Origin of the sequence: Aeromonas sp. QDB11, assembly GCF_027705265.1 — a bacterium.
Lineage (GTDB): Bacteria > Pseudomonadota > Gammaproteobacteria > Enterobacterales > Aeromonadaceae > Aeromonas > Aeromonas allosaccharophila.
Genome location: NZ_JAPDBM010000012.1, coordinates 1 through 89,822 on the forward strand (window position 1 = coordinate 1; position 89,822 = coordinate 89,822).

An 89,822-nucleotide genomic window follows, 5' to 3' on the forward strand; every position below is an offset into this window, starting at 1 on the left:
TGAAAAACATCTCGCAGATAGAGCATTCACGGCACAGGAGTATGCATGGATTTATGTTGAATCTGCTTGGAGGGCTGATCGCGTACTGCCACAAAGACAACAAGCCAGCCTTGAATCTTACATCCGAAGAGCAAGCCGTGATAATGCTGGCTTAAACCGATCTCAGGTTAAGTAGGTAGATACTCTGAAATTTTATCTCATGATGATGGTTAGCTATTTGATGATCTCACCACAATTAATATCTAACCTATCAATATAATCACCCTTGATATGGACAAATAAAGACACAGAAAGAAAACGTTTTACATTGATTTAGTGTGCGGTAGTTCAAAGGTACAGCAGTTGTTTATTTTCATTCCTAACGTTATGTCTAAAATCTCTCCACTCCTGTTCGCTACGGAATCAACAGGACAATAACAATATGGGACTCTTACCAATGAAAAAGACACTACTAGCCGTCACTATCTCTTTATCTCTGTTTGGGCTGACAGCCTGCAATTCTGAAAATACCAGCAAAGAGCATATTCCTCTTGAATTAACCGTTGCTCATATCAACGATACCCACGCCCATCTGGACCCGACGGAGAATGGCTTGGCCATACAGCCTACGGGTCAACAGAAGTTCGAGTTTTTCGCCAAACTGGGAGGCTATCCTCGGCTGAAGTTCAAACTGGATGAATTGCGCGAGCAGGCTGGCAAAGATGGTCGTCACTTCCTGACCCTGTTTGGCGGAGATGCCTTCCAGGGTACACTCTATTTCACTCAGTTCCGTGGCGAAGAAGAGTCCCGCTTGCTCTCGGATATGGGGATCGATGCAGCAACGTTGGGCAACCACGAGTTTGATCTGGGCAATGGCCCCCTAAATGATTATGCGGCCAAAGTCAATTACCCGATCGTGGCCGCTAACCTGGTCAAATCTAGTAGCAGCGCGCTAAAAGACAACCAGAATATTCACGAATATATCATTAAAGAAATAAACGGCGAGAGCGTAGGCATATTCGGTCTGGTACTCGACAATATGCACGATATTTCTTCACCAGATAAAGACACTCAGTTCCAACCAATGATTGCGTCAGCGCAGCGAACCGTTGATGCATTGAAGAAAAAAGGCGCCAATAAAATTATCATGGTGACCCATATCGGGTTGCAATCAGACCAAGCTGTCGCCAAGGCTGTCAACGGTATCGACCTGATCGTGGGTGGGCACTCTCAAACATTCCTGGGTGATATGGATGAGCTAAAATCCATTGGCTACACCGCCCATAACCAGAATCCGAGCGATGACAACACCTACGCCCAGATGGTCACTAATCCAGATGGCGGCAAAACCTGTATTGTTCAAGCCGGTGAGTGGGCCAAAGGCTATGGCCTGGTCAATGTTTCCCTGAGCAAAGAAGGCACCATCACCAAGTGTGAAGGGCGTAATACCCTGATGAGTGGCGATGACTTCACCAAGTCAGTTCCCGACCCCAAAGACAGTAAAAAAACCATCAAAGTGCCGTTGGGTGGTTCCGAGCAGACTAATGTCGTTGACTATATCGCCAAGTCCCCGGTTATCGAGATCGTGCCCGAAGATCAGACCATGCGTGATGTGATCGATACCGAGTACAAACCGGCTGTCGCAGCACTGGAGGCAAAGGTCATAGCAGATGTTCCGGTCAAACTGCCGCATGTCCGGGTTCCCACCACACCAGATGGCGCGGGCCTCATCGATCCTCTGGTCGCTGAATCACTCTACTGGAAACTGAACCAGCTTAATACCAAGGTTGATTTCACCATTCAAAACGCGGGTGGCGTGCGAGCTGACGTCAATGCCACACCGCTCACCGTTGGATATGTCATGGGAACCTTGCTGCCTTTTGGCAACAAGATCGCCGCCTTTAACTTAAAAGGTAAAGATGTTCGTGCCACTTTGGAGTATGCAGTCGACTACGCAATTGGTCACCAGACCGGGATTGCAGCATCCAGTGGAGCCTTCCCTTATGTTGGCCATCTGAGCTACACCTACGATGGCAAACTGGCCAAAGGTTCTCGTATCACCAAGCTGGAAGTGCTGGATGCAAACGGCCAATGGGCACCATTGGACGATGAAAAAATCTACCGCGTCGGCTCAAATACCTATATTGCTGCAGGTAAAGATGGTTATAACGGCCTGCTCAAGCGTGAAGAGCTTCCCAATAAAGGCGATTACGTTGATACCGGCGTAGGTGAAAACGAAATGTTTATGGAATATGCAGAAACACAAGAAACGCTCACTGCACTGCCATACCAAACTGTAACTTACTATGCCCCCCCCAAACCATAAATCTGTATGTATGCACCACGGCGCCTGAGGGCGCCGTTTTTATGGCATACTCCCGAGCCAGCAATGCCAGAGGAGATGATTTGATGGCCAAGTACGACAAGATTTCCCCCGAGACCCAGCAGGAGGCGATGAAAATTGCCCGCGCCAACCAGAAGCAGGGGCAGACCAAGGAGCAGACCCAGCTGATCGCGCAAGGGATCCAGAAAGGCATCGATGAATACAAGAAGCAGATGAAGGCGCGGGCCCGCGAAGCGAGCCGCCAGAAAAAATTGCAAGCCAAAGCCCGGCAACCACAGGGCGAGCAGCAAACCGAAGAGCAAGACGATCAGCTCGAGCTGGTTGAAGTAAGCCATCAGCATCCCCTGCCCTGGATCTTGCTGGTGTTGAGCTGGCTGGGTTTTGCCGCAGCCTGGTTCTGGTTGCGCTAAGGCGCACGGAAGCAAACCTTTATCCGGGATCCTCTTCACAGCCTGGCCCCGGGCTGCTGGTGATTACCTGCGAAGAGTGATTAAATCCCGCGCCTCTTGCTTAAGACCCCCGTGTTTTGACGATCAGTTTTCAGGAAAGATGTTATGAACCCCGCTCCGCTCTATCTGCTGGCCCCTTTTGTGCTGTTCCTTGTGACCATGCTGCTCTATCGCATTTCACCGCTGCGGGCGGTCGCCGCCGGTGGGGTGCGTTGGTTTATCCTCCCCTCCTTCACTCTGTTTATTTTGCTGATCATCATCAACGGCGCCGCCGATCCCGCCCTGCGCAATCCGGCGTTCCACTGGCTGATGCCGGGGCTTGGCTTTGCTCTGAGCCTGTTTCCGGCCCTGCCCAAGGCGCTGGTGCCACGGCTCGCCATCAAGGAGGGTGCCTTCGCAGCCCTCGGTCTGATGCTGATGAGCCTAGCCATGGTCTACTGATCGGCTGACCACAGCCGTTGGCATGAATCAAAGGGGCGCTCTGTGACGGGCGCCCCTTGTACAAACAATGGCCTGCAGGCATCTTGGTGACAGGATAACCAGCAAGGAGGCCAAATGGACAATCCGCCCGATTTCATGGCGCAGTGGGATTATCAGGATCCCGCCGCCACCGCCCTGCGTTTTCACGCACTCCTTCCCGAAGCACGCGCTGCCGCCGACCTGCAACTCGAGCTGGAGTTGCTGACCCAGATAGCCCGCACCCATTCGCTGCTGCGCCAGTTTGCCGAAGCCCATCAGCTGCTCGACGAGATAGAACCACGTCTCACCGACACAACCCCCAGAGCGCGGATCCGGGCCCTGCTGGAGCGAGGCCGCACCTTTAACTCGGCGGGCGACAAGGCCAGTGCCAAAACCCTGTTTGAACAAGCCTGGCAGTTGGGGCTCAAGGAAAAGGAGACCTATCTCGCCATCGACGCCGCCCACATGATCGCCATCGCGGCTCCGCTTGAAGAGCAAAGCCGCTGGAATCAACTGGCGATGGAGCTGGTGGAGCGCAGCAGTGACGAGAAGGTGCGCGGCTGGCTTGCCCCCCTCTACAACAACCAGGGCTGGACCCTGTTCGAACTGGGCCGCTTCGAGGAGGCGAAAACCCAGCAGCAGAAGTGTCTGGCCTGGCATCTGCAGCATAACCAGCCGGCCAAGGCGTTTATCGCCCGCTGGAGTCTGGCTCGCCTGACCCGGGCTCAGGGTCAACATGAGCAAGCACTGGCAGAGCTGCTCCAGCTCAAGGCCGATATGGCCGAGGCGGGCGAGCCGGAGGATGGTTATCTGTTTGAAGAGCTGGGGGAGAATGCCCTGGTGCTGGACGATCCGCTGGCCGCAGAATACTTCTCCCGCGCCTGGTTTCTGTTATCGCAGGATCGCTGGTTCAGCGCCAACGAGGGGGAGCGACTGGCCCGCCTCAAGCGCCTCGCCAAACTCTGACTTCGCCCCCAAAAGAGAGGGCGGCCAATGCCGCCCGTCACTCGGTTGAACCGTTCCCCCCCTTTTACATCTTGCGGGCGTTCAGCCAGAACACGTCACGACTCACGTCGCGCTCACCTCTTCCCAGCTCTGCTTCTTGCGGTAAATGGTGGAAGGGCTGATCTCGAGCAGTGCCGCCGCCTTGGGAATATTGCCGTCACAGCTGGCGATGGCCTGTTCGATCACCTCTTTTTCCACCAGCCAGAGCGGGCGGATCGGCCCGTTGGCCACCCCGGTGGCGGCCGGAGCCGATGCCACGGCCGCCGCAATCGCCGCCGGCAGCTGGGGACGAACTCCATTGAGCGGTGGCGGTAGAATATTCGGGCTCACCAGCTCCTTATCGTTGAGCACCACGATATTGCGCACCACGTTTTGCAGCTCGCGTACGTTGCCGGGCCAGGGGTAGTCGAGCAGCACTCGCGCCGCCTCAACGTCGAAATCCTTGAAGCGTTTGTTCTCTTCTTTGGCGTAGCTCTGCAGCAGGGTGCGCGCCAGCAGCAGGATATCCTCGCCCCGCTCCCGCAGCGGCGGCAGGGTGAGCGGAATGACATGGAGCCGATAGTAGAGATCCTCGCGAAAACGCCCCGCTTTCACCTCCACCAGCGGATCCCGGTTGGTGGCGCAGATAAAGCGCACATCCACCGTCTCGAGCTTGCCGCTGCCGACCCGCTGTACGGTGCCGGTCTGGATAAAGCGCAGCAGTTTGCTCTGCAGATCCAGGTCCATCTCGCAGATCTCGTCGAGAAACAGGGTGCCGCCATCGGCCAGACTGGCCGCCCCCTTGCGATCCCCCTGGGCGCCGGTAAAGGACCCCTTCACATGGCCGAAGATCTCGCTCTCCATCAAATCGTGGGGAATGGCGGCGCAGTTGAGGGCAATAAAGGGCTGTTCACTGCGGGGGCTGCACTGGTGAATCGCCTCGGCACACACCTCTTTGCCGGTGCCGCTCTCGCCAGTGATAAAGACGGTCGCCTTGCTGGGCGCTGCACTCTCGATGATGCGATAGACCGCCTGCATCGCCATAGAAGCGCCGATAAAGCCGAAGAACGAGCTGCGCTCGAAATTCTCCCGATAGTGGGCAACCAGCGAGCTCAACTGCTGATGTTTCAAGGCATTGCGAACGGTGGCGCAGAGCCGCTTGCTGTCAAACGGCTTGGTCAGAAAATCGAATGCACCGAGGCGCATCGCCTCCACCGCCACATCCACCGAGCCGTGGGCGGTGATCACCACCACCGAGCAAGGCAACTGCTGTTCGGTGATCATTTGCAGAATATCCATGCCGGACATATCCGGCAGTTCCAGATCCAGCAGCACCACGGGGGGAGGACTTGCCAGCAACTGCGCCAGTGCCTGCTGACCGCAGTCGGCCAGTACCACCTCGTACCCCTCCTGGCGCAGGTACTGTTCATAGACCACCGCCAGACTACGGGTATCTTCCACCAGCAGGACACGCGATTTATTTTCAGCCACCGGACTCATCCTTGTATTTGATTCTGCGATCTATTTTGCCTTTTTTCGCGCACAAACCCAACGCCAAGACAGCTCTGTTATCCCGCGATTATAGGAGATGTACAAGTGAAAACGGCTCCTTAAGGAGCCGTTTTTCACTACAAGAAGGAATTACTTCTTGGCGTCGTCAGCAGTCGGCTTCTCGATAGCCAGCAGCTCAACGTCAAACACCAGCACGGCATTCGCCGGGATGGAGCCTGCACCGTGCTCGCCATAGGCCAGCTTGGACGGCAGGAAGAACTTGAACTTGGAGCCAACCGGCATCAGCTGCACGCCTTCGGTCCAACCCGGGATAACCTGGTTGAGCGGGAAGGTGGCCGGCTCGCCACGATCGACGGAGCTGTCGAACTTGGTGCCGTCGGTCAGGGTACCGGTGTAGTGAACCTTGACGATGTCGGTAGACTTCGGCTTGGCGCCGTCACCCATCTTCTCGACCTGATATTGCAGGCCGGATTCGGTGCTCTTCACACCCTCTTTCTTGGCGTTGGCAGCCAGGTACTCTTCGCCTTTCTTCAGATTTTCAACAGCGTCTTTCTCGGCCTTGGCCTTGGTCAGCTCGTTGATCTTGGCGTCGTAATCCTGCAGTACCTTCTGGATCTCTTCATCAGTCATCTTGGCTTCTTTGCCCAGACCGTCGGTGACCCCTTTCAGGATCACGGCGTTGTCCAGTTTGATGCCCAGTTCCTGCTGACGCTCGAGGGTGTTCGCGATGTAACGACCCATGGAGAGGCCAATTGCGTAGCCGGATTGCTCTTCAAAGCTCTTGGCTTCGGCCTTGGTCGCCTCTGCCGGCTTGCTGGCTTCTGCCTTCACTTCGGCGGTATTGGCCGCAGCAGGCTTCTCGTCTTTTTGGCAAGCAGTCAGACCGACGGCAACCGCCGCCGCCAACAGGGACACCTTCAGAAATTTGTTCATCAGTTTCTCCAAACTCCAAATACCGCTCTCGGTTCCATCGTGAAATGAGAGGTTTATCGTGCTAAGCGCCTTATACTAACGCCGTGATCGCAGGTAACAAAAGCGTGAGACCGCAAAAATGATAAAAAGTGCCATTTATCTGGTGAGCCTCTGTTTAATGCTCACCGGTTGCGAGCAGAGCTCCCAACCCAGCCAGCAAATGACCCTCGCCAGCACGGGTCTGCTGACCGCTGATCTATCGAGTGATGGCAAGCAGGCCATCGTCTCCAGCATCAGCCAGGGCATCATCGTCTGGGATCTGGAACAGAACCGTCAACGCTGGCGCTGGAAGCAATCCGATTCGGCGGATGATCTGGTATTCATTACCCGTTTTTCCGAAGGCAACAGCCATGCCGTCACCGCCACCCCCGACACCTTTGCCACCTGGCGGCTGAACGACGGGCAGTCACAAGGCTACTACTCCCTTCCTGAATCCAAGCTGAGGGACATCGCGCTCTCTGCCGACGGGCGCTATGTACTGATAGGCCGGGAAGATGGCAAGGCCGAGTGGCTCGATACCCGCAGCGGTCGTCGCCTGCAGTTTCTGGGGCATACCGAACAGGTCAATACGGTGGATCTCTCCGCCAACGGTCGCTACGCCCTGACCGGCGGCAACGACTACAGCGCCTATCTGTGGGATACCCGCAGCGGGCAGGTGATCTGGCGGTTCAACCATGGCGGCCGGGTGATCATGGCCAGACTGGAGCCGAGCGGTCGCTACGCCTTCACCGCCGACAGCAGCCGGGCCAGCATCTGGGATCTGAAAACCGGCAAACAGGTGAGTCAGTTGCAATATGATCACCGCTTCGAGGTCTACACCAGCGCCCGCTTTGCCAACGACGGCAAGTGGCTCATCACCGGCGCCCCTTCCCGTCAGCTTTCCTTGTGGCAAGTGAGCGATGGCGCCCTGCTGCAGAGCTGGCGTGTCTCGCCGCAACCCAAGGTGAAACCGCCCAGCGCAGTGGTCTACGGCGTCGCTTTGCGCGACAATAGCCACCTTGTCAGTGCCAGCTCCAGTGGTCTGGCCGAAATCTGGACAATCAAGTAAGGACCCGAAGGCCCATGAGTCAGCAACTTAACGATCGCATCGAAACCCTGGAAACCCGTCTCGCCTATGCGGAGTACACCATAGAGCAGCTCAATGACGAGGTAACCACCCAGGGCCGTGAACTCGATCGGCTCAAATACCAGATCCAGCTGCTGATCGACAAACTGCAAAGCGTACAGCCCAGCCAGATTGCCAGCATGGCCGAAGAGACCCCGCCGCCGCACTATTGATGAGTGGCCTGCGATATTGATCCACGGACCGAATCCCACCGGGATGTGCCTTTCCAGCCGCTTGGTCTGATAGCCAGTTTCAAGAGACTGACACTGGCAGAAACATATCCCACGCAAACCGGTGGGCGTGCATTCAGCAAGGTGTCTGTTCAATACCAATAAAAATCCGAAACAGGCTGAACCGGTTTCGGATTTTTTTCATCAAAATGTCCTGACAGCTGCGACTCGGCGCCTCAGAATCAGCCTGCGTTAACCTTTGTAGATCTTGGGGTTAAACACATCCCGCAGCCAGTCACCCAGCAGGTTGATGACCAGCACCAGAACTACCAGACAGATGCCCGGGAATGCGGTGATCCACCAGGAGCCGGAGAAGATGTAGTTGAAGCCGACGCTGATCAGCGAACCGAGCGAGGGCTGATCAACCGGCATCCCGAGACCAAGGAAGGAGAGGGCCGCCTCACTCATGATGGCGTTGGCCACCTGCACGGTGGAGATCACCAGAATGGGCGACAGGCAGTTGGGCAAAATGTGGCGGAACATGATGCGCGGGGCACGGAACCCCATCACCTTGGCTGCTTCCACATACTCCTTCTTCTTCTCCGCCAGCACAGAGGCGCGCACGGTACGGGCGTACTGCGGCCACTCGGCGATACCGATGATCACCACCAGCATCATGATGGCAAAGCGCGAGTAAAACTCGGAGCCAAAGGTTGCCTGAAAGATGGCAGAGATGATGATCGCCACCATCATGGTGGAGAACGACAGCTGCACGTCGGCAAAGCGCATCAGCAAGTTGTCGATGCGACCGCCGAAGTAACCGGCGATCAGACCGATGACGATGCCGAGCACCAGCTGCAGCGCCACCGCAAACAGGCCGATGGAGAGAGAGATGCGGGCGCCATAGAGGATGGTGCTCCAGATATCGCGTCCCTGGTTGTCGGTACCGAGCCAGAAGCGCTCCTCGCCACCTTCCAGCCAGGAGGGGGGCAACTCGGCATCCATCAGGTCAAAGCTGGTCTGGTCATAGACGTTGTGCGGTGCCAGCCAGGGCGCCAGCAGCGCCGCCAGCACAAACACCACGAACACCGCAAAGCTGAACATGGCTACCTTGTCCCGCACAAAGTAGTAGACGATGTCAGAGTTCTTGAATCGTGCCCAACGGCTTGGGCTTGCAGTTACAGCATTAGTCATCTGTTACCCCTTGGCGGTCAGGTTAACGGTCGGGTTAATCAACCCGTAGAGCAGGTCGACCAGGGTATTGGTCACCACAAAGATCAGTCCCACGAAGATGACGTAGGCGGTGATCAGCGGGGTATCGACCCGGTGGATCGCCTCAAGGAACAGGAAGCCGGTTCCCGGCCACTGGAACACGCTCTCGGTCAGGATGGTGTAGGCCACCATGGTGCCGATCTGCACCCCGCCAACGGTAATGACCGGCAGCATGGTGTTTTTGAGGGCGTGCTGATAGTAGACCTTGTTGTTGTCCAGCCCTTTGGCGCGGGCGAACTTGACGTACTCGGAGGAGAGCTGCTCCAGCATCTCGGAGCGCACCAGCCGGATAAACAGCGGCAGCATGATGGAGGAGAGCGACACCGCAGGCAGGATCAGGTGCTTGATACCATCCCAGGTGAAGAAGCCCGACTCCCAGCCCAGCAGGTTACGGGTCTCGCCACGGCCATAGGCCGGCAACCAGCCCAGCTGGATCGAGAAGAGGTACATCAACATGATGGCGGTCAAAAATACCGGGATCGAGATGCCGATACTGCTCCCCGCCATGATGATCTTGGTGGGAATGCTGCGCGGGCGGATCGCCGAATAGACACCGAGTGGAATGGAGACCACCACGATGATGAGCGCGGCAGCAAACACCAGCTCAAGGGTAGCCACCAGCTTGTCGAGGATCACCTCGAGAGCAGGTCGCTTGAAGAAATAGGAGGTGCCCAAATCCCCATGCACCGCATTTTTCAAAAAACGGCTGTATTTGATGAGGAAGGGATCGTTAAGGCCCATCTTCTCGCGCAACTCGTGACGCTGGGCTTCGGAGACGGATTGTCCCACCAGCTCGCGCAACGGGTCACCCAGGTTATCCTGGATGGAGAAGGCGACCAGGCTGATGACGAACATCACTATCACGGCCTGATAGAACCGTTTCAGCAGGAATGTAAACATGCTTGTCCTTCTACGTGGCCTGTGTCGTGGCACAGGCTTCTGTTAGTGGGCGGAGTGGCCAGCAGCTGACCACCCCGCCCCGTCCTTCCTTGCGACGTTCTCTTACTTGCTGACCACCAGGTCACCCAGGTAAGGGAAGTTCATCACGTTGACTACCGGCTTGATGTCGACGTTCTTCTTGGCGCCATAGGCCAGATCTTCCCAGTGCAACGGCACGTAGGCAGCATCTTCGATCAGCATGGCTTCGACCTTCTTCAGCATCTCGGCACGCTTGGCCGGATCGGTCTCGGCATTGGCATCCATCACCATCTTGTCAGCTTCGGCGTTGGCATAACCGGCGCAGTTGTACTGGCCCATACCGGTCTTGGCATCCTTGGTGAAGGTCAGGAACTCGAAGAAGTTCGCGGTATCTTCAGTGTCGGAGTGCCAACCGATCAGCTGCATGTCCGCGGCGCACTTGTCAAACTCGGGCCAGTACTGGGCCACCGGCATGGTCTTCAGATCCACCTTGATGTTGATCTTGGCCAGCATGGCGGAGACCGCCTGGGCAATCTTGACGTCGTTGACGTAGCGGGCTGCCGGGGAGATGAAGGTCATCTTGAAGCCTTTCTCGTAACCGGCCTCCTTCATCAGCTCCTTGGCCTTGGCCAGATCATACTGGGGCACCAGCGCCTCGTTGTGACCGGCATAGCCTTTCGGGCTCAGCTGGCCAGCAGGAGTACCGAAGCCCTTGTTGATCTTCTCGACGATGCCCACCTGGTTGATGGCGTAGTTGATCGCCTGACGCACACGCTTGTCTTTCAGCGCCGGGTTGGTGTTCTGGTTCAGCTCGATGATGATGGCACGGGTACCGGACAGGGTGACCAGCTGGGAGTCCTTGCCATTCTTCACGCGCTCCAGATCGTTCGGCGCGACCGGATAGATCATGTCCACGTCGCCACCCAGCAGGGCAGCAACACGGGTCGCATCTTCCTTGATCGGCACCACGGTCAGGTTCTCGACGTTACCCTTGGAGGCTTTGTCCCAGTAGTTGGCGTTGCGGGCATAGTCCAGCTTCACACCCTGCTCGCGGAACTTGACGGTGAACGGGCCAGTGCCTGAAACGTGGGTAGAGGCATAGGAGTCGCCGTTTTTGACGATCTCGGCCTTGTCTTTGCCTGCTTCGGTCTTGCCGGTATAGAACTTGGAGTCCATCGGGAAGATGTAGGTGACGGTCTGCAGCACCAGCGGGAACGGCTTGGCGGTGATCAGATCGACGGTGTAGTCATCGACCTTCTTCACTTCGCTGATCGGGTCGAAGATCGCCTTGAAGTCGACGGAGGCTTTCAGGCGGTTGACGGTCCACACCACGTCGTCAGCGGTGAAGTCGTTACCGGAGTGGAACTTGACCCCCTTGCGCAGGTGGAAGCGGACGGTCTTGTCATCGACACGCTCGAACTTCTCGGCCAGACGGGGCTCGAATTTCAGATCCTGGGTGTAACGCATCAGGGGATCGAATACCAGGTGCGACATCTCCAGGGTCTGACCGGAGAGCTGCTCCTGCGGATCCAGCGACGTGGCGTCAGAGGCGACACCCACTTTGATATCAGCGGCTGAGACACTGAAGGCGAAACCGGCGGCAAACAGCGCCAGGGCAATCTTGGACAATCCTTTCTTCATCTTGTTCTCCATGCTTTTGGCTTTCTTATGACACTTTTTTTGACAAGCAGACCGGCGCACCGGCGCTCTCCTAGCTTGCGATTTCCAGCCCCTCGCGGGACATTCCCTTGAACTCCGGCATGAGGGAGATCAGCTTGCGGCTGTACTCATGCTCGGCATTGGTAAAGAGTTTCTCGGTCTCGGCCACTTCCACCAGATGGCCGTGCTGCATCACCCCGATGCGGTCGCACATCTGGCGGATCACCGGCAGATCGTGGCTGATAAACAGCATGGTGAGCTTGAGCTCCTGCTGCAGATCCTTGAGCAGGTTGAGGATCTGGGCCTGCACCGACACATCCAGCGCCGAGGTCGGTTCATCGCAGATGAGGAAACGCGGGCGCGTGGCCAAAGCGCGGGCAATGGAGATGCGCTGGCGCTGGCCGCCGGAGAACTCGTGGGGATACTTGACCCCGGCACCACGGCCGAGCCCGACATGATCCAGCAGATCGTTGACGATCCCCTCGATCTGGCTCTCGCTGCTCGCCAGCTGGTGGAAACGGATCGGCTCGGCAATGATGTCGCGCACTTTCATGCGCGGGTTCATTGACGAATAGGGGTTCTGGAACACCATCTGCATCTGGCGGCGCAGCGGGCGGCGCTCGCGCTCGCTCTTGAGGGCGGTGAGATCGATCCCCTCGAAGAAGATCTTGCCGGTATCAGGCGGATAGAGGCCGGTGATGGCGCGGGCAATGGTCGATTTGCCGGAGCCCGACTCCCCCACCAGACCGAAGGTCTCCCCTTCGAAGATCTCGAAGCTGATGTTGTTGCAGGCGCGCACATACTGGCGGCGGCTCGGGAAGATGGAGTCCTTGGTGACGAACCTCAGATCGACGTTTTCCACCCGCAGCAGCGCCCCTTCATAGGCACGCTCGTCCTGACTCTGGCCGAGCCAGTGGGTCTTGAGGTCGATATTGGTATCCGGCGCACTGGCATCCTCGATATAGGAGACCAGCGGGAAGCGCACCAGCTTCACATCGGAACGGGGGACCGCCGAGATGAGGCTGCGGGTATAGGGGTGATTGGGGCTGCCCAGCACCTGTTCGGTCAGACCGAACTCCACCAGATCGCCGCGATACATCACCGCCACCTTGTCGGTAACGTTGGAGACAACCCCCATGTCGTGAGTCACCAGCATGCAGCCCACCTGACGCTCTTTGCAGAGGGCGCGGATAAGCTGGAGGATCTGATCCTGAATGGAAACGTCCAGCGCCGTGGTCGGCTCATCGGCAATGATCAGCTCAGGATCGCACGACAAGGCGATGGCGATGACCACCCGCTGACGCATGCCGCCGGAGAACTGGTGCGGATACTGCTTGATGCGCAGCTCCGGCTGCGGAATACCCACCGCCCCCATCAGCTCCAGCGCCTTGGCAAAGGCCGCTTCGCGGGAGAGCTTGGTATTGGCCAGAATGGTCTCGACCAGCTGATGCTCAACGGTGAACAGCGGGTTGAGAGAGGTCATGGGATCCTGGAAGATGAACCCGATACGGGAGCCACGAATGGCCCGCATCTCGTTCTGGCTCTTGCCGGAGATAAGCTCGCCATTGAGATAGATATCGCCACGGGCGATGTGCCCGGGGGGACTTAGCAGATCGATGACGGCGTTGCCGATGGTGGACTTGCCGGCGCCAGATTCACCGACCACCCCGACAATCTCACCCTTTTCGATAGAGAAAGAGAGATCCTTCACCGCGGCCAGCACCCCGTAGCGGGAGGGGTACTCGATCCGCAAGTTCTTTACTTCGAGCAAGGACATGTTTACCTCTGCGGGGGACATCCGTCCCAAATAATTCGTCCGTAAATCAGCCGCAGATGCCGGTTGTTACCTTGGGCAATATTTGCTCAATCCATGAGGCAGCGAAACCAGCGATCCGGGCGGGTTTTTTGCATTTTTTTGGAATAACCCGCGAGTAACTTAGACGGTTTGACCACGGGTGTAAATGATTGAGTTATACAATTCCGCAATGTTTTGTGCAGATAACCATCAATTCGGTAGCGTTAAATGATGATTTTCATCACACAAATGGCCGGTGCGTCCGTACATCTATTGGTATCATTACTTTAATTTCAACAACAACGCAACAAGCAGCATTTATCACTATTTCGAAAACGGTCACAAGCCCCGAATGAGTAGTGAATATTTATGTGAAATGGATGATAAACGGCAGCATATGCCGATGAATGAAAATTAAGCAGAGATAAATCGGGGGATGCCAGAACGGTCATCCCCCGGAAGGGGGCATTCAGCCGAGCCAGAACGCCAGTAATTGCATACAAAACAGGGCGAACAGGCCGGCGATCAGATCGTCCAGCATGATGCCGAATCCGCCGTGAATGCGGCGATCAAACCAGGAGATGGGCCAGGGTTTGAGCACATCAAACAGCCGGAACAGCGCGAAGCCCGCCACCACCCACTCCCAACCGGCTGGCGCGGCGATCATGGTGACGCCAAAACCGATCACCTCGTCCCAGACGATGGCGCCATGATCTGCCATGCCGATGGCATCGGTAGCGCTCTGGCAGATGCGGATCCCCACCACAAAGCCCACCGCCAGCAAGGCGATGAACCAGTGAGTCGGCAGCCCGCTCACCAGCAGGTAGAGCGGAATGGCCGCCAACGTACCCATGGTACCCGGCGCCTTGGGGCTGAGACCGGAACCAAACCCCACCGCCAGAAAGTGAAGCGGATTTTTCAGATCCAGTCGTTTCAGCTCGGGTTTTATCCTGAACAGGCTCATGCGAAGTGATCCCACCCTTTCAGTTGCAACGCCACCGCTTGTTCGCCACGCAGGTAGTCGATGCCGGGCTCGCCCGCCACGATGCGGCCGATGCGGCTGAACTTGACCCCGCTGTGGGCCAGCGCCGTATCGAGCGCGCCGCGATGCTCTTCCGGCACGGTAAAGCAGAGCTCGTAGTCATCGCCACCGGCCAGCGCCAGTTGCCACGCCTCCTGCTCGCTCACCGCATCCTGCAGCACCGGCGAGAGCGGCAGCAGATCGAGATCGATCTGGGCCCGCACGCCGGAGGCCTTGAGGATATGGACGAGGTCTGATGCCAGACCGTCGGAGAGATCCAGCGCACTGCCCGCCAGCCCGCGCAGCGCCTGTCCGGCCAGAATGCGGGGATGGGGGTGGTCGAGCCGTGGCAGCACGGCGGCCAACTGGTTCTCGTTGAGAGTGCGTTTGCCCAGCAGGTGGGAGAGCGCCAGCGCGGCATCGCCCAGAGTGCCGGTGACATAGATGCCGTCACCGGCTTTGGCACCGCTGCGCATCAGAGCACGTCCGGCAGGCACCGATCCCTTCACCGAGATGGTGATGGAAAGCGGCCCGCGGGTCATATCCCCACCCACCAGCGCAACGTTGTAATACTCGGCCAGCTCCAGAAATCCTTCGGCAAAACCGGCGACCCAGCCTTCGTTGATGGCAGGCAGGGTCAGCGCCAGCGACACCCAGCGCGGTTCGGCCCCCATGGCGGCGAGATCGGAGAGATTGACCGCCAGCGCCTTGTAGCCGAGATCCACCGGATCCATGTCGGGAAAGAAGTGTACGCCGCTAACCAGAGTGTCGGTGCTCACCGCCAGTTGGGTATCGGGGGGCAGGGTCAGCAGGGCACAGTCATCTCCAGGGCCCATCACCACGTCCTTGCGGGCGTGGGGAACCTTGAAGTACTTATCAATCAGCTCAAATTCACCCATACAGTAAAAAGCCAGCAATAAGCTGGCTCCTCTCTTAGATGCTGACGGACAGCAGGATCAACGCTTGTTCAGCGACTTGATCACCTTGTCCAGTACACCGTTGACAAACTTGTGGCTGTCATCGGCGGCGAAGGCTTTGGCCAGCTCGATCGCTTCGTTGATGACCACGCGCGGCGGTACATCATCACGACGGGTCAGCTCATAGGTCGCCAGACGCAGGATCGCCTTGTCCACCATGTCCACTTCTTCCAGCGGACGGGAGAGGTAAGGTGCAAACACCTTGTCCAGCTCGTTGCAGTGGAGGGCTACCCCGAACAGCAGATCGCGGAAATAGCTCAGGTCTACACCCTTGGTGTCCTGATCGATCTTGAACTGCTCTTCGATGTCACCCACGTTAGCCTTGGTCATCTGCCACTGGTAGATGGCCTGGGTGGCGCAATGGCGGGCTTTACGGCGCTCAGACGGTTTCAATGTACTTCTCCTCGTTACACGTCCAGTTCTTTCAGGACGTTGATCATTTCGAGCGCTGCCAGTGCAGCCTCTGCACCCTTGTTACCCGCCTTGGTACCTGCACGCTCGATGGCTTGTTCAATGTTTTCAGTGGTCAGCACCCCGAAGGCAACGGGAATTTCATATTCCATCATTACCTGAGCCATGCCCTTGCTGTTCTCGTTTGCCACCAGGTCGAAGTGGTAGGTGCCGCCACGGATGACAGTACCGACCGCCACGATGGCGTCGTATTGACCACTCTTGGCCAGCTTCTTGATGACCAATGGCATTTCAACCGCGCCCGGCACTTTTACCAGTGTCAGGTTGCTGTCCTGCACTTGACCTTGACGCTTCAGTACGTCCACCGCACCGTTCACCAGACTGTCGTTGATGAAGCTGTTGAAACGGGCAACAACAATAGCAACGCGCGCCTCAGGAGCGGCGATATTTCCTTCGATAACCTTCATTGGAAATCCTGTATCTGTGCAATCAAAAGGGCCGGAGTCAAAAGTGCGCACATTCTAGCACAACAGACCCACGACAAAAACCATGGCCGCAATAGACAGCCATGATCGCGATGTAACCAGTCCGGCGAGCTGACTCGCCGACCTATTCCACGACTTCCAGACCGAAACCACCCGGAAGGGGATGGTACTTCTCTGGTAGAACCTTGAGTCCTTTACTCGCCGACGTATTCCACTACTTCCAGCCCGAAACCACCGAGGGCGTGGTACTTCTTCGGCGAGCTCAGCAGGCGCATCTTGCTCACGCCCAGCGCCTTGAGGATCTGGGAGCCCACGCCGACCCGGCGCGAGGTGCCCTGCCACTTGGCCCCTTCTGGTGCCAGCCCCTTGTCGGCCGCTTCAAAGCCCTTGACCCGGGCCAGCAGCTCCTCGCCATGGGATTCAGCCCCCAAAATCACCAGCACCCCGCCTTCGCTGGCGATGCGCGCCATGGATTTGGGCAGCGGCCAGCTGCGGGCGGCATGACGGTCGGTCAGCAGCAGATCGCTCAGCACATCGTGCAGATGGACCCGCACCAGCGTTGGCTGATCGGCCTGTACCTCACCCTTTTTCAGGGCGAAGTGAACCTGATTGTCGATGGTGTCACGGAAGGTGATGAGGTCGAACTCGCCAAACTCGGTGGGCAGCTTGCACTCGGCCACTTTCTCGACCGTGGTCTCATGCTGGTTGCGGTACTCGATAAGGTCGGCGATAGTGCCGAGCTTGATGCCGTGCTGCTCGGCGAACACCTCCAAATCCGGACGGCGCGCCATGGTGCCATCTTCGTTGAGGATCTCGACAATGACGGAGGCCGCCTCGTAACCGGCCAGACGGGCCAGATCGCAGCCCGCTTCGGTGTGACCGGCACGGGTCAGCACGCCACCATCCTGCGCCATCAGCGGGAAAATATGGCCCGGCTGCACCAGATCGGCCGCCTTGGCATTGGGTGCCACTGCCGCTTGCACGGTCACCGCGCGATCGGCGGCGGAGATACCTGTGGTCACCCCTTCGGCCGCTTCGATGGTCACGGTAAAGGCGGTGGAGAACTGGGCATTGTTGCGATCAACCATCAGCGGCAGCGCCAATTGCTTGCAGCGATCCCGGGTCAGCGTCAGGCAGATGAGGCCACGGCCGTAACGGGCCATGAAGTTGATATCCTCAGGACGGACGCAGGAGGCGGCCATGATGAGGTCGCCTTCGTTCTCCCTGTCTTCGTCATCCATCAGGATCACCATCTTGCCAGCCTTGATATCGGCAATGATTTCCTGGGTTGTGCTCAGCGCCATGGGCTACTCCATCAGTGTGCTTGGGGGTTGAGCCAGCAGGCTCAACGCAAATGCGAGTGTATGTTGCTCTAGATTGGGGCGAGCGGCCCCATTTCAATCAGAGCGGGATCACAGAAAATCGTTTTGGTGGCCGGATTCAGCCCACACCGTCAGAGAAAACCGGCCTTGGCCAGGGTCTCCATAGTCAGGGTCGAGGCGCTGCTCTCCTGGGGCTTGCCCATCATCAGCCGCTCCAGATAGCGGGCGATCTGATCCACCTCGAGGTTGACCTTGTGGCCCGGCTTCCAGCTGGCGATGGTGGTCTCCTGGGCGGTGTGGGGCACGATCGTCAGGCGGAAAAGATCGCCCTGCACCGCGTTGACGGTGAGGCTGATGCCATCCACCGCAATGGAGCCCTTCTCGGCGATGTAGCGGGAGAGCTCCCCCGGCGCCTTGATCCAGTATTCGATGGCGCGGCCGCTGCTGGAGACGCTTTTCACTTCCCCTACCCCATCCACGTGGCCGGAGACCAGATGGCCGCCGAGGCGGGAGGTGGGCATCAGCGCCTTCTCGAGGTTGACCCGATCGCCCACCCTGGCGGCGGCAAAGCCGGTGCGCGACAGGGTTTCCAGCGATACATCGGCGGTATAGCTCTTGTCGCCCAGCGCAACCACGGTGAGGCAGACGCCGTTGGTGGCGATGGAATCGCCCAGCTTGACGTCGCTAAAATCCAGGCTCGGCGCATGGGCGGTGAGGGCCATGTCGTCGCCCTGACGGCGCAGTTCGGCCAGGGTTCCCACCGCTTCGATAATTCCGGTAAACATGCAGATCACCTTGCTGATGAGGGGGGCAGATTATGCCCCCTTTAACATTGATAAATCAGGCTATTTTGGCGGTAATGCGAATATCCTGGCCGACCATGCGCACATCCTTGATGTTGAGCTTGGGTGCCTGGAACAAGCGTGTTAGGCCCGGCAGATGGAACAGGCCGCGCCCCTCATCGCCCATCAGTTTGGGCGCCTGATAGAGCACCAGCTCATCCACCAACCCCTTATCCAGTAGAGCGCCGCACAGCCGTGGCCCCGCCTCTATCAGCACCGAGTTGACGTTCTGCTTGGCCAACAACATGAACAGGCTAACCAGATCCAGCTTGCCATCCAGCAGTGGCAACTCCAGCTGCTGCACCCACTCGGGCCACTCGCCAGCGGCTTTGTGGCGGGCCAGCAGCACCGGACTCTCGCTCTGGAACAGCGGCAGGTCGGGGGTAAGGCGGTTTTGCGAATCGACGATGACCCGCAGCGGCTGGCGCAGGGTCTCTTTGGGATAGCTGGCCTTTACCGAGGGGGGCAGCTCGTCCCAGCGCACGGTCAGGGAGGCGCCGTCAGCCAGCACCGTCTCGGCGCTGGAGAGCACCGCATCGTGACGGGCCCGCAGCCGCTGCACATCGCGGCGCGCATCCGGGGAGGTGATCCACTGGCTCTCGCCGCTCGCCATGGCGGTGCGGCCATCGAGGCTGGCCCCCAGCTTGACCGTCACCCGCGGGAAGGCGGTACGCATCCGCTTGAAAAAGCCCGGGTTGAGCGCTTCGGCTTCACTCGCCAGCAGGCCGAAATCGGTCTTGATACCCGCCTCGGAGAGCATCCGCAGGCCACGCCCACCCACCTCGGGGTTGGGATCAACCATGGCTGCCACCACCCGGGCCACCCCGGCCTTGATCAGCGCCTCGGCACAGGGGGGAGTGCGACCGTGGTGGGAGCAGGGTTCGAGGGTCACATAGGCGGTGGCGCCACGGGCGTTGTCACCGGCGGCGCGCAGGGCATAGACCTCGGCATGGGGCTCGCCCGCCTTCTGATGCCATCCTTCGCCGACTACCACGCCATCCTTGACCAGCACGGCGCCGACGCAGGGGTTGGGAGCCGTGGTGTAACGGCCGCGGCGGGCCAGTTCGAGGGCCCGACTCATCCATTGGTAATCATCTTGACTAAACATCCGGGCTCCTTTGACAACACATCTCGACTTTACGCAGTATCGTAGGTTCGATTAGCGCAGCGTAATCGGACGCGGCAACATGGGTGAGAATGGCGGTTTACTTCTCCAGCTTGGCAATCTCTTCGCCAAACTCGCGAATATCTGCGTGTCCTGAGGTAGAGAGGGGCAAAGCAGATATCCGCTTGCCCATCCGATACCATCATTTCTCCAATTTGGCGATCTCTTCGCCGAACTCGCGGATATCTGCGTGTCCTGAGGTAGAGAGGGGCGAAGCGGATATCCACTTGCCCATCCGATACCATCATTTCTCCAATTTGGCGATCTCTTCACCGAACTCGCGAATATCTTCGAAGCTGCGATAGACGGAGGCAAAGCGGATATAGGCCACCTTGTCCAGACTCTTGAGCTCATCCATCACCAGATTGCCCACCAGCTCGGAGGCGACTTCGCGCTCGCCGGTGGCACGCAGGCGCGATTTGATATGGTTGACCGCCTTTTCGATGGCCTCCATGCTCACCGGCCGCTTCTCCAGCGCCCGCAGAATGCCGGCACGCAGCTTGTCTTCGTTGAACGGCTCGCGGGAGCCGTTGGACTTGATGACGCGGGGCATCACCAGTTCGGCCATCTCGAAGGTGGTAAAACGCTCGTGACAGAGCAGACACTCACGACGGCGGCGCACCTGATGGCCTTCTGCCACCAGACGGGAATCGATCACCTTGGTATCAACCGCACTACAGAATGGGCAATGCATCGGACCTCCGGCGTTAATGGAACAGGGACCGGCCCAGCGGGCCAGGATCTAGGTCGGCCAGTGTAGCACGGCCATCCAAAACCGGTAAAAGCCAGAAAAAACAATGCCACCCGCAGGTGGCATTGGTCTCAAACAGAACGATCAGGCTTATCAGCCATAGACCGGGAAACGGCGGCAGATATCCAGCACCTTCTCGCGTACGGTGGCCAGCACGGCATCGTTGTCGTGGTTGTCCAGCACGTCGCAGATCCAGTGGGTCAGCTGGATGGACTCGGCTTCCTTGAAACCGCGGCGGGTGATGGCCGGGGTACCGATACGCACACCGGAGGTGACGAACGGGGAGCGCGGGTCGTTGGGCACGGAGTTCTTGTTGACGGTGATGTTGGCTTTGCCCAGCGCGGCGTCAGCGTCCTTACCGGTCAGCTCGCGGCCGATCAGGTCAACCAGCATCAGATGGTTGTCGGTACCGCCGGAGACGATCTTGTAACCACGCTCGATAAAGGTCGCAGCCATCGCCTTGGCATTTTTCACGACCTGAGCCTGATAGGTCTTGAACTCGGGCTCCAGCGCCTCTTTGAAGGCAACGGCTTTACCGGCGATGACGTGCATCAGCGGGCCACCCTGACCACCCGGGAAGACGGCGGAGTTGAGCTTCTTGTAGAGCTCCTCGTCGTCAGCGGCAGAGAGGATCAGACCACCGCGCGGACCGGCCAGGGTCTTGTGAGTGGTAGAGGTAACCACGTGAGCGTGGGGCACCGGGTTCGGATAGACGCCTGCAGCGATCAGACCGGCCACGTGGGCCATGTCGACGAACAGGTAGGCACCGATCTTGTCGGCGATTTCGCGCATGCGAACCCAGTCAACGATACCGGAGTAAGCGGAGAAGCCACCGATCATCATCTTCGGCTTGTGCTCAATGGCCAGACGCTCCATCTCGTCGTAGTCAATCTTGCCGGACTCATCGATACCGTAAGGAATGATGTTGTAGAGCTTGCCGGAGAAGTTGACCGGAGAGCCGTGAGTCAGGTGACCGCCGTGGGCGAGGTTCATGCCCAGTACGGTGTCGCCCGGTTGCAGCAGAGCCATGTAGACGGCGCTGTTGGCCTGGGAGCCGGAGTGTGGCTGCACGTTGGCGTAAGTAGCACCGAACAGCTCTTTGGCGCGCTCGATGGCCAGGGTTTCGACCACATCCACATACTCGCAACCACCGTAGTAACGCTTGGAGGGGTAACCTTCGGCGTACTTGTTGGTCAGCTGGGAGCCCTGGGCTTCCATGACACGGGGGCTGGTGTAGTTCTCAGACGCAATCAGCTCGATATGCTCTTCCTGACGACGGGTTTCGTCTGTGATGGCCTGCCACAATTGCGGATCATAATTGGCGATGGTCATGTCACGTTTCAACATCCGTTTCTCTCCTGAAAATCGTTTGCGCGTTAGGTGAAGTGGGCGCGGGCATTGTAACGTGAGCTGGATCAAAGAGACAGTCCAACCACCTAAAAAAATGTTGAATTTATGTTGTAAAAAACAAGATTCCCTCCCCGTTCAATACCCTGGCCCCTTCGCCAAAAGAGACATTTTTCATCCCGCGGTTGGGCGGGCAAAACCCGAAGGGGATCACAACGCCGTCGTGATCCATCCTGTAACATATTCATTCGAAACAAATTTAATGGTGATGGAGCTGATTGCCGCCACCCACCCGAAGGGCGACATCTGACCGGAGGAGTTCAAGATGGACCATCTGCTGACATTCGTGATCCTGGCTGTCTTTTTTCTGTTCTACTGGGTCTACTACACCAGCCAGCGCAAACATGTTTCTACCACCTCGTGGGATCAGCTCCCCACCAAAGCCGAATATCTGGCGGCCCACTCGGAAGCGGTCGATGGCGACATCATCTTCTGCCACCACTGCGGCCACCACGAGTTGCTGGAGGTGGGCATGGTGCATCTGACCGATTTTCGCCGGGAATGGGTCTGCGCCAAGTGCAAGCAAGTGCTGTTTCGCGAGATCGAATAACGGCGCGGGGCCGATTCCCCCTGACCTTTGTACCCCGCCAGAAGGGATTAGGGCTGTGCATCCCTGTTGGCCGCCAGCCAGCGCTGCAGTGAAGCCACCGCCTCGTCAAATTGCGACCCGATTGCCGCTGGCTCCCCGCCTCCCGCCTCAAGGGCCGCACAGTGGCTGGCAAACCCGGTCAACCCCAGCGCCAGCGCACTCCCCTTGAGCTTGTGCGCCAGTTGACGTTGCTCACTCCCCTCCCCCTGAGCCAACTCATCCACCAACACCCGCCCTTGCGACTCAAACAGCGCGACCAGCTGGCGGATCCGCGCCATGCCGAGCAGAGGCAGATCGGCGTCCAGTACCGGATTGGCCCCCTCAGGCTGGTTAGTCGAAGGCGCGGCAGCTAGCTGCACAGGCGGCTCGATAGAGGCGTCCTCTTGCCGAAACAGCTGATCGATGGCGTTCGCCAGCACCGCCAGCCGCACCGGCTTGCCGACAAAATCGATAAACCCGGCGGCGAGGCAGTGGCGGATATCCTCCGGATACATCTGGGCCGAGATGGCGATGGCGGGCAACGGCCGCTCATGCACCTCCTCGCTGATGGCGGCCAGATCCTCACGCAGGGTGATGCCATCCATGTCGGGCAAGTTGATATCGAGCAGCGCCAGCTCGAAGGGACGTTCGGTCACCAGTGCCAGCGCGCTGCGACCATCCTCGGCCAGGGTGACGCGATGGCCGAGGCGAGTCAGCATGCCGTGCGCCACCAGCCGATTGATCTCGTTATCCTCCACCAGCAGGATGTCGCGGGACTGGCCAAGGTGCAGCGGCTGCGCCTCGGCGGGCAGTTGGGCGCTCGATCGCTGCAACGGCAGGCTGAAGCTGAATTCACACCCCTTGCCCGGTTCGCTGGCAAGGCGCAGCTCGCCCCCCATGGCGGCCACCAGCTTGCGGCTGATCGCCAGTCCCAGCCCGGTGCCGCCCAGATGGCCCACATCTCGCTGGCGCTGGCGAAACGCCTCGAACACCGCCTCCTGCTCATCGGCCGGAATGCCGGGGCCGGTATCGCGCACCACGAAGCGGATGCAGGGCTCGGCGCAAGGGCCTTGGCAGGCAAGAGGCGCCACCGTAAGGGTAATCTGGCCACGGGCGGTAAACTTGACCGCATTGCCGAGCAAGTTGCCGAGCACCTGCCGAAGCTTGCCCAGATCCCCCTCGACCACAGGCGCCAGCCCGGGCGCATATTCCAGCGCCAGGGTGACCCCCTTGGCCGCTGCCTTTGGTCGGAACAGTGAGCTGAGCTCATCCACCAGCAGGAACAGGGGGAATGGCTCACGACGCGCCTCCACATGGCCCGCCTCAATCTTGGAGTAGTCGAGAATATCGTTGAGGATCTCCAGCAGGGATTCGCCACTATGCTCGATGGCGGCCAGATAGCGCTGCTGGGTATCGCTCAGGTGGGTATCTTCCAGCAGTGTCAGGCCCCCCAGAATGCCGTTCATGGGGGTGCGGATCTCGTGGCTCATGGTGGCGAGAAACACCGACTTGGCGCGGTTGGCCTGTTCGGCCTCGGCGCGGGCCTGCCGCTGCTTCTCCACCTCCTCATTGAGCCGCTCGTTGGCGTGGCTGAGCTGGCCGGTGCGCTCCTCGACCCGCGACTCCAGCTCTCGCTGATAACGGCCCAGCTCCACCGCATTCTCACGAAACACCTGTAAAGCTCGGCCCAACTCCGCCAGCTCATCGCGTCCGGTACTGGCGATCGGCTCAAGAGGGGCCAGGTCCCCGCGCGCCAACCGGCTCATCCCCGCCACCGCCCGTTGCAGCGGCCAGACGATCCGACCGTAGACCATGCGCCACATCAGCAGCATCAGTAGTAGCAGGGTGAGCAGGCCAATGCCCATCAACGCCTGCTCCAGCAGCCTGAGGCGCTGGCTTAACGCCTGCTGGCTTTGCCCCAGCGAATCGCGGGCACGGCTGACCAGCTCTCCGACCTGCTGGTTGAGACTGCTCATCAGGGCTTCATTGGCATTGGCCAGCACCCGCAGCGCCTCCCCCTTGCCGAGCCAGTCGCTGCGCAGTTGCACCAGCTTGTCGCTCTGCGCCAGCACAGTCAGCGCCTGCTCCACCGCCTGACGGCGAGCCGGATCGGTCACAGCCCCGGCCCGCAGTTGCAAGATGGCCAGCTCCCGCTGCCCCTCTTGCAATAGCGTTTGCAACTGTTCCTGTCGTTCGCTGCGCCACATCTCCTCAATGCGCTGCTGCTGCATCAGGGTGCGATGACGCAACTCGGTCATCTGCTCAAGCCAGTCGAGATCCTGCTCCAGCAAGCGATCCAGCGTCCGGGCCGCTTGCCCACCTTGCTGTTGGTAGAGGGAACCCAATCCCGCCACCATCACGGTTTCGGCGTTCTCCATCTGACTGCGCGCCAGCTCGGCGATCTGCCCAGCCGCCGCCACCAGACGGGCCCGCTGCGCCTCCCCCTGCGCCATCAGGGTTAACCTTTCCCCCACAAGCCAGCCCTGCTGGCCCAGATTGCCGATGATGCTCTGGCTGAGCTGATCGAGGCTTGTTGAACCCTGCCCACGGCCAAGTTGCGCCAGCACCTGTTGTAGCTGTTGCCCCTGCAGAGTGAGCAAGCGCCCCTGATGCTCCCGCTCCTGCTCGCTGGTTGCGGTGGCCAGCAGCCGTGACGCGCTCTGGATCTCGCCGCTGAGGCGAGAGAGCGTGCGGGCCAGCTCCTGATCGGCCAGGGTCTGCTGCACCCCTTGCTCCAGCTGGCGCAGATGGCTAAGCCCCACCCAGCCCAGCAGGGAGGCACTCAGGGTCAACAACGCCATCAGGGAGAAGGCCAGCAGCAACTTGCCACCCAGGCCGGAAAAGATTCTCACGGGAAGTCCCTTGGTTGTGGTCGGCTTTGACCGGATAATATGGCCCAACACTTTAACAAAACCCTTGACCATGCGAAGCGTCTATCTCTCCCCGTTGTTGCTGATCTGGTTGCTAATGCTTCCCCGCGCCGCCCTCGCCTTTGCGGTCGATATCTGGCCCGGCGGCGAATTCAGTGGCCAGCCGCTGCGCCAGCAGTGGCAGGAACCCGCCGCCGCAACCCAACCGCTGACCCTCTGTGCCCTCTACCCCCATCTGCGCGATGCCTACTGGCTTTCGGTCAATCAGGGCATGGTTGACGAGGCGAAGCGGCTGGGAGTCAAGTTGCAGATCCACGAAGCGGGGGGCTATGGCGCCCTCGCCGAGCAGCGCCAGCAGTTGCAGCGTTGCGTGCAGGAAGGGAGCGACGCCATCTTGCTCGGCTCGGTGAGCTATCAGGGCTTGCGCGAGGCCATCAAGGTCACGCCGTTGCCGCTCTTTGGGCTGGTCAACGATCTGCCCAGCGGTCTGGTGCACGCCAAAGTGGGGGTCTCCTGGTACCAGATGGGCTGGCAGATTGGCCACTGGCTGGCGCAGCGTCACCCCGCCGGCAGCAAGCCGGTCTCGGTCGCCCTCTTCCCCGGCCCGCAGGCAAGTGGCGGCAACAACTTCGTCGAGCCGGGCTTTGCCGATGCCATCAAGGGGAGCGCCATCAAGCTGGTCACCACCGAGCGCGGCGACAACAGCCGGGAAATCCAGCGCACACTGGTACAGCAGACGCTAGCCCGCTATCCCGAACTCGACTATTTGGTGGGGGGCGCCATCGCCGCCGAAGTGGCGGTCAACGAGCTTGCGCAGCGCCATCTCGACAGACCCCGGGTGCTGAGCACCTACTTCAGCCACGGGGTACAGCGGGGCCTGCGCCGGGGCAAGATCCTCGCCGCCAACAGCGATCAGATGCGCCTGCAAGGGCGCCTTGCGGTCGCTCAGGCGGTCTGCCTGCTGCAACACCCTGATGCCAATGCCGAGCAGTGCCCTCGGGTGATGGGGCCGCCCATTCTGACGCTGTCTGCACCGCTGGCCGACCCCGCCGATTCCCTCTCGGATGGCGCTTTTCGTCCCGTCTATCGGGTCGAATAGCCGTTCCAAATCCGATCAGCCCACTCAAGGAGAAGAGATGAAAGAGTTACATGCCAGCTGCCTGTGCGGCGCCGTCGCCCTGACCCTGCCGGATCAGTTCGACTATATGGGGAACTGCCACTGCAGCGAATGCCGCAAGTTTTCAGGGGGAGATTACGCCTCGGTCGGCGGACTTGATGGCAACAAGGTCACCATAGTGAAGGGGGAAGAGGCCATCGGCCGCTACCGGAAATCGGCAGAGACCACCCTGGCCTTCTGCCGTCACTGCGGCTCCAGCCTGTTCAGCCAGAAGAGCAGCAGCGGCAAGATCAACCTGCGCCTCGGGGTACTGGACGATGTGCCGAGCCAGCGACCCGCGTTTCACATCTTCGTTGGCTCCAAGGCGCCCTGGCACCAGATTGGCGACGACTGCCCGCAATTTGATACCCGCCCGCCGGTCTGATACCCGGTCAAACAGGTCAAGACCACCGTAACGGGGTCAGGAGGCTATCTCGCCGGCAAACAGATAGCCTTCACCATGGACGGTGACAAACAGCTGGGGATCCCGCGGATCCGCTTCCATCTTGCCGCGCAGCCGCCGGATCAACACGTCTATGGTGCGATCGCTCGGGCCATCGCCGCGATGGCTGATGAGGGTCAGGATCCGCTCCCGACTGAGCACCCGCCCGGCATGGGCGACAAAGGCCACCAGCACTTCATATTCCGCCTTGGTCAGACGCACCGGCACCCCGTCCTTGCTGAGCTGGCGACGAGGAATGTCAAAACGCCAGGGGCCGAAGCGCACCGCATCGTCGGTCGTCTCGGGTTCACTCGGGGCGGCGGCCAACGAGATCCGCCACAGCAGGTTCTTGACCCGCACCAGCAACTCCCGCAGCTCGAACGGCTTGGTGACATAGTCGTCAGCCCCCATCTCGAGGCCGACAATCTTGTCCACCGCATCGCTGCGGCCGGTGACCAGAATGATCCCCACCGTGCTGCGCGCCCGCAGTTCACGGGTCAACAGCAGACCATCTTCCCCCGGCAGGTTGATATCCAGCATCACCAGATCAACCGTCTGCTCCGCCAGCACGGCGCGCATCTCCTGGCCGTTTTCGACCGCCGTCACCCGATAGCCCTCCCGCTCGAAATAGCCGGTCAGCTTCTCGCGGGTCACCGCATCATCTTCAACAACCAGAATGTGGTAGCTCATGGGCAGGGTTCACGATGGTCGACAAGGGAGGATTATTCTATTCACATTTTGTCATAAATACCCCTATTTCATTAATTTGTGGCGGCAGCCCTGTTCACAACGCCTCCCTATCATGGCCCCCATCAAAAAAGTGATGTGAGAGAGCATGATGAAAAAACTGTGGCACTTCCTGCGCACTCCCAGCCGTCGCTGGTCGGTACTGGCGCTGCTTCTGGTGGGCGTCGGCGTCACCCTCGCGGGCACCGTCGGCCTGCACTACGGCTTTGAGAAAACCAGCAGCCTCGAATTCTGTATCTCCTGCCACTCCATGAAAGACACCGTCTATCCGGAGTACAAGGAGTCCATCCACTTCAAGAATGCCTCCGGGGTACAGGCGGTCTGTACCGACTGTCACCAGCCGAAGGACTTTGTCGGCAAGGTGGCCCGCAAGATGGAGGCGGCCAACGACCTCTATCAGGAGTACATAGGCCACAGCATCGACACCCAGGAGAAGTTCGAGGACCGGCGCCTGCATCTGGCCGAGAAGGTGTGGGCACGGATGAGCAGCCAGAACTCCAAGACCTGCAAGTCCTGCCACAGCTACGACAACATGGATCACGCCAAGCAGTCCCCGGCGGCCGCGCTGGCGATGAAAGACGCGGCGGCGAAGAACATGAACTGCATCGAGTGCCACAAGGGCATCGCCCACGAACTGCCCAATATGGCGGGCGGCTTCCGGGCCACTTACGCCACCCTGGTTAACGACGCGCAAGAGGCGCCAGCCACCGAGACCCTCTACAACCTGGGTGAAAAAGATCTCTATGCCAGCGAACAGAGCACCGACCCGGTCGGCAAACTGCTGCCTGCCTCCCGCATCGACGTGGTAGATCGCAGCGGCGATCGCCTCAAGGTGACCATCGAAGGATGGCGCGAGAGTGACGGCAAGGGCCGGGTGCTGAGCGAATACATGGGCAAGCGGGTCTTCGTCGCTACCATCCGTGATGAACTGAAAGCGAGCGAGAAAGTGCTCAAGCAGGAGACCGACAGCGCCACCCATATCAAGTGGGAACAGGTTCAGGTGCAGGCCTGGGTCGATGCCAAGGGCTTTGAGTCCTCGCTCAAACCGATCTGGGATTACGCTGGCGAGATGTACAAATCCACCTGCAACTCCTGCCACGGCGCGCCGGATCCCGCTCACTTCACTGCCAACGGCTGGATCTCGGGGCTCAAGGCGATGTCTGCCTACTATCGCCTGAGCAAGGAAGAGGAGCGCACCCTGCTCAAATACCTGCAAAACCATGCCGCCGATACCGGTGGTCAGGGCAGCCACTAATTCCGGATTCGAGTTCCGGATCCGAGAGAGGAATAACAAGATGATCAATATTTCCCGTCGTGGTTTTCTGGGTGGCTTGCTGGCCAGCGGTGCCTCTGCCCTGATCGGCCCCTCCCTGCTCGGTCGCGCCGTGATGGCCGCCGAGTCCGGCGACAAGCTGGTGCAGTCCGGCTCCCACTGGGGCGCCTTCCGTGCCCGTGTGGTCGATGGTCGCTGGGTCGAGACCCTGCCATTCGAGCATGACAAGCACCCCACCGAGATGCTCAAGGCCCTGAGTGAGGTGGTCTACAACCCCTCCCGCATCCGCTACCCCATGGTGCGGCTGGACTGGTTGCGCAAGGGCCACCAGTCCGACACCAGCGAACGTGGCCAGAACCGCTTCGTGCGGGTCACTTGGTCACAAGCGCTGGACTTCTTCTATCACGAGCTGGAGCGGGTGCAGAAGACCTATGGCCCGAGCGCCCTCTATGCCGGTCACTCCGGCTGGCAGTCGGTGGGCAAGCTGCACTCCGCTGGCGCCATGCTGGGGCGCGCCATGAACCTGCACGGCACCTATCTGGCCAAGGCCGGTGACTACTCCACCGGTGCCGCCCAGGTGATCCTGCCCCACGTGGCGGGTGCCATGGAGGTGTATGAGCAGCAGACCTCCTGGCCGCTGGTGCTGGAGCACAGCAAGACCATCGTTATCTGGGGCTCCGATCCCATCAAGAACCTGCAGGTGGGCTGGCTGGTGCCGGATCACAGCGTCTACGACTACTGGGCGCAGCTGAAAGAGAAGGTGGCCAAGGGCGAGATCCGGGTGATCAGTGTCGATCCGGTCAAATCCAAGACCCAGAAGTACCTCAATTGCGATCAGGTGACCCTGAATCCGCAGACCGACGTGCCGCTGATGCTGGGCATCGCCCACACCCTCTACAGCGAGAAGCGCCACGACGAGGCGTTCCTGAAGAACTACACCACCGGCTTTGACAAGTTCCTGCCCTACCTGCTGGGCACCAGCGATGGTCAGGTGAAAGACGCCGAGTGGGCCGCCGCCATCTGTGGCGTCCCTGCCGAGACCATCCGCGAGCTGGCCCGCACCATGAGCAGCGGCCGTACCCAGCTCATCGGCGGCTGGTGCGTGCAGCGTATGCACCACGGCGAGCAGTACGCCTGGATGCTGGTGGTACTGGCCTCGATGATTGGCCAGATCGGCCTGCCGGGGGGCGGTTACGGCTTTGGCTGGCACTACAACGGAGCGGGCACCATCACCTCCAGCGGCCCCATCATGTCCGGTTTCAGCTCGGTCATTCCCGGGGTCAAACCGCGCCATGACGGCGACTGGAAGGGCTACTCCAAATTCATTCCGGTGGCCCGTTTCGTCGACTGCATCCTCAATCCAGGCAAACAGATTGCCTTCAACGGCCAGACCATCACCTACCCTCACATGAAGATGGCGGTGTTCTGCGGCAACAACCCGTTCCACCACCAGCAGGATCGCAACAAGATGGTCGCGGCCTGGCGCAAGCTGGAAACCGTGGTCAGCATTGATCACCAGTGGACCGCCAGCTGCCGCTTCGCCGACATAGTACTGCCTGCGACCACTACTTATGAGCGCGATGACATCGAGCAGTGGGGCTCCCACTCCAACGCCGGCATTCTGGCCATGTACAAGGTGGTGGAGCCGTTGTTCGAGGCACGCGATGACTACGACATCTTCGCCGACCTCTGCCGTCGCTTCGGTCGCGAGGCCGAGTTCACCGGCGGCAAGAGCAAGCTGGAGTGGATCCAGAGCATCTATGACGACGCCCGCCTGCAGGGCCGCGGCATCGGCATTCGTCTGCCCCGTTTCAGCCAGTTCTGGCACGGCGAGGGCTTCGTCACCTTCCCGGCGGGCCAGCCCTGGGTGCGCCACGAGTCGTTCCGTCAGGAGCCGGATCTGGAACCCCTCGGTACCCCGTCCGGCCTCATCGAGATCTACTCCAAGACCATCGCCGACTACGGCTATGGGGATTGCCCGGGCCATCCGGTCTGGATCGAACCCTACGAGCGCTCTCACGGCGGGCCGGGCAGCAAGCAGTACCCACTGCACCTGCAATCCTGCCACCCGGACAAGCGACTGCACAGCCAGCTCTGCTCCTCCGACAACTACCGCGCCACTTACACGGTGCAGGGTCGCGAGCCTGTCTACATGAATCCGCAGGATGCCAAATCTCGTGGCCTCAAGGACGGCGATCTGGTGCGGGTGTTCAACAGCCGCGGCCAGGTGCTGGCCGGGCTGGTGGTGAGCGATGACTACGCCCGCGGCGTGGTGCGCATTCAGGAAGGAGCATGGTATGGCCCGCAGGAGGGCGGCAAGGTCGGTACTCTCTGTACCTACGGAGACCCCAACGTGCTGACCGCCGACATCGGCTCTTCCAGCCTGGCACAGGCCACCACGGCCCATACCGCGCTGGTGGAGATCGAGAAGTTCCACGGACCGGCACCCGCCGTCACCGCGTTCGGCGCGCCGGAATCGGCAAAGGGCATCGACCCCATGTTCCCGGCACTCTGACCCCAAGGGGACGAAAGCACCCCCTTGAGTTTCCTTTATTTTTAAAGTCGTTAGAATCGGGAGCCATCAAGGCTCCCGATTGCCATCCACGGAGGAAAAATGCAGGAATTTATGGCTACCAGCGAACGCCGGGCCGAACTCTACTGGTGGTTCTCCACCCTGTTCGCCGCCGAACTCAGTGATGAGCAGATCGCCGAATATGACACCTATGATGTGCGAAGCTTTCTGAAAAGCCTCTCAACCCTGGATCCGATGCGCGACGCCGTGGCCGAACTCAACGACGCCATCGCTCGCCTGCTGGTGCGCCCGGATCGCCAGCTGGAACTGGCCGCCGACTTCGCCAGCCTGTTTCTGGTGGAGCCCAAGCAGGGCGCCCTGCCCTACGAATCGCTCTACCGTGGCGATGCCAAGCTGCTGATGCAGGCCCCGATGGCCGAGATGCAGGCCCGCCTCGATCGCCTCGGCATCAATGTCAGCGACAAATACAAAGAGCCTGCCGACCATCTGGCCATCGAGCTGGATCTGATGGGCAATCTCATCATCCGTGCGGCGGAAGCCAAGAGCGCAGCCGAGCGGGAACGCTGGCTCGACGAGCAGGAAGCGCTGCTGCACGGCCATCTGCTGGGCTGGTTCGACAAGTTCGAAAGCGCCTGTCGCGCCGCCGACCGGTTTGGCTTCTACGGCGCCAGTGCCCGTCTGCTGGGGGTCTTCCTCAAGATGGATGCCAACTACCTCTCTCTGGTCAAACCGGCACCGTCTGCCGACTGAGGCCGCGATGAAAACAGCCCTGCTTCTGATTGCATGCTGGCTGCTGGCCCTGATCCCGCTGGATCAGGGCATGACCCCTCTCGTCACCCTGCTGTTCCATCCGGATCGCGAGCTCTACGGCACCGCCCAGCTCACCGGCTTTGGCGGTATCCTGCTCACTCTCTACCTCGCCAATCTCGGGGTCGAGGTGGTGCTGCGCCGCCGCTTCCAGATCGCCGGCATGCTGGCGCTGCTGGCCGCCTGGATCGACTTCATCAACTGCAGCGGCAACCAGTCACACTTTCTGTTGCTCTATCTGCTGGCTCTGCCATTCCACCTGCTCGGCTGGCTGGTACTGGTGCGCGGCATCCAGGCATTTGGTCGTCAAAAAGGCTAAAAAACCGGCCAAACCATTACAAATCATGACAGCCAAATCCCTCTCACCCCAGTCATGGCAAGGGTAAGGGGAGGAAGTCGGGTAATATTCGCTTACATTCAGTCCCCGTTCAGTTTTGTTGCAACCGTTATAGTGCGGCTCCTTTTCAACCGATCCAGGAGCAACCCCATGCCTCAACAGGACGCACGCATCACGGGTCTCGACCTGTTGCGAGGGCTCGTCATCTTTATGGCCGTCTTCGAGCACTACACCGGCTACCTCAACTACTGGTATATCGACTTTTTCACTCGCGAACACGCCTTGTGGGACAGCTTCTACCTCTCCCACAAAGCCATGGCTGGCCACCTGCTGCCCATGGATCACACCACGGCCCAGGTCTCGGCCTGGCTGATCCCCTGGGTCAGCCAGATCTACCTGGCGCTGGCCGCTTTCAACCTGAGTCGTCGTGACCAGACCAGCTTCAGACCGCAGCTAAAAAGCAAGCTGGTGCTGTTTGTCAGCATCATCGCCGTGCTTTATGTGGAGGGGCTGGTCATCGCCCCCAACTTCGGCGAGGCCATCTCCTTCTATCCGGTGATGCTCTGGATGTGTCTGCTGGCACTCTTCTCGCTGGTGTATGGCTGGTTTGGCATTCGCGGCATGCTGGTACTGACCGTGCTCAGCCTGTTGCTGGATCAGTTCGGAGTACAGAACCTGCTTGGCCATATCGACAGCTGGATGAAGCTGCACGTTCACCCCGACTATGAGCTGGATGCCCGCCTCGATCTCTTCATGGCCAGCGGCTGTTTCGGCTTTCTCTATGGCTGGTGCTGGCATCAGCGCCCCCAGTGGCGGGATCGCCTCAATCGCCTGGTGCTCACCCTTTCCGTGGTGGCGCTCGCCATCTATCTGCGCCTTGGCGAGACCAGCTCGGTCGAACTCAACGACATTTACGCCAACGAACATGAGCTGGCGCTGGACATGACTGGCCGTGCCGGGATCTGGGGCATGGAGTTTCTGGTGATCGGCATCATCCTGTGGCTGCATCAGCGCAATATTCGTCTCTGCTGGCGACCGCTCAACTGGATCGGCATGTACTCCCTGACCGTGTTCATCTTCCACAAGAGCATCTTCGTCCACCTGTGGGGCCCCTTGCTGCTGTGGTGGACGGCTCGTCAGGGCACCATCTTGCCCAACAGCTTCGGCCTGATCATGCTGCTCTGTTGCGCCAGCGTACTGCTTATCCATGCTTTCCAGCGCTCCGGCATCATCTGTCACCTGATGGGGATGCATCAGGATCGGGACTGGCAACGACTGTATGGCAAATAAGCGCGGGTTACTGCTGCTCATCGCCCTGATCTCGCCCTTCCCGGCCAGGGCGCTGGTCATGGGCAGCCAATGGCAACTCGACAGCAGCCGGGCGGGAGAGGGAACCGACTCCACCGTGCAACTCTGGCTCGGCTATGAACGCGAAACACAGATGGGCCTTATCTTTATCGATGGCCAAAGTGCGGGCGTCGCGTTGCCCCTTTATCAACAGAGTTTTATCGCGGTGGGGGTCAGCCCCATGCAGGTGGCGGATCACACCCGTTTCGGCGCGCTATGGCGCCTTGGCTGGCAACTGGATGACGAACATCAACTGAGCATTGGCCAGCTTTATGATGTGACCGGCCGTTATGGCCAGATCTGGTATATGGAGCATTCACTCCCGTTGCCTGCCAACGTCTCCTTTAATCTCTGGCTGACGAGAGGTAACCAGGCACACATGTCTGCATATGATGCCGAAGAGGGGTGGCGTGAATGGGGAATGACGCTGGAGCGAAGCTGGAGCTGGGATCAATGGACGCTGGATACCGAAGTGGGTGCGAAACAATGGCTGATGAAGGAACGTGACTGGCAACCCACCGTCAACCTGACACTGCGCTACCAATTCAGTTTGCAATAAGTGGGAGGAACTCAAAAAAGTCCCTCTCTTGCCCTCATATGGGTACGGCTACCCAGTGACCGCACACCGCAGATGGTCGATACACGGCACAACTTTTCCTCAACAAACAGCAAGATAACTCTGCTTGGTGCCCCCCGAAACCGTTCGTGCCATACTGAAAACCGACACAAGTGACAAATCAATCAATGCCGAGGTCATCATGGATGGGAAGCCTTTCAACGCCGCCACCGAGGCAATCTTGGCCCAGCTGTCAGATCACACCGTCCTGACACAGCTGATGGATAACGCCCCTCTGGGCATCGGCGTCTTTGACCGCGAATTTCGCTACCGCAAAGTCAATCAGGTGCTGGCCGACATCAATGGCAAGAGCATCGAGGAGCATCAGGGCAAGCACCTCCGAGAAGTGGTGCCCAAACTGGCTCCGACGCTGGAACCCATGTTTCAGCAGATCATGCGCAGCGGCATTCCCTACGTGGATATCGCCATCACGGGTCAAACAGCTGCGTACGACAGCAGCTCCCGCCGCTTTCAGGCCACCTACAGCCCGATGCGCAATGAGCAGGGCGAGCTGAGCGGCATCCTCGCCATCGTGCGGGACATCACCGAGCAGTATGAAACCGAACAGCGGCTGCAACTGGCGATGCGCGCAGCTCAAATCGGTGTGTGGGAGTGGCACGTGGCGGAGGACAGATTGCTGTTCGACGGCCAGATTGAGCCGCTGCTGGGCATCGAGGCCAACCAGTTCCACGGCGGGCTGCAAGCGTTCGTCGACTGCTTTGAACCGGGATCAGGCAGCCAGCTCAAGGCGGCCTTGCAAAGCCATGACCCCATCCATCTCACCCTGAGCTACCTCACCGCCCTCAAAGAGCGGCACTGGGTCGATATTCATGCCGACCATGTGCCCGCCACCGAGTCGGTCGGCCACCGGGTCATGGGCGTCATTCACAATGCCACCGCCCGCCGCCGTCAGGAGGAGCGGCTCCATCAGGCCAACGTGGTCTTCGATACCACGGCCGAGGGGATCATCATCCTCGACAGCGAGCACCATATTCTGTCGGTCAACCCGGCCTTCACCATGCTGACCCAATACAATGCCGAGGAGGTGATAGGGCGCACCCCGGATATCATCATGCACCCCAGACGCTACACCGATCTCGACTATCCATGGTATCACCTGCGTCCCGGCAACAACGCCTGGCATGGCGAGATGGTCTGCCTGCGCAAGGATGGCAGCTACTTCTCCTCCTGGCAGCAGATCAGCGCGGTTTATGACAACTTCAACAACACCACCCACTATGTGATCGCCCTCTCCGACATCAGCGCCATTCGCAAGGTGGAGGCCGAGCTGAATCACCTTGCCTATCACGATCCCCTGACCGAATTGGGCAATCGCCATCTGTTGCAGGAGCGGTTGGCCCTTGAGCTGAAAACCGCGCAGCTCAATCACAAACGGTTGGGGCTGCTCTTTATCGATCTGGATGGTTTCAAGCTGATCAACGACAGCCTGGGGCACGGGGTCGGCGATGAGCTGCTCAAGCGGCTTGCTGAGCGGATCCGCGGCTGCCTGCAGCACAACGATCTGGCAACCCGCCTCGGTGGTGACGAGTTTCTGGTGCTGATCCCCTATCTGGAGGAGCCTGACGAGCTGGCGACCCTCGCCAATACCCTGCTGAGAGTCTTGCGCGAGCCGGTTGAGCTGGCCCATGAGCTGGTGGCTATCTCGGCGAGTATCGGTATCGCCATCTATCCGGATCATGCCGACAGCCCGGAAACTCTGGTCAGCGCCGCCGACAGTGCCATGTACGAGGCGAAGAGTCAGGGGCGCAACGGCTTCCAGTTCTATACCCCCAGCATGGCGGCTCGGGCCCGCGAGCGGATGCAGATTGAGCAGGGTCTGCTCAAGGCCCTTGAGCTCGAACAGCTCTGCATCTTCTATCAACCCATGACCAATCTGGCCAACGGCCACCTGAGCGGGCTGGAAGCGCTGCTGCGCTGGCAACACCCCAATGAGGGGATGATAGCGCCGACCCGTTTTATTCCGGTGGCGGAGGAGTGCGGCCTGATCGAGAAGATTGGCGAGTGGGTGATGCGTAACGCCTGCGAGCAGGGGAAAAACTGGCTGGCTGCCGGGCTGCCGGTGCCCCGCTTGTCGGTTAATGTGTCGGTGCGGGAGATGCGCTCCCCGGGCTACGTTGAGCGGGTCGCCGCCATTCTGGCCGAGACCGGATTTCCGCCAGAACGGCTGGAAATTGAGGTGACGGAGAGCATCATCCAGCGGGTCGAACAGAGTCTGGATCTCTTTACCCGCCTGAAAAATCTCGGCGTGCAGATTGCCATCGATGACTTTGGCACCGGCTTCTCGTCACTCAGTCTGCTCAAGACCCTGCCGATCGATCGCATCAAGATCGACCGGGCCTTTGTGCAGGCATTACCGGAAGACAAGAACAGTCGGGAGCTCTGCCGCACCATCATCAATCTGGCCGACAGTCTGGATATGGAGGTCACCGCCGAGGGAATTGAAACCAAGGCACAACACGCCTTCTTGCAGTCACTCAACTGCGGCGAAGGGCAGGGCTATCTGTTCAGCAAACCACTGCATGTCGAGCATATGGGGGATCGCCTGCATCAGCGCTATGCCTCATAGCGGCAGGCAACCAGCCGGGAGGCATCCGCCTCCTGGCTGCTAACCGGATTACCACTCAATCTGCAAGCGGGATTCCCAACCATCATCACGGTCATTGAGCATGCGCGTCAGCGGTGATTCGCCAGCATAACGGGGGGCAGGCTCCCTGAAGGTGAGTCTGGTACCGGGCTCTTTGGCCTGCCATGCATGGCCAAGCTGATCGGCCACCCGATCCCGCAGTGCGGGTGAGGCCTCCTGATGGGTGATCGCAAACTCTTTCAGCGGTTCGCCAGCAGGCACTGGCGCATCAAACTGCCAGAGGGATGCACAGAGCAACAGGGAAAACATAATCACCTCCAATTAATCGACACGGCCCTTTTACCCGCTTGCCGATTAATTGTCACTCTTTGCCCTGTAACCAACTGTTGCCGCCTATCCAAAAGTCTAATTGCCCCCCGCTACCAAAGGTATAAGTTGTTAAGAAACCATTAAAAGATCTATTCAAAGGAGTGACAGATGAGCGAGAGCAAGGTCTACCCGGTCAAATCCCATATCAGCGACAGCGCCCTGCTGGACAAGGCCGGGTACGAGGCCATGTATCAGGCCTCCATCGACAATCCGGACGCCTTCTGGGGAGAGCAGGGAAAAATCCTCGACTGGATGACACCCTATACCAAGGTCAAGAACACCTCCTACGATCCGGGCCATGTCTCCATCAAATGGTTTGAAGATGGCCAGCTCAACGTCTCGGCCAACTGTCTCGATCGCCATCTCGCCGAACGGGGTGACAAGGTCGCCATCATCTGGGAAGGGGACAACCCCGCCGAAGATCGCAAACTCACTTACCGTGAGCTGCACAGCGAAGTGTGCAAGTTTGCCAACGTATTGAAAGCACAAGGGGTTCACCGCGGCGACGTGGTCTGCCTCTATATGCCCATGGTGCCCGAAGCCGCCATCGCCATGCTGGCCTGTACCCGCATCGGCGCGGTACACAGCATCGTCTTCGGCGGCTTCTCGCCGGAAGCGCTGGCCGGTCGCATCATCGACTCGGGCTCGCGCATCGTGATCACCGCCGATGAGGGACTGCGTGGCGGCCGTCCGGTGCCGCTGAAGAAGAATGTGGATGAAGCGCTCACCAACCCGGATACCCAGGTCAACAAGGTGATCGTGCTCAAACGCACCGGGGGCAATGTCGCCTGGCACAACCACCGCGACATCTGGTGGCACGAAGCGACCGCTGCCGTCAGCATCGACTGCCCGCCCGAGGCAATGAACGCCGAAGATCCGCTCTTTATCCTCTATACCTCCGGCTCCACCGGCAAACCCAAGGGGGTGCTGCACACCACCGGCGGCTATCTGGTTTATGCCACCCTCACCTTCAAATATGTGTTCGACTACCACGAGCAGGATATCTACTGGTGTACCGCCGACGTGGGCTGGGTCACCGGTCACTCCTATCTGGTCTACGGGCCGCTGGCCAATGGCGCCACCACCATCATGTTCGAAGGGGTGCCCAACTACCCGGCGACCAACCGCATGAGCCAGGTAGTGGACAAGCACAAGGTCACCATTCTCTATACCGCCCCCACCGCCATTCGCGCCCTGATGGCCAAGGGCAACGAAGCGGTCACCGGCACCTCGCGCCAGAGCCTGCGCATCATGGGCTCGGTGGGTGAACCCATCAACCCGGAAGCCTGGGAGTGGTACTACCGCACCATTGGCGACGAGCGCTGCCCCATCGTCGATACCTGGTGGCAAACCGAAACCGGCGGCATCCTGATTACGCCGCTGCCCGGCGTCACCGACCTGAAACCGGGCTCGGCGACCCGCCCCTTCTTCGGGGTACAACCGGCGCTGGTAGACAACATGGGCGAGCCGCTGGAGGGGGCCACCGAGGGCAATCTGGTGATCACCGACTCCTGGCCGGGCCAGATGCGCACCGTGTTCGGCGATCACGAGCGCTTCGAGCAGACCTACTTCTCCACCTTCCCCGGCCGCTACTTCACTGGCGACGGTGCCCGTCGCGATGCCGATGGCTACTACTGGATCACCGGTCGGGTGGATGATGTACTGAACGTCTCCGGCCACCGCATGGGGACCGCCGAAATTGAATCGGCGCTGGTGGCCCATCCCAAGATCGCCGAAGCGGCGGTGGTGGGGGTTCCTCACGAGATCAAGGGTCAGGGCATCTACGCCTATGTCACCCTGATCGCCGGGGAAGAGCCGAGCCGCGAGCTGCACAAGGAGGTGAAGGAGTGGGTGCGCAAGGAGATTGGCGCCATCGCCACGCCAGATGTCATTCACTGGGCGGAGGGGCTGCCGAAGACCCGTTCCGGCAAGATCATGCGCCGGATCTTGCGCAAGATCGCCACCGGCGAGACCGACAGTCTGGGGGATATCTCCACCCTGGCGGATCCGGGCGTAGTGGACAAACTCATTCGCGAGAAGTCGGAAGCCGCCTGATCCCGCTTCGTTTGTTGCCCAACAAAGCCGGCCCTGCGCCGGCTTTGTTGTTTCTCATCCGCCAGCAAACAGCAGGGCGGCAGTCACGGCGCCTTGCCGACCGAAACGCGCAATAAATAGCCAGATGTAGAGATTAGACCAGTAAAATGCTGCTAATTTTCACGAAATCAATATAATTGCGAAATCTGTGTGCCAGGGCACACCGATTTGCGCAGAAAATGGCTAGATTTCTGGTAGTCCACAAGATAGCTGATAGATAGCAGCATTATCATCGAGGATGCACTCAATATGTCGCAAAATCACCGAATTCTCCTGCTCAACGGACCAAACCTGAATCTGCTGGGCAAACGGGAACCGGGTATCTACGGCAGCAAGACGCTCGATGAGATCGTCGCCGATCTGAAGCTTAACGCCAGCGAACTCGGTGTCACTCTGGAACATCTGCAATCCAACGCCGAACATGAGTTGGTCAGCCGCATCCATCAGGCCATGGGCCAGGTGGATTTTATCATCATCAATCCAGCCGCCTTCACCCACACCAGCGTCGCTATTCGCGATGCGCTGCTGGGCGTTGCCATCCCTTTTATCGAGGTTCACCTGTCAAACGTCCATGCCAGGGAGCCGTTCCGTCATCACTCCTATCTGTCTGATGTCGCCAAAGGGGTCATTTGTGGTCTGGGGGCCGATGGCTACCAATTCGCTTTAACCGCGGCCGTGCACCATCTGCGCGCGGCTTGATAATCACTGATCAGATAAAGAAGAAAGAGAATGCTAATGGATATCCGCAAAATCAAGAAGCTGATTGAACTGGTTGAAGAGTCCGGCATCGCCGAACTGGAGATCTCCGAAGGTGAAGAGTCCGTTCGCATCAGCCGCAACTTCTCCGGTCAGGTGACCACCGCCATGCCGCAGATGATGATGCAGCAAGCCGCTCCGGTTGCCGCACCTGCCGCTGCCGCCCCGGTTGCCGCACCTGCCGCTGATGCCGCGCCGAGCGGTCACCTGATGCGCTCCCCGATGGTTGGCTCCTTCTACCGCTCCTCCAGCCCGGATGCCAAGCCGTTCGCGGAAGTGGGTCAGCACGTCAATGTCGGCGACACCCTGTGCATCGTCGAAGCCATGAAAATGATGAACCAAATCGAGTCTGACAAGGCCGGTGTGATCAAAGCGATCCTGGTTGAAAATGGTCAGGCCGTCGAATTTGACGAGCCGCTGTTCATCATCGAATAAGGGAAATCGCCACCCATGTTGGACAAAGTAGTCATCGCCAACCGCGGTGAAATTGCCCTGCGGATCCTGCGCGCTTGTAAAGAGCTCGGGATCAAGACAGTGGCCGTTCACTCCACCGCCGACCGGGAGCTCAAACATGTGCTGCTGGCCGACGAATCCATCTGTATCGGCAAACCGGCCAGTACCGACTCCTACCTCAACGTCCCGGCGATCATCGCCGCCGCCGAGGTAACCGGTGCCGTGGCTATCCACCCGGGTTACGGCTTCCTCTCCGAGAACGCCGACTTCGCCGAAGTGGTTGAAAAATCCGGCTTCATCTTCATCGGCCCTAGGCCTGAGACCATTCGCCTGATGGGTGACAAGGTCTCTGCCATCGAAGCGATGAAGAAGGCTGGCGTGCCGTGTGTACCGGGCTCTGACGGCCCCGTCGACAACGACGCCAAGCACAACGCCGCCATTGCCAAGCGCATCGGCTATCCGGTGATCATCAAGGCCGCCGGTGGCGGTGGTGGTCGCGGCATGCGCGTGGTGCGCAATGAAGCGGAACTGGCGGGCGCCATCGCTCTAACCAAATCCGAAGCAGGCCAGTTCTTCAAGAACGACATGGTCTACATGGAGAAGTACCTGGAAAACCCGCGCCACATCGAAATTCAGGTGTTGGCAGACGGCCAGGGCAACGCCCTCTATCTGGGCGAGCGTGACTGCTCCATGCAGCGTCGCCACCAGAAAGTGGTGGAAGAGGCACCGGCACCGGGCATCACCGCCGAAATGCGCAAGTTCATCGGCGAGCGCTGCGTGCGCGCCTGTATCGAGATCGGCTACCGCGGTGCGGGTACTTTCGAGTTCCTGTACGAGAACGGCGAGTTCTATTTCATCGAGATGAACACCCGTATCCAGGTTGAGCATCCGGTCACCGAGATGGTCACCGGTATCGATCTGATCAAGGAGCAGCTGCGCATTGCCGCCGGTCAGCCCCTGTCGATCACCCAGCAGGATATCCGCATCCGTGGCCACGCCATCGAGTGCCGGATCAACGCCGAAGATCCGGCCACCTTCATGCCCTCTCCGGGTCTGGTGCAGCGCTTCCACGCGCCGGGTGGTCTGGGCGTGCGTTGGGACTCCCACATCTATGCCGGTTACAAGGTACCGCCCCACTACGATTCGATGATCGGCAAGCTGATCTGCTACGGCGAGAATCGTGACATTGCCATCGCCCGCATGCGTCATGCGCTGGACGAGCTGGTGGTGGAAGGGATCAAGACCAACGTACCGCTGCAAAAAGAGATCATGAAAGACGAAAACTTCCAGCACGGTGGCACCAATATCCACTATCTGCACAAGAAGTTGGGTCTGTAAGATCTCGCAGGCAGAACAATCACTTCCGGCCAGATAGCAGCCAGCTGTTTATCTGCAATCCAGCCGGAAGTCAGCTCCGCAAGGAGCCTCTGCTGAAAAAGGGCCATGGCGACATGGCCCTTTTTTGTTATCCTTGCGCCCCTCAAATTTGTCGGAGGCCAAGGTGAACCGTTTTGCTCTCGCCCGCCGGGAAGCAGCTTTCTGCCTGCTGCTGACCCTGCTCTACTTCTTTGCCTGGTATGGCACCGCCTATTTTATCCCGCTCCAGCTGGAGTTATGGGGGCTGCCGCTGTGGTTCCTGCTCAGCTGCATGGTGATGCCACTGCTGTTCATTCTGCTCTGCGCCCTGATGGTGAACCGGCTGTTTGTGGAGATCCCCCTCGATACCCACTCCCCTTCCGGCCAGGAGTCATCCCATGAATCTTGAGTTGATGCTGCCGCTCGTCATCTATCTGGTGCTGGTGCTGGGGGTCGGTTTTTGGGCCAGCCGCCATCGCGCCGAAGGCAACTTCGTGCAGGAGTACTTCATCGGCAACCGCAGCATGGGCGGGCTGGTGCTGGCGATGACGCTGGTTGCCACCTACACCTCGGCCTCCTCCTTTATCGGCGGGCCGGGTGCGGCCTACAAGATCGGTCTGGGCTGGGTGTTGCTGGCGATGATCCAGCTGCCCACCGTCTGGCTCACCTTGGGGGTGCTTGGCAAGAAGTTCGCCATCATCGCCCGCCGGGTCAATGCGGTGACCATCAACGACATGCTGTGGGCCCGCTATCAGAGCAAGGCGGTGGTGATCCTCGGCTCCGTCACTATCATCCTCGCCTTTATCGCAACCATGGTGGTGCAGTTTATCGGTGGCGCCCGCCTGCTGGAGACCGCCACCGGCCTCTCCTACCAGCAGGGGTTGATGCTGTTTGCCAGCTGCGTGCTGCTCTACACCATCATCGGCGGCTTCCGTGCGGTGGTGATGACCGATGCCCTGCAGGGGATCATCATGCTGATCGGCACCGGTGCCTTGCTGGCGGGGATTCTGATTGCCGGTGACGGCCTGCCGAACCTCATCCACCAGCTCAGGGAGATCGATCCCAAGCTGGTGAGCCCGCAAGGAGCCGGCGACATGCTGACCCAGCCCTTTATGCTGAGCTTCTGGATCCTGGTCTGTGTCGGGGTGGTGGGGTTGCCCCACTCGGCGCTGCGCTGCTTTGGCTATCGCGACAGCAAGGCGCTCCATCGTGGCATTCTGATCGGCACCGTGGTCAGCGCCCTGCTGATGTTCGGCATGCATCTGGCTGGCGCCCTTGGCCGCGCCATCCTGCCCGGTATGGACAGCCCGGACAAGATCATGCCCTCCCTGATGATGGAAGTGCTGCCCCCCTGGCTGGCTGGGGTCTTTCTGGCGGCGCCGATGGCGGCCATCATGTCCACCATCGACTCCCAGCTGATCCAGGCCTCCGCCACGCTGGTGAAAGATCTCTACCTCAATTACCTGAGCCCGAAGCAGGAGAAGCTGGAAGTGCGCATTCCGCGTCTCTCCCTGCTCTGTACCCTGATCCTCGGCACTCTGGTGCTGCTAGCGGCGTTGCAACCGCCCGAGATGATCATCTGGCTCAACCTGCTCGCCTTTGGTGGTCTGCAGGCAGTGTTCCTCTGGCCGCTGGTGCTTGGCCTCTACTGGTCGCGGGCCAACGGCCCGGGCGCGCTGGCCAGCATGGTCAGCGGCATCGTCAGCTATGGGGTACTGAGTCAGTGGGGGATCAAGCTGGCTGGACTGCACGCCATCGTGCCAAGCCTCACGCTGGCGCTGGTGGTCTTTATCACGGTGAGCCTGCTGACGGCGCCGCCCTCGCGGGAAGTGCGCGAGCTTTTCGAGCAGAAATAATAAAAAGATAAATTAGGGGTTCCAAAACTATCCCCAAATGGGTGGTTTCCGGTTAAACTGTGCGCCAAGTCACAAAAAGTAGCCGCTGTATGCCCGTAAAAGCCACTCGACAAGTCGTCACTCAAGCCCTGCAGCGGCTCGGTTATGCCCTGCTGCTGCCCGTCTCCATCCTGCCGATGGCGGCGTTGATCTACCGGCTTGGGCAACCCGACGTACTCGATTTGGCGGTGCTCTCCCTCACCGGTCAGGCGATCTTCAGCCAGATGCCGCTTATCTATGCGGTGGCGATCGCCTTTGGCCTGAGCCGGCAGGAGCTGGGCGGACAGACGCTGGCGGGTGCGGTCAACTTCCTGCTGCTCAGTACCGCCTTCAATACTCTGGCCCCCAACCTGCACGCCGACATGATCTGCGGCCTGCTGGCGGGGCTCACCACCGCCATCATCTATCCCTGGGTTCACCAGCAGAAACTGCCTCGCTGGCTGCAGATCGCCAAGGGGGAGTTTCCCAGCCTGCTGGTGTCGGCCTTGGCCTGTCTACTGATCGCCATTCCCCTCTCGCTGCTGTGGCCGCCGCTGGAGCGCGGGCTGACCCTGCTCACCTCCGAGCTGCTCACCACGCCGTTTGGCGCCTTCTGCTACGGCACCCTCAACCGCTTGCTGATCCCGCTCGGACTGCATCAGGTGCTGGGCAGCGTGATCGGCCTTGGCGAGAGCAACCTGCAGGCGCTGGCTGCAGCCCAACCCCTTCATGAAGGGTATGTGGCCGGTCTCTACCCCATCATCATGTTCGGCCTGCCGGGCGCCTGTTTTGCCATCTGGCTGCACCGCCAGCGGATGCAGCGGCTGCCGCAGGGCGGGCTGCTGCTCACCCTGGCGCTCACCTCGGCACTGGTGGGCATCACCGAACCCATCGAGTTTCTGTTCGCCTTTACCGCCCCCTGGCTGTTTCTGGCCCACGCCCTGCTGACCGGGCTATCGTTGGCGGTCTGCAGCGGGCTGGGGATCAAGGTGGGCAGCTATTTCTCCGCCGGTCTGCTGGATCTGGTGCTGAGCTATCAATCCGGTGAGCACAGCTTCTGGCTCATTCCGGTCGGTATCCTGTTCTTCGTCGCCTACACCCTGCTGTTCTATCAGCTGCTGGAGCGTGCCCCCCTCAGCATGCCGAGCAAGCCCATCGCAGTGGAGCATCCGCGCCTTGCCAGTGTTGCCCCCTCCGACCCGCAGATGCTGGCGATCCAGTACCTCAAGGTGCTGGGCGGGATGGACAATCTGGTGGCGATGAGCGTCTGCCTCACCCGCCTCAGCCTGCGGGTGCGCGATATTTCACTGGTGGATCAATCCCGCTTGCTGGGGCTGGGCTGCCTCTCCTGGATCCAGCTCAACGACCACCAGCTGGTGCTGGTGCTGGGTCCCAGCGCCAGCCTGATTGAAGGGCAGATCCGCATGCTGGCGGAGCGCCAGTCAGTCCCCCTCGGCCTCAAACCCAATCAGGAGTCGGCCAGCCAGAGCAGCTGGTAACTCAGGCGAACGGCAACCGCTCGGCCACGAAATCCATCAGGGTACGCAGGGCGGGGGCCAGATGCTCCCGACTCGGATAGATAAGGTAAAACGGATTGACCGGGATAGGATGATCCGGCAACACCTTCTGCAACCGCCCCGCCGCCAGATCCCCTTCACAGACATGGTGGGGCAACAGGGCAATCCCCCCGTCATGGATCGCCATCTCCCGCAGCGCCAGCAAGCTGTTACTGACACAGGCCCCCTGCGGCCGCCAGCCCCCCTCCTGCAATGGCCACACCGGCATGGCCGAGTGCACCAGACAGGCATAACGGCCCAGCTCGCTCAGCTGTTGCGGCATGCCGTGAGCCGCCAGATAGGCAGGTGCCGCCACCAGATGGCGTGCCACCTGACCGATGCGCCGACAGATGAGGCTGGAGTCTTTCAGCGGCGCCGCCCGCAGCGCCAGATCGTAACCCTCCCCCACCAGATCGAGCTGTTCGTCACTCAGGGTCAGCTCCAGCACTACCTCTGGATAGAGGGCGCGAAACTCGGCGAGGATCCGGCCAAGCAGCAGGGTGCCGGTCGCCTCGGGGGCGGTGATCCGCACCCGCCCCGCCGGGGCCGAGCGCAGCCTTGCCATCGCCAGATTGGCGCTGCGCGCCAGTGCCAGCAATCCCTGACAGTGTTCGACATAGAGTTCCCCCTGCGGCGTCAGGCTCAACCTGCGGGTGGTGCGCTGCAACAGCCGCACCCCGAGCTGGGATTCGAGCCGCGAGATCTTCTGACTCACCGACGACTTGGGCATACCGAGCAGCTCGGCGGCTCGGGTAAAGCTCCCCTGCTCCACCACGGTGGCGAACAGTCCCATCAACTCCAGATCGACATTGTTCATATACTCAAACAGTCTTTACCGATTACCCATCTTAATCTTGATAATCAACCAGACTAGAGTGAGTGGCAATCCCGAACACACCGATTTAAAAGGAAAAGCCATGAAAGCCATAGCCCTGACTCACTATCTGCCAAGCGACCACCCCGACTGCTTTATCGCCGCCAACCTGCCCGACCCCAACCCTGGCCCGCGGGACCTGCTGGTGCGGGTCACAGCTACCTCCGTCAATCCAGTGGATACCAAGGTGCGCTCCCCCAAGGCCAAAATTGAAAGCTCACCCCGGGTACTGGGTTGGGATGCGGTGGGAGAAGTGATCGCCACCGGCAGCGAAGTGACCCTGTTCAAGGCGGGCGATCGGGTCTGGTATGCCGGCGACATTAGCCGTCCGGGCAGCAACAGCGCCTTGCAACTGGTGGATGAGCGCATCGCCGCGATCGCCCCCACCAGCTTGAGCGATGTGGAGGCCGCCGCCCTGCCGCTCACCGCCATCACCGCCTGGGAGACCCTGTTCGAGCGCTTCGCCCTCACCCGCGAGAGCCGTGGCAAACTGCTGATCATCGGCGGCGCCGGTGGCGTGGGCTCCATTGCCATCCAGCTGGCCCGCCAGCTCACCGGCATGGAGGTGATTGCGACCGCATCCCGCCCAGAGAGCCGTGAGTGGTGCCTCGAAATGGGCGCCCATCAGGTCGTGAACCACCACAAGTTGCAGGAGGAGCTGACCGCCCTTGGCATCACTCAGGTCGATGCCATCTTCTGCACCAACGCCACCGCCGAGCACTGGGCCACCATGGCCGGGCTGATCCGCCCGTTTGGCCATATCTGTACCATCGCCGAATCGAGCGAGCCGTGGGATCTCTCCCTGCTCAAGAGCAAGAGTGTCACCTTCAGCCAGGAGTTCATGTTCACCCGCTCCCTGTTCCAGACGCCGGACATGATCGAGCAGCACCGCCTGCTCGGCCGGGTGGCGGCACTGGTCGATGAAGGGGTACTGCAGACCACCCTGACCAGGACCATCCCTTCGCTGACCCCGGTCACGCTGGCTCAGGCCCATGCCGAGGTGGAGGCGGGCCGCATGGTAGGCAAGCTGGTGATCGACATGAGCGGCTTTGCCAACTAAGCCCTCAAACGCACCATGATGGGATAAGTTCACCAAGGAGATGCCCCAAACGGGCACAACCAGCGGCGCTCATGTCAGCCAGTGGCAGGCCAACGTCCGACAATCAGCCAAAAAAGAGGCCATTTCGCGAGAAATGGCCTGAATACCTGAACATTGGGGTAACAATCACACACATATCCTTATGCAGGACATATTAGTCTTTGCATCTGGCGTGCCAACAGCAGCATGAATGCGCCCAAACGGCGTCAGCCCGTCCTTGAGCAAGGTGCCGACCTTGCTCTTTTTTTGTCTGGCAGACTGTTTACCAGGCAAACAAGTGCAGATAAAAAAATGCCACCCGAGGGTGGCAGTGAAAGATGACGGAACTTGAGCAAAGCGTTCAGCGAAAACCGATCGTCTTCGCCTGCATAGAGCAATACAGGAACCGTGCCAATCCGGCAAAAGCCCCCATATCCCCCCACATCATGGGCAAACCACGACAGCACTGCCCCATGATGATAGAATCTCGCGGTTTCACATTTATGAAGAGTCGACGCCATGCCCTGGATACAAATTCGAATCAACGCCACTGCCAAGACCGCAGACAAGGTGAGCAACATGCTGCTGGGGCGTGGAGCCCAGGCCGTGACCTTTATGGATGCCAAGGATGTGCCCGTCTATGAACCCATGCCCGGTGAAACCCCGCTCTGGGGCGAGACCGAAGTGATGGGTCTGTTCGATGCCGAAACCGATCCGGCCCCCACCATCGCCTTCTTCCAGCAGATTTTCGGCGAAAACGTCGGCTACAAGGTCGAGCAGCTGGAAGACAAGGACTGGGTGCGCGAGTGGATGGATCACTTCCACCCCATGCAGTTTGGCGAGCGCCTCTGGATCTGCCCGAGCTGGCGCGATGTGCCGAACCCCGATGCGGTCAACGTCATGCTGGATCCGGGTCTGGCCTTCGGTACCGGTACCCACCCCACCACCGCCCTCTGCCTGCAGTGGCTGGACGGACTGGATCTGACCGGTAAAACCGTGGTCGACTTTGGTTGTGGCTCCGGCATTCTCGGCATCGCCGCCCTGAAGCTGGGCGCCGCCCGCGTCATCGGCATCGACATCGACCCGCAAGCCATCCAGGCCAGCCGCGACAACGCCGAGCGTAACGGGGTTGCGGGCCAGATCGAACTCTACCTGCCGGCCGACCAGCCGCAAGATGTCGAAGCGGACGTGGTGGTCGCCAACATCCTGGCCGGCCCGCTGCGCGAACTGGCGCCACTTATAGCCGGCCACGGCAAACCGGGCAGCCTGATGGCCCTCTCCGGCGTGCTGGAGAGCCAGGCGCCGGAGCTGGAAACCATCTACGGCCAGTGGTTCGAGATGGACCCGACCGCCGTCAAGGAAGAGTGGTGCCGCCTCTCCGGCCGCAAGCACGGCTAAGCGCGGGCAACATAGACGCCAACCTCATGCCATCAGGGCTCCCATTCGGGGGCCCTGATTGTTTTGGCCTGTCGAACTCTTCCAGGTCCGTGGACATGGGCATGATCGCCCTCCCTTCTGATTGTGTTCGTTTGAAAACAACACTCGCCTTTATTCCGGTAAGATAGCGATCCGAGCCAACGCAACCGAGAGGGACTTCTTATGCGGATTGCCATTCTGGATGACTATCAGGATCAGGTGCGCCACCTCCCCTGCTTTGCGCTGCTTGCAGCTCATGACGTTATCATCCTCAACCAGAGCGAACCGGATCCGGCGCGACTTGCAGCCAAGCTGGCAGATGTGGAAGCACTGGTGCTGATCCGCGAGCGTACCCGCATCGACGAACAACTGCTGATGCGGCTTCCCACCCTTAAACTCATCAGCCAGACCGGCAAAATCAGCCAGCATATCGACCCGGCACTGTGCCAGCGGTACGGCGTTGCCGTGGCAGAAGGCGTAGGCAGCCCCATTGCCCCCGCCGAGCTCTGCTGGGCGCTCATCATGGCAGCCTCCCGCCATATTCCAGCTTACAGCCAAGCGCTGGGCCAAGGTCAATGGCAGCAATCCGGCAGCCTCGGTTTGGGACGCACTCTGCATGGCCTGACACTCGGCATCTGGGGCTACGGCAAGATAGGCCAGCGGATCGCCCGCTATGGCAAGGCATTTGGCATGTCGGTACTGATATGGGGCAGTGAGGCTTCGCGAAGGCAGGCCGAGCTGGATGGCTATGCCAGCGCCTCTGGCAAGGAGGCGTTCTTCAGTCAAGCCGATATCCTCACACTGCATCTGCGCCTGAGCGAGACAACCCGCGGCGCTGTTACCCGCGCAGATCTGACCCGCATGAAAGGTGACTCTCTGCTGGTCAATACCAGCCGGGCCGAACTTATCGAGCCGGGCGCCCTCTATGCGGAGCTATGCAACCATCCTGGGAAACGGGCCGCGATCGATGTGTTTGACATCGAACCGGCAACGCCACAAAACGAGCCCCTGCTGCGCCTGCCCAACGTATTGGCGACACCTCATCTCGGCTATGTGGAGCAAAACAGCTACGAACTCTACTTTCGCGTGGCGTTCGAGAATGTTCTGGCCTTTGCCGAAGGCAGACCTGCCAATCTGGTTCTGCCCGTATCGGGTGGATGATCACGTTCCTCCTGCCGTATTGGCGCCAATATCCAATCCCATGACAGATGAAGGAAAGGAACCTCCATGAGCGAATACCAGAAGATGATCAGCAGCCAACCGTACAACTGCATGGCCCCCGAGTTGGCCCAGTTGCGCTTGGAGGCGGCACGGCGCTACCGCCGTTTCAATCAGGCGGAAGAGGACGCAGAGCAGCGGACACAGCTGGCGGAGCTGGTTGGCGAACTGGCAGAGAACGCCTTTATCTGCCCGCCCCTCTACTGTACCTATGGCCGCCACATCCACCTAGGCAAGGACTCCTACATCAATATGGGGGCGACCCTGCTGGATAATGCCCCCATCCGCATCGGCGCCAACGTGATGATTGGGCCAAATGTGCAGATCTATACCGCAGCCCATGCACTGGAGGCCGACGAACGGATTCAGGGAACAGAGACGGCGCTGCCGGTCACCATTGAAGATAAGGTCTGGATTGGGGGCGGCGCCATCTTGCTGCCCGGTGTCACCATAGGGCGAGAGGCGATCGTCGGCGCGGGTGCTGTAGTCACCAAAGATGTACCGGCCGGTGCCCGGGTAGTCGGCAACCCGGCCCGGATCCTGCCCGCCAAAAACAGGGCATAAGGTAGCCACCGGGCGGTGAGCCGATGCCGCCATCAGCTCACCGCCGCCCCGACACCTCATAAAAAATAAAGCCCAATGTCACGAAGACGTTGGGCTGTTAAAAGGTGCTACGGAATTGCGACTCTCATCGCAGAAAAATTAGAAGGAGTGCCCTTCTAAACTGGCAGGGAGATATTATCGAATGCGCAAACGTTTTACATAGTGAAATACAACAGGATTGCGAGGTACATCGCACTATTTAAATAATTACCTGCTATGGCACGCGAAGCCTCTTTGACCCATTTATTTTCCCCAACCACTCTGGTTACTATTCACGGTTAAACAAAAAAGCCCCGATTTCTCGAGGCTTTACTTTTTTCTAGCGCAACGTGACCGAAGTGTCAGAAACGGCGGACAAACTCATCGCGCGGCAGTTCGCGCAGTTTGCGCGCTTCCAGCATGGGGGTGCCGAGGTAGAGGAAGCCCACCAGCTGATCTTCCGCCGCCAATCCCAGTCCCTTGTTGATCTGCGCATCGAAGATAAACCAGCCGGAGCGCCAGATGCCGTTGAAGCCCTGCGCCTGCGCCGCCATCTGCATTGCCATCAGGGCGCAACCGGCGGAGAGCTCCTGCTCCAGTTTCGGCACCTTGGGGTGCTCCTGATAACGGGTTGCCACCGCCACGACCAAGGGCGCCCGCAGCGGCGCTTCGCTGCACTTCTTGACGCTATCGTCATCCTCGCCACGAGCACGGGCAGCCTCGGCCAACAGCTTGCCCAACCGCTCGCGCCCCTCCCCTTCAAACAGAATGAATTGCCAGGGAGTCAGGGTGCCGTGATCCGGCGCGCGCAGGCCCGCCTTGAGGATATTGTCGAGCACCTCACCACTCGGTGCGGGTGTGGTCAGGCGGCCACAGGAGTGGCGGTTGAGCAACAGGGTGAGGGCATCCATGGGCAATTCCTTCTCTGGGGCAATGATGGCGCTACCTTAGCACAGCACCGAATGAAGAAAACCCCTGAGGCTCAGGGGTTTATCGCACTATAAAGGGCAGGATGGCACAGCTGGCTAGATGACCGCAGCCAGCTCGGCCCCTTGCCGGATGGCCCGCTTGGCATCCAGCTCGGCGGCCACGTCGGCACCGCCGATGATGTGCACCGGCTTGCCTGCCGCCTGCAACCCGGCCTGCAGCTCCTTGAGGGGCTCCTGCCCGGCGCAGATGATCACCTGATCCACCGGCAGACACTGTTTGGTCTCGCCCACCTGAATGTGCAAGCCCTCGTCATCGATCCCCAGATATTGCACCCCGGAGAGCATCTGCACCTTGCGGTTCTTGAGCACGGTACGGTGGATCCAGCCGGTGGTCTTGCCAAGGCCGTCACCCACCTTGCTCTCCTTGCGCTGGAGCAGCCAGATCTGGCGCTCGGGGGCGTCGATTTCAGGAGTCGTGAGGCCGCCGCGCTCGCCGAGTTGCTTGTCGATGCCCCACTCCTTGAGCCAGTGATCACGGTGGCTCCCGGCATCTGTCTCAATCCTTTTCTCCACAAGGAATTCGGCCACATCGAAGCCGATGCCGCCAGCGCCAATCACCGCCACCTTCTCGCCGACCGGCTTGTGATCCCGCAATACATCGAGGTAGTTCAATACCTTGGGATGCTCGATCCCCGGAATATTGGGGGTGCGCGGACGGATGCCGGTGGCGAGGATCACCTCGTCAAAACCACCGCCGAGCAGGCTCTCGGCACTCTGACGCTGGCCCAGATAGAGCTCGACACCGCACTTCTCCAGCCGTTTGGCGAAATAGCGCAGAGTCTCGTGAAACTCCTCCTTGCCGGGGATCTGCTTGGCAAAGTTGAACTGGCCGCCGATTTCGCTGGCCTGATCGAACAGGCTCACCTGATGACCGCGCTCGGCAGCGTAGCAGGCAAACGCCAGCCCGGCCGGGCCTGCCCCCACAACCGCCAGCTTCTTGGGCTGGGGCACGCGGCCGAACGTCAGCTCGGTCTCGAAACAGGCGCGGGGATTGACCAGACAGGAGGCCCGCGTCTGCTTGAACACATGGTCGAGGCAAGCCTGGTTGCAGGCGATGCAGGTGTTGATCTCGTCCGCCCGATTCTCGGCCGCCTTGATGACAAATTCGGGATCAGCCAGGAAGGGGCGCGCCATGGAGACCATATCCGCCTCGCCACCCGCCAGAATCCGCTCGGCCACCTCCGGGGTGTTGATCCGGTTGGTGGTGATAAGCGGCACGGTGAGATGTTTTTTCAGCTCGGCGGTCACCCAGCTGAAGGCGCCGCGCGGCACACTGGTGGCGATGGTGGGAATGCGCGCTTCGTGCCAACCGATGCCGGTGTTGATGAGGGTCACCCCCACCGCTTCCAGCGCTTTGCCGAGCGCAATCACCTCTTCCAGCGTCGAGCCCTGCTCCACCAGATCCAGCATGGAGAGGCGGAAGATGATGATGAAGTCGGTGCCGACCCGCTCGCGGATGGCACGCACTATCTCCACCGGGAAGCGCATGCGGTTTTCGTTGCTACCGCCCCAGCCATCGGTGCGCTTGTTGGTACGCTCACAGATGAACTGGTTGATGAGATAGCCTTCCGAGCCCATCACCTCGACGCCGTCATAACCGGCCGCCTTGGCCAACGCAGCGGTTGAAGCGAAGTCACGAATGGTGCCGCGGATCTGCCGCTCACTCATGGCGCGCGGCTTGAACGGGGAGATCGGAGCCTTGAGGGCGCTCGGTGCCAAGCTGAACGGATGGTAGGCATAACGACCGGCATGGAGGATCTGCAGCGCTATCTTGCCCCCCTCCTGATGCACGGCGCTGGTCACCTTCTTGTGCTTGCTCACCTGCCAGGGGAAGCTCAGCTGCGAACCGTGAGGCACCAGCCGCCCGCGCAGGTTGGGGGCAATGCCGCCGGTGACGATCAGGCCGACGCCACCGCGGGCCCGCTCGGCATAAAAGGCGGCCAGCTTGTCAAAACCGCCCTTCTCCTCTTCGAGGCCGGTGTGCATGGAGCCCATCAACACCCGGTTGCGCAGCTGGGTAAAACCGAGGTCAAGGGGGGTCAGCAAAGTAGGGTAAAGACTCACGAGGCCTCCAGTTAATTTTTTGTTATCAAACTGAAGCTAGAGTAAAGAATCGAAAATCCTTTTTCAAACAAATGTTTGGACAATTTTTCAGCGAACAGCCGTGCCCTGAACGAAGATAGCCGGGATCCGCCAGTCGGAAATGGCAATTTCGCCCGCAACTGGTTAATAATGACCCTTCTCTACCCATTAACAGGGCGATAACGCGACTATGTCTATTTTCAAAGGTCTGGGTTGGTTGTTCCGCAGCCTGTGGCGCCTGCTCAATTTCACCCGGCTGATGCTGGTCAATCTGCTGTTTCTCATCGTAGTGCTGGTCATCGTCTTCAGCGTCAGCCAAAAAGAGGCACCTCAGGCCCCCATCGAAGGGGCGCTGACCCTCAATCTCAACGGCGTGCTGGTGGAGCAACGCTCCCAGACCGATCCCACCGTACAGCTGCTGCGCCAGATGGACAGCAGCGACGAGCAGCCGAGCGAGATCGTCCTCTCCGACCTGCTGTGGGCCATCAAGAGCGCCAAGGATGACGAGCGCATCAAGGCGCTGGTGATCAAGCCACAAGGATTGCAGGGCGCCAGCTTGTCCAAACTGCAGGAGGTGGCGAACGCCATCGACCAGTTTAAGGAGAGCGGCAAACCGGTGATCGCCATGGCGGACTTCTACGCGCAGGGTCCCTACCTGCTGGCGGCCCACGCCGATCACGTGCTGCTCAACCAGAGCGGCGCCGTGGTGATCGAGGGGCTCGGCGTCTACCAGACCTACTTCAAGTCGGCGCTGGAAAAGCTCAACATCACCCCGCACGTGTTCAAGGTCGGCACTTACAAATCCTTCGTCGAGCCCTATACCCGTGACGAGATGTCCCCCGAGAGCAAGGAGGCGAACCAGCGCTGGCTGGATCAGCTATGGCAATCCTATGTGGCCGATGTGGCCGAACAGCGGGAGATCGAACCCGATGCCGTCGCGCCGGGCAAGGAACGCTTCCTTGAGCTGCTGCGCAAAGCCGGTGGCAATGCCGCCAACTACGCCCTCGACAACGGCCTGGTAGATCAGCTGGCCACCCGCGACGAGATGACCCAAGCGGTCATCAAAGAGGTCGGTGAAGCAGACGATCACGGCTGGAAAGGGGTCGGCCTGAAAGAGTACCTGGCTGCCGCGCCCGAACAGTATCCCCAGAGTGGCAAGGATGAGGTAGGTCTGGTGGTTGCCAGCGGCGCCATCATGGATGGCGTGCAGCCTGCCGGCACCATCGGTGGCGATACCCTCTCCGATCTGCTGGCCGATGCCCGCCGCGATGACAAGGTTAAAGCCGTGGTACTGCGAGTCGACAGCCCGGGCGGCAGCGCCTTCGCCGCCGAGCAGATCCGCGCCGAGCTGCTGGCCCTGAAACAGGCAGGCAAACCGGTGGTGGTCTCCATGGGCAGCTATGCCGCTTCCGGTGGCTACTGGATCTCCGCCGATGCGGACAAGATTTTCGCCTCCCCCACCACCCTCACCGGCTCCATCGGGGTGTTCGGCATGTTCGCCACCATCGACAAGGCATTGGCCCAGTTCGGGGTGCACACCGACGGGGTCGGCACCACCGATTACGTCGGCGTCGGCCCGACCCGCGCCCTGCCGGATCACGTCGGTCAGGCGATCCAGCTGAGCGTGGAAGATACCTACCAGCGCTTCATCGGTCTGGTCGGCAAGGGCCGCGGCCTGAGCCCGCAAGAGGCCGAGAAAGCGGCCGAAGGTCGGGTCTGGACCGGTGAAGATGCCAAGAACCTCGGTCTGGTGGACGAGTTCGGCAATCTGGATGACGCCATCAAGACGGCAGCCGAACTGGCCAATCTGAAAGAGTGGCAGGTGACCCCCATCGAGCAGGAGGAGTCCACCAGAGACAGGTTCCTGCGTCAGCTGTTCGACAGCAGCGCCCGGGTGCTGGCTCCGCAGTTGCAAAGCTGGCTGCCTGCCGGGCTTGGCAAGGCTCTGCTGGAGATGAATCGCAGCCTGGATCCGCTGACCCGCTTCAACGACCCGCAAGGCACTTACGCCTTCTGCCCAGTCTGTGTGCAGTAACGCAGTCCTGATAAAGGGCTGAATCGAGCCAAGAAAAACGGCGACCAGATGGTCGCCGTTTTCTTTATCCTGCCAGTGCACTCGGCACTGCCAACTAGCTCAATCAGGGATTGAGGCGGGTCGGCATACCGGTACGCTGTTCCAGCACCTGCTTGACCACGTTGGAGTCAGACTCGACATGGGCGATAAAGCGGGTAGTAGCCTGGGTCATCGGGAGCGGCACAGAGGCAGTGGAGTTGAACTCCTCCTCGTTGCGCGACAGCGGCTCATGCACTTCCATGTAGCGACCGCCATCCGGCTCGACCGAAGTCTTGACCGGCTGGTTGACGAACTGGACACGAGTACCGACCGGCACGTTGTCGAACAGATACTTGATGTCGTCGGCACGCAGACGGACGCAACCGCTGCTCACCCGCAGGCCAATGCCGAAGGTGGCGTTGGTGCCGTGGATTGCGTAAAGGTTGCCGATGTAGAGGGCGTGCAGACCCATGGGGTTATCCGGGCCAGCTGGCCATACTGCTGGCAGGGTCTTGCCCTGAGCGGCATAGCGGCGACGGATGTTCTCGGTCGGGGTCCAGGTCGGGTTGGCGCGCTTGCGCTCTACCTTGGTGATCCAGTTCTCCGGGGTGTTTACCCCCAGCTGGCCGATGCCGATGGGCAGCACTTCCACCACATTTTTCCCTTTCGGATAGTAGTAGAGACGCATCTCGGCGACGTTGATGACGATCCCTTCGCGGGGTGCGTTGGGCAGGATCAGCTGGTGGGGGATGATCAGGGTGCTACCCGCCTTCGGCAGATAGGGATCAACGCCCGGGTTGGCTTCCATGATGTTGGTCAGACCCAGCTGGAAGTCAGCAGCGATCTGCTCCAGCGGACGGTTGTCCGCAGGCACCACGTATTGCTGGTTTTCACCGATCAGGCGGCTGTTGGCCGCAGGCAGACGGTACTCGACGGCGGCAACCTGCTGGCTGACCAGCGCAAATGTGCATAAAAGGGCCGAAGCGGCAGTGCGAAGGGGATTCATAAAATTCCTGTGTGGTTTCCTGTACCAAATGGGCCGGAGGCCGTCTTATCCTCGGTCTGCCGGTGGCGGGTCAACCTGCACCACGGCGCCAATAACCGAGCGCGCATTCTTTCCTGAGTCGGCCAAAATTTCAACTTCCATATGTTGCTTTTCTTGTTAAAAGTAGCCGTTTTCGGTGTGACGCTTATCAACAGGGCAAAAGCCACACTGGCAAGTCGCAGCTGAGTGAAAGATGAATGGCACTGCCCGCCGGTCAGCGAGCCACCCAAGCCCCCGTCAACCACAGCGCAGCGCCACCTTGTGTCACGGTTGCAGCCCTAGCTAAAACGTTTGTCACATCGGGAGAGATAGACCAATGTCGACGGAGGCTCTTTATTGGCATGAAGAGGGATAAAACCGTGCGTCGGCCACCCGCCGGTGCTGGCAGCCACCATAAAAAAACCGCTCCGAAGAGCGGTTAATGGAGCCACCAGGCAACCATAAAAGGGACTACAGGTAGTTGTCATTGGAATTACTGGACGGCTGCCTCTCCGGTGCCATTCTGCTCTTTGAGGAAGCTGATCCAGGGGGATGCCCGACCGCTGACGTTGCCATTCTGAGCCGCCTGGGTGAAGGCGTTGAGCGCCTCCTTCGGCTTTTGTTGCTCAAAATAGGCGACGCCGGTCAGGAACTTGAGATCCGCACGCTGCTCACCATTGGCATTGGCCGCCGGTTTGGCGGCCAGCGCCACCAGATCCTGATAGCGTTTGCTCTGGATCATCATGCGCGCCATTTTCAGCTGCAATTCGGCGCTCGGGGCCAGCTGATAGGACTTGGCCAGGGTGTCGATGGCCGGATCCAGCTCCTTGGCCTGATGCCAGTAGTTGGCCAGGGTCTTGTAGTTGCTGGCACTCGGCTCAATCACCCCGTCCTTCATCCCCTTCTCCATCTCACCCGTGCGGCGCGATGGGGAATGCCGCTGAAGGCGAGGTAGTTAGCCAGCCGCTGCAGCTCGGCTGCCTCGGTCAGCATGCCGAGGTTGTAGGCCGACTCCAGCGCCGCCAGTGCCTTGCCATCGTTGCCCGCCTGCATATGCATGGCCGAGAGCTGGGTCCAGTACTTCTTCTTCTCCGGGAACATGTTGACCAGAGAGGTCAGCACCTCGGTCGCCGGTTTGTACTGTTTCAGCTCGTAGTGAGCGCCCATCTTCAGCAGATACCAGGACTCCGGCGCTTTACCTGCCGACAGCTTGATCGCCTGATCCACCGCCGGGATCGCGTCACGGTACTGCTTTAGCTGCACGTGGGCGTTGGCAAGGGTGATATAGGCATGGGAGTTGGGCTTGTCATCCTTGCCCTGATTGGCAAACCACTCCTTCATGGTCTTGATCGACCCTTGGTAATTACCCTCTGCCATGTAGAGCTGGGCCAGGTTGTAGCGCACCTGCTGGGCCACCGGTGGCGGCAGGCCGCCTGTCGCGATGGCATCGGCAAAGTACTTGGTCGCCTGACCGTATTTCTCCTGCTGGGCAGCTACGAAACCGAGGGTCTGCAATATGACACCCTTGTCGTAGACCCGCTCGCCCGCACCGGAGAGCGCATCTTGCAACTTGGCATTGGCCTCGCCGTATTTCTTCTCGGTGATCAGTTCCTGCGCCTTGTTGACCGCCCGATAGGCCCGATCCGACAGGGTCGGCTGCTCGGCAGCCCAACTGGCGGTGCTGAGCAGCACCGCCATGGCGACCGGGGCGAGGATCATCTTGTGTAACTTGTTCATCGCCACCTTCCTTAGTTGACCGCAAACTCGATTTCTTGCTGCATCCGGCTCGCCTGCGGCTTGCCATCCACCATGGCCGGTTTGAACGTCCACTTGGCGATGGTTTTGCGCGCCTCTTTGCCGAGGTCATAGCTGCGCGGCTCTTCCTTGACGATCCGCACGTTGCTGACAGTGCCGCGCTCGGTGACGGTGAACTCAACCAGCACCTTGCCGGAGGCCAGCCCCGCCAGTGCCGCCTTGCGGGGCATCATGGGCTCGAAGGTTGCCAGCGGAATGGCACCGTTGTTGCCACCGACGCCGCCACCACCACCGCCGGTGCTGTAGGCACCGAGCGCATTGCCACCACCGATGTTGACCGGGATGTCGAGCTTGGGCATGTCCATCGGCGCACTATCCATCTTCGGCCGATCCGTGCTGGCCACTTCCATCTCGGGAGGCGGCGGCGGACGCTTGGGCGGCGGCGGTTTGGGCAGCTCCCGCTGTTTCTCTTGCAGGGTCTCCTGGGGCTTGAGGCGGATGAAATCGGTCATGCTGACGTCCTCCTTCTCCACCAGCTCCCGGTGATCCGGTGTGATCAGCTTGTTCATTCCCAGAAACAGAAAGAACACCACCACACAGGAGACCGCCAACGATATCAGGTATCTCATAGGTCTCTCTCCGGCATCAGCTGCTCTTGTCTGCCGCGATGGAGATGTTCTGGACACCGGCCATGCGGATCTGATCCATGACCTGCACCACCAGACCGGAACGGGATTCGTTATCGGCCTGGATCACCACGGCGCTCTCCGGGTTTTCGGCCCGCAGCCGCTCGATGTTGGCGCGTACCGCCCCCACCTCGACCACCCGCTTGTCGACCCAGACCTGACCGTTTTCGCGCACCGCGACCATGATATTGCCCTTCTTCACCGTCTCGGCCGTGCTGGCACTGGGACGGTTGATCTCGACACCGGACTCCTTGACGAAGGAGGTGGTGACGATGAAGAAGATCAGCATGATGAACACTATGTCCAGCATGGGGGTCAAATCGATAGCCGCCTCGTCAGCACCGCTGTCGCTGTAACGTTTTCTCATAGCAGAAACTCCTTGCTTGTTCTGTGCCCCCGGCAGGCCATGCCTCGCCGGGGGTATGCATCCTGCATCAACCGTGTTTCAGGTTGTCTTCCAGCTTTTGCACCGCCAGTTTGGCCTTGTGATCGAGCTGGTTGACAAAAAACAGGCCGGAAAGGGCGGCGATCATGCCCGCCATGGTCGGTACCGTTGCCTTGGAGATCCCCGATGCCATGGCGCGCGGCGAACCGGTGCCGGTGATGGCCAGGGTGTCAAACACCTGCACCATCCCCACCACGGTACCGAGCAACCCCATCAACGGGCAGAGAGCGATCAGCACCTTGATGACCGGCATCCCCTTGTCCACCGCCATGGCAACCCGTGAGACCAGCTCGCGCCGGATCTGCTTGGCAGACCAGGAGAGATGATCGGTGCGGGCCAGCCAGGTCGCCTTGGTCTGCTTCACCTGCTTGGGGTAGACCGCCATGAAGTAGAACCAGCGCTCCAGCAACAGGGCCCACATCATCAGGGTCAGGAAGAACAGGGCGACCAGTACATCGCCCCCCAATCCCAAAAACCGGCGGACCGACTCGACTTCTTCAATCAACCAGAACCACATGGGTGACTCCTTACGCTGCGGCTTTGGAGGCGTGCAGACGTTCCTGATAACGGGCGACGAAACCGGCGCTCTGCTCTTCCAGCACCTGGATCAGACGACGGCTCTGGGTCTGCACTATGGTGTAGAGGAACAACATGGGCACGGCGACGACCAGCCCCTGCATAGTGGTCACCAGCGCCTCGGAGATACCGCCCGCCATCAGCTTAGGATCGCCGGTACCGAACAATGTGATGGCCTGGAAGGTGGCAATCATCCCCACTACGGTACCGAGCAGGCCCAGCAGCGGCGCGACCGAGGCGATCAACTTGATGAGGCTGATGCCCTTCTCGAACTTGGGCACGTTGCGCAGGATGATCTCGTCGAGCTTGGACTCCAGATCCTCGATATTGTCACCGCGATGGCTCTGGTAGGCCCCCAGCATGTCACCAATGGGGTTGCCCTTGATGATCTGATCGGATTTCAGCTGCTTGCGCATGGACGAGCCGATCAACGACAGCCGGATACCGCAGAAGATGGCCAGCAGGGTACCGAGCACACCGAGCACCATGATGACGTAACCCACTTCACCACCCTGATCGATCCGCTCCTTGAGAGTCGGTGACTGCACCAGCAGAGAGAGGATCACGCCGCGAGACGGGTCGATAAAGATGGGTTTAACCCCGTCACCGCCCTGTTCAAACTCGGCGATCGGTTCCAGCACCCCCTTGTCAGGTTGACGGGAAAGCTGCTCGAACTTGCCGGTCTCCGGCACGAAGGTGAGGTACTTGCCTTCGGAGACAGTGTTGAACTCACCGATCTGGGTGACCGTCTTCTCGGCCTGGTTGCCTTCGCCGTAGACCACGGTCGCCGGGATCTGGCTCACCTTGCCACCGTCCACCATGCGGCTGAGGGTGGTGGTCCAGAACGCTTCCAGATCGTCGCTGGAGGGGAGCTCTTTACTCTCGGCCAGACGGGTCAGCAGCGCGGTCTGTTCCGGATGCTCGACCCGACGGGCGGAGGCATTGAAGATCCCCTTGAACTCACCGGCGAACTGACGCAGTACGCCGAACATCTCGCCCATGTTGCCGGAACGCTGGCGCAGGGTTTCAGTCAGTTCGGTCAGCTGCTTGTCGTTGGCATCGAAGGTCGCCTTGAGCTGCTCGCCCTTGGCGGTTTCGGCAGCCAACTCGGCTTTGGCCTTGGCCAGCAGCGCCCCCTGCTCGTTCTTGTCAGCCAGGAAGCGAGCTTCCCGCTCCTTGTTGAGTTGGGATTCGCTCAGGCTGGAGGCCTTGACCTGGTTCAGCAGTGCATTGAGATCCACCGGTTTTTCGGCGGCGGTCACCGGCAGGGTGACCAGGGTTGCTCCCGCAATCAGGGAGGCAATCGCAAGTTTGATTCCTTTCATGATGCTTTCTCCGCAGTTTGAACCGGCAGCTTGATCAGCGCGGGAGGCGCCTGCTTCTTGGCGATGCGAAGGCCCTGTTCCACTGCACTGCGATACTCCTGGGGCAACTCTTCCCACTGGCGGGTCTGCTTGTTCCACATGCCGGTCTCCTGACCATCCGGGGACTGGTAAAGCAGTGCGATACGGCCAACCCGCAGGAACTCGTAGGTCTTCTCGCTGCCATCCTTGTCCAGGCTCGCCTTGTAGGCCTCGATGGTGCGGCTAAAGCCCTCCTCGATCTGGTAGGCCTCCAGGATCTTGCGGTACTTCTCGGAGATGGTGACATCGGCCCGGTTCATCAGGTCGGTCAGAGCCGCCACGCGGTCCTCGCGCTCGACCTTCTGGAACGGCAGATCCAGTGACACAAACTGCTCGAGGGAGTCGATCATCTTGAGCATCAAGGGCACCACTTCGGTGCTGGTCTGGTCGATCTGGGCGATCTGCTTTTGCATCGACGCCAGCTCGGCACTCTGGGACTCGACCATCTTGCTCACCTGCTCGTTGTAGGTGCGCAGACTGTCGACCTGACGCAGGGCGGCCTTGTACTGGGCCAATGCGGATTCGGCAGATTCGGCATAGCTGTCGATCTTCTGCTGGGAAACTTTGGATGCATTATTGGTGGCGGCTTGAGCGTCCACGGCCTGACCGGCAGTGGCGGCACTCAGATTGAAGCTGGTCAACAAGGCGGCCGAAACCAGGCTGCCAAGGAGCGCTTTCTTCATTGTAATGGTCCTTGTCTTCATAGGATTACCCTATCTCCGTAACTTCCTTGGACGTTGGGCACAGCCGGCCCGACCGGGCCGGCTGAGGTTGTATATCAACAGGGTTGATTAGAACTTCTGGGTGTAGTCGATGTAGTAGACGCGACCGTCGATGCCGTAGAGGTATTCATCGTAAGTGAAACCATCGTTGGACAGGGAAGGCCCGCGGTTGAACATGTTCTTCACACCGGTCTGGATCTTGGCATTCCAGCTGGTATCAACCGCCACGTTCAGGTTCCAGATGGTGTTGGAAGCGATATGCCCCTCTTCCTTGTCATCCACATAGTCCTGACTCTGGGAGTCGATATAGTTGGTGCTCAGGTAGGTATCCAGATTCCACAGCTGCGGGAAGTTGGCACCGATCCCGGAGTTGAAGCGGAAGTCGGGTTTGCCATTCCAGCCCTTCTTGTCGACCATTGGGCCACCAGCAAACAGACCTTCCTCATATTTCAGGATGTAGCTGCTGCCAAAGTCGTAACGCAGGGTGAAGGAGTTGAAGTCGTACTTGTAGTCCGCCTTGAAGTCGATACCACTGGTCTTGAGCTGCCCCAGGTTAACCATGCCGGCATAGACCTTCTCGACATCGCCGTTGGCATCACGGATGACGTTCGGGTTGCTGCCGGTATTGAGCTCCTGATAGAACTGGGTCTGGGTGTTAGCCAGCTGGATCACGTCATCAATCTTGATGTAGTAGTAATCGAGCGACAGGTTCAGGTTGTCCAGCGGGTTGTAAGCAGCACCGATGGTAAAGGTGTCAGCCGTCTCTTCCTTCAGGTTCTTGTTGGATTGACGTGTTGTCTCGTACTGCGCTTCGGAACAGTTGGCAATGCCATTGGCCTGGCAGTAGACATAGTCCTTGGCAAAGTCCGCTGACTGGGCATCCGCCGCATAGAGATCGTTAAGACCCGGCGCGCGGAAAGACTGGGACCAGGAGGTACGGAACATCAGCTGGTCGAGCGGTTGATAACGCAGACTCGCTTTGGGCGAGAAGGCGCTGCCAAAGTCGCTGTACTTGTCATAACGACCCGCCAGGTTCAGCTCGATCTGCTCGGTGATGGGGATCAGACTCTCGATATAGGTGGCAAACACATCGCGCACACCACCACCGGAGTTACCGGATGAACCCAGTACGTTACCCGCTTCGGACTGGCTGTCATAGGTATCGGAGTAAACCCAATCGTTATACTCGGCCCCAAGATACCAGCTGACCGGGCCAGCGGGCAGTTCGCCCATATCCCAACCTACACCGCCGTACCACTGGAAGAAGTCCATCTTGGAATTGCGGCTGGTGGTATAGGAGAGATCCTTGGTCGCCGCATCAGAGAAGCTGCCATTAACAAACTTGCCGGTATTGACCTGAGTTTCCACGGCGGGGGCCAAGACATAACCATTGCCGGTGCTCTGGTTATCTGTTTTGGAATACATGTAACCAGCATTCCATTCCAGATCGCCTACTGCTTCGGTCGGCACCACCCCTTCAAAACCCAGGTTCAGGGTACCGGTCAAGTCAGTCACATCGTTGTCACGGGGACCAACGTTGTTAAAGCGGTAGTAAACGGTCGCAGCCTTGGCGGTGCTGAAGTTGTTGGCAGACAGAACTGCTGCGCTTTCAGGGGTGGAACCATCCACGGTGAAGGCACCGGCAGCTGGTGCGAAACGACCAAAACTGGTGACGCGAGAACCTATCATCTGTGGCACGAAATCCACATTGTCGTTGATATGGTAGCGACCGTTGAGGTAGACGGTGTCGCGGGTACGAGAGGCAGTCTTGGCAGCGACTTGAGCAAAGTCGAAGCGGCAAGCAGTGCCCTTGGTGACGAAACCGGTGCCGGTACCTTCACAGTCAACACCATTCAGGGTACGGGTAACCGTCTTGCCGGTAGTGGCATCCACTCCCTTGATATTGCGGCCATAGAGACTCGGAGCAGTTGCCCCCTCTTTCGCCAGATAGTCGCGATCCTTGTAATAGATCTCGTCTTTCACATCGTGCTCGTAGACCATCATCAGGGAGCCTTTCTCACCCGAGATGCCGCTAACGATGGAACCACTCTGCTCGTCACCACCCTCTTCGGTCGGTGAACCAATACGTCCCTGGAAAGTCAGCCCTTCGAAACCCTCTTTGAGGATCACGTTGATAACGCCGCCGATGGCATCAGAGCCATACAGGGCGGAGCCACCATCCAGGTTCACTTCCACCCGCTCAACCGCCGCCATGGGGATGGTGTTGAGGTTGATGGCAGTGCCGCCCATGGAGGGAGAACCGGCGATACGCTTGCCATTAAGCAGCACCAGCGTGCGATCTTCACCAAGACCACGCAGCCCTACTGTGGCTTGTGATTGGGCGGAACTACCGGAGGATGGGGAGAAACCACCAAAGGAGTTGTAGGAGGCCTGTTTCAGATAATCAGCCACAGTCTGCTGACCAGACTGTTCAATTTGGGCCTTGCTGACAGAGACGACCGGAGTCGCCCCCTCAACATCAACACGGGAGATACGGGAGCCAGTGACTTTGATTTTCTGCAGTTTTTCGACGTTCTGCCCTTCTTCGGCAGATACGGATGGGGCCGCCGCAAGGCTCGCCAAGGCGAACGCAATCGCAGCAGAGATTCTGCTCTTCCTAAGCATCGCTTATATCCTTCCTGGTTGTTTATTGTTTGCTTCCTGATACCGCCCTCTTTGGAGCGATGTGTAAGGCTTATCAATCTTTGACTAGCGGCGTCAATGGAGCTGGGGGGCGGCGAGGTCGGACGTAGAATAAGCGGAGTGTATTAATTTTGACCGGAATAATTAGTGAATAATTCTGCCAAAAACAACCCGCACAATGTAAAAGCATTGTTAAATTGCATAAATGGCGCTGAATTAAAATTTGATGAACTTATTAGTTAGCGTGCTGTCTGTTTATATCTTATTTCAATTTATCGGCCTGAATAAGAATAAAACACTAATTTCATCGCCATTGAACCAAACCATTTAGGTGGTGGAGATAGATAAAGGCGCCGAGATGATATCGTTTTCCCTCAGTTTCTCGAACCAATAAAAAACAATAAAAATCAACACATTGAAGCAAGATGCATCTTAAATAAACAGCTGTTTATATTTTTTAAAATTATGTTGAGCAGTAGCGTTTTGTTTTGATTTTCACTTTTCAGATAAAAAACGTCATTTTTCGGTGCTTTTGGTCTCAGCGGGTCATTTGTCCCAGTTTTCCATTTCCTTGTACTTGATTTTTGTTGCAGAGCTTTTACAGTGGCCAAGCGGATTGTCTGCTGTTTGGCAACCAATCCAGCGCGTAATGCCAGGAAGGACAGGCCCGTCACCGGATTTGACTGGTCGCAAAAAAGAACAACAAGGACGAGGTTCCACCATGCTGTCGTATTTCCTACGCCGGATGCTTTTGATCATCCCGACGTTTCTCGGTATCACCCTGCTCGTCTTCACCATCACCCGTTTCGTGCCGGGCGGTCCGGTTGAACGCATGCTGCTGCAAGCCCAGGTTTCCCAGAATGAATCTGGCCGCTCCAGCGGCAGCAAGGGGGCGCAGGCCCTCTCCGATGAACAGATCGAGGAGCTCAAGGCCTTCTATGGTCTCGACAAGCCGATGCTGGTCGCCTATTGGGAGTGGCTGCAGAAGCTGGCGGTACTCGATCTTGGCGAATCGACCCGCTACTACGAGCCGGTGTGGGATCTCATCAAGGATCGGCTGCCCGTTACCGCCTTCTTCGGGCTGGCGACCTTTCTGCTGAGCTATGCGGTCTCCATCCCGCTTGGGGTGGCCAAGGCGCTCAGGCACAACAGCCGCTTCGACTCGTTAAGCTCCATGCTCATCTACATGGCCTATGCCCTGCCCGCCTACGTGGTGGGGATCTTCCTCATCACCGTCTTCGCCTTCCATCTGGAGTGGCTGCCGATGGGCGGTTTTCCGGGGGATGACTTTGAGTACATGGAGAGCAGCTGGGATCAGATCCGCACCGTCTTTGCCCACGCCCTGCTGCCGCTTATCGCCTACGCCATCGGTGATTTCGCCATCCTCACCATGACCATGAAGAACAGCCTGATGGAGAACCTGTCGGCAGATTATGTGCGTACCGCCGTGGCCAAGGGACTGCCGTTTCGCAAGGCGGTCACCGACCACGCCATGCGCAACAGCCTGATCCCCATCGCCAGCCACCTGGGGTCTGTGCTCACCGTTTTCTTTGGCGGCTCCTTCCTCATCGAGACCATCTTCAACATCGACGGCATCGGCCTGCTCGGTTACGAGGCGATCGTCGAGCGAGACTACCCCACCGTCATGGGCATTCTGGCCATCACCTCCATGCTGATGCTGATTGGCAATATTGTCTCCGATATCTGCGTGGCCCTCGTTGATCCGCGCGTGCGGTTTGGAGAGTGACCATGAACCAGACCTCTATTGCCATGCCGATGCCGATGCCGATGCTGATATCACGCCATATCGTCTCCGATATCTGCGTTGCACCTCCTGTTGACCCCCGCGTGCGGTTTGGAGACTGACCATGAAGCTCAATCCGGTTACCTTGAAAAAACTCAAGCGCTTCAAGTCGATCAAGCGCGGCTACTACTCCTTTATCATCTTCACCATGCTGGTGCTGCTCTCCCTGCTGGCGGAGCTGCTGGTCAACAGCCGGGCGCTGATGGTGAGCTATCAGGGCCAGCTGCACTTCCCCACCTATGGCGATGTGATCCCCGGTCAGCAGTTCGGGCTCGATTACGAGTACGAGACCAACTACCGCCAGCTCAAGGCCAAATTTGCCGCAGAGGACCAGGGAGACTGGGTACTGCTGCCGCCGGTACCCTGGAACCCCTACGAGCAGGATTTCAAGGAGGATGCCTACCCGCCCTACGCCCCTAACCTGGCGGAGCGCCACTTCCTCGGCACCGACACCAGCGGCCGCGACGTGCTGGCGCGGCTGGTTTACGGCTTTCGCATCGCCATCGGCTTTGCCTTTATCGCACTGGCGGCCAGTTACGCCATCGGGGTCACCATCGGCTGTCTGATGGGCTTTCTCGGCGGCCGCTTTGACCTCATCCTGCAACGCTTTATCGAGATCTGGTCCCAGGTGCCGTTTCTCTACGTCATCATGATCCTGGTGTCGCTAGCCAAGCCCAACTTCGGCCTGTTTGTCGCCATCAACGTGCTGTTCGGCTGGATGGGGATCACCTGGTATATGCGCACCCTCACCTACAAGGAGCGGGCGCGGGACTATGTGATGGCGGCGCGGGCACAAGGGGCGACCACCGGGCGGATCATCTTCAACCACATCCTGCCCAACACCTTGATGATGATCGTCACCCTGGCGCCATTCGCCGTGGTGGGCAATATCTCCACCCTGACGGCACTCGACTATCTGGGCTTCGGGCTGGCACCGCCGACCCCGAGCTGGGGGGAGCTGCTCTCCCAGGGCATCAACAATCTGGATGCCATCTGGATCGTCAGCTCGGTGGTGGCCGCGGTGAGTCTGGTGCTGATCATGGTCTCCTTTATCGGTGAGGCGATCCGCGAGGCGTTCGATCCGCGCAAATTTACCCGTTACCAATAAGCCAGCCGATGCCAGCGCATCGGCAGGCGTCGGGTAACGAACAGTGATTAATGAAGGACGGGCCGCCGCCATCGGCGGTCCCGGGAGCAAGGGATAATCCCGTTATCAATCAAGACCCCCAGTGCAGGGGCCAGACCTGGAAGTCAAACATGAAAAATAAAATCAAATGGATAGGTGCTCTCTTTGTGCTGGTAAACGGATCCTGGGTCTGGGCGGCCAGCCTGCCTGCGGATCTCAAATGGGAGACCAATGACACGGATCCTGTGTTCGCCTCCCCCAAGGCGCAGCCGGGCGGCAGCCTCAATATGTTTGTGGAGAGCTTTCCGCTGACGTTCCGCACCGTGGGGCCAGATTCCAACGGATCGTTCCGCTCCTTTATTCTCGATAACCAGTTGCGACTCATCAGTTTCCACCCCAATACCGGCAACCCCATCCCCTCGCTGGCGACCCACTGGGCCATAGCGCCAGACAGCCAGACCGTCTACTTCAAGCTGGATCCGCGAGCCAAATGGTCGGATGGCAAGCCGGTCAATGCTGACGACTACACCTTCGGCTACGAGATGATGCGCTCCAAACACATCAAGGGGCCCTGGTTCAACAACTACTACACCACTGAAGTGGTAGCGGTAGAGAAGATCGATGATCACACCATTATGGTCAAAGCGGGCAACCGCAAGGCCAAGATGGACCTGCTCAACACCACCGAGCTGTGGCCCCAGCCCAAACACTACTACAAGCTGACCCCCAACTGGGTGAAGCAGTACAACTGGGCCGTGGTGCCCACCACAGGTCCCTACGTGATCAGCGACGTCAAGAAGGGCAAGTCGGTCACCTTCAGCAAGCAGAAGGATTGGTGGGCAAAAGACGATCGCTACAACCAGCACAGATTCAACATAGACACCATCAAGGTGCAGGTGATCCGCGACCACAACATCGCCTTCCGCCACTTCCTGAAAGGGGAGATCGATACCTTCGAGATGATCCTGCCCAACTGGTGGCATGAAAAAGCGGTCACCCCGGAGTACAAAAAAGGCTACGTGCAGAAGGTAATGGCCATGACCGATACCAAACAGGGCGGTCAGGGGGTGCACCTCAATGTGGCCAACCCCAAGCTGGCGGACGTGAACGTGCGCCTCGGCATCCAGCACGCCTTCAACATCGACAAGATGATTGAGACCGTGCTGCGCGGCGACTATGACAGAGCCACCACCTTCGACTCGGGCTTTGGCGAGTTCACTGACATCACGCTGCCGGAGCGGGCTTATGACATCGACAAGGCGCGGGAGTACTTTGCCAAGGGCGGCTACAACAAGCCGGGGCCGGACGGCATCCTGCAAAATGAGAAGGGTGAGCGGCTGACGCTGGCGCTCACCTACACCAGTCAGGAGCACTCCAAGCGACTGACCGTGCTGAAAGAGGAGGCCAAGAAGGCGGGTCTGGATCTGGAGCTCAATCTGGTGGATGGCGCCACCGGCTTCAAGGTGATGCTGGAGAAGAAACACGAGGCGGCCTGGCTCGGTTGGGGCGGCGGCGGTCTCTATCCGCAATATTGGGAGTTTTTCCACTCCGCCAACGCCAACAAGCCGCAGACCAACAACCTGTTCAACGTAGCGGACAAGGAGCTCGACGCGCTGATCGACGCCTACAACGTCGAATTCGACATGGCCAAGCGGGCCAAGCTCTCCCGGCAGATCCAGCAGCGCATCTATGACCTCGCCATCTTCGTGCCCGGGGTGCAGCTCAACTATGTGCGGGCCAGCAGCTGGCGTTATGTGATGCTGCCGGAAGTGCCTGCCACCAAGAACACACCGGATCTGCTCTACTGGCCGATGGACGGTTATCCTCACAGTAGTGGCGGTCTGCTCTGGCTCGATCCCAAGGTGAAGGAAGAGACCCGCAACGCCAAGGAGGCAGGGGAGGCGCTGGCGCCCATCAACCTGCTCGACAAGACCTATGCACGTCATTGATATTCAGGCCATTGCGAAGGGAGCAGCCGTTATGCCCAACACTCAGGCCCCCATTCTTGACGTACCGGATAACGAGGGGGAGTTCGCCGTTGATAACGGCCAGCACCAGGCCTCAATCCTCGAAGTACGCGATCTTGAGGTGGAGTTCGCCGTCGATGACGGCAAGATCAAGGTGCTCGACGGGGTCAGCTTCAAGGTGGCACCGGGCCAGACGCTGGGGATCGTCGGCGAGTCTGGCTGTGGCAAGAGTGTCACTTCACTCGCCATCATGGGGCTGCTGCCCAAGCCCCACGGTCAGGTGGTAGCCGGTTCTATCCGCTTTCAGGGGGAGGAGCTGCTGTCGCTTGCACCGGATCAGATGTACAAGGTGCGCGGCAACCGCATCTCGATGATCTTTCAGGAGCCGATGACGGCCCTCAACCCGGTGCAGACGGTGGGGGAACAGCTGATGGAGGTGTTTCGCCTCCATCGCCCGGAGTATGACAAGGCCCAGCGCAAAGCCGCGGCCATCGCCATGCTGCAGAAGGTGGGTATCCCGGAACCGGCCCAGCGCTTTGCGGTCTATCCCCACAACCTCTCCGGCGGCATGCGCCAACGGGTGATGATCGCCATGGCGCTCTCCTGCGAGCCAGACCTGCTTATCTGCGACGAGCCCACCACGGCGCTGGATGTCACCATTCAGGCCCAGATCCTCGAACTGATGAAAGAGCTGCAGGCCCAGACCGGGATGGCCATCATCTTTATCACCCACGATCTGGGGGTAGTGGCTGAGCTGTGCGACGAAGTGGTGGTGATGTACGCCGGCCGTGTGGTGGAGCAGGCCGATGTGTTCGAGCTGTTTGACCCCCCCCGTCACCCCTATACCCACGGCTTGATGAGCTCGATCCCGCGCCTCGAGGATGAGCCCAAGAGCCTGCTCAAGACCATCAAGGGACAGGTGCCAGCCCTGCACGAGATGCCCGCTGGCTGCCGCTTCTCCAACCGCTGCCCCCATGCGACCGATCTCTGCATCAGCGCCATTCCGGCGGTGGAGCAACTCAATCCGCGTCACCATGTCGCCTGTCACTACTGGAAGGAGTTGACCGTATGAGCACTCTGTTATCGGTCAGGGATCTGAAACAGCACTTCCGGCTGGGAGGCGGTTTCCTGCGCAAGCAATATACGGTTCACGCGGTGGATGGCATCAGCTTCGACCTGAAACAGGGGGAGACGCTGGGGCTGGTGGGTGAGTCGGGCTGCGGCAAGTCAACCCTCGGGCGCAGCCTGCTCAAGCTGTTCGAGCCGACCGCAGGCACCATCACCTTCGAGGGGCGCGACATCACCGCCCTCAGCCCGAAGGAGATGCGCTCCCTGCGCCAAGAGATGCAGATGGTGTTTCAGGATCCTGCAGAATCCCTCAACAGCCGCCACACCGTGGGCCAGATTTTAGAGGAGCCCTTTATCATCCACGGTAAAGGCAACACTGAGCAGCGGCGCGGCTGGGTGCAGGAGTTGCTGGCGAAAGTGGGCCTGCCGGGCAGTGCGGTGGATCGCTACCCCCACGAGTTTTCCGGCGGTCAGCGCCAGCGGATCGGCATCGCCCGCGCCATCGCCCTCAAGCCCAAGCTGCTGGTGTGCGACGAGGCGGTCTCGGCCCTTGATGTCTCGGTGCAGTCACAGATCGTCAACCTGCTGCTCAGCCTGCAGCGGGAGATGAACCTCTCCATCATTTTCATCGCCCACGATCTGTCGGTGGTCAAACACATCTCGGATCGGATTGCGGTGATGTATCTGGGACGGATCGTCGAACTGGCGGATGCCCAGTCGCTCTATCTGGCGCCACGTCACCCCTATACCCAGGCACTGATCTCCGCCATTCCGGTGCCGGACCCACGCAGGCGCAGCCAGCGCATCCTGCTGACCGGCGATGTGCCCTCCCCCATCTCGCCGCCCAGCGGCTGCCACTTCCACCAGCGCTGCCCCCATGCCACCGAGCTGTGCAAAAACAAGGCGCCCAAGCTTGAGGCGTGTGATGAGTCCCATCATCAGGTGGCCTGCCACACTCCGCTCGCAGCTGATGATCACGCCATCAGTGGCAGCGCGATCAATGGCAACGCTACGAGCGGCGACAGCAGGCTGGAGCAGGCGAGCTAGGCGCAGCGAACAAACATCAGGGTAGAAACAGACGAGGCGGCCATCAGGCCGCCTCGTGCTATCGGGTCACTCTTGCAATATCGAGCCACTGCCGCAGCTTGTCAGGCAATCTGGTAACGGCCGGGCTTGTGGTTGAGTGTCAACACCAGATTACAGATAACCGCCGCCACGATGGAGAGCGCCAGGATCCAGGGCTGCACCACGAAAAACGAGGCGACAACAATGGCGCAATCGAGCCCCATCTGCAGCTTGCCCGCCCGGATGCCAAAGCGATCCTGAATAAAGAGCGCCAGAATGTTGAAGCCCCCCAGACTCGACTTGTGACGAAACATGATGAGCAGCCCCATGCCAATCAAGGTACCGCCGATCAGCGCCGCATAGAGGGGCTCTATCTTGCCGATCTGCAACACCCCGTTGAGGTGATCGGTCATGTAGGAGACCGCCGCCACCGAGACAAAGGTGTTGAAGGTAAAACGTGGCCCCATCCGCAGCCATGCCAGCGCATAGAAGGGCAGGTTGATGCCGAAAAACAGCAGGCCGAAGCTGATGCCGGTCACCTTTTGCAGCAGCAGCGCCAGCCCGGCAGTCCCGCCGGTGAGCAGGCCAACCTGATGAAACAGAAAGATGCCGAGGGAAACAAAGCCGGCCGCCGTCAGCAGGGCCAGCACATCCTCATAAATAGGATGAGCAGTGCGAATCGAGGTGTTGTCCATAACCTGTATCCAAGCGAAGTAAAGAGAGAGTGTCTGTCGCCTGCCGTTGCGGGCGGGCTGCGAGCCCTGTCCACAGGGCTTCGTTATGGGGTCCAGTCTATTTTTTGTGAAAAGGATCACAACAGTCAGACTGAACGCCCCATTCTGGTGCCTGTCATCTGGCATTGACACCTGCTGCACCAAGATGCAGCATGCCGCGGTTTAAGCGCGCTATCCCCCATTCACAGCACGAGGCACTTTTCATGAAGGTCACCATTTTTGGCACAGGCTATGTCGGGCTGGTGCAGGCCGCCGTTCTGGCCGAGGTGGGCCATCAGGTCTGCTGCGTGGATGTGGATGGCGAGCGGATCGTCGCCCTCAGGCTGGGGCAGATCCCCTTCTATGAGCCGGGGCTGGCCCCGCTGGTCGAGAGTCATCTGGCCAGCGGCCGCCTGAGCTTCACGGTCGATCCCGCCATTGGCGTGGCACACGCCGACCTGCTGCTGATCGCCGTGGGCACCCCGGCTGACGAGGATGGCTCGACCGATCTGCAACATGTGCTGGCAGTGGCCGACACCATAGGCCGACTGATGAGCCGCCCCAAGCTGGTGGTGACCAAGAGCACTGTGCCGGTCGGTACAGCGCAGCAAGTAAGGGAACACATTGAGCTGCAGTTGGCCGAACGGGGGCTGACCCTCGCCTGCGAGGTGGCGGCCAACCCCGAGTTTCTCAAGGAGGGAGCGGCGGTCAACGACTGCATGCGGCCGGATCGCATCATCATCGGCTGTGACAGTGAGCGGGCACTTGAGCAGTTGCGCGCCCTCTACGCCCCCTTCAACCGCAATCACGACCGGATCGTGGTGATGGATCTGCGCAGCGCCGAGCTCACCAAGTACGCCGCCAACGCCATGCTGGCCACCAAGATCTCCTTTATGAACGAGATGGCAGCCCTCGCCGAGCAGCTGGGGGCCGATATCGAGGCGGTGCGTCAGGGGATGGGAGCCGATCCCCGCATCGGTTACCACTTTATCTACCCGGGCTGCGGCTACGGCGGCTCCTGCTTCCCCAAGGATATCAAGTCTTTGCGCCATACCGCGGCGAGTGTCGGCTGCGACGCCCCGCTTTTAGCGGCGGTCGAGCAGGTCAACCAGCGCCAGCAACAGAAGATGGCGCAAACCCTGCTAACCCGCTTCGGCCCGGATCTGCGTGGCCACACCTTCGCCCTGTGGGGACTGGCGTTCAAACCCGGCACCGACGACATGCGCGATGCACCGAGTCGTCCGCTGCTGGCCGCCATCTGGGCTGCCGGTGGCCGGGTGCAGGCCTTTGATCCCAACGCGATGGGGCGTGCCCGCCAGATCTACGGCCAGCGGCCGGATCTGCTGCTCTGCCCGACTCAGGAAGCGGCACTGGAAGGGGCCGATGCTCTGCTGATCTGTACCGAGTGGCAGGCGTTTCGCGCCCCCGATTTCCAGCAGTTGAAGGCCCTGCTCAACCAGCCCGTCATCATCGATGGCCGCAACCTCTATGATCCGCGCCAGCTCAGCGAGCTCGGGTTTGACTATTACGCCATCGGGCGACCACATCTTCCCGCCAAAACGCAGCCAGCCAACACCAGCTGCAACCCGGAGACCCAACCATGATCTATCTAGTCACCGGTGTCGCCGGTTTTATCGGCTTTCACGTGGCCAGCCAGCAGTGCGCCGCAGGTCATCAGGTGGTGGGGATCGACAACCTTAACGACTACTACGAGGTGAGTCTGAAAGAGGCACGGCTGGCCCAACTGGCCAGTTTCCCCAATTTTCGCTTCGAGCGGCTGGATCTGGCAGATCGCGAAGCGATGGCGACCCTGTTTGCCAGCCACCGTTTCGAGCGGGTGATCCATCTAGGGGCGCAGGCGGGGGTGCGTTACTCCATCGACAATCCGTTCGCCTATGCCGACAGCAATCTCACCGGCATGCTGACGGTGCTGGAGGGGTGTCGTCACCACGGGATTCAGCACCTCATCTACGCCTCCTCCAGCTCGGTCTATGGCATGGGGGATCAGATGCCCTACTCCACTGCGCAGCAGGTGGATCACCCGGTCTCCCTCTACGCCGCCACCAAGAAGAGCGGCGAGCTGATGGCCCACGCCTACTCGGCGCTCTATGGCCTGCCCACTACAGGGCTGCGCTTCTTTACCGTCTACGGCCCCTGGGGCCGCCCCGACATGGCCATCATCAAGTTCACCCGCGCCATCCTCGCGGGTGAGCCCATCGACGTCTATAACAACGGCGATCTCAGCCGCGACTTCACCTTTATCGACGACATCGTCGAGGGGATCCAAGCCGTCGCCGATCAGCCGCCCCGCCCCAATCCCGATTGGCACGCCAGCGAGCAGAGCGCGGCCGAGAGCGCAGCCCCCTACCGCATCCTCAATATCGGTAACGGCCAGCCGGTGCGGCTGCTCGATTTTATCGAGGCGCTGGAAGAGGCCATCGGCAAACCCGCCATCAAGCGGATGCTGCCGATGCAGGCAGGCGACATGCACGCCACCTGGGCCGACAGCGAACCGCTGCACACCCTCACCGGCCTGCGCCCCGCCACGCCCCTCAAGCAAGGTGTTGCCGAGTTTGTCCGCTGGTATCTCGACTACTACCGGCCCGCCCGCTGACGAGCGCGGGTAGCCCCTCGGTCATTGATGAGTTAATCAGATACCACTGATGCCCCGCGGGTTTTAGGATGGCTAAACGCACTGTCTGCGCACCATAGCGAGGATTTGAGATGCAATCACAGGAACAGGGTCTGATCGATGGACTGTTCGACCGCCTCAAGCAAGCGCAAGCCAGGGATAGCAAGCAAGACCAACAAGCGGATCAGCTGATCCGCCAGCATCTGGCCCAGCAGCCCGATGCCCCCTACTACATGACCCAGGCGCTGCTAATTCAGCAGGCTGCCCTTACTCGCCTCAACGAGCGGGTCAAGGAGCTGGAAGCCAGCCAGAGCGCCCCAAATGGTGGCAGTTTTCTCTCCGGCCTGTTTGGTAGCGAAAGCAGCCCGCCCCCGCGCTTTACGCCGCCACCGGCATCCGCTCCTGCCCAGCTAGCACCCCGTACCAGCTCCTTTTTAGGGGGCGCCCTGCAAACCGCCGCCGGTGTGGCCGGTGGCGTGATGCTGGCCGATATGATCGGCGGACTGTTTCACAACAATCGGCCCGAGGAGATCATCGACATCATAGAGCCTGCCCCCATCGCCAATCCGGTCGATGCGGAACCGGTTCGCTGGGACGGCTGGGATTCACCTCCCGATGCTGGCAGCAATTTTCTCGACGACGATAGCCAGAGTAGCGGCTGGGCCGACAGTGATGATAACAACGGCGGTTTCTTCTGACCGTCAAACCATTACTGGCCCCGCACCTAGCGGGGCTCAACTCGATACGAAACCCATGACTATGGAAAGTGTGATGACACCACGGATCGGCAGCGGCATGACGCGATATACTCAGCGCGCTTCGTGCCACCCGGGAACAACTCCCGACCCCAGGCGCTCTGTCCGTGGCCACGCAACCCCCCCATGACGACAAGGAGCCACCCATGATCCGAACCCTACTTTTGACCGGCGCCGCCATCGCGGCCTATGCCCTGCAACAGAGCCACGCTCTGCTTCCCCTGCTCAGCCTGCTGGCCCTGCTTTCACTCTGGGTTGCCAGCGAAATTGGCCAATTCTACCGTGATCTCCCCGATGCCAACACAGATGCCAACGCCGATGAGCAGGAGTATCACCACGACTTCTAAGCGACCGAAAAGCCTAGATAAACGGCTCGATCGCCATTGGTTCCATACCGTTTTGATCTCTGAAATCTCCGGGCTATAACAACAGGATCCACTGGATTCGTGGCGATAGCAGCCATGTTCCTCTATATCTTCTGTACTCAAACAGGAGATAACCCATGAGGCACATCAGCGAAAACGGACTGTTTTTGCTGCTTTTTTTGTCGTTGTTACTGGCAGGAATGCCGTGGGCGATGGCACAGGGCAGGGATTTCAGGCAAGCCCCCAGGGCGCTGACGGCGATCAAGCAGGGCCAGGCGGCCCAGCAAAACGGCAATCTGCACAAGGCGATCGCCCTCTACTGTGTCGCGGCCAGCACCGGCAACCCCGAAGGATACTTCCGGATCGGCCGCCTGCTCGCCACCGGTCCCGCCTCGGTGCGCAGCGCCAAGCTGGCCAACAGCTATCTCGCCATGGCGATGCGCCTTGGCAACCAGCAGGCCGCCCGTTACTACAACGCCCGCATCGGCAATGCCCCTATGGGGGACCAGTGCGGCATCGGGATCCGTGGTGGTCAGGGGGGCTATCTGGCCCAGCTCCCCTCCACCCCCTTCAATGTCGACTCCTGGGTTGCGCGCCAGCCACCCGCCAAGCAAAAACTGGTCACCATGCTGCGCCACGCCGCCAAGCACCATAAGGTGGATGCCCGGCTGGTGCTAGCGATTGCCATCGCCGAATCCAACCTCAACAGCCACGCCGTTTCACCCAAGAATGCCCAGGGGCTAATGCAGTTGATCCCCGAAACCCAACTGCGGTTCGGGGTGACCCGTCCATTCGATCCGGCCCAGAACATCAAAGGCGGCGTCACCTATCTCAAGTGGCTGGATCGCCGGTTCGATGGCGACTGGGTGCTGATCTCGGCAGCCTACAACGCAGGGGAAAATGCGGTGGAACGCTATGGCGGGATCCCCCCCTATGACGAGACGCAGGAGTACGTGAAACGGGTGCTCTACTTCGCAGGACACAAACAACCCTGATCCCTATCACCAGAGCGGGCTCCAGACAAACCGATCTATTTACAAAACAATTAATAATTTGCGCAATCGTTTGCTCACAAGTAGAATCCGGCGCTTTCCCGCAGCCCCGACAGGTAAAACATGAATTTCTTTAAACGGTTGATGTGTCTGATCGCACTGTTTTGCGCCCCCTTCACCCACGCTTCCAACCCCGCATCCGCCCCCATCCTGATCCAGGGAGCGATGGACGTTGAGGTCGATACCATGGTCGCCGCCCTGCAAGAGAAACAGGCGCTGACTATCGGCGCATGGACATTCTGGCAGGGCACGCTGGCTGGCTATCCGGTGGTTATCTCCCGTACCGAGGTGGGTCTGGCCAATGCTGCAGCCGCCACTACCCTGGCCATCGAGCGCTTCAAGCCGCGCCTCATCATCAACCAGGGCACCTCGGGCGGCCATGATCCGGCGCTTCATCGCGGCGATATCGTGATCGCGACCAGGAGCTTCAACATGGGCGCTTATCGCAGTGACTTTACTCCGGCAGATCAGGGCATTGATCCGCGCAAATGGCACAACTTCGAGGTGACCATGCGACTGCGGGAAAACGGCAAGCTGGTGGAACACACCTCGTTTGCCGGTGACCCCGAGCTGGTTGGTCGCGCCCTTGGCATGGCCGACCGTTATCAGCACGGTCGCGTGGTGGCAGGCATCATCGGCACTGCCGATGAGTGGAACCGTCAGGTCGCCCGCATCAACTGGCTGCACCAGACTTACAACACGGCGGCCGAAGAGATGGAAACCTCCTCCGCCGCCCTGGTAGCCGAGGCCTACAAGGTGCCCTTTGTCGGGGTGCGAGTACTCTCCAACACCGATCTCCATGGCGAGGAGTTTGATCCGCAAACCGCGATCCACTGCCAGCAATTCGTCATCGACTACACCAAAGCCCTGATCAACAGCTTTAACAAGGCTTGATAGTGTCAGAGAGGCCGCCGCAATGGCGGCCTCTCAGTCTTGTCACCCTCCAGCCCCAACCAGACCGCCCCCCTCCATCTGCCTCTCAAGTCAGTCAGCCACAATCATCAGTAGACAGCCACCTTGCGCCCGTAGTGACGGTAATACCCCACCAGATTGCTGACCAGAAACAGCCCCTCCATCAGCGCGGCGACCGGTGAGCCCACCAGCAGGTTGTTGCCCAGCCAGCAGAGGGTGCCGAGCAGCATCCAGCGCCGCAGCTGGCGATCGTCGGGGCAAAACGCAGCCCGGGTTTGCAACAGGCTCGCCAGCAGCCCAATCCATGAGAGCAGGCCCTGATAGGTCGCCAGCGCCGCCGCACAGGCCAACCCCATGAAAAACCACATCAAGATGCGGTTAACCAGCCAGATACTGACCAGAAAGCGCACGCTGGCCAGCAGCAACAGGCTGGCGGCCGACCACTGCCCGAGCAGGGCAAAGTGACCGGCATTGAGCGCGCAGGATAGGGCCAGACAGGCCAGGATCCTGCGGCGATCCCGCAACTGAAACGACAACAGATCGAGCAACAAGGCCAGGCTCACCACCAGTTGCGACCACAGAAACAGCGACATCATCCACACCTCGTCCGTCATTTGGATGGCGCAGCATGAAGTGGCAACCAGCAGGTGGCATTAACCTGTGTTAATGCGGCGGCGGATCCGCGACAGGGTGACCGGGCTGATACCGATGTAGTTGGCGAGCTGTACCTGAGTGAGCCGCGCTGGCCAGTGGGGGAAGGTGTGGCAAAGCTCCCGATAACGCTCTTCGGGAGAGTGCAGCAGCAAGAACGCCTCCTTGCGCTCCTTGTAACCCAGCTGCTGGCGCATGCAGACCGGCTGCCAGGCGGGCTCATCCAGCAAGGCGAGCGGCACCCTCACCACCTGCAGTTCCGTCAGCGCCTCCAGCTGGTAGCGGGCGGGCGACCCCGTGAGCCAGCTGTCATAGAGCAGGCAGAGCTCCCCCTCGAAGTAGAACTCCTTGCAGCGCTCCTGCCCGTCCCGGGTGTAGTGGCAGGCACGGGCGATGCCCGCTTCGATATAGAAGGCAGCATCCTGTTCGGCCCCTTGCGCCAACAGTGTCTGCCCGGTGCGCAGCGTCTGCCGTGGCAAGCGCAGGCTGATGGCTTCGCTCAAGGCGGTATCCAACCCCATTATGCACAGAAAGGCGGCCAGTGAGGGAACTTGAGGGGATGGGATCATGAGGGCTCCGGGACAAAACAGCAGCCCACATCATGCCCAAATTGCACGGCTGATGCAGCAAGACGTGACCCCGTCGGCAAAGGGGGGCGCCAACCGGGCGCCACCTTTGCCCACCCCTGTCCGTTGGTTTACAATCGACGGGTTTTTTGGAACCCGGTTGACCTGTGTCGACCTGGCCCCACCACGACATCAGTCTGTTAGTGCCAAGACATTAACCTGCTGAAAAGGAAGAGAATTAGCCAATGGCTCAATTTATTTACACAATAAACCATTGGAATTCCAGAAAAGCCATGCAGAGCCGCCATGAGCTAAATAAAGCCTTTTAAAACCTACACTTAAAGATAATTACAATTGGCTTTTAGCGGCTTTTTTTGGCTCTTTATTTGGCCCCATTTTGGCCCCAATCGTGATGCTTCGTCGTTTTTTGGCCCCAGGATGGCCCCAAATTTCAGGCATGTTTTCAGGGGCCATCTGCATTAAACGTAACAGCTCACTTGTATCAAAAACATCAATAACAGCATCAGTATGACGACAGTATGCTGCAAAGAAAGCAGGCGCCATCGAATACAGTATCCGACTCAATTGATACTACCATGGCCATTGATGCAACGGCTGCTACAGAACCAAACAGAAACCCGCTCAACTTCATGAATGCGCTGGCTGCGCTGTTGTTCTCTTTTGGATAAACGAAAACCACTGCATCACTAGGAAGGTGCCACTCATGGCTTAGGCTTGCTGCCTGGGCAATCATTTCTGATCTTGTTGCAGCTGATGAGTTGAATGGTCCACACAATTTCCCACCAACTTGGAAGTACACATCAAAGTCCATCTTGTCTATCTCTTGGCTAGTTATTGATTAATCCGCCAGTTATGGTCTGACCAGAGAAATCTACCCGTAGGGAGCCTGCAAAGATATACGGATGCAGCTACAGTTTTTCATATATGAAACAACTGTCAGATCTGACAGTGGAACAACAACGAGCACGGGCAACGTTGTAACTCCGGGAGTTGCCCAATGAAGAACAGACGTAAGGCATATTTGACTGCAGACGAGCTTGATTATGTGGCTGCCGCCAAGCGCTACTTGGCCGCCATTCTGGCTGAGAAGGGTATTAGCGAGTCGCAGCTGGAGGAGATGACCGGGATCCCGGTATCAACCTTAAGCCGCTGGTTATCGCAGGAAAGGGGTGAGTTCATGACGCTGGCAGATGCCGCGCTGATCTGTCGCGCTATCGGTATCGATGTGCAAGCCATGCTGCCACCGGCAACATGGGGCTGCTCGCATCCAGATAGTTCGAAGATGGTGGTGTTCTTGATGGGGATACCGCTGCCACACCTGAGGTGGCTGGCGGATACCTATGAGAAGGGGATGGTAGCCCTGCGCCAATGACGCAGGGATTGGTGTCAGATAACAGGCGCAGGCTGAACAGGCCACTGAGGAAGGTTAGGCCAGCCATCGTGCTCTGTAACCAACGTCAGTTCGTAGCGGTAGCGTTGCCAGTCTGATAGCAGATTGGTGTGCTCCGGCTTGGCATATCCGCCATCTACAGCCGGTTTGATGATGGCGATCTGCTGGGTGGCATTGGCGATGAGTTTGGCCTGCTCTGCCTGTGCAGCTTCCAGTTTGTTCTGTTGTTCAGCGGCTTCATCTTTTACCCATGCTTTACCGTTCCAACGATCAAAGGGTGAGCCAGGAATCAGCATGGTCTGATCTGCTGGCAGTGGGCCCAGCTCGACTATCTCGCTGGCTGCGCGGGTCACGGTGTCGTAAGCCAGCTGGCCGCGCAGATCGAGCACCTGCTCCCATCCGTTGGTGCTGCGCACCCATACCATGCCGCTGGCAAGCGCACCTTGCGGGCAGTCCATGAATGCCCATGCTGGAATGCCTGTATGTTGTGAAATGAATTCATCAGACTCACCAAGATATTCTCGGGTGTCAGGGTGGCAGATATAACAGCGTAGATAGCCGGATTTATCGGCAAACCCTGATTCATTGAGTTTGATATATTGCATTATTTGATCCTCATGATTGGAGTCATCGCGATGCTGGCCATGCGGGTTTCTGCAGCAGTAGGAACAACGCGAGAGGCATCAAATGACAAGTTTCTGAACTGCTGCTGGATTGCGCCTGTAGCCAGAGAACTAAAACCAGTACCGATGTATGTCATGGCGCCACTCATAACGCTTGGGTCTGCTGTAAATACGTTAGCAACAAAACCGGTTATATTTCGGATCGCATCACCCTGTTCAGATAGAATAGAGCGCCCGGGGTCGCGACCGCGCCCGTTGTCCCACCAACGCAGCGCTAACCCGCGCGGGTCAAATGGGATTTGTCCTGACGGGAAAATGGCGGCCAGTTTCGGAAGCGCCACTTTGTCAAATGTCTGGTTCTTTACGATGACAAAGCGATCATTTGGCGGTGTATCACTAACCCAAGGCAGAACCACCCCAATCGGAATCACCGTATCAAGAATAATCTCGATAGCCTTGTAAAGTTGGTTGTTCTCTTGTTTTTTGAGTGGCAACCCACTCAGTTCGATAACGTTACAGATTTCCTCCTGCATCGCATCAAGAATATCTGGGCTGATCTCTGTTGCTGGAGTGCCTGTTTGCGGGTCGCCTTTGGTAAATCCATCCTTGCCGGATCCGAACTTGTCTTTTTGCCGTGATGGCGTATCAATTCGATGCATATCGCTCTCTCCAGAGAACTGGAAATAAAAAAGCCCGCGCAATGGCGGGCACTATTAGATTGAGGCGTAACGCTACTTGGTAGCCAACACTTTGTCGCAGGGGTAAGGCACCAGAATGGTTTTGCCATGGTGAACCTCCTCAACCTGACAGACGGGGCCTGGGGCCGTGGCGGTATTCCACGCCCAGCCAAGCAGCACGGCGACCACAATCGCAGTGATAGGTTCGAGACGAACGATCATGATTCCTCCTACGCCCAGACATACTGGGGTGTATCTACGGTGACGGCAACCGGCGCCAGCGCGGTGGCAATGTCTGGTTCTTGGGTGCGCACGTTGGCGTGATAGCCATGGACTGGCTCGCGCACCACGATCTCCACCCCATCAACGACTTGCACCTCGCCTGTTGGTCTGGTGACCATGCCGGTCGGTAGGAGCATCAGCGATGCTGTTGGGTGATGGAGGGTGCCGGTCTCGCTGTCTTTGATAAAGCCAGCGGCAAGAAGGGCCTTTTCCATGGCGGCCTTATCGGACGCCTTTAGGTTGATGTCGATAAAGTCTGTCATGCTGATGCTACTTTAAGTTGATCGGAAGTTAGTGGTTTTTTTGTCCAGATTTTCAGATCGCGAATATGTCCGTACATCGCCATGTCATTGGCACCGTTCCAGCGATTGCCAAGAATGATCGCGGACTTACTGGACACTGCACCGCCACTTCGTGCCTGCGGAGATTGCAGCTTACCGTCAAGCGCCACTGTGATTGTGCCGTCAGCTGCTACCGAATACGCCAGATGATGGCGCTTGCCCAATGGTGCATTGATGCCGTATACCTCTTTTCCGGCATGGCGAATTGTGATGGATGCCCCATCAGCAATAATGCTGGAAAAGTCGCTAAGTTCCAGAATGCGGTGAGCACCAGTGTTTACTGTGTCAAACTCCACGGAGAGACTAAATCCAGTCTGGCTCTCGCCCAAATTGAGCGACTGAGGGAGTGTGGCTATATCCGCCGCGCGTGTTGCGGCAGCACCTGATGTCGGGATGATAGACTGTGGAAATGCGGTCTCAGTTAGCTGGAAGTTTTTAATAATAACGCCCTTAACACCGTCAGCGTCGTAGGCTGAATACGCCATGTAAGGCTCTGCCATTGACCCGCACCCAACCACAAAACGCCGCCACAGTGGTTCCCCTGCTGTATATGCCGGAGTCGAAACCGTAATCTTTATAAAACCATCAGGGAGTTTCTCGTACTGAGTGACTGACAGCCCGTGGTTTGTGCGTTTTATCGATCCATCAAGCAGGCTTACCCCAATTCCATTATCAGCTGCTGCCGTATACGTGCCTCTAAACCCGAGTACGATCATATCGTACCCATCAGCCTTGACAGTAACGCTCAGCGAGATCGGCCTGGACGGCTGGTCAGAAAACAGGGCCTGCGCACCGATAAGAACTGCCTTATTTGTCTGACCGGGTGCTGGAGTGATTTTAACCCCACCATCTTTTCGTGCCGTGGAATAGTTATCCGCTTGCAGTTGCCCCGCAACAACGTCATACCCGAATGAAAATGGTGCTAAGTTTGTTCCACCACCCTCCAGCAGCAGGCCGTTTTTCTCGAACCTAGGCTCATTAATGGCGGCGGTTTTGAAGTCTGAATTTTTGTCGGTGCAGGTTGCTGCCGTGGCTCTGGAAAAACTCACATATCTAGCAACTACGTCATCACCTATTTTTACCTCACGCCCATTACCAACGAACATTCTCAACGAATCTGTAAGAGGCGCCCACACATCAGGAAGCGGCAGGGAGGCGAGCGCGATGGCATCAGATACTGTTTCCAGCCCGGAGATCTGCGATGCCAGTTTGGCCGAGTCATCCGCTGCTTTGGCGCTGGCTGCTGCTTGCGCGGCAAAACCGGCGGCCGCATCTGTGCTGGGCTTGAGGTTCTGCTTGACCCGCTCTGCCAGCGTAGGCTGATCGGGGTAGCCTGGTACTGGAACCATCTGCCCCTCTTTCCCAACAACAATCTGGTTAAAAGTGCCTACCGTCTGCTCGACGAGCATAATCGCTTCGGTGGGGTCTTTATCGGTTACTGCCATCAGGTATCTCCAAATCCCAGACAGCATGCTGCACGCATCGCATCAGCTAGGCGGATCATGTTGTCGTGGTCGGTGGTATAGACGAAATTCAGAATGGTGTGAGAGGGCGCCTTCTTGCCGAGGATGCACTGCATGACGGCATCCCCCCAGACGCAGAGCGAACTGCCAGCCACCGATCCAGCCCGCATGTAGTCAACGTTCATGCGCGGCAAATTAACCTGCCAAACATAGCGCCACTCAGGGCCATAGATAGGGGATCCAACCAGGCTACCGGCACAAAACACTGAGCCGTGGTAGTTGGAGATGGTGGCATCCGGATAGCCTAGTGAGACTAGCAGCTGCAGGTAATATTCAGCGTTGATACCGCCAAGCGAGTTGATCTTGGCATCGAGGCGCTGCTGGCGTTCCCTGATGGTTGCTGAGCCTGGAACCTCGCACTCATCAGGCAGGCCGCAGATACCCTCGTAGCGGGTAAGCAGCACCGTAGTTTGCTGAGGATCGCTCTCTTCCTGCGCCAGTGCATCGGCCCGCGCTGCGGTGCGGGACAGCTCTGCGGCACCACTGGTGAGCAGGGGGTGATCCCCATCCCATGCCGGGCCATATGGGAGAAGCTTCTGCAGCTGGTCGGCGTAATCTGCGGCGGTCAATACCATGTTGTGGTCCCCAGCGCGACTATCTCTCCCTTAGCGGTGGTTAACTCGGCAGCAGGAGCGAGCAGTTGGTGCTTGTACTCGCCGTTGGCGGCGCTGATGGCCTCCGACAGGCGTGACGGCGCTATGGTCTGTTCAGGCCCACCCTCGCGACGGTAGAACTCGCGCAGTGCGGCGGTAACGGCAGATCGCACTGCCGGCGTGTCCGGGGTGACCTTGATGCGGTGAGCAACTCTTTTCAGGTTAATTCCGAGCAGATAGAGCTCTGCTGCAGCCACCGGCGCTTTCGGTGCGATATGCTTTTTGGCAGCATCAATGATGGCAGCTGATGGAACCATCGCCTCTGAGTTGTCATCAACAAGAAATACCCCGACCGTGCCAGGCCCCATCCAGTGACGATAGCACCAGGCTCTGGTCACCCCGGGAACCTCTTCGGCCCAAACCTGGTAATCGGTATCAGCCCCACCCTGCGGGGTAAAGAACCAGCGATCAATCACCCTGGCCCTCCAGTCATCGACACTCTCAAGGTCGGTACCGCCCTGAACGCTGTCAGCTATACCGGAAGATGAGAGACCGGCAACAGGTTCGGAGAGGATCAGCCCCTCGCCATCATCAAGGTTTGTGTGATAGCCGGTTTCGGAGCAGGTGATCGGCAGGCGCAGCACGCCGCCGGATGAGGTTGCCGCCTCGGTGGCAACATACTGGATCGGGGTACTCCCCTGATAGACTGCCACTGCTCCGGCCTTGACCGTGATGCCATCGCTGACACCGGAGATCCGCAGCCAGCCGGAAGCAGGTTGCGCCTCTTTGCGGGGGCACTTTTTCATGCCTGCATGGCGCAGCAGCCACTGCTCATCACAGAGATCCGGCAGCAGGTTGCGCTCGAGGTATTCGATATGGCCGTTCACCCCGTGCACGGCGCCAGCATAGGCGCGGGCGTAAACCTCGGCATCCGAGCGGCGCAGCGGATCATCCAGCTCAGCCATCACATCGGCTCGCACCCGCTGGATAATCTCGCGCAGGGTTGGGCGCAGGGAGTAGCTAGACATTGACGGCCTCCAGAATGTCGGGGATGGTAATTTGCTGGTCAGACCCATCAACGGTGAGTGTCACGACCAGTTCGGCGCCGTCAATCTCGCGGCGGCGGCACTCGGCATCGATGCGGGTGACCAGCTCGTCATCTTTCAGCCAGGCCAGTGCCTCGAGGGCGTAGTCGCGGGCCCGCTCACGCACCTTTGGCATATTCTTCTCGCGCCGAAGCAGGTAGAGGCGACTGCCGATCCGATCACCGGCCACGGTCGGGTAGCTGTCTCCCCACCATCCGTACGGGCGATCGCTATCGTCGGAGGCGCCAGCGCGGCGCCAGGTGAAGAGGCTGATAAACACCGCCCTGTGCAGCGGGTGCAGCAGGTCGCCGGAGTCGGTGAGGACGCCGTTGACAGAGATCAGCATGGGGTTACTCCATCCGGTTTTTTGGCTTGCCGGTCGGGGTGCCGCCGGGGTGTTCGTGGTCGTTGAATTGGTCGCGCATCTTCTGCATGGTGCCGGTCTTGTCGCTGATCTCGCCGGTACACTCAAGCAGCGGGGTATCGAAGCGGGCCTTGGTCTTGGCCTCAACCTCAAGGGTCAGGGTCTTTATCTCAATGCGGCGCCCCCTGCGCAGCACAATGTGATCCCCCTCATCGGTGTAGAGCGCCACCTCTCCCGCTTTCAAGCCCTTCAGTCGGTAGCGCCGATCGGCCACGACCAGCACCACACCGTGTGACTTGTCACCATCCGGGAAGACGGCGACATGATCTGCTCCTGGATGTGGGCAGGAGGTGTACCCATACGGCTCGAGATGCTCGACATCGTCTTTCAGCTCGCCGCCCAGCATCTCGATCTGCACCAGCTGGCACTTGGCCGCCGAGTTGACCAGCCTGATCACGCCGCGGGAGAGCAGGTTGCGGATGGCGTTTTTCAGTTCACGCATCAGAAAATGTCCTCATCCTTGCTCTTGCTGGCGGGTTTTGGATCCGGCACGTCAGGCAGATAGGCATCGGCGGGGCCGACGCGCAGGGTCGCGATGGTGCCGCTATCGGTGCGGCTGTACTCCACCTCGGCGATCACCAGTTCGTCACCGGCAAAGTCGTTATGGGGGTCGAATACCGGCACCACCATGTTTGGCAGCCACAGTGCGCCGGACTCCTGCCGCCAACCGAGCACCGTATAGGTCGCCTCTCGCGCCTTGGCCTCACGGCGTCGGGCCTCGAACTCGCACATGGCACGGCAGCTGGCAACGCTGGCCTGGCCGGTCTGCTTGATCAGCAGCGGGCGATATCGGCCAACCTTGCCGCCTACCTTGTGGCTGACCTTGGTCGAGCTGGATTCACCGAAGTCGTCATCGGTGCCCGCTCGCTGGCCTGCGACCCGGTATTCGGAGTGGCAATCGCTCTGATCTTGCGGGGCGCTGCAGCTGAGGATGTTTTTGCCATAGACCAGCGGCGTGGTGGCCCGCAGCGCACCTACCGCCCCGAAGTGCAGATCGCCGTTGGCATCGTCATAGGCCAGCAGGCGCTGCTGTTGCATCATTCTGTCGATGGCCTCGGCCACCGTCTCTCCCCAGTCCACCGAGAAATCGGAGATGGGGGATTGTCCGGCCGCGCCGAACACCGATACCCCGAACGGCTGGCAGAGCGCAGCGGCAATTTGCTGCGGGGTCTGCCCCCTGAACTGGCGCACCGTGGCGGCGCTGTCGATCAGGTCGCCGGTGCGGGAGCGCCCCCGAATGGAGCGGGTTATGCTGCGGGCGTCATAACTCACCGGCTTGGCATCGACGTAGCCGGTGAGCACCAGATCGCTGCCGATCAGCACCTCCACCCTGTCGCCCTGCTTAATCCCAGTGGATACCGCATCAAGCAGCTCGCCCTTTTCGCTGGCCCGCCTGGTGACTTTCACCTCGAAATCGCGAGCCAGCCGGTCGATACCTGCGCTGATCCGCATGGCCGTCCAGCCATACCAGGCATTGCCATTGATCCGCAGGTGGTACTCGTCGCTCATGATGCCAATGTCCTCAGTGGTTCTGGGGGCACAAAGCCAGGGTTGGCGATGTTGTTCTTGGCGATCAGCTCATCCGCCCTGCCGGCATCGTCGTACCACTCCGCCGCCAACACCAACGCTGGCACCGTGTCGCTCGGGGTGCGAGTAACCAGTTTTGAGGCATGCTGTTGCTGCTGGCGCAGGGTGCTGACCAGTTCGCGGCGCAGATCCCGCAGCGCCTGATAGACGCCATCGTCGGTGGTGCGCTCGCTCTCCTTGTCGATCGCCGCAATGATGGTCTGGCGGGTCTCCTCCAGCTCATCATGGGTCGGGGTATCTATCGCCTCGGCGGGCGGGGTCACCACCACGCTATCGAGCGCGGGGGCTCGTGCCGGGGTGGTGGTTGGTTGGCTCGGCGGCGGCATCAAGGCCACCGCCTGGGCGCTGCTGGCAATCAGGTTGACCCTCACCAGCTCGGAGACGCTGTTGGTCAGCCGATCGGCCTGCTGCTTGTCCTGCGCCGCAGATGGCCACACCCCCACCGGCCTGGCTGACGGGGTCTGCGAGGCGGTGGCGGTGCGGTTTGACAGCGACAGCAGGGAGCGGGCGGTGCTGCTGGAGCCCTTGCCGGCATCCAGCACATCGGCGAGACGCCGCGAGAAGATCCAGGCGGTAGAGGGGGGCGGCATCAGCACGCCCAGATCCCCCTGCAGCAGCCGCATGGTGGCAGACATCTTGCCGTCAGCACTGCCGAGCATGTCGGCCACATCGCCAAGCAGGGCTGATGCGTGCTCGACGGTGGCCATCGACATCCACTCCGGCAGACCGTCAAGGCCAAAGGCGCTGGCGAAGGCGCTCTGCGCCCGGTCGAGCAGGCTGGTTGAGCGACCCGCCAACAGCGATGAACCGAGCGGGGTGGCGGTTGGCCACTCATCCTCGCCAGACTCCACAAATGTGAAGCTGACAACACACATGCCGCCATCGGCCTTGCTGTGGCTGATTCGCTGCTTGCCCATCACCACCACGTTCATCCGCCCGTACCAGGGGCTCACCAGCTCACCTGGGCCAACCTGCTCGAGCGCCGCAATCAGCCGATCCCGCTCGGCGATAAAGTCTGGGCCGATCAGGTAGGCGGTGATGGCGTATTCCCGGGTCTCGCGCCCCATGTCCTCGACGCTGGGAGTGTCACGGCCGGGATACTCATGGACCACGGTGCGACGACCGAACTGCAGGTCATCGCCTTCAACCTTGAATGCCACCCCGCGAAAGGATGCAGGCTGCAAACGGTCTGTCCTGCTCATACATCCCCCAAAAAAGTACCTGATTACCCATGACCCTCAGCCAGCTTCAAGAGCCGATATGGCATCGGAGGGCTTGCCACGACTGCATGCCCCA

The 89,822-nt window shown here is 59.5% G+C and carries 84 protein-coding genes and 2 pseudogenes; 42 read left to right on the forward strand and 44 right to left on the reverse strand.

What is annotated here, in order from left to right:
* From OKC40_RS05825 to OKC40_RS05845, 5 genes and pseudogenes are all read left to right on the forward strand, one after another.
* Positions 1-155, forward strand: a pseudogene (locus OKC40_RS05825) (IS982 family transposase); the annotation flags it as partial.
* Between the two features lie 281 nt (positions 156-436).
* A complete protein-coding gene (locus OKC40_RS05830; protein WP_182938967.1) occupies positions 437-2,305 on the forward strand; it encodes a bifunctional metallophosphatase/5'-nucleotidase in 1,869 nt (622 codons plus the stop codon).
* Between the two features lie 83 nt (positions 2,306-2,388).
* On the forward strand, positions 2,389-2,733 hold the full coding sequence (locus OKC40_RS05835) for a DUF2956 domain-containing protein (RefSeq protein ID WP_234601249.1): 345 nt from the start codon (positions 2,389-2,391) through the stop codon (positions 2,731-2,733).
* A 144-nt stretch (positions 2,734-2,877) separates the two neighbouring features.
* On the forward strand, positions 2,878-3,213 hold the full coding sequence (locus OKC40_RS05840; RefSeq protein ID WP_042060908.1) for a hypothetical protein: 336 nt from the start codon (positions 2,878-2,880) through the stop codon (positions 3,211-3,213).
* Between the two features lie 114 nt (positions 3,214-3,327).
* Complete coding sequence (locus OKC40_RS05845; protein WP_234601212.1) at positions 3,328-4,197, forward strand: tetratricopeptide repeat protein; 870 nt, start codon at positions 3,328-3,330, stop codon at positions 4,195-4,197.
* Positions 4,198-4,299: 102 nt separating this feature from the next.
* Here the strand turns inward: OKC40_RS05845 and OKC40_RS05850 are convergent, their stop codons facing one another.
* The gene (locus OKC40_RS05850) at positions 4,300-5,706 is read right to left on the reverse strand and encodes a sigma-54-dependent transcriptional regulator (RefSeq protein WP_270794461.1); all 1,407 of its coding nucleotides are present in this window, start codon (positions 5,704-5,706) and stop codon (positions 4,300-4,302) included.
* 150 nt (positions 5,707-5,856) lie between these two features.
* On the reverse strand, positions 5,857-6,660 hold the full coding sequence (gene fkpA / locus OKC40_RS05855) for an FKBP-type peptidyl-prolyl cis-trans isomerase (RefSeq protein ID WP_042060902.1): 804 nt from the start codon (positions 6,658-6,660) through the stop codon (positions 5,857-5,859).
* Positions 6,661-6,778: 118 nt separating this feature from the next.
* Between fkpA and OKC40_RS05860 the strand changes: the two genes are divergently transcribed.
* Positions 6,779-7,747 carry a hypothetical protein gene (locus OKC40_RS05860; RefSeq protein WP_234601214.1) on the forward strand — a complete coding sequence of 323 codons (969 nt, stop codon included), beginning with the start codon at positions 6,779-6,781 and terminating at the stop codon, positions 7,745-7,747.
* Between the two features lie 14 nt (positions 7,748-7,761).
* Positions 7,762-7,977, forward strand: coding sequence for a SlyX family protein (locus tag OKC40_RS05865; protein WP_005335285.1), 216 nt, complete (start codon positions 7,762-7,764; stop codon positions 7,975-7,977).
* A 249-nt stretch (positions 7,978-8,226) separates the two neighbouring features.
* Here OKC40_RS05865 and OKC40_RS05870 read toward each other — a convergent pair whose 3' ends face one another.
* From OKC40_RS05870 to glyA, 13 genes are all read right to left on the reverse strand, one after another.
* The gene (locus OKC40_RS05870) at positions 8,227-9,168 is read right to left on the reverse strand and encodes an ABC transporter permease (protein WP_234601215.1); all 942 of its coding nucleotides are present in this window, start codon (positions 9,166-9,168) and stop codon (positions 8,227-8,229) included.
* Between the two features lie 3 nt (positions 9,169-9,171).
* A complete protein-coding gene (locus OKC40_RS05875) occupies positions 9,172-10,146 on the reverse strand; it encodes an ABC transporter permease (RefSeq protein WP_005343520.1) in 975 nt (324 codons plus the stop codon).
* Between the two features lie 102 nt (positions 10,147-10,248).
* The gene (locus tag OKC40_RS05880) at positions 10,249-11,805 is read right to left on the reverse strand and encodes an ABC transporter substrate-binding protein (protein WP_182938963.1); all 1,557 of its coding nucleotides are present in this window, start codon (positions 11,803-11,805) and stop codon (positions 10,249-10,251) included.
* A gap of 70 nt (positions 11,806-11,875) precedes the next feature.
* Positions 11,876-13,600: a dipeptide ABC transporter ATP-binding protein gene (locus OKC40_RS05885; protein WP_182969657.1), complete on the reverse strand. Its 1,725-nt coding sequence runs from the start codon at positions 13,598-13,600 to the stop codon at positions 11,876-11,878.
* A 487-nt stretch (positions 13,601-14,087) separates the two neighbouring features.
* A complete protein-coding gene (locus OKC40_RS05890; RefSeq protein ID WP_234601216.1) occupies positions 14,088-14,582 on the reverse strand; it encodes a phosphatidylglycerophosphatase A family protein in 495 nt (164 codons plus the stop codon).
* The gene (gene thiL, locus OKC40_RS05895) at positions 14,579-15,538 is read right to left on the reverse strand and encodes a thiamine-phosphate kinase (RefSeq protein WP_075114392.1); all 960 of its coding nucleotides are present in this window, start codon (positions 15,536-15,538) and stop codon (positions 14,579-14,581) included. The genes OKC40_RS05890 and thiL overlap by 4 nt, the downstream gene beginning before the upstream one ends.
* A 57-nt stretch (positions 15,539-15,595) precedes the next feature.
* The gene (gene nusB / locus OKC40_RS05900; RefSeq protein ID WP_042656704.1) at positions 15,596-16,009 is read right to left on the reverse strand and encodes a transcription antitermination factor NusB; all 414 of its coding nucleotides are present in this window, start codon (positions 16,007-16,009) and stop codon (positions 15,596-15,598) included.
* A 14-nt stretch (positions 16,010-16,023) separates the two neighbouring features.
* The gene (ribH, locus tag OKC40_RS05905; protein WP_005338866.1) at positions 16,024-16,494 is read right to left on the reverse strand and encodes a 6,7-dimethyl-8-ribityllumazine synthase; all 471 of its coding nucleotides are present in this window, start codon (positions 16,492-16,494) and stop codon (positions 16,024-16,026) included.
* A 212-nt stretch (positions 16,495-16,706) separates the two neighbouring features.
* A complete protein-coding gene (gene ribBA, locus OKC40_RS05910) occupies positions 16,707-17,816 on the reverse strand; it encodes a bifunctional 3,4-dihydroxy-2-butanone-4-phosphate synthase/GTP cyclohydrolase II (RefSeq protein ID WP_075114379.1) in 1,110 nt (369 codons plus the stop codon).
* A gap of 149 nt (positions 17,817-17,965) precedes the next feature.
* Positions 17,966-18,619 (reverse strand): riboflavin synthase, encoded by a 654-nt coding sequence (locus OKC40_RS05915; RefSeq protein ID WP_270794464.1) that lies wholly within the window; start codon positions 18,617-18,619, stop codon positions 17,966-17,968.
* A gap of 55 nt (positions 18,620-18,674) precedes the next feature.
* On the reverse strand, positions 18,675-19,784 hold the full coding sequence (ribD, locus tag OKC40_RS05920; protein WP_234601218.1) for a bifunctional diaminohydroxyphosphoribosylaminopyrimidine deaminase/5-amino-6-(5-phosphoribosylamino)uracil reductase RibD: 1,110 nt from the start codon (positions 19,782-19,784) through the stop codon (positions 18,675-18,677).
* Between the two features lie 301 nt (positions 19,785-20,085).
* Positions 20,086-20,535 carry a transcriptional regulator NrdR gene (nrdR, locus tag OKC40_RS05925; protein ID WP_005338880.1) on the reverse strand — a complete coding sequence of 150 codons (450 nt, stop codon included), beginning with the start codon at positions 20,533-20,535 and terminating at the stop codon, positions 20,086-20,088.
* Positions 20,536-20,685: 150 nt separating this feature from the next.
* Positions 20,686-21,939 carry a serine hydroxymethyltransferase gene (gene glyA, locus OKC40_RS05930; protein WP_234601219.1) on the reverse strand — a complete coding sequence of 418 codons (1,254 nt, stop codon included), beginning with the start codon at positions 21,937-21,939 and terminating at the stop codon, positions 20,686-20,688.
* A gap of 58 nt (positions 21,940-21,997) precedes the next feature.
* On the opposite strand from glyA, the gene OKC40_RS05935 reads away from it, so the two are divergent.
* Positions 21,998-22,249: a hypothetical protein gene (locus OKC40_RS05935; protein WP_234601220.1), complete on the forward strand. Its 252-nt coding sequence runs from the start codon at positions 21,998-22,000 to the stop codon at positions 22,247-22,249.
* 15 nt (positions 22,250-22,264) lie between these two features.
* The gene (locus OKC40_RS05940) at positions 22,265-22,549 is read left to right on the forward strand and encodes a hypothetical protein (protein ID WP_234601221.1); all 285 of its coding nucleotides are present in this window, start codon (positions 22,265-22,267) and stop codon (positions 22,547-22,549) included.
* Between the two features lie 47 nt (positions 22,550-22,596).
* Here the strand turns inward: OKC40_RS05940 and torS are convergent, their stop codons facing one another.
* Positions 22,597-25,419, reverse strand: coding sequence for a TMAO reductase system sensor histidine kinase/response regulator TorS (gene torS / locus OKC40_RS05945; protein ID WP_234601222.1), 2,823 nt, complete (start codon positions 25,417-25,419; stop codon positions 22,597-22,599).
* 70 nt (positions 25,420-25,489) lie between these two features.
* On the opposite strand from torS, the gene torT reads away from it, so the two are divergent.
* Complete coding sequence (gene torT / locus OKC40_RS05950; protein WP_234601223.1) at positions 25,490-26,536, forward strand: TMAO reductase system periplasmic protein TorT; 1,047 nt, start codon at positions 25,490-25,492, stop codon at positions 26,534-26,536.
* Positions 26,537-26,573: 37 nt separating this feature from the next.
* On the forward strand, positions 26,574-26,978 hold the full coding sequence (locus OKC40_RS05955; protein WP_005338893.1) for a GFA family protein: 405 nt from the start codon (positions 26,574-26,576) through the stop codon (positions 26,976-26,978).
* A 36-nt stretch (positions 26,979-27,014) separates the two neighbouring features.
* On the opposite strand, the gene torR is transcribed toward OKC40_RS05955, so the two are convergent.
* A complete protein-coding gene (gene torR, locus OKC40_RS05960) occupies positions 27,015-27,725 on the reverse strand; it encodes a two-component system response regulator TorR (protein ID WP_075114370.1) in 711 nt (236 codons plus the stop codon).
* 145 nt (positions 27,726-27,870) lie between these two features.
* Between torR and torC the strand changes: the two genes are divergently transcribed.
* From torC to OKC40_RS05995, 7 genes are all read left to right on the forward strand, one after another.
* Positions 27,871-29,037 (forward strand): pentaheme c-type cytochrome TorC, encoded by a 1,167-nt coding sequence (torC, locus tag OKC40_RS05965; RefSeq protein WP_234601224.1) that lies wholly within the window; start codon positions 27,871-27,873, stop codon positions 29,035-29,037.
* Between the two features lie 40 nt (positions 29,038-29,077).
* Positions 29,078-31,570, forward strand: a complete 2,493-nt coding sequence (torA, locus tag OKC40_RS05970; RefSeq protein ID WP_182933624.1) for a trimethylamine-N-oxide reductase TorA — start codon at positions 29,078-29,080, stop codon at positions 31,568-31,570.
* Positions 31,571-31,669: 99 nt separating this feature from the next.
* A complete protein-coding gene (gene torD / locus OKC40_RS05975) occupies positions 31,670-32,338 on the forward strand; it encodes a molecular chaperone TorD (RefSeq protein ID WP_234601225.1) in 669 nt (222 codons plus the stop codon).
* Between the two features lie 7 nt (positions 32,339-32,345).
* On the forward strand, positions 32,346-32,714 hold the full coding sequence (locus tag OKC40_RS05980; RefSeq protein ID WP_058052408.1) for a hypothetical protein: 369 nt from the start codon (positions 32,346-32,348) through the stop codon (positions 32,712-32,714).
* 168 nt (positions 32,715-32,882) lie between these two features.
* Positions 32,883-34,022, forward strand: coding sequence for a hypothetical protein (locus tag OKC40_RS05985; RefSeq protein WP_234601226.1), 1,140 nt, complete (start codon positions 32,883-32,885; stop codon positions 34,020-34,022).
* Positions 34,012-34,638, forward strand: a complete 627-nt coding sequence (locus OKC40_RS05990) for a hypothetical protein (RefSeq protein ID WP_182933621.1) — start codon at positions 34,012-34,014, stop codon at positions 34,636-34,638. Before OKC40_RS05985 ends, OKC40_RS05990 begins: the two co-directional genes overlap by 11 nt.
* Before the next feature lie 199 nt (positions 34,639-34,837).
* Entirely contained in the window at positions 34,838-37,282 is a 2,445-nt protein-coding gene (locus OKC40_RS05995) for a sensor domain-containing protein (protein ID WP_234601227.1), read from the forward strand.
* Between the two features lie 48 nt (positions 37,283-37,330).
* On the opposite strand, the gene OKC40_RS06000 is transcribed toward OKC40_RS05995, so the two are convergent.
* Positions 37,331-37,609, reverse strand: coding sequence for a hypothetical protein (locus OKC40_RS06000; RefSeq protein ID WP_111805147.1), 279 nt, complete (start codon positions 37,607-37,609; stop codon positions 37,331-37,333).
* Positions 37,610-37,777: 168 nt separating this feature from the next.
* Here OKC40_RS06000 and acs point away from each other — a divergent pair, with 168 nt between their 5' ends.
* The 7 genes from acs to OKC40_RS06035 all read left to right on the forward strand — a co-directional run bounded on the left by acs (position 37,778) and on the right by OKC40_RS06035 (position 45,701).
* Positions 37,778-39,724: an acetate--CoA ligase gene (gene acs, locus OKC40_RS06005; protein WP_270794467.1), complete on the forward strand. Its 1,947-nt coding sequence runs from the start codon at positions 37,778-37,780 to the stop codon at positions 39,722-39,724.
* Positions 39,725-40,012: 288 nt separating this feature from the next.
* Positions 40,013-40,462 (forward strand): type II 3-dehydroquinate dehydratase, encoded by a 450-nt coding sequence (gene aroQ, locus OKC40_RS06010; RefSeq protein ID WP_042060050.1) that lies wholly within the window; start codon positions 40,013-40,015, stop codon positions 40,460-40,462.
* A gap of 36 nt (positions 40,463-40,498) precedes the next feature.
* Complete coding sequence (gene accB / locus OKC40_RS06015) at positions 40,499-40,954, forward strand: acetyl-CoA carboxylase biotin carboxyl carrier protein (RefSeq protein WP_042658503.1); 456 nt, start codon at positions 40,499-40,501, stop codon at positions 40,952-40,954.
* Between the two features lie 15 nt (positions 40,955-40,969).
* Positions 40,970-42,310: an acetyl-CoA carboxylase biotin carboxylase subunit gene (gene accC, locus OKC40_RS06020; RefSeq protein WP_042060046.1), complete on the forward strand. Its 1,341-nt coding sequence runs from the start codon at positions 40,970-40,972 to the stop codon at positions 42,308-42,310.
* Between the two features lie 163 nt (positions 42,311-42,473).
* On the forward strand, positions 42,474-42,737 hold the full coding sequence (locus OKC40_RS06025) for a YhdT family protein (protein WP_234601229.1): 264 nt from the start codon (positions 42,474-42,476) through the stop codon (positions 42,735-42,737).
* Positions 42,727-44,184 carry a sodium/pantothenate symporter gene (gene panF, locus OKC40_RS06030; protein ID WP_234601230.1) on the forward strand — a complete coding sequence of 486 codons (1,458 nt, stop codon included), beginning with the start codon at positions 42,727-42,729 and terminating at the stop codon, positions 44,182-44,184. Before OKC40_RS06025 ends, panF begins: the two co-directional genes overlap by 11 nt.
* An 89-nt stretch (positions 44,185-44,273) precedes the next feature.
* Entirely contained in the window at positions 44,274-45,701 is a 1,428-nt protein-coding gene (locus tag OKC40_RS06035) for a PTS transporter subunit EIIC (protein WP_234601231.1), read from the forward strand.
* 1 nt (position 45,702) lies between these two features.
* Here OKC40_RS06035 and OKC40_RS06040 read toward each other — a convergent pair whose 3' ends face one another.
* The gene (locus tag OKC40_RS06040; RefSeq protein WP_234601232.1) at positions 45,703-46,575 is read right to left on the reverse strand and encodes a LysR family transcriptional regulator; all 873 of its coding nucleotides are present in this window, start codon (positions 46,573-46,575) and stop codon (positions 45,703-45,705) included.
* Positions 46,576-46,675: 100 nt separating this feature from the next.
* Between OKC40_RS06040 and OKC40_RS06045 the strand changes: the two genes are divergently transcribed.
* The 4 genes from OKC40_RS06045 to OKC40_RS06060 all read left to right on the forward strand — a co-directional run bounded on the left by OKC40_RS06045 (position 46,676) and on the right by OKC40_RS06060 (position 50,908).
* The gene (locus OKC40_RS06045; RefSeq protein ID WP_182938945.1) at positions 46,676-47,692 is read left to right on the forward strand and encodes a zinc-binding alcohol dehydrogenase family protein; all 1,017 of its coding nucleotides are present in this window, start codon (positions 46,676-46,678) and stop codon (positions 47,690-47,692) included.
* A gap of 537 nt (positions 47,693-48,229) precedes the next feature.
* Complete coding sequence (gene prmA, locus OKC40_RS06050; protein ID WP_234601233.1) at positions 48,230-49,108, forward strand: 50S ribosomal protein L11 methyltransferase; 879 nt, start codon at positions 48,230-48,232, stop codon at positions 49,106-49,108.
* Positions 49,109-49,309: 201 nt separating this feature from the next.
* Complete coding sequence (locus OKC40_RS06055; protein ID WP_234601234.1) at positions 49,310-50,287, forward strand: D-2-hydroxyacid dehydrogenase family protein; 978 nt, start codon at positions 49,310-49,312, stop codon at positions 50,285-50,287.
* Between the two features lie 66 nt (positions 50,288-50,353).
* Positions 50,354-50,908, forward strand: a complete 555-nt coding sequence (locus tag OKC40_RS06060) for a sugar O-acetyltransferase (RefSeq protein WP_182938942.1) — start codon at positions 50,354-50,356, stop codon at positions 50,906-50,908.
* A 380-nt stretch (positions 50,909-51,288) separates the two neighbouring features.
* Here the strand turns inward: OKC40_RS06060 and OKC40_RS06065 are convergent, their stop codons facing one another.
* Together OKC40_RS06065 and OKC40_RS06070 are read right to left on the reverse strand one after the other, a co-directional pair.
* Complete coding sequence (locus tag OKC40_RS06065) at positions 51,289-51,837, reverse strand: NAD(P)H nitroreductase (RefSeq protein WP_042060031.1); 549 nt, start codon at positions 51,835-51,837, stop codon at positions 51,289-51,291.
* Positions 51,838-51,951: 114 nt separating this feature from the next.
* Complete coding sequence (locus tag OKC40_RS06070) at positions 51,952-53,979, reverse strand: NADPH-dependent 2,4-dienoyl-CoA reductase (RefSeq protein WP_270794468.1); 2,028 nt, start codon at positions 53,977-53,979, stop codon at positions 51,952-51,954.
* A 208-nt stretch (positions 53,980-54,187) separates the two neighbouring features.
* Here OKC40_RS06070 and sppA point away from each other — a divergent pair, with 208 nt between their 5' ends.
* Positions 54,188-56,032 (forward strand): signal peptide peptidase SppA, encoded by a 1,845-nt coding sequence (sppA, locus tag OKC40_RS06075; protein WP_270794469.1) that lies wholly within the window; start codon positions 54,188-54,190, stop codon positions 56,030-56,032.
* A gap of 103 nt (positions 56,033-56,135) precedes the next feature.
* Here sppA and OKC40_RS06080 read toward each other — a convergent pair whose 3' ends face one another.
* The 8 genes and pseudogenes from OKC40_RS06080 to OKC40_RS06115 all read right to left on the reverse strand — a co-directional run bounded on the left by OKC40_RS06080 (position 56,136) and on the right by OKC40_RS06115 (position 65,286).
* Positions 56,136-57,056, reverse strand: coding sequence for a L,D-transpeptidase family protein (locus OKC40_RS06080; RefSeq protein WP_270794470.1), 921 nt, complete (start codon positions 57,054-57,056; stop codon positions 56,136-56,138).
* Positions 57,057-57,567: 511 nt separating this feature from the next.
* Positions 57,568-58,811, reverse strand: a pseudogene (locus tag OKC40_RS06085) (tetratricopeptide repeat protein).
* Between the two features lie 11 nt (positions 58,812-58,822).
* On the reverse strand, positions 58,823-59,458 hold the full coding sequence (locus OKC40_RS06090; RefSeq protein ID WP_201992284.1) for an energy transducer TonB: 636 nt from the start codon (positions 59,456-59,458) through the stop codon (positions 58,823-58,825).
* 16 nt (positions 59,459-59,474) lie between these two features.
* Positions 59,475-59,882, reverse strand: a complete 408-nt coding sequence (locus OKC40_RS06095; protein WP_005338933.1) for an ExbD/TolR family protein — start codon at positions 59,880-59,882, stop codon at positions 59,475-59,477.
* Between the two features lie 67 nt (positions 59,883-59,949).
* Positions 59,950-60,477, reverse strand: a complete 528-nt coding sequence (locus OKC40_RS06100) for a MotA/TolQ/ExbB proton channel family protein (RefSeq protein WP_005338936.1) — start codon at positions 60,475-60,477, stop codon at positions 59,950-59,952.
* Between the two features lie 10 nt (positions 60,478-60,487).
* On the reverse strand, positions 60,488-61,861 hold the full coding sequence (locus OKC40_RS06105; protein ID WP_270794471.1) for a MotA/TolQ/ExbB proton channel family protein: 1,374 nt from the start codon (positions 61,859-61,861) through the stop codon (positions 60,488-60,490).
* Entirely contained in the window at positions 61,858-62,622 is a 765-nt protein-coding gene (locus tag OKC40_RS06110) for a DUF3450 domain-containing protein (protein ID WP_270794472.1), read from the reverse strand. The genes OKC40_RS06105 and OKC40_RS06110 overlap by 4 nt, the downstream gene beginning before the upstream one ends.
* Positions 62,623-62,730: 108 nt before the next feature.
* Entirely contained in the window at positions 62,731-65,286 is a 2,556-nt protein-coding gene (locus OKC40_RS06115; RefSeq protein WP_270794473.1) for a TonB-dependent receptor, read from the reverse strand.
* Positions 65,287-66,025: 739 nt separating this feature from the next.
* Here OKC40_RS06115 and OKC40_RS06120 point away from each other — a divergent pair.
* From OKC40_RS06120 to OKC40_RS06140, 5 genes are all read left to right on the forward strand, one after another.
* The gene (locus OKC40_RS06120; protein ID WP_005338940.1) at positions 66,026-67,051 is read left to right on the forward strand and encodes an ABC transporter permease subunit; all 1,026 of its coding nucleotides are present in this window, start codon (positions 66,026-66,028) and stop codon (positions 67,049-67,051) included.
* Positions 67,052-67,172: 121 nt separating this feature from the next.
* Positions 67,173-68,216, forward strand: coding sequence for an ABC transporter permease (locus tag OKC40_RS06125; RefSeq protein ID WP_270794474.1), 1,044 nt, complete (start codon positions 67,173-67,175; stop codon positions 68,214-68,216).
* 149 nt (positions 68,217-68,365) lie between these two features.
* Entirely contained in the window at positions 68,366-70,183 is a 1,818-nt protein-coding gene (locus tag OKC40_RS06130) for an extracellular solute-binding protein (protein ID WP_270794476.1), read from the forward strand.
* Positions 70,184-70,214: 31 nt separating this feature from the next.
* A complete protein-coding gene (locus OKC40_RS06135; protein ID WP_270794477.1) occupies positions 70,215-71,273 on the forward strand; it encodes an ABC transporter ATP-binding protein in 1,059 nt (352 codons plus the stop codon).
* Positions 71,270-72,316 (forward strand): ABC transporter ATP-binding protein, encoded by a 1,047-nt coding sequence (locus OKC40_RS06140; protein ID WP_270794478.1) that lies wholly within the window; start codon positions 71,270-71,272, stop codon positions 72,314-72,316. Before OKC40_RS06135 ends, OKC40_RS06140 begins: the two co-directional genes overlap by 4 nt.
* Positions 72,317-72,417: 101 nt before the next feature.
* On the opposite strand, the gene OKC40_RS06145 is transcribed toward OKC40_RS06140, so the two are convergent.
* Entirely contained in the window at positions 72,418-73,029 is a 612-nt protein-coding gene (locus tag OKC40_RS06145; protein ID WP_005349421.1) for a YitT family protein, read from the reverse strand.
* Positions 73,030-73,271: 242 nt separating this feature from the next.
* On the opposite strand from OKC40_RS06145, the gene OKC40_RS06150 reads away from it, so the two are divergent.
* The 6 genes from OKC40_RS06150 to mtnN all read left to right on the forward strand — a co-directional run bounded on the left by OKC40_RS06150 (position 73,272) and on the right by mtnN (position 78,745).
* Positions 73,272-74,651 carry a UDP-glucose dehydrogenase family protein gene (locus OKC40_RS06150; protein ID WP_270794479.1) on the forward strand — a complete coding sequence of 460 codons (1,380 nt, stop codon included), beginning with the start codon at positions 73,272-73,274 and terminating at the stop codon, positions 74,649-74,651.
* Positions 74,648-75,661: an NAD-dependent epimerase gene (locus OKC40_RS06155; protein WP_270794480.1), complete on the forward strand. Its 1,014-nt coding sequence runs from the start codon at positions 74,648-74,650 to the stop codon at positions 75,659-75,661. The genes OKC40_RS06150 and OKC40_RS06155 overlap by 4 nt, the downstream gene beginning before the upstream one ends.
* A gap of 110 nt (positions 75,662-75,771) precedes the next feature.
* The gene (locus OKC40_RS06160; protein WP_270794481.1) at positions 75,772-76,377 is read left to right on the forward strand and encodes a DUF2076 domain-containing protein; all 606 of its coding nucleotides are present in this window, start codon (positions 75,772-75,774) and stop codon (positions 76,375-76,377) included.
* Between the two features lie 203 nt (positions 76,378-76,580).
* A complete protein-coding gene (locus OKC40_RS06165) occupies positions 76,581-76,781 on the forward strand; it encodes a hypothetical protein (protein ID WP_270794482.1) in 201 nt (66 codons plus the stop codon).
* A 155-nt stretch (positions 76,782-76,936) separates the two neighbouring features.
* Positions 76,937-77,794: a lytic transglycosylase domain-containing protein gene (locus tag OKC40_RS06170; protein ID WP_270794484.1), complete on the forward strand. Its 858-nt coding sequence runs from the start codon at positions 76,937-76,939 to the stop codon at positions 77,792-77,794.
* 120 nt (positions 77,795-77,914) lie between these two features.
* Positions 77,915-78,745: a 5'-methylthioadenosine/S-adenosylhomocysteine nucleosidase gene (gene mtnN, locus OKC40_RS06175; RefSeq protein ID WP_270794486.1), complete on the forward strand. Its 831-nt coding sequence runs from the start codon at positions 77,915-77,917 to the stop codon at positions 78,743-78,745.
* Between the two features lie 107 nt (positions 78,746-78,852).
* On the opposite strand, the gene OKC40_RS06180 is transcribed toward mtnN, so the two are convergent.
* The 3 genes from OKC40_RS06180 to OKC40_RS06190 form a co-directional block, all read right to left on the reverse strand.
* On the reverse strand, positions 78,853-79,359 hold the full coding sequence (locus tag OKC40_RS06180; protein WP_182938928.1) for a YgjV family protein: 507 nt from the start codon (positions 79,357-79,359) through the stop codon (positions 78,853-78,855).
* A gap of 57 nt (positions 79,360-79,416) precedes the next feature.
* Complete coding sequence (locus OKC40_RS06185; protein ID WP_270794487.1) at positions 79,417-79,983, reverse strand: Crp/Fnr family transcriptional regulator; 567 nt, start codon at positions 79,981-79,983, stop codon at positions 79,417-79,419.
* 520 nt (positions 79,984-80,503) lie between these two features.
* On the reverse strand, positions 80,504-80,812 hold the full coding sequence (locus tag OKC40_RS06190; RefSeq protein ID WP_270794489.1) for a hypothetical protein: 309 nt from the start codon (positions 80,810-80,812) through the stop codon (positions 80,504-80,506).
* A 186-nt stretch (positions 80,813-80,998) separates the two neighbouring features.
* Between OKC40_RS06190 and OKC40_RS06195 the strand changes: the two genes are divergently transcribed.
* Positions 80,999-81,373, forward strand: coding sequence for a helix-turn-helix domain-containing protein (locus OKC40_RS06195; protein ID WP_270794490.1), 375 nt, complete (start codon positions 80,999-81,001; stop codon positions 81,371-81,373).
* A gap of 14 nt (positions 81,374-81,387) precedes the next feature.
* On the opposite strand, the gene OKC40_RS06200 is transcribed toward OKC40_RS06195, so the two are convergent.
* The 11 genes from OKC40_RS06200 to OKC40_RS06250 form a co-directional block, all read right to left on the reverse strand.
* A complete protein-coding gene (locus OKC40_RS06200) occupies positions 81,388-81,996 on the reverse strand; it encodes a tail fiber assembly protein (protein WP_270794491.1) in 609 nt (202 codons plus the stop codon).
* A complete protein-coding gene (locus OKC40_RS06205) occupies positions 81,996-82,673 on the reverse strand; it encodes a hypothetical protein (protein ID WP_270794492.1) in 678 nt (225 codons plus the stop codon). The genes OKC40_RS06200 and OKC40_RS06205 overlap by 1 nt, the downstream gene beginning before the upstream one ends.
* Positions 82,674-82,745: 72 nt before the next feature.
* The gene (locus tag OKC40_RS06210) at positions 82,746-82,913 is read right to left on the reverse strand and encodes a hypothetical protein (protein ID WP_270794493.1); all 168 of its coding nucleotides are present in this window, start codon (positions 82,911-82,913) and stop codon (positions 82,746-82,748) included.
* Between the two features lie 8 nt (positions 82,914-82,921).
* Complete coding sequence (locus OKC40_RS06215) at positions 82,922-83,236, reverse strand: hypothetical protein (RefSeq protein WP_270794494.1); 315 nt, start codon at positions 83,234-83,236, stop codon at positions 82,922-82,924.
* Positions 83,233-84,759: a phage head spike fiber domain-containing protein gene (locus OKC40_RS06220; RefSeq protein WP_270794495.1), complete on the reverse strand. Its 1,527-nt coding sequence runs from the start codon at positions 84,757-84,759 to the stop codon at positions 83,233-83,235. The genes OKC40_RS06215 and OKC40_RS06220 overlap by 4 nt, the downstream gene beginning before the upstream one ends.
* Entirely contained in the window at positions 84,759-85,412 is a 654-nt protein-coding gene (locus OKC40_RS06225; RefSeq protein ID WP_270794496.1) for a YmfQ family protein, read from the reverse strand. The genes OKC40_RS06220 and OKC40_RS06225 overlap by 1 nt, the downstream gene beginning before the upstream one ends.
* A complete protein-coding gene (locus OKC40_RS06230; RefSeq protein WP_270794497.1) occupies positions 85,403-86,458 on the reverse strand; it encodes a baseplate J/gp47 family protein in 1,056 nt (351 codons plus the stop codon). Before OKC40_RS06230 ends, OKC40_RS06225 begins: the two co-directional genes overlap by 10 nt.
* Entirely contained in the window at positions 86,451-86,861 is a 411-nt protein-coding gene (locus OKC40_RS06235; protein ID WP_270794499.1) for a phage GP46 family protein, read from the reverse strand. The genes OKC40_RS06230 and OKC40_RS06235 overlap by 8 nt, the downstream gene beginning before the upstream one ends.
* A gap of 4 nt (positions 86,862-86,865) precedes the next feature.
* On the reverse strand, positions 86,866-87,381 hold the full coding sequence (locus OKC40_RS06240) for a phage baseplate assembly protein V (protein WP_270794500.1): 516 nt from the start codon (positions 87,379-87,381) through the stop codon (positions 86,866-86,868).
* Positions 87,381-88,448 (reverse strand): phage baseplate assembly protein, encoded by a 1,068-nt coding sequence (locus OKC40_RS06245; RefSeq protein ID WP_270794501.1) that lies wholly within the window; start codon positions 88,446-88,448, stop codon positions 87,381-87,383. Before OKC40_RS06245 ends, OKC40_RS06240 begins: the two co-directional genes overlap by 1 nt.
* Positions 88,445-89,728: a DNA circularization protein gene (locus OKC40_RS06250; protein ID WP_270794502.1), complete on the reverse strand. Its 1,284-nt coding sequence runs from the start codon at positions 89,726-89,728 to the stop codon at positions 88,445-88,447. Before OKC40_RS06250 ends, OKC40_RS06245 begins: the two co-directional genes overlap by 4 nt.
* Positions 89,729-89,822: the final 94 nt, after the last annotated feature.

Excerpts from the sequence above, each read along its gene's own strand:
- OKC40_RS05845 (WP_234601212.1), top strand. The coding sequence starts at position 3,328 with ATGGACAATCCGCCCGATTTCATGGCGCAGTGGGATTATCAGGATCCC.
- OKC40_RS06080 (WP_270794470.1), bottom strand. The coding sequence starts at position 57,056 with ATGAATCCCCTTCGCACTGCCGCTTCGGCCCTTTTATGCACATTTGCG.
- OKC40_RS06225 (WP_270794496.1), bottom strand. The coding sequence starts at position 85,412 with ATGGTATTGACCGCCGCAGATTACGCCGACCAGCTGCAGAAGCTTCTC.
- OKC40_RS05940 (WP_234601221.1), top strand. The coding sequence starts at position 22,265 with ATGGACCATCTGCTGACATTCGTGATCCTGGCTGTCTTTTTTCTGTTC.
- OKC40_RS06095 (WP_005338933.1), bottom strand. The coding sequence starts at position 59,882 with ATGAGAAAACGTTACAGCGACAGCGGTGCTGACGAGGCGGCTATCGAT.
- OKC40_RS06125 (WP_270794474.1), top strand. The coding sequence starts at position 67,173 with ATGAAGCTCAATCCGGTTACCTTGAAAAAACTCAAGCGCTTCAAGTCG.
- OKC40_RS06045 (WP_182938945.1), top strand. The coding sequence starts at position 46,676 with ATGAAAGCCATAGCCCTGACTCACTATCTGCCAAGCGACCACCCCGAC.
- OKC40_RS06180 (WP_182938928.1), bottom strand. The coding sequence starts at position 79,359 with ATGATGTCGCTGTTTCTGTGGTCGCAACTGGTGGTGAGCCTGGCCTTG.
- OKC40_RS06200 (WP_270794491.1), bottom strand. The coding sequence starts at position 81,996 with ATGCAATATATCAAACTCAATGAATCAGGGTTTGCCGATAAATCCGGC.
- torD (WP_234601225.1), top strand. The coding sequence starts at position 31,670 with ATGCAGGAATTTATGGCTACCAGCGAACGCCGGGCCGAACTCTACTGG.
- prmA (WP_234601233.1), top strand. The coding sequence starts at position 48,230 with ATGCCCTGGATACAAATTCGAATCAACGCCACTGCCAAGACCGCAGAC.
- OKC40_RS06130 (WP_270794476.1), top strand. The coding sequence starts at position 68,366 with ATGAAAAATAAAATCAAATGGATAGGTGCTCTCTTTGTGCTGGTAAAC.
- torC (WP_234601224.1), top strand. The coding sequence starts at position 27,871 with ATGATGAAAAAACTGTGGCACTTCCTGCGCACTCCCAGCCGTCGCTGG.
- glyA (WP_234601219.1), bottom strand. The coding sequence starts at position 21,939 with ATGTTGAAACGTGACATGACCATCGCCAATTATGATCCGCAATTGTGG.
- accC (WP_042060046.1), top strand. The coding sequence starts at position 40,970 with ATGTTGGACAAAGTAGTCATCGCCAACCGCGGTGAAATTGCCCTGCGG.
- OKC40_RS06155 (WP_270794480.1), top strand. The coding sequence starts at position 74,648 with ATGATCTATCTAGTCACCGGTGTCGCCGGTTTTATCGGCTTTCACGTG.
- torA (WP_182933624.1), top strand. The coding sequence starts at position 29,078 with ATGATCAATATTTCCCGTCGTGGTTTTCTGGGTGGCTTGCTGGCCAGC.
- OKC40_RS05835 (WP_234601249.1), top strand. The coding sequence starts at position 2,389 with ATGGCCAAGTACGACAAGATTTCCCCCGAGACCCAGCAGGAGGCGATG.
- OKC40_RS06055 (WP_234601234.1), top strand. The coding sequence starts at position 49,310 with ATGCGGATTGCCATTCTGGATGACTATCAGGATCAGGTGCGCCACCTC.
- OKC40_RS06245 (WP_270794501.1), bottom strand. The coding sequence starts at position 88,448 with ATGAGCGACGAGTACCACCTGCGGATCAATGGCAATGCCTGGTATGGC.
- OKC40_RS05880 (WP_182938963.1), bottom strand. The coding sequence starts at position 11,805 with ATGAAGAAAGGATTGTCCAAGATTGCCCTGGCGCTGTTTGCCGCCGGT.
- OKC40_RS05830 (WP_182938967.1), top strand. The coding sequence starts at position 437 with ATGAAAAAGACACTACTAGCCGTCACTATCTCTTTATCTCTGTTTGGG.
- OKC40_RS06120 (WP_005338940.1), top strand. The coding sequence starts at position 66,026 with ATGCTGTCGTATTTCCTACGCCGGATGCTTTTGATCATCCCGACGTTT.
- ribH (WP_005338866.1), bottom strand. The coding sequence starts at position 16,494 with ATGAAGGTTATCGAAGGAAATATCGCCGCTCCTGAGGCGCGCGTTGCT.
- ribD (WP_234601218.1), bottom strand. The coding sequence starts at position 19,784 with ATGTTTAGTCAAGATGATTACCAATGGATGAGTCGGGCCCTCGAACTG.
- thiL (WP_075114392.1), bottom strand. The coding sequence starts at position 15,538 with ATGGGTGAATTTGAGCTGATTGATAAGTACTTCAAGGTTCCCCACGCC.
- OKC40_RS05885 (WP_182969657.1), bottom strand. The coding sequence starts at position 13,600 with ATGTCCTTGCTCGAAGTAAAGAACTTGCGGATCGAGTACCCCTCCCGC.
- sppA (WP_270794469.1), top strand. The coding sequence starts at position 54,188 with ATGTCTATTTTCAAAGGTCTGGGTTGGTTGTTCCGCAGCCTGTGGCGC.
- OKC40_RS05890 (WP_234601216.1), bottom strand. The coding sequence starts at position 14,582 with ATGAGCCTGTTCAGGATAAAACCCGAGCTGAAACGACTGGATCTGAAA.
- OKC40_RS06250 (WP_270794502.1), bottom strand. The coding sequence starts at position 89,728 with ATGAGCAGGACAGACCGTTTGCAGCCTGCATCCTTTCGCGGGGTGGCA.
- OKC40_RS06035 (WP_234601231.1), top strand. The coding sequence starts at position 44,274 with ATGCCCGTAAAAGCCACTCGACAAGTCGTCACTCAAGCCCTGCAGCGG.
- OKC40_RS06040 (WP_234601232.1), bottom strand. The coding sequence starts at position 46,575 with ATGAACAATGTCGATCTGGAGTTGATGGGACTGTTCGCCACCGTGGTG.
- OKC40_RS06115 (WP_270794473.1), bottom strand. The coding sequence starts at position 65,286 with ATGCTTAGGAAGAGCAGAATCTCTGCTGCGATTGCGTTCGCCTTGGCG.
- torR (WP_075114370.1), bottom strand. The coding sequence starts at position 27,725 with ATGAGCTACCACATTCTGGTTGTTGAAGATGATGCGGTGACCCGCGAG.
- OKC40_RS06160 (WP_270794481.1), top strand. The coding sequence starts at position 75,772 with ATGCAATCACAGGAACAGGGTCTGATCGATGGACTGTTCGACCGCCTC.
- OKC40_RS06170 (WP_270794484.1), top strand. The coding sequence starts at position 76,937 with ATGAGGCACATCAGCGAAAACGGACTGTTTTTGCTGCTTTTTTTGTCG.
- OKC40_RS05980 (WP_058052408.1), top strand. The coding sequence starts at position 32,346 with ATGAAAACAGCCCTGCTTCTGATTGCATGCTGGCTGCTGGCCCTGATC.
- OKC40_RS05915 (WP_270794464.1), bottom strand. The coding sequence starts at position 18,619 with ATGTTTACCGGAATTATCGAAGCGGTGGGAACCCTGGCCGAACTGCGC.
- OKC40_RS06190 (WP_270794489.1), bottom strand. The coding sequence starts at position 80,812 with ATGGACTTTGATGTGTACTTCCAAGTTGGTGGGAAATTGTGTGGACCA.
- OKC40_RS06240 (WP_270794500.1), bottom strand. The coding sequence starts at position 87,381 with ATGCGTGAACTGAAAAACGCCATCCGCAACCTGCTCTCCCGCGGCGTG.
- OKC40_RS06165 (WP_270794482.1), top strand. The coding sequence starts at position 76,581 with ATGATCCGAACCCTACTTTTGACCGGCGCCGCCATCGCGGCCTATGCC.
- OKC40_RS05985 (WP_234601226.1), top strand. The coding sequence starts at position 32,883 with ATGCCTCAACAGGACGCACGCATCACGGGTCTCGACCTGTTGCGAGGG.
- OKC40_RS06235 (WP_270794499.1), bottom strand. The coding sequence starts at position 86,861 with ATGCTGATCTCTGTCAACGGCGTCCTCACCGACTCCGGCGACCTGCTG.
- OKC40_RS05995 (WP_234601227.1), top strand. The coding sequence starts at position 34,838 with ATGGATGGGAAGCCTTTCAACGCCGCCACCGAGGCAATCTTGGCCCAG.
- ribBA (WP_075114379.1), bottom strand. The coding sequence starts at position 17,816 with ATGGCGCTGAGCACAACCCAGGAAATCATTGCCGATATCAAGGCTGGC.
- OKC40_RS05990 (WP_182933621.1), top strand. The coding sequence starts at position 34,012 with ATGGCAAATAAGCGCGGGTTACTGCTGCTCATCGCCCTGATCTCGCCC.
- OKC40_RS05955 (WP_005338893.1), top strand. The coding sequence starts at position 26,574 with ATGAAAGAGTTACATGCCAGCTGCCTGTGCGGCGCCGTCGCCCTGACC.
- OKC40_RS05840 (WP_042060908.1), top strand. The coding sequence starts at position 2,878 with ATGAACCCCGCTCCGCTCTATCTGCTGGCCCCTTTTGTGCTGTTCCTT.
- OKC40_RS06105 (WP_270794471.1), bottom strand. The coding sequence starts at position 61,861 with ATGAAAGGAATCAAACTTGCGATTGCCTCCCTGATTGCGGGAGCAACC.
- mtnN (WP_270794486.1), top strand. The coding sequence starts at position 77,915 with ATGAATTTCTTTAAACGGTTGATGTGTCTGATCGCACTGTTTTGCGCC.
- OKC40_RS06000 (WP_111805147.1), bottom strand. The coding sequence starts at position 37,609 with ATGTTTTCCCTGTTGCTCTGTGCATCCCTCTGGCAGTTTGATGCGCCA.
- OKC40_RS06205 (WP_270794492.1), bottom strand. The coding sequence starts at position 82,673 with ATGCATCGAATTGATACGCCATCACGGCAAAAAGACAAGTTCGGATCC.
- torT (WP_234601223.1), top strand. The coding sequence starts at position 25,490 with ATGCGAAGCGTCTATCTCTCCCCGTTGTTGCTGATCTGGTTGCTAATG.
- OKC40_RS06135 (WP_270794477.1), top strand. The coding sequence starts at position 70,215 with ATGCCCAACACTCAGGCCCCCATTCTTGACGTACCGGATAACGAGGGG.
- OKC40_RS06065 (WP_042060031.1), bottom strand. The coding sequence starts at position 51,837 with ATGGATGCCCTCACCCTGTTGCTCAACCGCCACTCCTGTGGCCGCCTG.
- OKC40_RS05875 (WP_005343520.1), bottom strand. The coding sequence starts at position 10,146 with ATGTTTACATTCCTGCTGAAACGGTTCTATCAGGCCGTGATAGTGATG.
- OKC40_RS05870 (WP_234601215.1), bottom strand. The coding sequence starts at position 9,168 with ATGACTAATGCTGTAACTGCAAGCCCAAGCCGTTGGGCACGATTCAAG.
- OKC40_RS06210 (WP_270794493.1), bottom strand. The coding sequence starts at position 82,913 with ATGATCGTTCGTCTCGAACCTATCACTGCGATTGTGGTCGCCGTGCTG.
- OKC40_RS06060 (WP_182938942.1), top strand. The coding sequence starts at position 50,354 with ATGAGCGAATACCAGAAGATGATCAGCAGCCAACCGTACAACTGCATG.
- OKC40_RS05860 (WP_234601214.1), top strand. The coding sequence starts at position 6,779 with ATGATAAAAAGTGCCATTTATCTGGTGAGCCTCTGTTTAATGCTCACC.
- OKC40_RS06110 (WP_270794472.1), bottom strand. The coding sequence starts at position 62,622 with ATGAAGAAAGCGCTCCTTGGCAGCCTGGTTTCGGCCGCCTTGTTGACC.
- accB (WP_042658503.1), top strand. The coding sequence starts at position 40,499 with ATGGATATCCGCAAAATCAAGAAGCTGATTGAACTGGTTGAAGAGTCC.
- OKC40_RS05865 (WP_005335285.1), top strand. The coding sequence starts at position 7,762 with ATGAGTCAGCAACTTAACGATCGCATCGAAACCCTGGAAACCCGTCTC.
- panF (WP_234601230.1), top strand. The coding sequence starts at position 42,727 with ATGAATCTTGAGTTGATGCTGCCGCTCGTCATCTATCTGGTGCTGGTG.
- OKC40_RS06195 (WP_270794490.1), top strand. The coding sequence starts at position 80,999 with ATGAAGAACAGACGTAAGGCATATTTGACTGCAGACGAGCTTGATTAT.
- OKC40_RS06100 (WP_005338936.1), bottom strand. The coding sequence starts at position 60,477 with ATGTGGTTCTGGTTGATTGAAGAAGTCGAGTCGGTCCGCCGGTTTTTG.
- fkpA (WP_042060902.1), bottom strand. The coding sequence starts at position 6,660 with ATGAACAAATTTCTGAAGGTGTCCCTGTTGGCGGCGGCGGTTGCCGTC.
- OKC40_RS06140 (WP_270794478.1), top strand. The coding sequence starts at position 71,270 with ATGAGCACTCTGTTATCGGTCAGGGATCTGAAACAGCACTTCCGGCTG.
- OKC40_RS06185 (WP_270794487.1), bottom strand. The coding sequence starts at position 79,983 with ATGATCCCATCCCCTCAAGTTCCCTCACTGGCCGCCTTTCTGTGCATA.
- OKC40_RS06145 (WP_005349421.1), bottom strand. The coding sequence starts at position 73,029 with ATGGACAACACCTCGATTCGCACTGCTCATCCTATTTATGAGGATGTG.
- acs (WP_270794467.1), top strand. The coding sequence starts at position 37,778 with ATGAGCGAGAGCAAGGTCTACCCGGTCAAATCCCATATCAGCGACAGC.
- nrdR (WP_005338880.1), bottom strand. The coding sequence starts at position 20,535 with ATGCATTGCCCATTCTGTAGTGCGGTTGATACCAAGGTGATCGATTCC.
- OKC40_RS06215 (WP_270794494.1), bottom strand. The coding sequence starts at position 83,236 with ATGACAGACTTTATCGACATCAACCTAAAGGCGTCCGATAAGGCCGCC.
- OKC40_RS06230 (WP_270794497.1), bottom strand. The coding sequence starts at position 86,458 with ATGTCTAGCTACTCCCTGCGCCCAACCCTGCGCGAGATTATCCAGCGG.
- OKC40_RS06090 (WP_201992284.1), bottom strand. The coding sequence starts at position 59,458 with ATGAGATACCTGATATCGTTGGCGGTCTCCTGTGTGGTGGTGTTCTTT.
- OKC40_RS06220 (WP_270794495.1), bottom strand. The coding sequence starts at position 84,759 with ATGGCAGTAACCGATAAAGACCCCACCGAAGCGATTATGCTCGTCGAG.
- OKC40_RS06150 (WP_270794479.1), top strand. The coding sequence starts at position 73,272 with ATGAAGGTCACCATTTTTGGCACAGGCTATGTCGGGCTGGTGCAGGCC.
- aroQ (WP_042060050.1), top strand. The coding sequence starts at position 40,013 with ATGTCGCAAAATCACCGAATTCTCCTGCTCAACGGACCAAACCTGAAT.